This is a genomic window from Flavobacterium sp. 5, assembly GCF_002813295.1.
GTDB lineage: Bacteria > Bacteroidota > Bacteroidia > Flavobacteriales > Flavobacteriaceae > Flavobacterium.
Window position 1 is genome coordinate 3,863,986 of sequence record NZ_PHUE01000001.1, and the last position, 115,343, is coordinate 3,979,328.

The following is a 115,343-nucleotide window of genomic DNA, read 5'->3' on the forward strand; positions in this document are numbered from 1 at the left end:
AAAAATTGCTCATAATTATAATTGTTTGGTTCTGTATTTTTCTAATAGTATATTTAGTTGTTCTAACTCTTCGTTGTTTAAGTTTTTAGCAAAAAACTCTTCGTGTTCTTGTACTTTAGGATCTAGTTCTGTTAATAAATCCAACCCTTTTTGGGTAATTAAAACTTCAATTTTTCTTCGGTTGTCTGGACAAACATTGCGTGTTACCAAATCTTTCAATAATAATTTATCAACTAATCGCGTTGTATTACTTGTTTTGGCTAACATTCGTTCTTGTATAATGCACATATTAGCAGGGCATCCTTTTTGTCCTCTTAATATTCGTAATACATTAAATTGTTCACTTGAGATATCATACTGTTTTATAATATCATTAAAGCGTTCTGTAATTACGTTTACAGTGTACATTATATTCAAAACGATTTGTTTTGATTTGCTATATTCAACCGTGCTTTTTAATTCATCTTCAATCTTCATGGTGATATAATCTTTATTTGTTGATACAAATGTAACGCTATTTATATTTGTATATACAAATGTATGAGTTAATTTTTTGTTAATAGAAAAAGAGGTCGTAGTTTTGAGCGGAAGGAATTAGTAATGAAGGGGAGGTAAAGCTTTTGAAATATTGAGTTTGTGCTGTATTTATAAATTAATGTGAACCCGTTGGGTGCAATTAAATTATTTGATTTTTAATATTATTTATTGGTCTGTCAAATATAAATTTATTGACATATTGTATTAATGTTAATGATGCTATTTTTGCCAATATTCTAGTTTTAAATCCTTCAAAAGTTTTTGCATAATTTCTTCTGATTAAAAATTGGTCGCATAATTGAGAAAATAATGTTTCGATTCTTTTTCTTGATTTTCTAAAAATATACGGTTGTGGTTTATAATTTTTTTGATTAATTCGTTTTGGTGTTTCCAATTTGATATTTACTGTTTGAAATAAATCCAATTGAATCGTTTCTGACAGATATCCTCTATCCCCAAGAATCACACAATCAGACATTTGTTGTTTTATGTTTTTTAAAAAATTTACATCATGAACTTCTGCTTTTGTAATATCTAATGAATGAAAAACTCCAGTAACTGAACAAACTCCATGAAGTTTATAACCATAAAACCAGCTGTTTTGAGAAGCACAAAATCCTTTTGTAGGTGCAGTTTCAAATTCATTTTTACAGATTTTGATTCGGTTATGACGAGAAAATTTACAGATTTCTAATGGCATGCTATCCACAATAAAATAATCTTCAAAATCAAGAAAATAAGATGCTAGTTTAATTCTAATTTCTTCAGAAAATAAAAACAATTTCCTCCTTCTTTTATTGAATTGACTTCGTTCTATTAGATTTGGAATTTCATTAGAATTTAGCTGCTTGAAAAGTGAATTTTCGCTGTCAATTGACATAAATTCAGCGGTTAAACTCAATGCAAAAACTTCTAAATCAGACATTTTATCTTTTCTTCCGATACCTGATTTGAATTCTAATTCACAATTCAACGAACTTATAACTTCTAAAACTCTTAGATAATTTTTTACTATATTTGACATAGATATTGTATTGTTTAGCGACATCAAGATGCTGAATTTTAGTATCTTGAACAATATCTAATCCCTATTTTTTACTTCAAATAATTACACCCAACGGGTTAATTACTAATTGTAGTTGATTAAAACGCTACTTTATTTATCTGAAAAAACTGTTTTCCAATCGTTTTTCATATCCACAACATGCCATTTGTTTTTGGCAGCGGCGTTTAATGAAGCATTGTCTTTTTCCTTATAGCTATATTCCCTAATAGAATCATTATGGTTTACTAACAATTGAAATGAAGGATATTTATTGCTTTGGCAATATTCAAGCATGGCAATATCTCCTGCACCGCCTTCATTACCGCAGGCAAATACTGGACGTTGCCCAATATGTAATTGTATTCCGACTGGTTTTGCCGTTTTATCATTAAAATGATCTAAAGCTGGCTCTCTTAAGATGGTACGATTAGCTTCGTCAAATTTGTATTTGAACGAAGTTCCGACTACCTGATCTTTTGGAATTCCATAAAAATCTAACGATATACTACGAACTAATTCAACTGTACCTCCAGTAACAATAAAGGTTTTAAAACCATTTGCTCTCAAATAAGTAAGCAATTCCAATTGTGGTTGATAACGTATTTGTTTTAAAGGAACATTTTTGCCAGGGAATTTTGTGATGGCAGCAAAATCTTTTGCATCCGCTTCAAAAGCATCTTCTGTTGTTCCAGTATGTGTAGCTGCAACAAGTTCTATCAATGCTTTTTCGCCTCCTTTTTCAAAATAGGTTTTGTCTTTCTCGACTACTGCTTTAAAAGGTTGTTTTTTGGCTAATTCAGGATTGGCTTCTACCATTTTTTTGACACGATAAAAAGCAAATAATTCCTGTACATAAGGCTTTTCAGCCCAAAGAGTTCCATCATTATCAAAAGTGGCAATTCTGTTTTCAACAGGAATAAAATCGGGACTTCCTTCTTTGGTTACTTTTTCTATATAAGCGATAATATCACTTTTTAAGGCTCCATCATTCCAACTTGGTAATGGATCTCCAACGATAGTAGTTTCTGATGGTTTGCTATCAGTAGTAGGTGTTACAGTTTCTGATTTTTTACAGGATATAAATAGGAATACGCCAAGTAGTGGATAAAATATCTTTCTGTTCATAATTTTTTATCTTTTTTAGTTAAAAGCATAAAGGTTCAGATTGATGATACAATCCAAACCTTATACTGTTTTAAGATTGTTGTTTTTTCGTGTGTATCAACAAGGCAATTTTTATTTACTTAATTTTTTGTTGTTGGAGTCATTTTTCTCATTATTTCATCTAAGTTGAAACTTGCTGGTTTTTGTCTTGGAGGAAATTGTTTGAAACTAGCCATCCAATTTGCAACGTATGCTGTCGCTCCGTATGTAAGGTAAACATGGTGAACCATCCAATCAGTATATTCGAATGAAGAAGGTCCTCGTTCAAATGGATCTGCAAGTAAGTCGTATATCCTTGGCACCCTAAGTTTTGTGTAATCTCTAGCCCAAATATCAATTCCCTCATGATATTGCTCAATGAATGAAATTTTCCAACGTTGGTAGCGAAGTGCAAAAAAGTCGCCATCGTCACTCCAATACACAAATTCTTTACGTGGATCTTCTTTTACATCTCCTTTTAGGAATGGCAACATATTATAACCATCGAGGTGAACTTTATACGTTTTACCATTCATAGTATATCCGTTCAAACATTTTTCAACTACGTCAGTCTGACCAGCTGCAGCACAAAGCGTAGGAATAACATCTTCATGAGCGAAGATGTCATTAGAAATAGATCCGGGCTTGGTTACTCCAGGCCAACGAATTAATGTAGGAGCTCTATAGCCTCCTTCCCAGTTGGTGGCTTTTTCTCCACGGAATGGTGTACTTCCCCCATCGGGCCATGTCATCATCTCAGCACCATTATCTGTTGTAAAAATCACAATGGTATTGTCGGCTATGCCAAGATCATCTATTTTTTTTAAGAGCTTGCCTACATTGTCGTCAAGTTCTGTCATAGCATCTGCTTCTAGTCCAAAACCTGTTTTTCCTTGGTAAGCAGGGCTAAGATGTGTGTTGATATGGCATCTTGTAGAATTATAATAACAGAAGAAAGGTTTTCCTGATTTGGATTGCTTATCCATATAGTCAATGGCAGCTGTAGTGAATTCAGTATCTATAGTTTCCATACGCTTTATAGTTAGCGCACCAGTATCTTCAATTTTTTGCTTTCCTATAGGGCCAAATTTTCCTTGTACAGTAGCGTCGTTTGAGGTTGTGGCATAAGAATGCATTACACCACGCGGACCAAACATCTCCTTGTATTTTGGATCTTTAGGATAATCAGGATCTTCTGGTTCTTCTTCGGCATTGAGGTGATAGAGATTGCCGAAGAACTCATCAAATCCATGAGCCGTTGGCAGGAATTTGTTCAAATCACCCAAATGATTTTTGCCAAACTGACCTGTAGAATAACCAAGTGCTTTTAGGAATTCTGCTATAGAAGGATCTTCCGCACTTAGGCCAATATCAGAACCCGGGATTCCTACTTTGGTGAGTCCTGTACGAATAGGTGATTGTCCTGTGACAAAAGCTGCGCGACCAGCGGTACAGCTTTGTTGCGCATACCAAGTATTGAATTTCATTCCTTCTTTAGCGATTCGGTCAATATTTGGTGTCATATATCCCATCATGCCCTGGTTGTAACAACTGGTGTTAAACCATCCAATATCATCACCCATTATAATGAGGATGTTTGGTTTTTTTGTGCTGTAATAGTATGAACTATCACTAACATCAATATTGTCAAAAAGTTTGTTTTTTTCATAATCGGTGAAAAATTAAGTTAATTACTGAAAAAGTATAAAGGTTCAGATTGATAATACAATCCGAACCTTTATTATTTATTGTGGTTTATTTTTTCTTTTTATCGGCAGCAGGTTCGGGTTGTCCATTTTCTTTAGATAAAATGTTTTTCTCGATATACTGTTTTGCTTTAATATCTTTTATGGTTTCTTCCATAATAGTATAAGCAGAGAAACTTGGTGGAATTGAGCGAGGTGGAAATTCTTTGAAGGTTTCTGCAAATACTACAACATCCTGAATGGCTCCATACATTAATTGTACGTGGTTCATTTGCCAATCCCAGAAGGTGTTTGAGGTAATATCTGCTCTTTCAAAAGGATCTTGGAATAAATTGAATATCTTTTGTAAACGCAATTTGGTAAATGGCTCTGCCCAAACGCCTAATGTACCTCCTAAACGTTGTTCTGCAAAAACATATTTATAATCACCTTCACGTAATCCTACTAAAAGTCCGTCGTCATCTGTATAGAAGAATTTATCTCTGGCGCTTTTTGGTGTTTTGCCTCGAAGGAAATCACTTTGATCAAAACCATCCAAATGTACTTTGTAATTTTTGCCGTTTGCAGTGTATCCTGTTATTAGTTTTTTTACCAAATCAGGCTCTCCAGCAATGGACGCTAGAGTAGGCATCCAATCGTTGTGACTCATGATTTCATTAGTTACTGTTCCTGGTTTGATAACACCAGGCCAACGTACGATGCAAGGAACTCTATAAGCGCCTTCCCAGTTTGTATTTTTTTCTGAACGAAAAGGTGTCATGGCACCATCTGGCCAGGTATTCATGTGTGGGCCGTTGTCTGTAGAGTATACCACTATCGTATTATCAGCAATACCTAAATCATCTAAGGCTTTTAATATATCGCCAACAGTAATATCGTGTTCGATCATACCATCGATGTATTCGCTATCACCATGCGTATATTTTCCTCTGTGTTCTGCGCGTACGTGTGTACGAAGGTGCATACGTGTAGCATTAAACCAACAGAAAAATGGTTTGCCTGCCGAGTTTTGTCTTTTAATAAAGTCGATAGCAGCTGCTGACGTTTCATCATCAATAGTTTCCATTCTTTTTTTTGTAAGAGCACCTGTATCTTCAATTTTTTGTTTACCTACTTTTCCAAAACGTGCATCAGTTACAGTTGCGTCGTCAGTATTAGTAGCTGTACATTTTAAGACACCTCTTGGTCCGTATTTTTTTAGATATTCAGGATCTTTAGGATAGTCTGGTAATTCAGGCTCTTCTTCAGCATTTAAGTGATATAGATTGCCGAAGAATTCATCAAAACCATTTACAGTTGGTAAACTTTCGTTTCTGTCACCCACGTGATTTTTACCAAATTGCCCAGTTGTATAACCCAATTGTTTCATAATTCCACCAATGGAGGGGTCTAATTGGCTCATACCCATTGGGGCACCAGGAAAACCAACTTTAGTAAGTCCTGTACGAAGACCATGTTGCCCAGTTAGGAATGCAGCGCGTCCAGCCGTACAACTTTGTTCACCATAATAATGCAAAAATCGCTCACCTTCATTAGCCAAACGGTCAATATTAGGAGTTGTGTATCCCATGACACCATCGCTATAAGCACTAATGTTGGTTGTACCAATATCATCACCCCAAATAATCAGGATGTTTGGTTTTTTTTGTGCGCAAATAGTATGTACTACCACTAATAGCAATACTGTCAAGAAGTTTGTTTTTTTCATAATTGGTAAAAAATTAAATTGATTAAATTAATTAGTAACAAAAACGCAGGTTAAATCTATCGGTAAAAATTAGGGTAGGGGTGTAGAATAATTAATTTCTACAGTTTAAGAAGTATTGTTAAATAGGAGCGGAGTATTCATTTTTATTAATTTTTTAAGTGTTTTTAATAAAAAAAATAATATAACTTATTCAAATATAAGTAATTATATGTTTCTCTTGTAGAAAAATATAAAATATTTATCTTACAAGAATTACTTTTATTTATTTTGAATGTTTGTTTTTGAAATAGATAAGTGTTCTGGATCTATTTTTTGTCTTGCACACATCGAAAACCAATATGTGAAGCTCCAGAATCATAAGCTGTTCCTCTACGTGCCGCAGGACGGAAGTTTGTACAATAATTATCCGTACAAAGGAATGAGCCTCCTTTGGTTACTCGTTTGATGGCATAAGGCTCAGAAGGGTCATACCATTTTTCAGGTCCTTTAGGGTTGTCTAAAGTTTTATTTTTATCTATTTTTTTATAATAGTCAGCATCGTACCAATCAGCACACCATTCCCAAGCGTTACCGATCATATCATATAAACCATATCCATTTGCAGGAAAACTTTCTACAGGAGAGGTTGTCTTAAATCCGTCTTCAGCAATACCTCCTTCAGGAAATTTACCTTGGAATGTGTTTGCCATAATTTTTCCATCACACTTAAACTGATCTCCCCAGGCATATCGTTTTTGGGCTAATCCACCTCGCGCAGCAAATTCCCACTCAGCTTCTGTTGGAAGTCTTTTTTTAGCCCATTTGCAATACGCTAGAGCATCATCATAAGCGATTTGTACTACGGGATGATTCATACGATCCGTTATATTGCTTTTTGGTCCTTCTGGATGTTTCCAATCTGCTCCTGGTACAAATGACCACCATTGAAATATATCATCCTCCGTTACTTTATGGTTCGGAGGAGTAAATACTAAAGATGCAGGAATTAGTTCTGCCTCAGTAGGTTTTGGGGTTCCAGGAGGCACTTGTTTTTTAATTTGGTTCCAATCTGGTTTTTTTTCGGCAATAGTTACATATCCTGTAGCATCTACAAATTTTTTGAATTGTGTGTTTGTTACTTCAGTTACATCCATAAAAAAACCATTAACACGAACAGGATGTGATGGTTTTTCTGGAGCATAAGCTTCTTCTTCATCTGTACCCATCATAAATTCATTTCCAGGAATCCATACCATGCCTTCTGGAGCAGCTACTTTTGTAGCAAAACGAGATGGAGTTTTTTCACAACTTAAAGTATTAGTATCAGAAGCGCTTGCAGAAGTTGTTTTTTTTTCAAGTTTAGAGTCTTGTTGTTTACAAGAATTGAAACTAATTATAATAATAAATACTAAAAATTGAAACTGCTTCATTTTGGGTGATTTTAAGGTAACAATTGTATATTTGATTATTAAAATAGTGGAAAAGTCATACACAAACTTACTTAAACAAAATGTAATATCCTAATTATATTATGGTTAAGTAATTGTCTTTATTTGATTTCTTTTTGCATTATGTTTAATTCATTTTCAAGTTTATCGAAGTTTTCTTCATTTTTGTCAATCACAAAAGGCTTTAGTTTGTTGCATTCTTCAACTGAACTAAAAAGCATTTTAAAAACGATTTTTGTTTTCTCTTCAGATACTTGTTCAAATGTTGTCAATATCTGAAATAGTGGTTTGGAATGACGTTTCCATGCAATTAATGAGGGTTTCTCTATTTTGATAAATTCACATTCATTAGCGTAATTTCCTTTGTCTGGTCCATGCATAATGAAGCTCCATTTTCCACCTACTTGGAAATCAAATTCATTAAAAGTGTTTGTGAAACCTGTTGGGCCCCACCATTTTTTTAGATGGTCTGGTTCTGACCAGGCTCTATAAACTAATTCTCTTGAGAAGTTTACAATTCTAGTGCTTACAATTTCAGAGTCTGGGGTTGTTGTTATGATTTCTGTAGCCATTTGGAATTGTTTTAATTATTAATCTGAACTCGATTATTAATATGTTTTTATATTTCGCTCCTATGGAACTCTGGTATAATAAGCTGTTATTTATTTCTATAAATATCCTGTCACTCTGTGACTAAATTCAATGTTGGTTAAGAAACTTTAGCTCCATAAGAGCATACTATTTATAGATTTATAGAAGTTCAAAATGGCAGTGTTTTTTAAGCTCCATCGGAGCTACATCTATTTTAATAATCGAGCTCAGGTTATTACTTCTTTTATTTGTTTATTGAATTTTTGAAGGCAATCGTAAATTTAGTAAATTCTTTTTTTGTTCTATCGTCTATAAAATCACCTTGCTCGTTTATCTTTCCTTTTATTCCTTGAATTAATAATGTTGTTTCGTTGATGAATTTTGTCATGACAGTTTTCATAATCAATTGTAATTCTTCGTGGCCTTTTTGACCACTTGCAGAAGCAGTTATAAGTCCGATTGGTTTGTCTGTGAAAACTGTTGTAGAAACACACCATTCAATTGCGTTTTTCAGCCCGCTTGGAATACTAAAAACATATTCGGGAGTACAAATTACGATTCCGTCTGAATTTTCAATATTCTTTCTAAATTCAACTATTTCTTTAGGAGGATTGTCTGCTGAAAGCTCTGGGTCAAAATGGGGAAGTGTTTTTAAGTCTTTAAAAATGGTTAAATTAAAGTAGTCTTCAGTTAATGTAGCAAAATTGTTTACAAGTTTCTCGTTTGCCGAATTATTGCTTGCACTTCCTATAATTATAAATATATTTTTCTTGTCTGTCATCTTTTTTGCTGATCAGTTCCTTATTCTATTGAGTTTTGAAATCGAAGTAGAAATTTTTTGTGATGTATTTTTTAATTGGTTTCAGCAATTTGTTTTAGCATTTGCAAAATTGGATTCTCTTCACCTTGCTCACTTTCCTGAACTGCATTTGGTCTCTTGTCTTCTTGTGTTATTTCAAGAAGTGTCTGTTCGTTATCGGATGACAAAGTGTAAATCATTTCAAAATAATTTTCAGGTCTGTCTTCTAGTTCAGGTCTGGGTGCAAATAGAGAGTATCGCAATTTTTCAGTAGGTGTAAATTCTAAAACGGTTCCCCATTGTTCAAATATTTTGTCTTCCCATTCGGTTACAAATCGTATAGAACTTCCAACTTCCCAAGTGGTTTGTAATTTGCTTCCATACTGCCATAGCTTCACAAATTCGGCTTTGGTCAAGGTGTCCCATACTTTTTGTTTTGATGCATTGATTTTTATTCTAGAAATATTAGCTGCCATATTTTAAGTTTTAATGATTTTTTGAAATTCCTTTTAGTTATAGAGTTAATTTCAAATTTAATAAAATAATCGTTTTGGAATGTGTCGATAATATGTCAAATTTATTTTAGAAGTAATTATTTTGTTTTTTTAAAGACAAAAAAAAGCTCTGAAATTTATCTCAGAGCTTATTTGTATCAGCAAAATGATTGTATTATAACTTCACCGTTAGTCCAATTGCAGGAGACAGGCCAGAAACATTTCCGCCGGCAATCTCTACGTATACACCCCATTTATCATTCCAGAACCAACGTCCTCCAACTTGTAGACCAAGGTTAATGTCACTTTCATCGTTATCATTATCGCCCATATAAACTGAATAACCAAGATTTGCACCTCCATAAACATCCCATGCGGGATCTGTGATTTCAAATACATTATCAAAATAATAGTTGGCCTTAACTCCTATGTTTAACCAATCAAGGTCAAAATTGGTTCCAATTCCGGGAGCAATGGTAATATCTTTATGGACAGGGATTTCATAATTAATACCTAAAAGCCCAAAGTTTAATTCTTGTCGGGCCTGTCCAAATACATTTGCAAAACTGAATGATAGTGCAAAAACAAATAATAATGTTATTTTTTTCATGATGTTTTTGATTTAAAAGGTTATAAACAAATGTAAATATATTTTTTTTAACATATTTGTAATTTGCTTATTTAGTGTGAATTATGTAACTTTTAATGATTTAAATAATACAATTGTCATTAGAATTAAAAATTTTATTAAAAATAAAATGAATATATTAGTATTGGTACTATTGAGATAAAGAACATCTCGTTTTGTGATTTGATAAAAAACAAAAGATGCAGAAAAAATAAATTTGAAAGTATTTAAAATGTCGTTATGCAACAGTACTCTATCTAGTTAACTGTCTGTTGGATTAATGATATCTCTATATCTGTTTTTCAGTAGAAAATTGGCTTCAATTTTTCGATTACATAATATTGCATTTGAATTCTGGTAGAAAAAGTTGAAAGTATGAAAGTCCGCACAGACTAGTAATTTTAATTATTGTTTTTATCTTCCAAATGTTTCTCCAATTCTAAAAGTCAAGCTATAATCATCCCTTCCTACACCAGCATCAAAACCAATATTAACATGCATTGAAGGAATCAGTTTGTACCGTATTCCGGCACCTATACCAGGTAATAATTGAGAACTAAAAACATCACTAAATTTATTTACTGCCGACGCGACACCAAGAAATCCAACAGCACCGAATTTTGATTTATTAAACATCCATCGGTATTCGGATTGAACAGCATAAACCTGATTACCTCTGTATTTTCCTTGTGAATATCCTCTTAAATCATCTCGACCTACAACTGACTGCCCTTGAAATGGTACTTCACCAGTCCCAATTTCTGAATAAAAACGACCTAATAATATATGTCTTTTGTCTTCTTTAAGGGCGAAAAATTGAGTGTAATTTAATTGGAATTTAACAAATTCACTGTCGCTGCCTACCCAATCACGATAAAACTGATTTTTGAAATTCATAAAAATACCTTTGGTAGGGAAAAGTACATTGTCTCTATTGTCCTGACTGATTACATAACCAATGTTATTTAGTTTTTTTACATCGAGTGAATCGTTCTTTGCAGTAAAATAGGTTTTGGTATTATTGTACTCCAAATAGAGTCCTGCGTAAAACCTTTTCCAAACATTGTATTGCACTTGAGTCAATGCCATTGTAATGTCATTACTATAGTCTTCATATTCACCAGCATTGTTATCAGCCTCAGTATTAAAATATTGATAATTAATATTTCCTTTGAATAAAAATGCCTTAATACGCCATTTATCTTCTTTTAAGTAAAGAATTTCACCAACACCTGCCATCCAAGTTTTCTCCTGAGTATAAATTCCCATTGCAATTGTGCTTGATTTTGGCGATATGGTATCTTTTTTATTTACTCTATAAAAAGCTTGTGCCATGGCACCGGCTATAAAGCCTTGAGTTCTGTTGTAATTAATAAGTGGAACGGCTGCAAATCTTATTTTCTTAACAGTATCTGATTTGGTTTGTGCAAATGTGATTTGTGTCGTAAATAATACAACAGCCAATAGAATAAGTTGTTGAAAGTTTTTTATCATTTCCTTTTTTTATGAAACATTATTAAATTGTTCAATCTTGTATTCTATGGTTATATAATGTCAGTCTATCTGCCTTAGGTTGAGATTGTAGTGTCTCGGTTTTAATTGTTTTTTCTTTGTTAAAGATACTAGTTTTTTTATTGAGACAAAGTCGAAATTCAGATTTGCACATAAAAAAATGACAATTGAAATGAGATGTCAGGGTTTTAAAATGTCATGTTGTCATATTGTTTTTGGTCAATTTTAGTATAAACTGACAATTTATTCGTATTTCTTTATCTTGGCATAAAGATTGACTATTGCATCTCGAGTTATTAAATCGAGTATACAATAAAAATTAAATATATTAAAAATGGGTAAAATAATCGGAATTGATTTAGGTACTACAAACTCTTGTGTTTCTGTAATGGAAGGTAATGAAGCAGTTGTTATTCCTAATGCAGAAGGAAAAAGAACTACACCATCTATCATCGCTTTTGTTGAAGGTGGAGAGATTAAAGTGGGAGATCCTGCTAAAAGACAAGCAGTAACTAATCCAACTAAGACTATTGCTTCTATCAAACGTTTTATGGGTCACACTTTTGCTGAAACTACAAATGAAGCAAAAAGAGTTTCTTATTCAGTTGTAAAAGGAGATAACAATACACCACGTGTTGACATTGATGGTCGTTTGTACTCTGCTCAAGAATTGTCAGCTATGACACTTCAAAAAATGAAAAAAACTGCTGAAGACTATTTAGGTCAAACAGTTACTGAAGCGGTTATTACTGTTCCTGCTTACTTTAATGATGCACAACGTCAAGCTACGAAAGAAGCTGGAGAGATTGCTGGTCTTAAAGTTATGCGTATCATCAATGAGCCAACTGCAGCTGCACTTGCTTACGGATTAGATAAAAAAGGAACTGATCAAAAAATTGCTGTTTACGATTTAGGTGGAGGTACTTTTGATATCTCTGTTCTTGAATTAGGAGACGGTGTATTCGAAGTATTGTCTACAAATGGTGATACTCACCTTGGAGGAGATGATTTTGACCACGAAATTATTGACTGGTTAGCTGACGAATTTAAAGCTGAAGAAGGTATCGATTTACGTCTTGACCCAATGTCATTACAACGTATTAAAGAAGCTGCTGAAAAAGCTAAAATTGAATTGTCATCTTCTGCTGAAACTGAAATCAACTTACCTTACGTAACTGCTACAGCTTCAGGACCAAAACACTTAGTTAAAAAATTAACTAGAGCTCAATTTGAAAAATTAACTGATTCTTTAGTAAAACGTTCTATGGAGCCAGTTGCTAAAGCATTAAAAGATGCAGGTTTAACTGTTTCTGATATTGACGAAGTTATCTTGGTTGGAGGTTCTACTCGTATGCCAAGAATCGCTGACGAAGTTGAAAAATTCTTCGGTAAAAAAGCGTCTAAAGGAGTTAACCCTGATGAGGTTGTTGCAATTGGAGCAGCTATTCAAGGTGGAGTTCTTTCTGGAGATGTAAAAGATGTATTGTTATTAGACGTTACACCTTTATCTTTAGGTATCGAAACTATGGGTGGAGTTATGACTATCTTAATTGAGTCTAATACTACTATTCCAACTAAAAAATCTCAAGTATTCTCTACTGCTGCAGATTCTCAACCAACAGTTGAATTGCACGTATTGCAAGGAGCTAGAGCAATGGCTGTAGATAACAAAACTATCGGTCGTTTCAACTTAGATGGTATTCCACCAGCACCAAGAGGAGTTCCTCAAATTGAAGTAACTTTTGATATTGATGCTAATGGTATCATCAAAGTTTCTGCAACTGATAAAGGAACTGGAAAATCTCACGATATCCGTATCGAAGCTTCTTCTGGATTAACAGCTGATGAAATCGAGAAAATGAAAAAAGATGCTGAAGCTAACGCTGAGTATGACAAAATCGCTAGAGAAAAAGCTGAAAAATTGAACGAAGCAGACGGAATGATCTTCCAAACTGAGTCTCAATTGAAAGAACTTGGAGCTAAATTATCTGATGATAATAAAGTAGCTATCGAGTACGCTTTGACTGAATTGAGAATGGCTCACCAATCTCAAGACATTCCAGCTATTCAAACTGCTCTTGACAACATCAATGCAGCTTGGAAAACAGCTACAGAAGCTATGTATGCTCAAGGAGAACAAGGTCAAGCTGCTTCTGAGCCACAAGCTCAATCTCAAGGAGACAATGTTGAAGACGTTGAATTCGAAGAAGTAAAATAATTTACTTTTTAGTTTATAAATTAAAACCGAGTCAGAAATGGCTCGGTTTTTTTGTGGAATAAATCAAATAATTAACAATTTCAAAACCAAATTTCGATTTAATAGTATTGATTTTTTTTGTAATATTACTATACAAAATAGTTTATGAGAAAGATTAAATACAAGAAAGGGAAACGCCTACAGCCCTATAGTCTCGAATATACAGGTCTGCACAAAGACAAAGAGATTGAAATGCAATTGTTTGTTTATGATGATTGTACGGTTGCTGAATATGAGAATGGTACCATTGATAATTTAGAAAAACACATTGATTTAAGTAAGAACAATTGGTTGAATATTCATGGATTAAGTGATGTTGATTTGCTTAAAGATGTTGCTGAATATTTTGATATTAACAACTTTATGTTGGCTGATATTTTAAATACAAGCAAAAGAACCAAATTGGAAGAGGAAAGAGAGGTTTTGTTTTTTAATATAAAATCGATTTTACCTTCAGAAAGTTCAGATAATATTCGGGTTGAACAAATTAGTTTTTTGTTAAAAAAAGGAATTCTAATTTCTTTTCAGGAAAAAAGAAGTGATTTTTTTACTCACATAAGAGAACGTATCCGAACCAATTCAGGAATCGTTCGAACTAAGAAATCAGATTATTTATTGTATATTTTACTGGATGCAATTATTGGAAATTTCTACATAACACTAGAGGCTGAAGAGGATAAAATAGAAGAATTGATTGATTGTGCTAAAAATAGTGCGGACCCTATCATCTTGGAAAAAATTGAAAAGCACAGAGATAATTTTAATTTCTTAAAACGTTCTATTATTCCGCTTCGAGATTCTTTGTATGATATTAAAAGTATTCAGGAGGATACTGTTTTTGATGAAATTGAATCGGATAATTTTAGTTTTTTTGCCCGTTTACACCAAAAATGTTTAGAACTTTTGGAGCAAATTGAATCGGATATGGGTTCATTAGAAAGCGCCTCTAATTTCTTTTTTGCTGCACAATCGCACAAAATGAATGAGATTATGAAAACCTTGACTGTTATTTCGGCTGTTTTTATTCCGCTGACTTTTATTGTTGGAGTTTACGGGATGAATTTTGATAATATGCCTGAATTGAGATTTGAAAATGGTTATTATTATGTCATAGGTTTTATGTTTTTGACCGTAATTGGAATGGTTATTTATTTTAAAAAAAGAAATTGGTTTTAATCGTATCTGATAATTAACTTTATCATTTAAAACTGATTTTGGTCATATTTATAAGGAAATTAAACTTCTAATTTTGCAAATAATATAAAATATCAAAATATAAAATTTATAATATGAAAAAAGCTATATATATCGCAACTATTGAAGAGAATTGCGGCAAGACAATAATTACTTTAGGATTATTGAGAATGCTTTTGGGAAGGACTGCAAAAGTAGGTTATTTTAGACCTATTATTGAAGATAATGAAGAAGGAAAAAAAGATACACACATTGAGACGGTTATTTCATATTTTGATTTAGATATTAAATACGAAGATGCATATGCTATTACCAAGAGTAAATTAATCAAGAAAAAAAATAATGGTAAATTAGGTGAGGTAGTTGATTTAATTATTGAAAAATACAAACAATTAGAAGATCGATTTGATTTTATTTTGGTTGAAGGAACTAGTTTTACAGGAGAAGGTACTGTTATAGAATTGGATATGAATGTTTTGATTGCTAAAAATCTAGGTGTTCCTACTATAATTGTTGGTTCTGGAGAAGGAAAAACTCTAGATGAATTAATCGATAATTTAAATTTAGCATATAATTCATTTAAAATTAAAGAGGTGGAAGTATTAGCTGTAATTGCCAATAAAGTACAGCCAGAAAATATTGAGCTGGTAACTACTAGTTTACAAAAAAGCTTGCCATCATCAATTCTGATCAATTCAATACCTTTGATAGGAAGCTTAAACAATCCCACAATACATGAAATAGTAGAGATGCTGGATGCTGAAATATTATTTGGACATGAATATTTGAATAATCAGATTGGAAGCTATAGTATTGGAGCAATGCAATTATGCAATTATTTATTGCATCTTAAAGAGAATGGACTTATTATCACTCCAGGCGACAGAGCCGATATTATTCTGGGAGCATTACAGGCAAATGAATCTGCCAATTACCCTGCAGTTTCAGGAATTGTATTGACTGGTAATATCACTCCAGAAGATAGTATTATGAAGTTAATAGAAGGGCTTTCTTCTGTAGTGCCAATCATTACTGTTGAAGGAGGAACTTATCATATTGCAAATAAAATTGGAGGCATTAAATCTAAAATCTACCCTGATAATCTCCAAAAAATTGAGACATCTATTAATACATTTGATAAATATGTTGATTTAGATGTTTTAATAGATAAGTTTAATGCTTTTGAGGCTGAAGGAATGACGCCTAAAATGTTTCAATATAACTTGGTAAAGAGAGCTAAAGCACATAGAAAGCACATTGTTTTACCCGAAGGAAATGATGAAAGAATTATCATAGCAGCTGCGCGTTTGCAAGCCATGGATGTTGTTGATTTATCAATTATTGGAAATAAAAAACAAATTGAAAGTAAAGTGGCTGAATTAGGCTTGGAGTTTGATTTTTCAAGAATTCCCATTATAAATCCAATAGAATCTGAGTTATATGAGGATTATGTAAATACGTATTATGAACTGAGAAAAGCCAAAAATGTAACACTTGGTATGGCAAGGGATTTGATGGAAGATGTCTCTTATTTTGGTACTATGATGGTGTATAAAGGACATGCAGATGGAATGGTTTCTGGTGCTGCACATACGACTCAACATACTATTTTACCAGCGTTACAATTTATTAAAACCAAGCCAAACTCCTCTGTAGTTTCCTCTATATTTTTCATGTGTCTAGAGGATCGTGTTTCTATTTTTGGGGATTGTGCTATTAATCCAAATCCTACGGCTGAACAATTGGCAGAAATAGCTATTTCATCTGCTGATTCCAGTATTGGCTTCGGAATTGAACCTAAAATTGCAATGTTGTCGTACTCTTCTGGTTCCTCTGGAAAAGGAGATGAGGTTGATAAAGTGAGAGCTGCAACTGAGATAGTGAAACAAAAACGTCCTGATTTGAAAATTGAAGGACCAATTCAATACGATGCTGCAGTCGATTTGGAAGTAGGACAAAGTAAAATGCCAAATTCAGAGGTTGCAGGTCACGCTAGTGTATTAATTTTCCCTGATTTGAATACAGGAAATAATACCTATAAAGCCGTTCAAAGAGAAACAGGGGCATTGGCAATTGGACCAATGCTACAAGGATTGAATAAACCTGTAAATGACTTAAGTCGTGGTTGTACAATTGATGATATTATAAACACGGTTGTCATTACAGCTATTCAGGCACAGGGATTGTAAAAAAAAAGTTCCTAAGATTTGAAAATAAAAATATAGGGTCTTAGTGACTCAAAATAAAAACTCAGATTCATAGAAACTTAGAATCTTTAAAAAATAAAATATGAAAGTAGTAATTATAAACTCAGGGAGTTCTTCTATAAAATATCAATTAATTGAAATGCCTGCAGGCGAAGTGATTTGTTCTGGAATGATTGACAGAATAGGGTTGGAGACCTCCAATTTTACTTATGTGACCAAAGCTATCAAAATAGAGGAAATTCTTCCAATTGCCAATCATAAAATTGGGCTTAATAAAATAGCCCAATTATTAATGGATGAAGATAATGGAGTTATAAAAAGCACTAAAGAAATTGAAGCCGTAGGGCACAGAGTGGTGCATGGTGGAAGCTCTTTTTCTGATCCAACTTTGATTACTCCAGAAGTTAAAGAAGAAATAAGAAAATTATGTGATATAGCTCCTTTGCACAATCCAGCACATCTTCAAGGAATTATTGTTGCGGAAGAAATTTTTGTTGAAGCCAAACAAATAGCTGTTTTTGATACTGCTTTTCATCAGACAATGCCTGAATTAGCTTATAAATATGCTATTCCTACTCATTTTTTAGCAGAAAATAAACTTAGAGTATATGGCTTTCATGGAACTTCTCATAAATACGTTTCAGAAAAGGCAATTCAATATCTGAAATCATTAAATAAACCTCATAGAAATATAATCACTGTGCATTTGGGTAATGGCTGTAGCATTACCGCTGTGAAAGATGGGAAATGTATTGATACCTCAATGGGCTTTACACCAATTAGCGGATTGATTATGGGAACTCGAAGCGGTGATATTGATCCATCTGTTTTGTTTTATATGATGAAAGCATTAAATTATACTGTAGATGAAGTTAGTACTTTATTGCAAAAACAAAGCGGAATGCTTGGTTTAACAGGATATAGCGATTTGAGAGATATTCAATCAAATGCCGAAAAAGGAAATAAAGATTGTCAATTGGCTTTAGAAATGAATGCGTATCGAATCAAAAAATATATTGGTTCCTATGCAGCGGCTTTAAATGGTTTGGATGCTATTGTTTTTACTGCTGGAATTGGAGAAAATTCGGCTGAGATTAGAAAACTAGTGAGTACTGATATGGAGTTTTTTGGAATTGAATTAGATGATACTAAAAATGAAATTCGTTCTAAAGAAATTAGAGAAATCAATCTTCCTCAATCGAAAGCAAAAATTTTGGTTGTTCCTACCGATGAGGAAATTGAAATTGCGAATCAGGTATATGGTTTGCTTTTGAATTAAAATAAAATAAAATAAAATAAACGTTCAATTAAAGCTTCTGTATTCAGAGGCTTTTTTTGTGGTTTTAATTGAAGAATTGTAATTATATTTGATAAAAAAACTTCATATTTTGAAAGCCAAACTTCTCTATATATTTATTTTTAGTTTTATATCTCTACATCTTGCGGCTCAAGAGTTGCTTCCTTTTGTTGAAAATTACAGCAAATCAAATTATCAGGGTGATAATCAAATTTGGAATGTAGTTCAAGGGAAAGACAATGCCATGTATTTTGCCAATAATAACTATTTATTGCGATATGATGGTGTAAAATGGGAAAAATACACATTACCCAATAAAACAATAATTCGATCGATAATGGTTGATGGTGATAAGATTTATTCGGGTTCTTATCAGGAGTTTGGCTATTGGTACCGAAAAAATGCCAAGATGCATTATGTCTCTATTTCGAAAGAAAAGAAAGTCTTTGATGAAAAGAATAATAATGATGAAATATGGAAGATATTTAAGTTTAATAACAAAATTTATTTTCAGTCCTTTAATGGGATCTTCATTTTTGATGGAAAAGTTATAAAAGAAAAAAAAATCCCTTTTTTAATTTCTTATTGTTTTGTTGTTGATAGTCAAATATTTATTGCTTCAGTCGAAAAAGGAATTTACAGACTAAATAATGGAGAGATTGAGAAAGTAGATGGATTGTCTCTTTTAGAGAAAAATGTGATTCATTCCATTCAGAAATATCAAGGGAAAACCTATTTTTTTACCAAAAAGCATGGGGTTTATGTCTTTGAAAATAATATTTTGACTCCTTGGAAAAATGGTTTAAATGAGATTTTGAAATCGGCTAATATAAATGTTGCTCAATTTATCAAAAATGATAAGTTGATTGTTGGTACAGCAAATAAAGGGGTTTATATTTTGGATTTGATTGATGGCGCTTGTAAGAATATTAATCGAAATAATGTCCTAATGAATAATTCTATTTTAAGTATTGGACAGGATAAAGAGAATGATTTATGGTTGGGTCTCGATAATGGAATTGCTCATATTGAGGTTAATTCTCCAATTTCAATATTTTATGATAGTTCTGGAATTTTAGGGTCAGTATATTCGGTAGCAAGCACTCCAAAAGGATACTTGATGGCTTCCAATCATGGAGTCTTTAAATATGAAGAAAAAGAACTTTCTTTAATTCCCAGCACTCAAGGACAAGCTTGGGTTATCAGTAAAATAAACGATCAATATCTTATTGGCCATAATGAAGGGACTTTTATTTATAAAAACGGTCAGTTTAGTAAATTGAGCGATATTAATGGAGGTTGGAACTTATCAAAGAGCGGGATCAATAATTCATATTTGCAAGCTACTTACAGCGGAATTATAATTTATGATGATCCTAATAATTTAAAACAAAAGGTTGCAATAAAAGGATTATTGAAACCAATAAAATATCTTGCTCAAAACAGGAAAAATGAAATTTGGGCAGCAGATATTAATAGAGGTTTGTATCGTATTTTATATAATGATGCCTATGAAACTAAAAAAGTTGATAATGTGACCCAACGCAGTAAAATAAACAATGATTTTGGTGTTAAAATATTTGAGTTTAGGAATGAAATTCTTTTTTTGATTAATAATTCATGGTACACATATAACTCCTTTACGAATGAACTGGAGTTGAATCAATTGTTTAATGAGAATTTTAAAAACGTATCGAATATTGTCTCTATCGATGAGAATCATTTTATGGTACTTCAGGACGGACTTTTGTATCATATTTATGCTCAGGGATCTAAATTTATTAGAAATAGTATTCAGGAGAAATACTATAAAGGAAAAATCATTAATGATAACCTGAAAGTATTTAAAGATAAAAACAATTATTTATTGAATCTTGATGATGGTTTTATATCATTGGATTTAAAATATAATACTAAAGAGAAAACTAATGTAAAAATTGAAGCTTTCAATAATGATATTTTGGTTGAAAATAATTCAAAAATCAAGCACAATTCAGAGTTAAGAATTAATGTTATATCGGGTATTTATGGAGCTTCGAAACCTGATTTATTTTACAGAATAAACGGTAAAAAAGAGTTTATTCCCATAAAAGAAGGTTTGATACTTTTGAATAACCTTAACAGCGGTTCTCATGATGTTACCATCTATAATAATGATGGCTTACATTATAACAAAATAACCAGTTTTCAATTTGTTGTAGCTAATGCTTGGTATTATTCAATTTGGATGATACTCGTTTATCTTATTGTGGTTGGGCTTATCTTGTATCTTTATTATAAATGGAATAAGATAAAATATATTCAAAAACTTAAATTACAAGAAGAAGAATTAAAGCATCAAAGAGAAATTCTGGAAATGGAACTGAAAGCCGAAAATGAATTAAATAGCCAGGAATATGAAAAACACATTCTGGAACTGGAATTACAATCAAAATCTTCGGAAGTAGCGGGTAAATCACTTTCTATTGCAAAACAAAGTGAAATGATTGAAAATATTCAAAAGATATTGGATACAGAATCCGATTTCAATAAACTAAAAAGCGAAATCAAAAAAGCTATAAAAATTAATGCAGTTAATAAACATGAGTGGGAGATTTTTGAAACGAATCTAAATCAAATTAATAATGAATTTATTATAGCCCTTTCAAAGAAATATCCAAATCTAACTTCAAAGGATATTAAGCTCTGTGTGTATCTCAAAATGAATCTTTCTTCCAAAGAAATTGCTCCTATGATGAATATTTCTTTCAGAGGAGTAGAGCTACATCGCTATCGTTTAAGGAAAAAATTGGGTCTACATCAAGAAGAAATGCTTTCTAAGTTTTTATTATCAATATAAAAGTGGCTATTTTTTTACCAATAATATACTTTTTTAATATTTTTTTTATGGAATAATAACACATCATTGTTACATCATTACTCATGGATGTGACACTTCATAATCTTTGTTAATTCCTTTAAAACAAGGGTTTAAAAAAATAAAATCACGGTTTGATGTATTCATGTAGTAGTCTTGTTTTAGTTACTACAACGTTGTAATTAGCTAATTTAGCTACACTAACTAAAATGTTTAACAAACCTATGAGAAATTTTATTTTTAGCTTTTTAGCACTCATTCTACTTCCAGCTTATATGTCTGGTCAAGTAATTACAGGGAAAGTATTGGATCAGACAGGACTTGGAATACCAGGAGCTTTTATTGTTTCTGGAAATGTTTCATCTGAAACTGATATTGATGGAAACTTTAATATTAAAGCCAAAGAAGGTGATATATTAAAAATAAGTTTAATAGGTTTTGAAGGAGTTTCTATTCCTGCAGCTTCTACGCCGATGACAGTAATGCTGAAAGAAGCAAAAGATACCAAATTAGACGAGGTAGTTGTAATTGGGTATGGTACTGCCAAGAAGAAAGACTTGACTGGTTCAAGCGTAAAAGTAACAGGCAAAGATGTTGCAGACAAGCCTAATACCAATCCAGTATCTTCTATACAAGGTAAAGTAGCTGGGCTTTCTGTTGTTGATACTGGAAAACCAGGTCAACCATTAGATGTACGTATCAGAGGTACTGCGAGTAGATATCAAACACAACCACTTTATGTAGTTGATGGTCTTTGGACAGATAATATTGATTTTGTAAATCCCAATGATATAGAATCGATGGAGATTCTAAAAGATGCCTCTTCTTTGGCAATTTTTGGTGCCCGCGGTGCAAATGGTGTTATTGTTGTATCGACCAAAAGAGCAAAAGAAGGTAAAACTACTATCAATTATTCTACAAGTTTAGGAATGAAAGATATTACAGGAGAGCCTTCAATGACCAATGCTTCACAATTTAAAACATTATATGATGAGCAAAGAGCAAATCAAGGATTAGCTCCTTATAGTTACTATAATTTATATAATGCTGATACTGATTGGTTAGACGCAATAAAAAATAAAGGGGCAACTATTATTACGCATAATATTAGTGTTACGAACGGGACTGAACACAACAAATTATATGTTGGAGCTGGTTATACGGAAGATGAAGGACTAATAAAAAATGAAGAGTATAAAAGATTTACATTCAATGTTAATGATGAATTAAATTTGAGTGATGCGATAAAAATAGGTGTGAATTTAGGAGGTTCTAATTCTAAATTGCCTCAGTTGCATGATTTTATACGAACTCTGCAGGCAACTCCAATAGTTGAACCATACAATGCAGAAGAGGGATTATATAATCAATTGCCATCTGAAATAGGGGGGGCTCAAGTTGGAAATCCATTGCTTGATGTAGATGGAGTAGCCAATGGCACTTCTCTGGCAAGTGAATTTAGATTTATAGGGAGCGTTTTTGCAGAAATAAAATTTTTAAAAGATTTTAAATTCAGAGCTTCTTTTTCTGCTGATTTAGGTAATAAAGATGAAAGAAAATATGCCCCTGTTTATAATGTGTGGGATAATGAAACCAGTCAACCAACACTTTATAGAAGTCTTGCATTAACACAGGTAGATCAATTAAAGACTGATGACAAAAAAACACAAGAGGATTTTTTGTTGACTTATACAAAAGCATTAGGTAATCATAATTTTACACTTTTAGGAGGATATAATCGAAATTATCAATACTATTCGCAATTATCAGGGCAAGTAAAACAATATCCGAAGGGGGATCCAATTCCTCACGATCCTAGATTTTGGTATGTAAATACATATCCTTATGGTGATCCTTCAACCAAATTTGCTTATTCTGACGAATGGGATCGTGCAAGTGTATCTTATTTTACTCGTTTACTGTACAACTATGATGGAAGGTATATCTTAAATGCTTCTTTTCGTAGAGACGGTTCTTCGGAGTTAAGAAAATGGCAAAATTTCTGGACTGTAGGTGCTGCATGGGATATCACTAAAGAGAAGTTTATGAAAGACCAAAAAACATTTGACAACCTAAAACTTAAAGGATCTTATGGGACTTTAGGAAATCAATATACTGCGGTTCATTATCCGACATATCCTAATTATAAAAATGGAGAGTCGGGTGTATTTGGAGAATCGTTGGTTCCTGCTTATACGTTGGCATATATTAATAATCCTGATTTACAATGGGAAACTGTTACTTCTTATGAAGTTGGAATTGAGGCAACAATGTTAACAAATAGGCTAAAACTTGAAGCTACAGTATATAATAAAACAACAGATGACTTATTGACATATGTTGATTTAGGAAGCACACAATTTTATGCTAATTCAGGAAAAATTGAAAATAAAGGTTTAGAATTCAGTACTTCCTGGAATGATAAGATTAATGACAATTGGAATTATTCGCTGAGCGGTAATTTTTCTACAATTGAAAACAAAGTTATATCTGTTTATACTGATGGTTTTGAGGTTTTTGATGGTCCATCTATTTTGACCGCAGGAGAACCAATTGGATCATTTTACGGATATACAGTTGAAGGATTGTATCAATCATATGCCGATGTATTGTCTTCTCCTCCAAGTACTTTAGGAGGTTATGGACCGGGTGATTTAAAATACAAAGATATTAACGGAGACGGAAGTATTACACCTGCAGACAGATCAGTAATTGGTAATCCTACTCCAGATGTTTCTTATGGTTTTTCTGCTGGTCTTAATTATAAAAACTTTTCATTTTCTATAGATTTTGCTGGAGTTTATGGCAATGAAATTTATAGAGATTGGGGTAATGGATCTACTTTTGCTCAACTTAACTATAGAACAGACAGATTGGATCGTTGGACTGGCGCAGGTACCTCTAATTGGGAGCCAAGAGCAAATGATGGTTCATCATACAATCAATTAGCTTCTACTTATATGATTGAAGATGGTAGTTATCTTAGATTAAGAAATATACAATTTGGATATACTTTTAATTCTGAATTACTTGAAAAAGCAAGTATACAAAATTTGCGATTGTATTTAAACGCACAAAATCTATATACATGGACAAAAGCGTCTGGATTTACTCCTGATATTGGTGGAACACCAACTAAGTTTGGTGTTGATAATGGTGGTTATCCTGTGGCAAGAGTTATTTCAATTGGATTAAATGTAACTTTTTAAATTAAATATAAATAGATTATGAAAAGTATAAAATATAAAAATATAAAATATTTTCTAATAGTATTGTTGGTATTGCCTTTACTTAATTCATGTGATGATGCTGAGTTTTTGGATAGAAGGCCATTAGGAACTGCAGCAGATGGCGATATTAAGGCGGGTGGATTTGAGGAAAAAGCTTTTGGATTATATGGGCAAATTCGTACTTCCGATGGAGTTACAGATTGGTGCAGATATTTCTTTGAGTCAGTTCGGTCTGACGATGCTATTACAGGTAGTAATGCATCTGACACACAGAATTTTGATCCTTATTTTGAAAAGTATCAATATACGACTACTCATTTTATGAATACGAATAACTGGAATGGTCATTATAAAGTGATATATGCATGTAATGATTTGATTGATGCCGTTGATACTGCGGGAGTATCAGATGAGGGGAGTTTGATAAATAAAGCTGAAGCAATGGTAATACGAGCATTTCTTTATTTTGATTTGCGTAGAGATTATGGTGAAGTGCCAATTGTTACTAATAAAATCGTAAAACCTAGTGATGGAATAAAGCCTAAAAGTACAGTTGCCGAAGTAGATGTACAAATCATTAACGATTTAACTTTTGCAGCAGAACATTTACCTTTGAGTTGGCCTGCTTACCCAGGACGAGCAACTAAAGGATTTGCTAACACTTTATTGGCAAAATTATATTTATATCAAGGAAATTGGGCTAAATCTTTAGAAAAATCTCAGGAAGTGATTGATTCAGGCCAATATTCATTGTATACCTCATACGCTGATTTATTTAAAGAAGGAGGTGATAATTCACCCGAAGCTGTTTTTGAAATTCAATTTTTACGTCAGGGAGGAATAAATTATTCAAATAACTATTGGGAATCTCAAGGTGTAAGAGGTTCAGGTTCATGGGATTTAGGTTTTGGTTTAAATGTTCCTAATGATAATTTAATAGGAGCTTATGAAACTAATGACCCAAGAAGACTGGCTACTATTTTGTATTCAGGACAAGACGATGGAACTGGTTTAATTTTACCAACAAAACCGCCTTTAGACCAAGCTTACTGGAATAAAAAAGCTTACACAACGCTTAGTGTGAGACAAAATTTTGGTGAAAATAAAAACCATTGGATTAACATCAAAATACTTCGTTATGCTGATGTACTTTTGATGGCTGCGGAGGCTGCTAATGAATTAGGAAATACTGCTGCTGCTGGGGATTATTTAGAGATGGTGAGAGCAAGAGCCAGAGGAAATAATCCAGGAGTTTTACCTCCTGTTTCAGGCAGCCAATCGATTTTGCGTACAGCAATTAAACATGAAAGAAGAATTGAGTTTGCAATGGAAGGAGAGCGTTTTTACGATTTAGTTCGTTGGGGCGATGCTGTTAATACTTTGGGAGGATTAGGTTATCAAGACAAAAACAAGTGGTATCCAATTCCTCAAACGGCTATCGACCAATTTGGTGGGGTTTTAGTACAAAATCCAAATTATTAATATCTAAAAAAATATAATTATGATAAATATGATTTCTATTTTTAGAAAATCCTTGGTAATAGGATTGTTGTCTTTGGCTTTTTTTGGATGTCAAGAGATGGACAGACCAGCATTGGGTGATTATCCGGTAGATGAAAATCCACCAGGAGGACCTCTTAAATTTTATGTGAATTTTGATGCAACTTCAACAAATCCTTTGCTGATTGCCGTTGATAATATTAAAGCTACATTCCCAACTGATAATCCTTTTAGTACTATTTCAGGTATTTCAGGTAATGCAGCCGAAGGTGTTCAAGACAAATTTATAGCGTATCCAAAACCAAATGATTTTGGTTCAACAGCTAAAAGTTTTACCATTTCTTTTTGGGAAAAGCATGATGGACAGACTAAAAACGGTGATAATCCAGGTGCTGAAGAAATCTTTAGTTTGCCTTCGTCTAATGGGCATTGGTCAAGTGGAACAATGTTTCTCCTCTTTGATGCTGCACCAACACCAACTGCAGCTGCTGTTAAATTTGTTCTTGTTGATGCTAATATGGCAGATACTTTTTTAACCTGGGAAGGGGCTAATTCTGTTGAAGGTCTCTTAGATAATGCATGGCATCATTGTGCTTTTGTTTATGACGCTACTACTTCCGGACTAACATTTTACAAAGATGGCACCGCTGTAAGTACGGTAACTTGGGGTACACACGGAGATGTTAATTTAGACAATTCTAAAATCACAGGATTACGAATTGGAAGTGGTCCTCAAGCACAAAATGATTCAGGGGATAATTGGTTAGCTTCTTATTGGAAGGGGGGGTTAGATCAATTCCGTATGTATGCAACTGCTCTTACTGCTGATGAAGTAATGGCTTTGTACACTAATAAAGAATAAGATTATAATTTTAAAATAAATAGTCCACGATACATTCACAATCGTGGACTATTTTTAAATAAATGTTTTTTATCATACAAAAACGATTAAATATGAAGAATTTAATAATTCTGTTTCTATCTGTTTTTTTTATCTCTTGTGATTCTAAAAAAGAAAAGACAGAGGAACCTGTAAAAGAAATTCTGACCGATACTGAGGTTTTAGATCAAGTTCAAAAAGATGCTATAAAATATTTTTGGGATTATGCAGAACCTAACTCTAAATTAGGAAGGGAACGCTATCACACAGAGGATCCTGGGTTCGAGGCTAACAAAGTAACTACTGGAGGTTCAGGTTTTGGGTTAATGTCTTTGATTGTTGGAGTAGAAAGAGGTTTTATTCCAAGAGCCGAAGCCGTTACACGAATGACTACAGCTATGGACTTTTTAGAAAAAGCAGATCGTTTTCACGGAGCTTGGGCACATTGGATGGATGGAACTACCGGAAAAGCCATTTCTTTTGGCAATAAAGATGACGGTGGAGATATAGTCGAAACAGCTTTCTTGTCTCAAGGTTTGATTGCAGTGCGTGAATATTTTAAAAATGGAAATACTCAGGAAAAGGCATTATCAGACAAAGCAGATAAACTTTGGAAAGGAGTAGAATGGAGCTGGTATACCAACGGAGAAAATGCAATGTATTGGCATTGGTCACCTACCTATCAATGGGAAATGAAATTCAAATTAGAAGGATATAATGAGTGTTTAATTGCTTACATTCTTGGTGCTTCTTCTACGACTCATCCAATTCCTGTAGCTGCTTATCATGAAGGTTGGACGCGAAACGGAACTATTGTAACAACAAAGACACAATACGGAATTCCTTTAGTATTCAAATACAATACTGTTAGTGGTAATGCAGGTCCCTTGTTTTGGGCGCAATATTCTTATCTAGGATTAGATCCTTCACAATTATCGGATAAGTATGCAAATTATTGGGAATTAACTCAAAATCAAGCAAAAATTATTAATAAGTATTGCATTGATAATCCCAAAAAATGGAAAGGCTATTCGGAAAAATGTTGGGGTCTCACAGCGAGTTATTCTCGAAATACTGATGGAACAACAGGGTATTCTGCTCATGATACTGACAATGATTTAGGAGTAATTACTCCAACGGCGGCACTATCTTCTTTTCCATATACACCAAGCGAAAGCATGAAGTTTTTACATTATTTATACGATGAAAATAAAGCAAAATATATTGGAATTGCAGGGCCTTATGATGCTTTTTCGCCACATTATAATTGGGTTACCCCTCGTTATTTAGCAATAGATCAGGGAACCATAGCGCCAATGATTGAGAACTATCGAACCGGTTTATTGTGGAAGTTATTCATGAATGCTCCTGAGATAAAACAAGGATTAACAAATCTTGGATTTCATTCAGGGAAATATGGATTTTAAATGCAAATGAAATTTAAAATAACGCTATTGATACTGTTGTTTTCTGTATTTGGTTTTTCGCAAAGCGAAACTACTGGAAAAATAAAAACGGTTGTTGAAATTAAGTATGAATTAGGATATGTATTGCACAAGCCTGCTAATACAAAAGATAAAAAGCCACTAATAGTTTTTATTTCTGGAGATGGTGAAAAAGGAACTGACCTTGAAAGAGTAAAAATTCATGGACCGTTAAAGTATTTAAAAACTAATGAACTAGACGCTTACGTTTTAGCTCCACAATGCAAAGAAGATGAAAATTGGAATATTGAGTCAATTTTTCAATTGATTGTAAAAATTCAAAAAGAAAACAATATAGATTCAAATAGAATTTATGTTACAGGTTTAAGTTCTGGAGGTTGGGCAGCTTGGAATTTGGCTCTTTCATATCCTGATATGTTTGCAGCAATTGTGCCTATTTCGGGATTTGTTGATTTAATTCAGTTAGATGGCGCTTGTAAAATAGCCAATATCCCAACTCGAATTTTTCATGGTTTATTGGATGATGTAGTAAAGGTAGATTACGCTATTTCTGTTTACAAAGAGCTTAAAAAATGTAATGCAAAGGATGTTCAATTGACCATTTTTGACGATGCGGGTCACGATAGTTGGACAAGAGTTTATGACAACCCAGAAATTTATGACTGGATGTTTAAACAGGTAAAAGTGAATACAAATAAATAAAATTTATAGAATGAAAAATACATTAGTCTTACTTTTTTTAGGATGTGCTGTTTTGGGTTACGCTCAAAAAAAGAGCACTAAAAGTACCGTAAAAATAAAACCAAAAGCTGAATTTGTAGCCGAGTTGTTATCAAAAATGACTTTGGATGAAAAATTAGGACAATTAAATTTACCCACTTCTGGAGATATTACTACGGGTCAAGCCAATAGCTCAGGTGTAGCCAAAAAAATTGAAGAAGGAAAGGTTGGTGGTTTATTTAATATTAAATCAGTTCAAAAAATAAGAGACGTACAGCAAATAGCAGTTGAAAAAAGTCGTTTAAAAATTCCTCTAATTTTTGGGATGGATGTAATTCATGGTTATGAAACTACTTTTCCAATTCCTCTTGGATTATCTTGTACTTGGGACATGAAACTAATCGAAAGAAGTGCTCAAATTGCTGCGCAGGAAGCGAGTGCCGACGGAATAAATTGGACTTTTTCTCCTATGGTTGATATTTCTCGCGACCCACGTTGGGGAAGAATTTCTGAAGGTTCTGGAGAAGATCCATACTTAGGAAGTCAAATAGCCAAAGCAATGGTAAACGGATACCAACAACATGACCTTTCTAAAAACAATACTATTTTGGCATGTGTTAAGCATTTTGCTTTATATGGAGCGCCAGAAGCAGGACGTGATTACAATACAGTAGATATGAGTCATATCAGAATGTTCAATGATTATTTTCCTCCTTATAAAGCAGCTGTTGATGCAGGAGTAGGATCGGTTATGGCTTCTTTTAATGAAGTTGATGGAATTCCGGCAACCGGAAATAAATGGTTGATGACAGATGTTTTAAGAAAACAATGGGGTTTCAAAGGTTTTGTAGTTACTGATTTTACTGGCATTCCTGAAATGATAGAACATGGTATGGGAGATTTGCAAGATGTATCAGCATTGTCTTTGAATGCTGGAGTCGAAATGGATATGGTGGGCGAAGGATTCTTAACAACTTTAAAAAAATCATTAGATGAAAAGAAAGTGACCATAGAGCAAATCAATAATGCGGTAACACTTATTTTAAATGCTAAATACGATTTAGGATTATTCGAAGATCCATATAAATATTGTGATAGTAACAGAGCAAAAAATGAAATTTTCACTGCTGCTAGTAGAGACGAAGCTAGAAAAACAGCAACTCAATCATTAGTTTTATTAAAAAATCAGAATCAAGTATTACCCTTAAAAAAATCAGGAACTATTGCACTTATCGGACCATTGGCGGATGCAAAAAACAATATGTCAGGAACTTGGAGTGTAGCGACTGTTGGAGATAAATGTATTTCATTATTAGCAGGAATCCAGGAAGTGGCAGGAAAATCGACTAAAGTTCTTTATGCTAAAGGTAGTAATCTGGATTATGATGAAGCTTTTGAAACAAAAGCAACAATGTTTGGTAAAACCTTGAACAGAGATAATCGTCCTAAAGAAGAAATGATAGCCGAAGCATTAAAGGTAGCCAACCAAGCAGATGTTATTGTAGCTGCACTTGGTGAATCTGCTGAAATGAGTGGTGAGTGTAGCAGCCGTACTAATTTAGAAATTCCACAAGCACAAAAGGATTTATTAAACGCTTTATTGAAAACTGGAAAGCCTGTGATTCTTGTTTTGTTTGATGGTCGTCCATTAGTATTAAATGATGAAAATTCGACTGTTCCAGCTATTTTGAATGTTTGGTTTGCTGGTAGTGAAGCAGGTTATGCTATCGCCGATGTTTTGTTTGGTGATGTAAACCCTTCAGGGAAATTAACGACTACTTTCCCTAGAAGTGTTGGTCAAGTGCCAATCTATTATGCTCATAAAAATACAGGGAGACCTTTGGAAAACACTGAGGGTAAATTTGAAAAATTCAGATCTAATTATATAGATGAAAGAAACGATCCATTATTCCCTTTTGGTTATGGATTGAGTTATACCAATTTTGAGTATTCAAACGTGAAAATTTCGTCTGATAAAATGAATGCAAGCGGAAAAGTAACTGTTAGTGTCGAGGTTGCTAATACTGGAAATTATGATGGTAAAGAAACCGTTCAATTGTATATAAGAGACGTTATAGGATCTGTAACCAGACCGGTTAGAGAATTGAAAGGATTTCAAAAGATAACTCTTAAAAAAGGAGAAAAGCAATCCGTAACATTTGATATCACCGTAGAAGATTTGAAGTTTTATAATTCTGATTTGAAGTTTGTTGCTGAGCCTGGACTCTTTGAGGCTTTTGTTGGTGGAAACTCAAATGCAGACAAGAAAGTTAATTTCAATTTAGTAAATTAAATTTGGTTAGTTATGTTTTTTTGCCCTTCGTTTTTGGTTAGACGAAGGGCTTTTTTTAATCATAATTTGCCGATTTTTTTAATTTTTTAATATCCTATAAAATTTAAAATTTATTAATTTAAATAAAAGAAAATGTATAAACGATATTCGATAATAGTTTTGTTTTTCTTAATTGGAGTTACTACTAATATAGCAGCGCAAAACAGTACTATTACTGGAAAAACAAATTGGTTTGATCCTAATAAACCAGCAACAACCTATTGTAATCCAATAAACATAGGGTACAATTATACCACTCAAAATCATAATGGTATTCCCGAATCCCGTCGTTCCAGCGCAGATCCTGTAATCATTACCTATAACGGAGAGTATTACTTGTTTGCAACCAATCAGGCTGGATTTTTTTGGAGTAAAGATATGTCTGACTGGAAATTTGTGTATGGAAGCTTTCAACGCAATCCTGGCGATGATGATCAGTGTGCACCTGCTGCGTGGGTTGTTAATGATACTTTATTTTACGTAGGTTCAACTTGGAAAAAAGACCATCCAATTTGGAAGACTGCAGACCCAAAATCTGGAAGATGGACAAGACACGTAAACACAGCAATGTTGCCTACTTGGGACCCTGCTATTTTTCAGGACGATGATAAAAAAGTATATATGTACTACGGATCAAGCGGAAAATTACCACTTGTAGGTGTAGAGGTTGACTACAAAACATGGCTTCCAAAAGGGAATCAGGAGGATTATGCAAAACTATATACAGCAACCGAAGTAGAAGATATTCAGCATCCGTATGGCGAAGCAAAAGCAGTAGTTGGTCTAGATCCTGCAACACATGGTTGGGAACGTTTCGGACCTAATAATGATATGGAACCTGCTCCTTGGGGGAATTTTATTGAAGGAGCTTGGATGACCAAGCACAACGGGAAATATTATATGCAATATGGGGCGCCAGCAACCGAATTCAAAGGTTATGCAAATGGTGTTCATGTAGGTAATAATCCCTTAGGACCCTTTGTGTATCAAAAACACAATCCGATGTCATATAAGCCAGGAGGTTTTGTAATTGGGGCTGGACACGGAAATACTTTTGCCGATAATTATGGTAATTATTGGAATACTGGAACCTGTAAAATCTCTATAAAAGACCGTTTCGAACGAAGAATTAATATGTTCCCAGCTGGATTTGATAAAGATGATGTTATGTATTCTATTACAGCGTATGGAGATTTTCCAATTGTATTGCCAACAGCGCAACGAGATCAAACAAAAGGAGCTTCTTCGGGTTGGATGTTGCTTTCTTATAAAAAGCCTGTAACAGTTTCTTCTTCTGAGGAATGCAAAGATGTTGAAACCCACAGAATGGATAATGGAGGCAAAAAAGTGTATGAAAAAATCTGCTATAATGCTTCAAATTTAACCGATGAAAACATTCAAACCTATTGGTCTGCAACGACCGATAAACCTGGCGAGTGGCTACAGCTTGATTTAGGTAGAAAGATGGAAATTAAAGCGTTACAAGTCAATTATGCAGATCATAAGGCAACTCAGTACAATAAAGCAATGGACATTTATTATCAGTATAAAATCTATATGTCAGACGATGCTCAAAATTGGACATTAGTAGTAGATAAATCAAACAATGATAAAGACGTGCCTCATGATTATGTTGAGTTAACAAATTCGATTACCGCTCGTTACATAAAAATGGTCAATATTCATAATGCTTCTGGTTTGTTTGCCGTTTCAGATTTTAGAGTCTTCGGAAATGGATTAGCTGAAAAACCCAAAGCAGTCGTTGATTTTAAAGTAAAAAGAAATGCCTCCGATTCTCGTAACGCAATCATTTCTTGGAAAAAACAATCTGATGCAATTGGGTATTCAATTTATTACGGAATTGCTCCTGATAAATTGTACAACAGCATAATGGTCTACGGAGAGAACTCTTATGATTTTAGAGGACTAGACAAAGGAACAAAGTATTATTTTACCATTGAACCTTTTAATGAAAGTGGTGTCGGACCAAGAATCAAGAATAATGTAGTCCAATAATATTTACAGATATTTTTTAGAAACCTATTCTAAACCCTACCGTGTGGACATAACTATAAAATCAACCTCATATTCTACAAATTAGCACAAGCATATAGGTCAAAATAGTCACGATAATTCATTTAGCATATCCAAATTTGTGCTAATTTGTGGAATTTGTGGTAAAAATTAATCTGTATTATTTGTATCCACACAATAGGGTTTAGCGTAGGTTTTTAATAAATTTGTAGGTTCAATAAAACAAATAGCCAAATGAAATCTTTATTTTCAATGATCTTTATTTTTGCCTTGAATCTAGTTCATGCGCAAAGTGTAAAATCACCATCCAATGCCCTTGAGGTCAATTTTAAATTAGCAAATAATGGACAACCTTCCTATTCGGTAAATTACAATGGTAAACCCGTTATTTCAGAAAGTTCTTTGGGTATAAAACTCAAAGACAAACCAGCTCTTAATAGTAATTTCGAAATTCAGTCTTCAAAAAATACTACTTTCAATGAATCTTGGAAGCCTGTTTTAGGACAAAAAGCATCCATTGTAAATCATTATAATGAACTTACTATTGCTCTAGTTCAAAAAGAGACCAATGTAAAAATGAATATTATCTTTAAAGTGTATGATGAGGGAGTTGCTTTCAGATATGATTTTCCAAAACAAGACAACCTAAATTATTTCATTATTTCAGATGAAGACACTCATTTCAACTTAACCGAAGATTATAAAGCCTTCTGGATTCCGGGTGATTTTGATTCCAATGAATATCCATATAGCCAAACCAAGCTTTCAGAAATTGATAATACTAAATTAGACAAAAACTCTGGAATTGGAGTAACTACAGATCTAGGAAAAAGCAGAGTTCAAGCCCCTTTAATGTTAAAATCGCCTTCAGGATTATATGTAAATATATTCGAAGCTGCTGTTGTCAATTATCCAGTAATGCACTTGAATGTAGATGTTACCAATTTTAAATTAACATCACAATTAGTTCCAAATGCAATAGGTGATAAAGCCTACTTGCAGGCACCTTGTGTATCACCTTGGAGAACGATTATGATTAGCAAAGACGCTCGTGACATTATTGGATCACAAATGATTTTAAACTTAAATGAGCCTTGTAAACTGGATGATGTTTCATATATAAAACCAATGAAATATATTGGCGTTTGGTGGGAAATGCACGTTGGAGTATCAACTTGGGACTATGCAGGTTCAAAAAACGCACAGAATAGCGCTACCAATGAATTATTACCAACAGGAAAACACGGAGCTACTACCGAGAACACCAAACGATACATAGATTTTGCCTCCAAAAATGGTTTTGATGGCGTTTTAGTAGAAGGTTGGAATGTAGGTTGGGAAGATTGGATGGGTAACTGGAAAGAGGAAGTATTTGACTTTACAACACCTTATCCTGATTTCAATTTGGCTGAAGTTTCAGCTTATGCCAAACAAAAAAATGTAAAAATGATTATGCATAATGAAACTTCAGGTTCTGTAGCTAATTATGAACGTCATTTAGACCGTGCTTTCGATTTGATGAAAAAATATGATTATCCAGCTGTAAAAACTGGTTATGTAGGCAGAATTATTCCTCGTGGCGAATTTCATGACGGACAAACCATGGTAAATCACTTCAACTTTGTGGCCAGACGTGCTGCAGATTATAAAATATTACTTAATTCGCATGAATCCTCTCGACCTACAGGGTATAGTCGTACCTATCCAAATTACATTGCTGCCGAAGCTGCTCGTGGTAATGAATTCAATGGTTGGAGTATAGGTAATCAGCCTAGTCATGAAACAATCTTACCATTTACAAGACTTCTTGGAGGACCAATGGATTATACTCCTGGTATCTTCGAAATTAAAATGAGCTATTACGATAAGAGTAAAACAGAACAAGTACACACTACTTTAGCAAAACAATTAGCCTTGTACGTTACCATATATTCTCCTTTGCAAATGGCTGCCGATTTGCCAGAAAGCTATGAAAAAAGGATGGATGCTTTTCAATTCATCAAAGACGTAGCTTTAGATTGGGACGATACCAAAATCCTCGAAGCCGAGCCAGGAGATTATGTTACAATTGCCAGAAAAACCAAAGGAAAAGAAACATGGTTCCTTGGAGCAATCACCGATGAAAACGCTAGAAAAACAGAAATAGCATTAGATTTTCTTAACAAAGGCCAAAAATATAAAGCTATTATTTATGAAGATGCCAAAGATGCCGATTGGAAAAATAACCCAATGGCATACAAAATAAGAACTGTTGAGGTTACAAATAAATCAAAACTAAACTTAGTTTTAGCTCCTGGCGGAGGAACAGCTATTAGTTTCGAACCTATTAAATAATGCGAATAGAATAATTTTTTAAATCATTGATTTATAATAATATAAAAATCCTGCTACACTCAAAAAGTAGCAGGATTTTTTTGTTATTTTAATATGAATTCTGCTTTATAATCTCGAAATTGCGAAGCCAATAAAACGAATATAAATTCATACTAACTCAAAATGAAAAGAAATCTATTTTTATCTCTATTTCTTGTAAATACTATTGCAGTACTTGCACAAAATAAAGACCAGCAATTTTTTAAGGAAATCTACAATTCGACACTAACAAACTCAAAATGTTATTCTTGGTTAGATCATCTTTCAAATGATGTAGGAGCTAGATTATCAGGCTCCACCGGTGCTCAAAAAGCAGTTGAGTATACCAAAAAACAAATGGAAACATTAGGCTTTGATAAAGTATATCTACAAGAAGTAATGGTGCCACATTGGGTTCGTGGCGAAAAAGAAACAGCTTACATCCAAGACAATAAAACCAAAATCAAAGTACCAATTTGCGCTTTGGGAGGCTCTATCGCTACACCCCAAAATGACTTAGCTGCCCAAGTGATCGAAGTTCATAGTTTCAATGAATTAAAAAGTTTAGGAGCAGATAAAATAAAAGGAAAAATAGTATTCTACAATAGACCCATGAACAACGCCGAGATTGATGCTTTCGATGCATACTCTGGCGCAGTAGATCAACGATATGCAGGCGCTCAAGAAGCTTCAAACCTAGGAGCAGTAGGTACAATTGTACGCTCAATGAATCTAAAATTAGATGATTACCCACATGCAGGTGGTCAAAGTTATGGTGATATTTCAAAAGATAAATACATTCCAACAGCCGCCATTAGTACCAATGGAGCAGAATTGCTGAGCAAAACTTTAAAAACAAACCCTAATTTAAAATTCTATTTTAAACAATCTTGCCAAACCTTACCAGATGCATTGTCATATAATGTAGTCGGAGAAATAAAAGGAACAGAACATCCAGAAAACATTATGGTCGTAGGAGGACACCTTGATTCATGGGACTTAGCAGATGGTTCTCATGACGATGGAGCAGGAGTAGTGCAAAGTATGGAAGTAATGAATGTTTTTAAAAATCTAAATTACAAACCCAAAAACACCCTTCGAGTAGTTCTTTTTATGAACGAAGAAAACGGACTAAGAGGAGGAAATAAGTACGAAGAATTAGCTAAAGCTAATAATGAAAAACACATCTTTGCCCTAGAAAGCGACGAAGGAGGTTTTACCCCAAGAGGATTTTCTTTAGAGTGTGATGATGCTAATTTTGATAAAATCTCAAAATGGAAACCCTTATTCGAACCGTATTTAATTCACAGTTTTACAAAAGGGCATTCAGGTTCAGACATAGGACCATTAACCTCTCCAGAAATTGTAAAAGTAGGTTTGAAACCAGATTCACAGCGTTATTTTGATTACCACCATGCGGCAAACGATAAATTTGAGGCTATAAATAAAAGAGAGTTAGAACTTGGAGCAGCAACGATGACCGCACTAATTTATATGATAGATCAAAATGATATAGACTAGTTTTTTACAATCAACAAGAACTAAACAATTGAACCTGTATGGATTTTAAATCTTTACAGGTTTTCTTTAACTAATAAATGTATTCGAGTTATTTCCGCTTCCGCAAAAGGAAATCTCGCTTCCGCAAAAAGACTATATCAATATACAATTTAGATATAAATAGTAAAATCCAAACTTTTCGAGCACACTTACTTTTTAATGCATAAAATAAATCTTATTTTAGCATCATAATTAAAGATTAAAATATGATTACTGAAGAGCAGTTTCAAAACGAAATAAAGATATTGATTGCAAACGCTATCAGAGAAGATGTAGGGACAGGTGATTACAGTTCATTAGCCTGTATACCAGCAAACGCAATGGGTAAAGCAAAATTATTGGTAAAAGAAGACGGTATTATCGCAGGAGTATCCCTCGCAAAAATGATATTCAAATACGTAGATCCCAATATGCAAATAGAAACCTTTATTGAAGATGGAGCAACAGTCAAAAAAGGCGATGTTGTATTTCATGTATCAGGAAGCTCTCAATCTATTTTAAAATCCGAAAGAGTAGTGCTAAATTCTATGCAACGCATGAGTGCCATTGCAACCAAAACAAATAGTTATGTACAGTTATTAAAAGGAACTAATACAAAAGTATTAGATACCCGAAAAACAACTCCAGGATTCCGCGTAGCAGAAAAGTGGGCCGTAACAATTGGAGGCGGAGAAAATCATCGTTTTGCATTATATGATATGGTGATGCTAAAAGATAATCACATTGATTTTGCAGGAGGAATTACTTTAGCAATTGCTAAAACGCAAACCTATCTTAAACAAAACAATTTAGATTTAAAGATTATCGTCGAAGCCAGAGATCTCGAAGAAATCAAAGAAATTTTAAAAAGCGAAGGAGTCCACAGGATATTAATTGATAACTTCAATTACCAAGACACCAGAACTGCAGTAGCTTTAATCGGCGACAAATGCCAAACCGAATCTTCTGGAAATATAAATGAAGAAACCATGCGTAATTATGCAGAGTGTGGTGTAGATTATATCTCATCAGGGGCATTAACACATTCTATTTACAACATGGATTTAAGCCTAAAAGCAATTTAAAAAGATGACAGTTATAATTGAGAATAAACTCGAAAAAATCCCTGTTGTAAAGAACCTAATGCACGTCTTAAAGAAGATAAAAATGCCTGGTTTGGGAGGTTTCTCGTTTTATGATTTATTAGAGTTGTATTTTAATGGTATCTTAGAAGGTGCCTTTTCATATCATGCAAGTGCTGTCGCCTTTAGTTTCTTTATGGCATTGTTTCCATTTGCGTTATTTATTTTAAACTTAATACCTTATATTCCTATAGAGGGTTTTCAAAATGATTTTCTGCAGTTTGTAAAGGAGGGAGTGCCCCCAAACACATATGATGCTATTGCAAATATTATCAATGACATTCTTAATAATAGTCATTCAGGATTAGTGTCTTCGGGTTTTTTATTATCTATTTTCTTAATGGCAAATGGAATTAATGGTATCCTCGGTGGGTTTGAATCGTCTAAACACGTCTTAGAAAAAAGAGGGTTTTTCAAGCAATATTTGGTTGCCTTAGGGATTTCAATAACATTATCTATTCTTTTACTTTTAACGGTTTCTATTATTGTTGTTTTTGAGGTTATTATTCAGAAAACAACCATTCAGGATGTATTAAGTGAGCAAATTCCTTTAATTATTTTAGGTAGGTATGTTTTTGTAGTTTTAATGATTTTGATAACTTCTTCTATCTTATTACGATACGGAACAAAACAATCACATAAACCTCCTTTTATTAGTATTGGTTCCGTTTTTACAACGATTTTGATAGTTGTCTCTTCTTATTTTTTTGGTATTTGGGTAATTCGATTTTCAAAATACAACGAGCTATATGGGTCAATTGGTACACTATTGATTATGATGTTTTATATCTGGATTAACTGTATGATTTTATTGTTAGGATTTGAATTGAACGCAACAATTCATAAATTAAAAAAGAGCAAATCGGAGTATTAAAGTATTTATAATAAATGCGATTTTTTGAATGAAATTTTGTATTCTTGTCATATGCAATTCGTAGGTGAATTGTGTAGATATATTTCGAATAATAAAATTTAAGAGTCAATAATTTAAGAAAAAATGAAAAAAAGTATCGTATTTGGTTTAGTTGTATTCTTTTCGGTAATTTCTAATATGCAAAGTCAAACAGTTTTAGGGAAATGGAAAACTATTGATGATGAAACAGGTAAGCCTAAATCTGTGGTTGAAATCTACGAGAAGTCGGGTAAGATATATGGTAAAGTAATTGAAATTCTTGAAGCTGATAAAAAAAATAAAGTTTGTGAAGAATGTACAGGAGATGATAAAAATAAACCAATTCTTGGAATTACAGTTATTAAAGGATTGACTAAAGATGGTAAGGAGTACAATGATGGGCAAGTTTTGGATCCTCAAAATGGAAAATTATACAAATGTTTCATCACACTAGAAGGAAATGATAAACTTAAAGTAAGAGGCTATATTGGATTTTCTTTATTAGGAAGAACACAATATTGGTATCGAGTAAAATAATACTTTTTTTGATGTTTTAGTATCTAAAACCAAAATCGACAATCTAAATTCTAATATTACTTAATGCATTTCGTAGAAGTTGTTTTACCACTTTCTCTTGCCAAGACTTTTACATACAGAGTTTCGGAGGCCGAATTTCTTTTTATAAAAAAAGGAATGAGAGTTACGGTGCCTTTTGGGAAAAATAAAATCTATACGGCTTTAGTTATTGAAATTCACAATAACATACCAACTCTATATGAAGCCAAAGAGATTCATCAAATTTTAGATACAACACCTATAGTAACAGAAATTCAAATCAATCATTGGTTTTGGATTGCTGATTACTATATGTGTGCTATAGGTGATGTTTATCGTAATGCTATGCCAAGTGCATTGTTATTGGAGAGTGAAACGCTTATTACAAGAAAAAATGATTCGTATGTTGATGAAAGTCTGCTTTCAGATGATGAATATCTAGTTTACGAAGCTTTACAACAACAGAGTTCATTAAAGATACAGGATATTATTTCGATTTTGAATAAGAAAAATATTTTTCCAGTTATTCAAAAATTGATTGATAAAAATATTTTAGTATTACAAGAAGAGCTTCAGGAAAGTTACAAGCCTAAATTGGTTCGGTATGTGCGATTGCACGCAAAATACGATACTGATCAAGGTTTAAAAGATTTACTCGAAATTTTAAAAAGCGCCAATAAGCAAAAGGAAATAGTTCTGAATTATTTTCAATTAAGTGCTACTGAAAAGAAGTCGATTACAGTTAAAAAATTAGTTGAAACGGCTCAATCTTCTCCTGCTATTGTTAAGGCATTAGTTGAAAAGGAGATTTTAGAAGAATATTTTTTACAAGAAGATCGAATCAATTTTGCAGGCAAAGCGAAAGAAGATGAACTACAATTGAGTTCTGATCAGCAACGTGCTTTTGAATCTATAAAAGAAAGTTTTGAGCAAAAATCAGTTTGTCTCTTACACGGAATTACTTCAAGTGGAAAGACCGAAATTTACATTAAGCTTATAGAAGAATATTTGGCTATAGGGAAACAAGTCTTGTATTTGTTGCCGGAAATTGTTTTAACGGCTCAATTGGTTTCTAGAATACGAGCTCATTTTGGAAATAAAGTAGCTGTTTTTCATTCTAAATTTAATAATAATGAAAGAGTTGAGGTTTGGAATCAGGTTTTATTAAATGCTGAAAAAGCTCAAATCGTAATTGGTGCCAGATCGGCTTTATTTTTGCCTTTTCATGATTTAGGATTTGTAATTATTGATGAAGAACACGAACAAAATTTTAAACAATCAGATCCAGCGCCCAGATTCCATGCTCGTGATTCTGCTATTGTTTTAGCAAATACACATCAGGCTAAAGTGCTTTTAGGTTCGGCTACACCAAGTATCGAAACCTATTATAATGCAAAGTCTGATAAGTTTGGATTCGTTGAAATTTTGAAACGTTTTGGAAATGCAAGTTTGCCTGAAGTTCTATTGGTTGATTTGAAAGATAAATACTTTCGAAAAAAGATGAACGGTCATTTTAGTGATATTTTGATTGAAGAAATCACAACGTCTTTATCGGTGGGAGAGCAAGTGATTTTATTTCAAAATAGAAGAGGATATTCACCAATTATAGAATGTATTACTTGTGGGCACGTTCCACATTGTCAGTCTTGTGATGTGAGTTTGACTTATCATAAACATAAAAATCAATTGCGTTGTCATTATTGTGGGTATTCGATTGCTAATCCAACTCATTGTCATGCTTGTCATAGCGTAGATTTAACTACAAAAGGCTTAGGAACAGAACAAATAGAACAAGAGTTGATCACTATTTTTCCAAATGCTAAAATTGGAAGGATGGATCAGGACACAACTCGAGGAAAGTTTGGTTTTGAAAAAATAATTGATAGTTTTAAGAATCGAGAGTTTGATATTTTGGTAGGAACTCAGATGCTAGCCAAAGGATTAGATTTTGATAATGTAAATTTGGTTGGTATCATGAATGCCGATACAATGTTGTATCATCCAGATTTTAGAGCTTTCGAGCGAAGTTTTCAAATGATGACACAGGTTGCTGGACGTTCTGGGCGATCGGATAAAAAGGGCAAAGTGGTTATTCAGACCTATAATCCTAATCATAATACAATACAGCAAGTCACTCATTCCAATTATATAGGTATGTATAATGAGCAATTATATGATAGGCAAATATATAAGTATCCACCCTATTTTAGAATTATAAAATTGACATTAAAACAGCGTGATTTTGATAAACTAAAAGAAGGTGCCATGTGGTTGTATCAAGTACTGAGTCAAAATCTTACTATGCCAGTTTTAGGTCCTGAAGAGCCTGCAATTAATAGAATACGAAATGAATATATAAGGACTATAATCATCAAAATACCGCAAAGCACTTCTATTATAAGTACAAAAAAAACTATTCAGAAGATACTGAATAGTTTTGAAGCGGTTTCTCAATACAGAGCCATTAAGGTTACTGTAAATGTTGATTTTTATTAGAGAGTAGTTTTTTATGAATAGGCAAGTGCTTTTACTAAATCTTCTTTTTTGTTTCGGCTTAATGGAATTTTAGTTACTCCAATTTCGGCAAATTTACTGTTAAAACGGTCAATCTTATCAATATTTACAATATATGATTTGTGTACCCTAATAAATTTTTCTTTTGATAAATCATTTTCAAAAGATTTCATCGTTGAGAGGACAAGATTACTGTCATCTTCGGTTACTACTTTTACATAATCACCAAAAGCTTCAATCCATTTAATTTTAGAAGTGAATATCTTCAGTTTTTTTAGATTGCTTTTAATAAAGATATGTTCTCCTTCGTCTTCTTTGTTTTCTTTTTTAAGAAGAAAGTGGTCAATCGCTCTGCGGACAGAAGCATTAAATCGTTCAATAGAAATAGGTTTCTGTAAATAATCAGTCGCATCATAATCAAAAGCTTTCATAGCGTATTCTGCTTTTGAAGTAATGAAAATGATTTGAGGCTTGGTTTTTAAACCGTCAAGAAAATCAAAACCGCTAATCACAGGCATTTCAATATCAAGAAATATCAAATCAACATTATGAACAGTCATACAGCTTTTTGCCTCAATTGCATTTGAAAAATCTCCGATTAGGTTTAAATTGGTATGATTATTAACTAACTTTGCAATAATCATTCTTTGTATTGAACTATCATCAACAACAACACAGTTTAGTTTCATAGTATCAAGTTTTTGATTTGGTAGAGTAAAAATAGTTTTTTTTTTTATTTAATTTTAAAAATTCAAGTTTTTTTTCCCCGTTCATCGATTATAGTTGTTTGGTACTTGTATGTTCGAAAAAAAAGATTACTTTTGCACCCAATTTAACAAATAAATAAATTTTTTATGAATCATTATGAAACTGTTTTCATTTTAAATCCCGTTTTATCTGAAGTTCAGGTAAAGGAAACAGTAAGCAAATTTGAAGATTTTCTTACTAGTAGAGGAGCAGAAATGGTATCTAAAGAAGACTGGGGTCTTAAAAAGATGGCTTACGAAATCCAAAACAAGAAAAGTGGTTTTTACCATTTGTTCGAATTTAAAGTATCAGGAGAAGTTCTTATCGCTTTTGAAACTGAATTCAGACGTGACGAAAGAGTTATGCGTTTCTTAACTGTAAGTCTTGACAAACATGCTATCTCTTGGGCTGAAAGAAGAAGAGCAAAACTTAAATCTCAAAAAGCTTAATTATCATGGCAACATTACAACAATCTGCTTCAGGAAAAAAAGACGGGGATATCAGATATCTTACGCCTTTGAACATAGAAACTAACAAGACTAAAAAATATTGTCGTTTCAAAAAATCAGGTATCAAATATATCGATTATAAAGATGCTGATTTCTTATTGAAATTCGTTAATGAGCAAGGAAAAATTCTTCCTCGTCGTTTAACAGGAACTTCATTAAAATACCAAAGAAAAGTGTCTGTAGCTGTAAAAAGAGCACGTCACTTAGCTTTAATGCCATACGTGGCGGATTTATTAAAATAATTAAAAATTAACAGTTGTTGGTTTTCTGAAATATGAAACCTAACTTCTCAAATAAAGGACAACAACATGGAACTTATTTTAAGAAAAGATGTTCAAAATTTAGGATTTAAAGATGATGTAGTAACTGTGAAAAACGGATACGGTCGTAACTTTTTAATCCCACAAGGATTTGCTCATTTAGCTACTTCTTCTGCAAAGAAAGTATTGGCTGAAAACCTAAAACAAAGAGCTCACAAAGAAGCTAAAGTTGTAGCAGATGCAAAAGCATTAGCTGAAAGCTTAAAAGCTATCGAAATTAAAATTTCTGCTAAAGCAGGTGGTGAAAAATTATTCGGATCTATTACAAACATTGATATCGCTGAAGCTTTAGCTAAAGGTGGTCAAGTAATTGATAGAAAATTCATTACTTCTGGTATCGTTAAACGTACTGGTAAATATTCTGCTTCAGTTAGATTACACAGAGATGTAATCGTTGAATTAGCATACGAAATTGTTGCTGAAAAAGCATAATTTTTAAATGTATATATTGAAATCCCGATGAAAGTCGGGATTTTTTTGTTTTAGTAATTATCAAAAAAAATAAAAATGAAATATTCTAGGTTAACCAAAGAACAATTTGAAGAATTGACTCAAGAATTTACAACCTTTTTAGCAACTCAAACAATTGACAAAGCTGAATGGGATCAAATAAAAGCTGAAAAGCCTGAAGTTGCAGAACAAGAATTGGATGTTTTTTCGGATTTAGTGTGGGAAGGCGTTTTGTCTAGAGCAACTTATTTGGAGTTTTTCTCCAAAAATCATATTTTCTTGTTTCATTGTTTTGATACTTATGTAAAATCAATCGTTTTGAAATCGTTGGTTACTGAAGTTGATTTTTTGTCAAAAGAAGGTTTGCAATGGTTGAGTGATAATATGTTTACCGAAACTATTGAAATGAAAACTGGTAAAAAGGAATTTACAGAGGAACGTAATCTTTCTATTTTTCAATTGATTCAGCAAGGCTCCATTTTGAGTGATGGACAATTATACAATCAAATTAATTCGATTATTGAATCATAAATTTGATTTTTAAACTTTAAAATGGTTATTTTAGTAGATTATTTAATGTACTAAAATAGCCATTTTTTTATGAACACATTGCAAGCTATTCAAACTCTAAGAGAAGAACTTAATCTTCACAATCATAATTATTATGTATTGGATAATCCGACATTGTCTGATTATGAGTTTGATATGAAATTAAAAGAGCTTCAGGATTTAGAAACTAAAAATCCAGAATTTTTTGATGTTAATTCCCCTACACAAAGAGTCGGAGGTACAATCACGAAAAATTTTGAAACTATTCCGCATGAATATCGTATGTATTCTTTGGATAACTCCTATTCTAAAGAAGATTTGCAAGATTGGGAAGTTAGAATTCAAAAAGTTTTAGGGGATGTTCCTTTGCAATATACATGTGAATTAAAGTATGATGGTGCTTCAATTAGTATTACTTACGAAAACGGAAAATTAGCTCGAGCTGTGACTCGTGGTGATGGTTTTCAAGGTGATGATGTTACCAATAATATTAAGACAATTAGATCAATACCTTTACATCTTAAAGGAAATTATCCCGAGCATTTTGCTATTCGTGGTGAAATTGTTTTGCCTTTTGCTGGATTCGAAAAAATGAATCAGGAGTTAATAGAAATTGGGGAAACACCTTATTCCAACCCTAGAAATACAGCTTCGGGAAGTTTAAAATTACAAGATAGTGCTGAAGTTGCCAAACGGCCTTTGGATTGTTTGCTTTATTTTTTAATTGGAAATCAATTGCCTTTTAAATCTCAGTTTGAAGGTTTAGAATCTGCTAGAAAATGGGGTTTTAAAGTTCCAAATGAATCTAAATTAGCTTCTAGTTTGGAAGAAGTTTTTCAGTTTATTGAATATTGGGATATTCATAGGCATAATCTTCCTTATGAAACAGATGGAGTTGTAGTTAAGGTTAATGATTTGCATTATCAGGAAGAATTGGGATATACAGCCAAATCGCCTCGTTGGGCAATGGCTTACAAGTTTAAAGCGGAACAGGTTTTTACGAAACTAAACTCAATATCCTACCAAGTGGGAAGAACTGGATCTATTACGCCAGTTGCTAATCTTGAGCCTGTACAATTGGCTGGAACTATTGTGAAAAGAGCTTCTTTGCATAATGCTGACCAAATAGAAAAATTAGATATTAGAATTGATGATACTGTTTTTGTAGAAAAGGGAGGGGAAATCATTCCTAAAATTATAGCGGTAGATTTAAGTAAACGCTCAGGTAATTCTGAGCCAACAAAATATATAACCCATTGTCCTGAATGCGAAACAGAATTAATTCGCAGTGAAGGTGAGGCAAATCATTATTGTCCAAATTTTTATGGTTGTCCTCCACAGATCATTGGGAGAATTCAACATTATATTTCTCGAAAAGCAATGGACATTGAAGGGCTTGGAGGTGAAACTGTAGCATTGTTATTTAATAATGGATTGGTACACAATTATGCTGATTTGTATGAATTGACTGTTGGACAAATTCTTCCATTGGAAAGAATGGCGCAAAAATCAGCTGAAAATTTGGTAAAAGGCGTTGCTAATTCTGTAGCTATTCCTTTCGAAAGCGTATTGTTTGCATTGGGTATTCGTTTTGTTGGAGAAACCGTTGCTAAAAAATTGGCAAAACATTATAAAAATATTGATGCGCTAGAACGAGCAACTCTTATGGATCTTATTTTAGTAGATGAAATTGGAGAAAGAATAGCGAAAAGTGTAATTGAGTTTTTTGAGAATAATGAAAATCGGATTATTATAGAAAGATTGAAAAAATATGGTGTGCAATTTGAGATTGTAGAAAAAGTCAATCCAAATGCAACTGAGAAATTCTTAGGTAAAACATTTGTAGTTTCTGGTGTTTTTTCTACTTATTCAAGAGATGAACTAAAAAAAGCTATTGAAGAGAATGGTGGTAAAGTGGGTAGTTCGATATCGGCAAAAACTGATTTTGTTGTTGCTGGAGATAACATGGGACCTGCTAAATTGGAAAAAGCAACTAAGTTGAATATCTCAATAATTTCCGAAGATAAATTTATAGAAATGTTACATGAAAGCTAGTACTCCTTCACTTATATTGTTTTTTATTACTTCTGTTTTAGCAATCATATTCAAGTTATTGGGACATGATATGGCGGTACTTTATACTAAGTCCATGATAATTCCATCTTTGTTTATATATTACTTAGTTTTAAATAATTATAAAATATCGCCTTTAAAGGCAGTGATTTTTTTGTCTTTTTTTATTAGAGATGTTTTTAATACATTAAAAATAAATGAGTCGGCCATGGGATCTTTTTTATGTGTTTTATTCGTCTATATCTTGTTGTTGTATATAGCTCTAAAAGAATTTCAGGAGTTTAAATTTAGTTACAGAGATGCAATTTCTATTTTTATCTTGATACTTGGGATTGGTACAATATGTTATTCTGTTTTGAATTTAAAACTCGAAAACTTAGAGTTGGACTTTTCTTTGTATGCTTTTTTTGGTATAATTTTGAGTTTTTTAGGTATAATCTCAATTATAAATTATATAAAAAGTGAGAGTTATGTTTTCTTCAATGGTATGTTGATGAGTATTTGTTTTATTATCACAGATATATTTTTTGTTTTGTATAAATTTTATTTTTACAATTACGCCTTTACCTTAGTTAGCTTAATTACTCAATTTTTATCCTACTTTTTTATGGTTAATTACTTCTTAGAGAAAGATAAGGCAATTGAGAATTTATTTATTGAATGAAGAAATTCAAAATAATATCATTTCTTGTGTAAAAGTTATTCTATTATAATTTTGTGATTATTTATTTCAAGAGCAACAACATCTAGTTTTTTTTTGGTTTTATAGCTTCTTCTCTTCATTTTATCTTCGCTTTTTTTAAGAGAAAAGTAAAAAAAAAATATCACATCGATCAAGGCTCTGGTTAAAGATAATGCTTCTTTATTATTCTTAGTATGCTTGGTTTGATGAGTTAAATATTACTGTTTTTGAATCGGTTAGTTCATGGTTTCTATCTTTGGTTTTTTAAATTTATGTATATAGTGAGAGGGGTATTGTGTAGAATAATAATGCAATGTTAAGAATATAACAAAAAGTTTTAAAAAGTCGTTATAGTTTTTTAGTTTTACGAACTCAAATGTGACTGAAATAAGTAAATTTGTAATCTTGTGAAAATACTATGTTTTTAAATTCTATAAAGAGCTTTTTATTAAAAAAATCCTTGAAGAAACAGCTGGTTAATCTTAAGGATGAATCTTTGAGGACTTCAGTTATCAAAGTTGGTTTATTTGTAGATGAAAGTAATTTTTTAGAGACAGCAGCGTTAAAACAAGAAATAATTTCCAAAGGAATTGTTGATAGTAATATTAAGATTCTTGTTTATCGTGATAATTTAATTAGCAAAGAAGTGTATTCGGAACCAACATTTGGTTTGAAGGATTTAAATCTAAAAAACGAATTTACTCAACAAGCAATAAATGAATTTATTTCAGATGATTTTGATTTATTAATTAATTATTATGCTGAAGAGAAGCCGTTTTTGCTATTTTTTACAAATAAATCTAAGGCAAAATTCAAGGTTGGTTTTTCAACCGTAGATAAAAGACTAAATCATTTGTTGATAAATATTGCGGCAGAAGATTATAAAGGCTTCACTAATGAATTATTTCGATACTTAAAAATATTAAACAAAATATAATTTAAATTATGCAATCATTAATAGGAACAGGAGTTGCCCTAGTAACACCGTTTAAAAACGATTTTACAATTGATGTTGAAGCTCTAAGAAGAATTGTAAATTTCTCTATAGACGGCGGTATTGAGTATCTTGTAGTGCTAGGTACTACGGCAGAAAATGCTACATTATCAGCAGATGAAAAAGAACTAGTTATTGCTACTGTTATTGAAGTGAATGCAGGTAGATTGCCATTGGTTCTTGGAGTAGGAGGGAATAATACATTGAAAGTTGTGGAGGAGTTACGCACAAGAGATTTTTCTGCTTTTGATGCTATTTTATCTGTTTCGCCATATTATAATAAACCAACTCAGGAAGGAATCTATCAACATTTTAAAGCAATTTCGGAAGCATCTCCTATTCCGGTAATTTTGTACAATGTGCCAGGAAGAACATCTAGTAATATGTTGCCATCAACGGTTATTAGACTGGCTAATGATTTCAAAAATGTAATTGCAATAAAAGAAGCAGCTGGAGATTTAGTTCAGGCAATGCAGCTTATAAAGGATAAACCCAAAGATTTTTTAGTAATTTCAGGTGATGACATGATTGCATTACCAGTTGTTTTGGCTGGTGGAGCTGGAGTAATATCAGTGATAGGGCAAGGTTTTCCAAAAGAATTTTCAGAAATGATTCGATTAGGATTGAATAGAAAAGTTGATGATGCTTTTAAACTTCAGTATTTATTAACTAATTGTATTGATATGATTTTTGAGCAAGGAAATCCTGCAGGAATCAAAGAAGTATTTAAGATTCTTGGTATTGCAGAGAATGTACTACGCTTGCCATTAGTTTCTGTAGATGAATCACTAGCAAATCGATTGGATATTTTTGTGAAGAAAATGGTAAAAAACTCTTAAAATACAGCTGTTTTTTTTAACTAAAGAAATATTTTGTAATAGCTAAATTAATAACTAAATTTGCCACCTAACTTTGGTGGCTTTTACTTTCTATATACTATAGGGAATAAAATTAAAATCAGTGAATCAAATGAAAAAAATAATATCTGTATTGCTTGTTGTTTTGTTTTTTAGTTCTTGTAGTGAATATCAAGATGCTTTAAAGAAAGAAGATGTAGCTGTAAAGTTTGAGGTTGGAACAAAATTATATGATGCAGGAAAATATTCAAAAGCAATTCGTCTTTTTGAACAATTAGCACCGTCTTATAGAGGTAAGCCTCAAGGTGAAAAATTGTTTTATATGTATTCACAATCTTTGTACAAAACAAAGCAATATTATTTGTCAGGTTACCAATTTGATAGTTTTGTTTCGGGTTATCCAAGAAGTGAAAAAATTGAAGAATGTTCATTTTTAGCAGCAAAAAGTTATTCTATGTTGTCTCCAGTTTATAGCATAGATCAAACGGATACTTTTAAAGCTATTGAAAAAATTCAAGGATTTATTGATCGTTATCCAAATTCTCAATACATAGTTGAAGCCAATGCAACATCAAAGAAATTAAATGATAAGATTGAACGTAAAGTTTATGAAAATGCATTAGAATACAATAGAATTTCTAATTACAAATCAGCAATAATTGCTTTTGATAATTTTATTTCAGATTATCCTGGAACATCATTTAAAGAAAAAGCATTGTATTATAAATTTGATTCGGCTTACTCATTAGCAATAAACAGTATTTATATTAAAATGGAAGAACGTTTAAATACGGCAAAAACCTATTATAATAATTTGGTTAAATTCAAACCTAATACTGAATATAAAAGTAAAGCAGACGAAATGTTAGCTAAAATTGATGTTGAGTTACAAAAATTTAATAAATAAATAAAGTCATGGATTTAAAAAAGACAAATGCTCCAGTAAATACAATAACTTATAATAAAACAGTTATTGAAGAACCTACTGGAAATGTGTATGAAGCGATAACAATTATGGCTAAAAGAGCAAATCAAATTAATTCTGAAATCAAAAAGGAATTGACTGAAAAATTAGAAGAATTTGCTACTTACAATGATAGTTTAGAAGAAGTTTTTGAAAATAAAGAGCAAATCGAAGTTTCTAAATTTTACGAAAAACTTCCAAAACCACACGCTTTAGCTGTTCAAGAATGGTTAGATGGTAAAATTTACCACAGAGATTCAAATAAATAATCTATACTAATGTCAGTTTTAAGCGGAAAAAAGATTTTGCTAGGGATTTCTGGCGGAATTGCTGCGTATAAAACGGCTTCATTAGTTAGACTCTTCATAAAAGCAGGTGCACATGTCCAAGTGATAATGACACCTGCTTCTAAGGATTTTATAACTCCACTTACCTTATCTACGTTATCTAAAAATCCAGTTTTTTCAGAATTTTACAATAAAGATGAAAAAAATGAGCAGTGGAATAGTCATGTAGAATTAGGTCTTTGGGCAGATTTAATGGTTATTGCACCGGCAACTGCCAATACGCTATCGAAAATGGCAAACGGATTGTGTGATAATCTTTTAATTGCCTGTTACTTATCTGCTAAATGTCCTGTTTATTTTGCGCCAGCAATGGATTTGGATATGTATATTCATCCTTCTACTCTTGAAAGTTTTACTGCATTAAAAGCCTTTGGGAATACGATGATACCTGCTGAAAGCGGTGAATTGGCTAGTGGTTTATCTGGAGAAGGTCGAATGGCAGAACCAGAAAATATTGTTTCTTTTTTAGAAGCGGATCTTGAAAGCAAATTACCTTTAAAAGGGAAAAAAATACTAATTACTGCTGGTCCTACATATGAAGCAATTGACCCCGTGCGTTTTATTGGGAATCATTCATCAGGTAAAATGGGATTTGATATTGCTCAAAGTGCTGCTAATTTAGGAGCAACAGTTATACTAGTTTCTGGACCAACACATTGTCGCATAAATCATTCTTTAGTTCAAGTAGTTCCTGTGGTTTCTTCCCTAGAAATGTATGATGCTTGCCATCAGTATTATCAGGATGTTGATGTTGCAATTGCAGCAGCAGCAGTTGCCGATTATAAGCCTAAAAATGTTGCAAGCCAGAAAATTAAAAAGGCAGCTGATGATTTTATAATTGAGCTTGAGAAAACTAAAGATATTTTAGCTTCATTTGGAGAATTAAAGAAAAATCAATTTTTAATAGGCTTTGCTTTAGAAACTGAAAATGAAATTGAAAATGCTAAAGCGAAAATTCAGAAAAAAAACTTAGATTTGATAGTTCTAAATTCGTTACAAGATGAAGGGGCAGGTTTTGGTAAACCCACTAATAAGGTTACCTTTATTGATAGTGCATTTCATATTGAACCTTTGGATTTGAAATCTAAAGAAGCTGTCGCCGATGATATTTTAAACAAAGTAATAGCGCATTTTTATGGTTAGATTTGTCTTGTTTTTCTTTTTAGGGTGTGGCTTTATTCAAGCCCAGCAGTTGAATTGTACTGTTACTTTAAATACTCAAAAAATAAATAATTCTAATCAGCAGGTTTTTAAAACATTAGAAACTGCTATAAATGAATTTGTAAACAAAACGGATTGGACTGGACAAATGCTTTCGCAAAAGGAAAGAATAAACTGTTCAATGTATATTACTATATCTAGTTATAGCTCGGATCAATTTGTTGCCAATATTCAAGTACAATCTTCTAGGAATATTTTTAATTCTACTTATTCATCTCCTGTTTTGAATATAAATGATAAAGATTTTACATTCAATTATACCGAATTTGAAAATTTAACTTACATTCCAACAAGTTATGATTCTAATCTCGTTTCTGTTTTATCATTTTATTCATATGTGATTTTAGGAATGGATGCTGATACCTTTGTTCCATTTGTTGGAGATCGTTATTTTAAAGAAGCACTTAATATTGCAAATTTAGCTCAACAAGGAGGTTATAAAGGTTGGAATCAATCTGACGGAACATTGAGTAGGTATTTTTTAATAAATGATTTAATGTCGCCTACTTATGCGGATATAAGACAATCGAGTCAGCTGTATTATTCAGGATTAGATACAATGAGTCAAGATTTAAAAAAAGCTAAAGAAATTATTAAAGGTTCTTTAATGAATTTAGCTAAATTGAACGAAACTAAACCCAATTCTTATCTGTTGCGTGTTTTTATGGATTCAAAGTCAGATGAAATCGTATCTATATTTACTGGAGGACCAAGCATAGCAATAAATGATATGGTAGACAGTTTAAATAGAACTTCTTCGTCAAATTCCAGTAAATGGCAATTATTAAAATATTAGCTTTCCTAATTACTTTTCTTTATAACCCAATCTATATATTTAATAAATGATAACTTCATTAGCTATAAAAAACTATGCGTTAATTGAAAAATTAACAATCGATTTTTCGAAAGGTTTTTCAATAATTACAGGAGAAACTGGTGCTGGGAAATCAATAATATTAGGAGCACTAGGTTTGGCTTTAGGGAAAAGAGCCGATTTAACTTCACTTAAAAACAAAGAAGAAAAATGTATTATTGAAGCGCATTTTGAAATATCTAAATACAATCTACTTCCTTTTTTTGAAGAAAATGATTTGGATTATGAAGATGATACCATTATTCGTAGAGAAATTCTACCTTCAGGAAAATCCAGAGCTTTTATCAATGATAGTCCTGTAAATTTGCAGGAACTTCAGGAGTTAGGGTTGTATTTAATTGATATTCATTCTCAGCAACAAACTCAGGAATTGTCTGATGAAGGGGTACAATTTAAAATCATTGATGCAATTGCTAATAATCTGGATATCATTAATTCGTATCAATCGGAATTAAAAAAGTATAAAGCAGATAAAAATAAATTAAATTCTTTAATTAAAAGAAAAACTGAGGCTTCTAAAGAGCAGGAATACAATACCTTTCTTTTAGAGGAATTAATGGGAGCCAAACTAAAGTCTGGTGAACAAGAAGTTTTAGAAGAAGAATATGAGCAATTGAATAATGTTGAAATCATTAAAGAATCTCTTGATAAGTCTTTGGCTATTGCCAATGAGGAGCAAATAGGTGTGATGCATAATTTGAATGAAATAAAAAATGCCATTCAAAAAATAGCCACTTTTTCTACAGATTATACTTTATTATTTGAGAGAATTACAAGTTTAAAAATCGAATTTGAAGACATTGCGATTGAATTGAATCGTTGTTCTGAAAAATTAATTAATGATCCAGAGCAGTTAAACTTGATTAATCAAAAACTACAATTAATCTATAATTTGCAAAAGAAACATCAAGTAAGTACAGTTGATGAGTTACTTATTGTTCAGAATACTTTAGAAAATTCGGTATTAGAATTAGGAAATATTGATGAAGAGATTGTGAAATTAACTGCATTAGTTGATGCTAATGCAATACAATTGGATCAAATTTGCGATACCATTCATAATAATAGACAAAAAGCAATTCCTCTATTGTCACAAAAATTGATTACCATATTAGAGACTTTAGGAATGCCTAATGTTAGATTTAAAATGGAATTAAATCCTAGTTCGACTTATTTTGAAAACGGAAAAGATGAATTACAGTTTTTAATTTCTGCGAATAAAGGAACTGATTTTGGATTGTTAAAGAAAGTAGCTTCTGGAGGTGAAATGTCACGTATTATGCTTGCAGTAAAAGCTATATTGGCGCAATATTCAAAATTACCGACATTGATTTTTGATGAAATTGATACAGGTGTTTCTGGAGAAATCGCTAATAAAATGGGGGAGATAATGAAAGAGATGAGTACTCAGATGCAGATATTTGCTATAACACATTTACCACAAATTGCTGCTAAGGGAAATGAGCATTTTAAAGTGTTTAAGTCTACTGTTGGTGAGGATACCCAATCAGAATTGAAATTATTAACTAGCGAAGAACGAGTTGTAGAAATAGCTCAAATGTTGTCAGGAACTGTCATTTCAGATTCTGCCTTAAATCATGCAAAAGCCTTGTTGAACTAAATATTTGGGCTATATTTGTTCATTCAATTTTAAAAATTTTAGAAATTACAATATAAATTAACGTACAAAGGATTATGATTATAGAACCAAGAATGAGAGGATTTATTTGTTTGACTGCTCAGCCAAAGGGAAGCGAACAAAGTGTAAAAAATCAAATTGAATATGTAAAATCAAAAGGAACTATAGCAGGAGCTAAGAAAGTTTTGGTTATTGGAGCTTCAACTGGTTTTGGTTTGGCTTCAAGAATTACAAGTGCTTTTGGTTCAGATGCTGCAACAATTGGAGTGTTTTTTGAAAAAGAACCTTCAGAAGGTAAAACAGCTTCTCCAGGTTGGTATAATTCAGCCGCTTTTGAAAATGAAGCTCATAAAGCTGGTTTGTATGCAAAAAGTATCAATGGAGATGCTTTTTCAAATGAAGTTAAAAGACAAACTTTAGATCTAATCAAAGCTGATTTAGGTCAAGTTGATTTAATTATTTACAGTCTTGCTTCACCAGTACGTTTAAACCCAAATACAGGAGTTTTACACCGTTCAACTTTAAAACCAATTGGACAAACATTTACAAATAAAACAGTAGATTTTCATACTGGAAAAGTTTCAGATGTTTCTATTGAACCTTCTTCTGAAGATGATATTGTCAATACAGTTGCTGTAATGGGAGGTGAAGATTGGGCTATGTGGATTGATGCTTTGAAAGCAGAAAATCTATTAGCTCCAGGAGCTACAACGGTTGCTTATTCATATATTGGACCATCATTGACTGAGGCTGTTTATAGAAAAGGAACAATTGGCCGTGCTAAAGATCACTTAGAGGCTACAGCTTTTACAATTACAGATAGCTTAGCCGATATTAATGGTAAAGCTTATGTTTCTGTGAATAAAGCGTTGGTAACTCAAGCTAGTTCTGCCATTCCTGTAATTCCATTGTATATTTCTTTATTGTATAAAATAATGAAAGCAAAAGGCATTCATGAAGGATGTATTGAGCAAATTCAGCGTTTGTACAGCGAAAGATTATATACAGGAGAACCGATGCTTACTGATGATAAAGGTAGAATCCGTATCGATGATTGGGAAATGCGTGAGGATGTTCAGGCTGAAGTTGCAAGACTTTGGGAGCAAGCTACAACTGAAAATTTAGCTGAATTAGGAGATTTAGAAGGATACAGAAGTGATTTCTATAACTTATTTGGTTTTGGTTTTGATGGAGTAGATTACAAAGCAGATACAAACGAATTGGTTAAAGTTCCAAGTATAGCCTAATTTAGATATCAAATTATTTATAATTTTCAAAACACCTTATTGCTTGATGGTTTAAAATCAAGAAAATAAGGTGTTTTTTTTATAATTTTATTTTAAAAAGTCTTATGTATAATTTATTGAAAGGAAAAAGAGGAATTATTTTTGGAGCTTTAGATGAAAATTCTATCGCATGGAAGACGGCTGAGCGTATTCATGAAGAGGGAGGGATTTTTGTGTTGACTAATGCTCCAGCAGCAATGCGATTGGGATCCATTGATGTATTAGCTAAAAAAACAGGAAGTCAGATTATTCCTGCTGATGCGACTATGGTTACTGATTTGGAAACTTTAGTAGATCAAGCTGTTGAGATTCTGGGAGGTAAAATAGATTTTGTTTTACATTCTATTGGTATGTCGGTAAATGTTCGAAAAGGAAATCATTATACAAATCAGAATTATGATTTTACTGAAAAAGGTTGGAACGTTTCTGCTGTTTCTTTCCATAAATTAATGCAGGTATTGTATAAAAAGGATGCTATGAATGAATGGGGAAGTATTATTGCACTCTCTTATATGGCTGCTCAGCGAGTTTTTCCAGATTATAACGATATGGCTGATAATAAAGCATTTTTGGAATCCATTGCACGTAGTTTTGGCTATTTCTTTGGTAGAGACAAAAAAGTTAGAGTGAATACTATTTCGCAATCTCCAACTCCAACCAGAGCGGGTCAAGGTGTAAAAGGATTTGGCGGATTTATAGCTTTTGCAGATAAAATGTCACCATTAGGAAATGCTACAGCTGCTGAATGTGCAGATTATATTGTTGTTATGTTCTCCGATTTAACTAGAAAAGTAACACTTCAAAATTTATTACATGATGGAGGATTTTCTAATATGGGAGTTAGTCAGGAAGTGATGGAGATGTTTGAATAAGAATAAAAGACTGGTTTTGTGTGAAAACCATCTGTATTTGTTAAAAGGTTTTTGCTTAGAAAGAGTACCTTTGCAAAAAAAATAAAAAGAATAAAAAATAATAACTCAATACTATTATGTTGTTTTCATTGATCATTCCTGTTTATAATCGTCCTGATGAAGTTGATGAATTATTAGAAAGTTTAGCAAAATCAACTTATGAACAAATATTTGAAATTGTACTTATAGAAGATGGATCCACAATTCGATGTCAGGATGTTGCTCAAAAATATGGTGATAGATTGGATATTTCTTACTACTATAAAGAGAATTCTGGTCCTGGCGATTCTAGAAATTACGGGATGAGTAAAGCCAGAGGAGACTATTTTATCATTTTTGACTCCGATTGTATTATTCCAAGTAATTATTTGAGTGAAGTGGAAAAAGCTTTGCAGGAAGATTATGTAGATTGCTTTGGAGGTCCAGATAAAGCGTTAGATAGTTTCTCAGATATCCAAAAGGCTATTAATTTTACAATGACTTCTTTTTTAACTACAGGAGGAATCAGAGGAGGTTCTGAAAAAATTGGAAAATTTCAGCCTAGAAGTTTTAATATGGGCTTATCTAATAAAGCATTTAGAGCATCTGGAGGTTTTGGTAATATTCATCCAGGTGAAGATCCTGATTTATCCATTCGTTTATGGGAAATGGGATATGAAACGAAACTTTTAACCAATGCATACGTGTATCACAAGAGAAGAATTGATTGGGATAAATTTACAATACAAGTTAGTAAATTTGGTAAAGCCAGACCAATCCTCAATAGTTGGTATCCTCAGTACAATAAATTAACTTTTTTCTTCCCAACGTTTTTTATAATAGGATTTTTTGTATCTTTAGTATTATTAATTTTTAATCAAGATATTCTTCTTAAAATTTATTTTTGTTATTTTTTGGCATTGTTTTTGTTATCTTCTATACAGAATAAGAGTATTAAAATTGGTTATTTGTCATTAATTGCTGTTTGGAAACAGTTTTATGGTTATGGGATAGGATTTTTAAAATCGTATATTAAAGTAATTATATTGAAGCAAGACCCACAAAAAGCTTTCCCCGAATTGTTTTTTAAAATTTAAAATGGTGAAAATAATTGGTTTAACTGGAGGAATTGGGAGTGGTAAAACTACTGTTGCCAACGAATTTGCCTCAAAGGGAATACCAGTTTACATAACGGATCTAGAAGCAAAGAATTTAATGCAATCAGATACTGTGTTGAATCAGATTCGAAAAGAGTTTGGAGATACTGTATTTGAAAATGGTATACTGATCAGAGATAGATTATCAGAAATTGTTTTTAATAACTCCAATAGTTTAGCTAAACTTAATAATATAGTACACCCTGCAGTAAAGAAGCACTTCAAGCAATGGCTTTTGGAGCATAAAAATGAGCCATTTATTATTTATGAAAGTGCAATTTTATTTGAAAGTGGTAGTTATAAAGAGTGTAATTTTATTATAAACGTAGTAGCTCCTCTTGAAATTAGAATTAAAAGAGTTATTAAAAGAGATAAAACTACGCGTGAAAAAGTTTTAGAAAGAATAAAAAATCAATGGAATGATGAGGAAAAATCAGCAAAAAGTGATTTTATTATTGAAAATATTAGTAAGGAGGCAATAATGTTAGGAATTGTTAAAATTCTTAATTTTTTAAGAATTAAACAAATGAACTCTTAAATGTTAATCTTTGGTTAATGCATTATTTACTATATTGTTAAAATATTAATTTTGCTTGAATGAACAAACTATTTTTTAGATTACTTGTAATGTTAATGAGCTTATCTTTGATTGGGATAATTCTTGTACAAGTGTATTGGTTTAATACTTCATTTAGGAATAATGATGAACAATTTAAATTTCATGTTAAACAAGTAATAGGTAATGTTGCTCAAAAATTGGAACAACATGAGCTTTATAGTTTTTACAATAAAATTAACAAAAAAATAGACAGTACTGGAATAGCGCCTAAGGAGGAGGATTTAATGGAATTTTATTATGTCCAAAAAAATCCAAAAACAAATCAAACTATTGTTTATTCTAATAATATTAAATCAAAGAAATATAATATTTCTTTACCATCATTTGATAAAAAGTTTGACAACAATAAGTTTAAAAGCTTTAGTTCTAGTAGGCTAACAGAGGTTTATAATAATAGTTCTATAGATAATTCAACGGTTAATCAAAGTTTAGTACCGGATGTTAAAATTGAAAAAGTTGGAAATTTAGGTATTTTAGATAAGTTTATTTTTGAGATTTCAAATAAAGATATTTTGTCTGCTATGCCTCTTGAACAAAGAGTTTCTAATGAAGCACTAAATAAATTAATTAAGAAGGAATTAGAAGAGTATGGTGTTAAAACCAAATTTGAGTTTGGAATTTTAAGTAATGGAATAGTAACAAAAATAAAATCGGATAATTTTGTTTACGATAAAGATGTAACTTATTCTATTCCTGTTTTCACAGATAATGAAGGGAATGAAAAATATAAATTATTAGTTGCTTTTCCGCATAAAAAGAAGTTTTTATTATCACAATTGGTTAGTATTACAATATTGTCTATAATTTTTACTTTAATCATTATAATTGCTTACACATCAGCTTTAAATCAATTAATACGTCAAAGACAAATTTCTGAGATCAAAAATGATTTTATTAATAATATGACGCATGAATTTAAAACACCAATTGCAACGATAAATTTAGCTTTGGATGCTATTCGAAATCCTAAAATTATTGATGATAAAGAAAAAGTGTTTAAGTATCTCGAAATGATTAGGGACGAAAATAAACGAATGCATGCTCAGGTTGAAAATGTATTAAGAATTTCAAAGTTAGAGAAGAAAGAACTCAATATTATAAAAGAGTCTAGTGACATCGAAGAAGTTATTAATGATGCTATTGAACATGTGAATTTGATTCTTGAAGATAGAGAAGGTAGCGTCTCAACCCATTTTGGAGCTGGTAGAAAAATAGTTTTACTGAATGATGTTCACTTTACAAATGTGATAGTTAATATTTTAGAAAATGCAATAAAATATACTCCAGATATTCCTAAGATTGATATTTATACAGAGAATATTAAGGACATGGTTCTTATTAAAATAAAAGACAATGGAGTTGGTATGAGTAAAATTGCTCAAAAAAGAATTTTTGAAAAATTTTACAGAGAACATACGGGAGATATACATAATGTAAAAGGCCATGGTTTAGGTTTAGCTTATGTAAAAAGAATTGTAGATGATCATAATGGTCAAATATATGTAGAAAGTGAAAAGGGAAAGGGAAGTACCTTCATTATAAAATTACCTTTAATAAATTAGAGTATGGAAAATACAAATAAAAAAATACTATTAGTAGAAGATGACCTTAATTTTGGTGCAGTTCTAAAAGACTATTTAATGCTAAATGATTTTGAAGTTATTTTGGCGAAAAATGGTATGGAAGGATTTGAGAAATTCAAAAAAGACACATATGATTTATGTATCTTGGATGTAATGATGCCATACAAAGACGGTTATACTTTGGCAAAAGAAATTAGAGAAAAAAATAATGATGTGCCTATTATTTTCCTTACAGCAAAATCTATGAAAGAGGATGTTTTAAAAGGATATAAAGCTGGTGCCGATGATTATTTAAACAAACCTTTTGATTCTGAAGTTTTATTGATGAAAATTAAAGCCATCATTCAAAGAAAAGCATCTGATGTGAAAACAGAAGTTGTTCAATTTGAATTTAATGTGGGTAAATTTCATTTAAATTCGAAACTTCGTTTCTTAACATTCAATAATGAAGAGCCTATTAAGTTATCTCCAAAAGAGAACGAATTACTTAAAATGTTAATTCTGCATGAAAATGATTTGATGCCAAGAGAGTTAGCTTTAACAAAAATCTGGAGAGATGATAATTATTTTACCTCTAGAAGTATGGATGTTTATATTGCTAAACTAAGAAAGTATTTGAAGCAAGATGAGGATGTTGAAATTTTAAACATCCACGGTGAGGGATTTAGATTAGTTGTGAAAGCAAAATAATCAATTGATTTTATAAAAATAAAAAAGCTTCGAAATTAATCGAAGCTTTTTTTATTTCCAGTTGACTTGTAATGCAAAACAAGTTTTATCTTCCTTGGTGATGCTAAAAACCACATCAGTTTCATTGACACATTCATGTATTATTACTTTATCCTTAAGAGATAGTTCTTTTAAAAAGTTCATTTCAAAGCTTTTTATTTGTTGAGACAGTATTTTATTTTCATCTACAAGATCCAAGCACCATTCTAAGTATTTTACATTGTTAGCATGATTAACAATATCTAAATCGGATAAGGAAACAGTTCTTTCGAAAATCTCTTCTTTTTCTTGAGGTAAGTTTATTTTCGAAAATCCCATTTCGGTAGCTTTGTCTTCGGGATATAATTCAAAATGTTTGTAAGGAAGTGCCAAAGGTTCTGGTCTACGGGCTTTGGTGTTGAAAACTGCCCAAAAAGTTTCAGATCCTACTATTTTTTTTCCATTGACATGCATTTCAAGTGCTCTTACAGAACGGGAGTTTTCTAATGAGTTAATCCATGTTTTGACGGTGACAATATCACGCCATTTTGGCAATTCTATAATTTCTACACGCATTCTGCTTAGTACCCAAGCTTGATTGAATTCCTGCATATCGGTAAAACTAATCCCACCAACTTCGGAGTGTGCTGCTGCTGTTAGTTGTAATAAGTTACATAAATCTGTATATTTTAAATAGCCAGTGGGCGTACATTGGGTAAAATTGATTTCCCAATCTTTGCTTAGTATTGATGTGAAATTTTTATCTATTGGCATAATATAATTATGAATTATGAATTATGAATTATGAATTATGAATTATGAATTATGAATTATGAATTATGAATTATGAATTATGAATTAATTCAGTTATATACTTTATGATTTCATTTTTATTGGTCAAATAATCAAACCATTTAGTGTTTTCTTCTCGTTTGAACCAAGTAAGTTGACGTTTTGAAAATCTTCTGGTATTTTTTTTTATTTCTTCAATAGCGAAAGGAAGTGTGAATTCGTCATCAAAGTAATTGAATAATTCCCGATATCCAACAGTTTGTAATGGATTTAAGTCTTTTTGAGGATATAAAGCTTGTGCCTCTTCCAAAAGACCATTTTTCATCATGATATCTACCCGTAGATTTATTCTTTCGTAAATAATGTTTCGATCAGCTTCGAGTCCAATGAGAATGGGTGTGAAATTTCGATTGTTTTTCTTTTGATTTAGAAACGATGAATAGGGTTTTCCTGTTCCAATACAAACTTCTACGAAACGCATCATACGTTGAGGATTTTGTAAGGTTTGAGGGTTTTCTGCTGTTATCTGTTGAAAGTAATTTGGATCTAGTATTTCTAATTGCTGTTGTAGATATTCGATTCCTAAATTTTCATAATCTGAATTTACTTTTTCTCTTATGGATGGATCAATAGCTGGAAATTCGTCGAAACCTTTCAAAATAGCATCGACATACAATCCAGAACCTCCAACGAGAATTACATAATTATTAACTTGGAATAGCTCTTCGATTTTTGAAAGCGCTTCTTTTTCGAAATCGCCTACTGTATAATGGTCAAAAATAGATTTATTTTGAATGAAATGATGTGTTGCTGAAGCCAATTCTTCGGAATTAGGAACTGCAGTTCCAATAGTCATTTCTTTAAAAAATTGACGGCTATCACAGGAAATAATGTCGCAATTATATTGATTAGCCAATTTGATGCTCAAGGCTGTTTTTCCTATGGCTGTTGGTCCAACTATGGTGATTAAATGTTTCATTTAGCTTTATCAATGTCTTTGGTTTTTCTTCTTGATTTTATTTTCAAGCCCATATGTTAATGAAAAACCTAGAATATTATGGAGTTTTAATCTATAGTTGGATTAGTTCCTACTAATAGAGTCGTTTTGTTTGCTCAGAAGATTATATCTTTAAATTATTTTTTAAAAATTAATAATTTTTTGGACTCTATTTTTTCTTAGATAATCTTGAATGTAATTTCGAGTATTTCTATTGTTAGGCATCGGAATCAAAATATTTTTTAGAATTTCTGGAGTATTAATTTGATAATTTAAATCATAAAAAGCATATCCTTTGTAAATACCGTTTTCTATCAATATAGCACTGTGTTCGCCTGTTTTTCTGCCACGGTCAATGATAATTATGTTTTTATTATCAAAAAGATTTTTGTCAATAAAAATCTGAACTCTCGAATTGTACTCTTCGGAAGTTATTTTTTTTGAACAGGCACCGTCACATTGATTGTTTCCATTTTGTGAACAGGTAGTTTTTGAATCCGAAAGACCTGTTAGTTTTGGACACAATTGATAGCTTGTGGTAATGCGATTAAGCGCACCTTTTCCTTCTTGTTGACTGGAAAAAGCAGTTATTTCTTTTTTGCGGCCATCTGCTTTTTGAAGTTTTAAATTCAAGTATCCATCAGTATCTTTTTCAGCATATATAGCCCAATTCAGCGTTTTTTTGCGTGCCATTCTATTGTAAATGGGGCTGTTTTTCTTTATTTCTTCCGATTCTTTCAATAGGGCAATCAATTCACTGCCTGTTTCTTCAAAGGTTACTGTGAATACTTCAGATTGGATTTTTTTGGCACTACTGGTTATGCCGGTAAAATGTTGATTTACTCTTTTTTTTATGTTTTTGCTTTGACCTATATATATAATCGTTCCATCTTGCCGATGGATGTAATAAATTCCAGTTTTGGAAGGGAGGCTTTCGATTATATCCAATAATTTGGGTGAAACGCCTTTGATTACTTCAAACTTGATGAGTTCTTTTACAATGGTTTTTTCTAAATCTTTGTCCAATAGCATCTTGAAAAGCTTGACAGTTGCCATTGCATCGCCACTGGCTCTATGCCTGTCAGCCATTGGAATTCCCAAAGCTCTCACTAGTTTTCCTAGGCTATGAGAAGGTTGTTCGGGTAATAAACGTTGCGATAATTCGACAGTACAAAGAGTTTTTATATTAAAGTCATATCCTAAACGACGAAATTCTGTACGGAGTATTCTGTAATCGAAAGAAGCATTGTGAGCCACAAGTACGCAGTCGTTTGTCATTTCGATAATGCGTTTGGCTACTTCAAAAAACTTAGGGGCATTACGAAGCATTTCGTTGTTTATACCTGTAAGTTTTACGACAAATGGTTGGATTGGAATTTCAGGATTGATTAAACTGATAAATTGATCTACGATTTCATGCCCATCAAATTTATAGATAGCAATTTCCGTGATTCCTTCTTCGTTGAATTGTCCTCCTGTGGTTTCTATGTCAAGTATTGCGTACAAATTCAGTGTTCAGTTTTTTAGTATTCAGTTTTTTATTCTGAGAGCAAAAATAGATCTATCTTCCTCCAAAGATACTACTTCCAATTCGAACCATAGTACTACCGCATGCAATTGCTAATTGGTAATCACCAGACATTCCCATAGAAAGAGATTTTAGATTGCAGATTTCAGATTTCAAATTTTTATGATAGTCAAAAATGGTTTTCAAATGTGTGAATTCTTTTTTGATTTGGTTTTGATTTTCTGTAAAAGTAGCCATTCCCATAAAACCTATAATTCTAATGTTTTTCATTTCTTTGAAAATTGAAGAGGCTAGAAGTGCTGATAATTCTTCTTCATCAAGTCCAAATTTTGATTCTTCTTCAGCGATGTAAATTTGGAGTAAGCAATCAATAACTCGATTGTTTTTCAAGCCCTGTTTATTGATTTCTTCTAATAATTTCAAGCTATCCACTCCGTGAATTAAACCCACGAAAGGGGCCATATATTTAACTTTATTGGTTTGTACATGACCTATCATGTGCCATTCGATATCTTTGGGCATTTGCTCCCATTTATCTAACATTTCCTGTATTTTATTTTCACCAAAAATACGTTGCCCAGAATTATATGCCTCCATCAAATCAGAAACAGGTTTGGTCTTAGAAACAGCTACCAAAGTAACATGCTCAGGAAGAGATAATTTTATATTTTGAAGGTTTTGTTGAATGGACATGAGTTGGAAGATTAAAGATTAAACAAACTGCTTAGAAATCTTTTCAGCTTTTTTACTTTCGCTATAATCATAAAATCCTTCACCAGATTTTACTCCTAATTTTCTAGCCCTTACCATATTTACTAATAAAGGACAAGGAGCGTATTTTGGGTTCTTATAACCATCGTACATTACATTTAGAATTGCAAGACAAACGTCAAGACCAATGAAATCGGCTAGTTGCAAAGGTCCCATAGGGTGTCCCATACCAAGTTTCATTACGGTGTCTATCTCGTAAACTCCTGCTACTTTGTTATATAGTGTTTCTATTGCTTCGTTAATCATTGGCATCAAAATTCGATTGGCTACAAAACCTGGATAATCATTTACTTCAACAGGAGTTTTTCCTAATTTCTCAGATAACTTCATGATGATGGTTGTAACTTCATCGCTAGTATTGTATCCACGAATAATTTCTACTAATTTCATGATTGGCACAGGATTCATAAAATGCATTCCAATTACACGTTCTGGATGTGCTACAACAGCACCAATTTGAGTAATAGAAATAGAAGATGTATTGGTTGCTAAAATCGTATTATGTGAACAGACTTCGTTTAATTGCTTGAAAATATTAAGTTTTAAATCTATATTTTCAGTCGCAGCTTCGACAACTAAATCAGCTCCAATAACTCCGTCTTTAATATCTGTGTAGGTAATAATATTAGTAAAAGTTTTTATTTTGTCTTCTTCAGTAATGGTTCCTTTAGAAAGCATTCTATCTAAATTGGTAGCAATGGTTGCCATTCCTTTATCTAATGATTTTTCGGAAACATCTATTAATTTTACGGTAAAACCACTTTGTGCAAAAGTATGAGCAATTCCGTTACCCATAGTTCCAGCTCCGATTACTGCAATAATTTTCATTTTCTTTGTTTTTATAAGTTAAAAAAGTTTAAAATTTAAAGACTAGTAATTGACTTTAAACCTTAAACTTTAGTAGAACTTTTAGTTTTTTATTTATTAAAACAGTCAATAATTTGATAAGCAACTCTTAATGCATCTGTTGCTTGTTCTAAGGTAACTACTGGTGTTGTATCATTGTTAATTGCATCTGCAAATGTTTCTAATTCATCAAGAATAGCATTGTTTTGTTCCACTTCTGGATTAGAGAAATAGATTTGTCTTTTTACTCCTTCAGCATTTTGCAAAATCATATCAAAATCTCCAGGAACTTCTGGTGCATCTTTCATTTTTACTACTTCACATCTTTTTTCAAGAAAATCAACTGAGATGTACGCATCTTTTTGAAAAAATCTTGATTTACGCATGTTTTTCATTGAAATTCGACTAGCTGTTAAATTAGCCACACAGCCATTTTCGAATTCAATTCGGGCATTTGCAATATCAGGAGTATCACTAATAACTGAAACTCCGCTGGCATTGATGTTTTTTACTTTCGATTTTACAACGCTTAAAATAGCATCAATATCATGTATCATTAAATCCAAAACAACAGGAACATCCGTTCCCCGAGGGTTGAATTCTGCTAATCGATGTGTTTCAATAAACATGGGGTTTTCAATCATGTTTTTGGTAGCAATAAAGGCAGGATTGAATCTTTCTACGTGACCAACCTGACCTTTTACATTATATTCTTTTGCTAATGCAATGATTTCTTCGGCTTCTTCAACGGTATTAGAAATAGGTTTTTCAATAAAAACATGCTTCCCTGATTTGATGGCTACTTTAGCACATTTATAGTGAGAAAGTGTAGGGGTAACGATGTCAATAACATCGACAGCATGAATCAGTGTTGCAATGGTATTGAAATTTTTATAACCAAATTCTTTGTTTATTTTTTCGGCGTTTTCTAGATTGGGGTCATAAAAACCAACTAATTCATACTTTTCAGATTGTTGTAATAAACGCAAATGTATTTTACCTAGATGCCCAGCACCTAATACTCCAATTTTCAGCATAATAATGATGTTTCCACAAAAATAGTAATAAAATAAGAAATTCCAATTTATAAAATTCTAAATTGTATGGTTATTTTTTATTATTATACACGACAATTTGATTTTTATTTTGAGGAAGAAATTGATTTAGTTTTCTATTTTTGTTTTTTAATAAAACTTTAAATTTTGAAAGATACAGCCAAGCATCAAGGACTTCGTAATCAATTAGTAACTACCTTAAAGCAAAAAGGAATTACGGATAAAAATGTGCTAGAAGCTATTAAAAAAATTCCTCGTCATTTGTTTTTAAATTCCAGTTTTGAAGATTACGCTTATCAAGATAAGGCTTTTCCTATTGCAGCAGGTCAGACTATTTCCCAACCTTATACAGTAGCTTTTCAATCTCAATTATTAGAAATTCAAAAAGGACATAAAATACTTGAAATTGGTACAGGATCTGGATACCAAACTGCTGTTTTGTGTTTAATGGGAGCTCAGGTTTTTTCTATAGAAAGACAAAATGAGTTGTTCAAACAAACCTCTACTTTATTACCTAAATTAGGAATTCGTCCTAAGCATCTTTCTTTTGGAGATGGATATAAAGGGCTTACAAATTATGCGCCTTTTGATAGTGTTATTGTAACAGCAGGAGCTCCTTTTATTCCGCAACCTTTAATGGCGCAACTCAAAGTTGGGGGCAGACTTGTTATTCCATTGGGAGAGGATGTTCAAATTATGACAATGCTCATTCGTATCAATGAAACCCAATTTGAAAAACATGAATTTGGTGAGTTTCGTTTTGTTCCTTTATTAGAAGATAAGAATTAAATGAATTATGAATTATGAATTATGAATTATGAATTATGAATTATGAATTATGAATTATGAATTATGAATGTTTTTGATTAAATTCAATATATTAAGAAAGCCTTCTCAAAATAGTATTGAGAAGGCTTTCTAATTTCTTAAAGAAAGATAGTTTTATTTTTTTGCTTTTGGATCCATATAGCCATCAGCTCTCATTTGTTGTACACAGGCTTCCATGATTTCATCAACGGTAGTGTTTATATCTGATACATCAAGTGATTTTGTAGTGGCACTCCAAACTAATTTATTATTTTTTAAATCAAAAATATTAGTTTCAATATAATAGTAAACATTTTCTTGATAGTAGCCCGGAGTGTAATAAGCAGGAGCATAAGCACCATACCATCCACCAAATCCTGCACCGTAACCCATTCCGTAGCCACCTACGTAACCATATCCCATTCCAGGATATCCCATTCCGCCGTAGTAATTTGAAGTTCCAGGAACATATTCAGTTTGTTTGTCAGCTCTAATGAAACGTAAAGTAATAGCTCCGTCAAATCCTTCTGATTGGACAATACTTATTTTTTGCTCCTGAGTAAGGTTTAAATTTTGTTGATTTAAATAATTAAAAGAAGGATTTAATACTGTTGGGTTTATAGATGCAATTCTATTTTCAGTAGCTCTTCTTGTACTTTCGTCTTTTGCTAAAGCAACAACTAATACTTTTTTGAATTGTTCTTTAGAAAGTGTAGCATTTGGATCTTTCCAGCTTGATACTATTGAGGTATTACTTCCGCAACTGGCAAAGAATACACAGATTAAGGCAATTAAAATTTTTCTCATAATTTTGTTTGTTTGTTTTAATACAAGTAAAAGTAATTATTTTTTGACATAAATAACATTAAAAAAAACAAAATTTTAACGAGGTTTTTATTTAATAAGCCTTTTTGATTCTGTCCAAATCTCTTTTGGTATCTTGTTCTTTTAGCGATTCTCTTTTGTCGTACGTTTTTTTACCACGGCAAAGACCTATCTGTAATTTGGCTATTCCTTTTTCATTGGTAAATAATTTCAAGGGAACAATGGTTAATCCTTTGGCTTGTACACTACGGGCTAAACCTTTTAATTCTCTTTTATTTAAAAGTAGTTTGCGTTCACTTCGAGCTTTATGGTTAAATTGATTACCAAAACTATATTCCTCAATATAAGTATTGATAACAAAAAGTTCATTATTGCTAAATTCACAAAAACTTTCAGTAATATTCGCCTTTCCTAATCGAATAGATTTGATTTCGGTTCCAGCCAAAACAATTCCAGCGGTATAAGTTTCTAGAATTTCATAATCGAATCGGGCTCTTTTGTTGAGTATGTTGACAATTTTTTGCATAGTTGGACAAATTTAGGAACTAATTAATGAAAGACCAATTGTTTTTTATAAAATGCTATAAATTTGCAGTTATGGAAAAACAACAATCAAAAGATCCACTTCATGGAATCACGCTTCAAAAAATAGTCGAAACTTTAGTAGAACATTATGGTTTTGATACCTTGGGTGAACTGATTTCTATAAAATGCTTCAATCAAAATCCGACAGTTAAATCAAGTCTTACCTTTTTACGAAAAACAGATTGGGCACGGAAACAAGTAGAAGAGCTTTATGTAAAAACAATTCCGAAATTTAAAAAATAAGATTCAATTGAGGCGATAAGAAATCATTAAACCACCTCTATAGGGTAACCATTCACCACTTTTGTTGTGGTGTTCGACAAATTCGTAACGCTCACCAGTACTTATGTAGTAACCATTGTAATAGGATTGATGCCAACCACCTCCTAAAAAAATATCGAGCATGAATCGGTTATTTATTTTTTTTTGATAACCTATGGTAGCACCTACAAAATAACCAAATCCTTTCTCATACATATCGGTACCCCAATAATCTTTGGTGGGTTTTTGAACATTAAAAATGGAAGCGCCAATATTTGCTCCAGCATAAAAGCCATTGTATTTTTCATGAAAATGATATCTGTATTCAGGTGTAAAAGTGTAAAATTCTCTAGGCTTTCCATCTATTGAACTCCAAAAAGAAGCCAGAACATCAAATTGAAAAGTAGATTTTTTTCCAATGCTAGTTTCTATCCCTATATTTGGCACTAGGACTAAAGCTGTAATAGCATTGACTTTTATATAAGTTTGAGATTGAGAATAAATTGAAATTAAAAGAAATAGAAGAAGAAATAGTTTTTTCATTAAAAAAATCGAGTTATAATGCTGCTAAATTAAGTGATATAAAAGATTCGAGAACAAATATATAACTGATTTAGGGAATAGATTAATTTTTTGTAAGATTTTATGTTTTTTTTATTTAAACCTAAAATTGTAAAAAAGCTAAATAAAAAGAATTACCTGTTTAATTTAGAATAAATCATACTGTCCAGAAAACGACCTTCATAAAATTCATTTTCAATTAAATGAGCTTCCTTTACAAAGCCATTTTTTAATAAAACTTTCTCAGATGCAATATTTTCAGGATCCAAAATAGCCTCTATAGAATGTAGTTTCATTTCGTTAAAACCATATTCAACTACTTTTCGTAATGCTTCTGAAACAATCCCTTTTCCATTGTATTCTGGGAATAGCATATATCCGACTTCAGCTCTGTAATGTTCTGGTTTCATGCGGTAATGTCCTATGATTCCTAGAATTTTTTCGGGATCATTCAAAAATGTAATTCCCCAGTTAATACCAATTCCATTTTCTATTTTGTCATCAAACATTGCAATAAGTTCTAAGGCCTCTTCTTTGGTTTTGAGATAAGGTCTTGGGATGTATTTCATGACTTGCTCATTCGAACGTAAAACCAAAAGAGTGTCTGCATCATTTGCAGTTAATTGCCTTAATAATAATCGTTCGGTTTTTAATATTGGAAATGGTAAAAAATTAATTTTTAGCATAGCATTCAATTTGAGATTGTTTTATAGAACTTCAATAGTGAAAGCAGAATTAAATGTATCATTAGCTTCCAAGATATTAATTCCTTCTTTGTCCAAAAGGGAACCAAATTTATCCACAGTGTCAGAATATCCAAACCACGGTTCAATACAAATAAAAGGAGCATTTGGAGTCCAAATGCCTAAATCTGGAAAATTAGGGTAACTTACTTTTAAAAACGGATTTGAATTCTCTAAAATTGTAACTGATTTGGATTCTATGTTTTTGAAAACTAAAGCATCATTTTCGAATAATTTATGATTCAAATGCAATTGATTTTGATCCAATGATAGGGTATTAGTAGTATTTGAAATTAGCCCATCTTCTAATAAAAAATATTCTAAAGTATCTTTCGTTTCAAAGGCTAAGCTATAATTTTCAAAATTTCCTGGCAAATCAAATGCCGGATGTGCCCCAATTGAAAAAGGCATTATTGATTTTCCTTTGTTAAATACTTTGTATTCTACTTTCAATGTTTTGCCTTCTATAGTATAAATTAAGTACAAATCAAAATCAAAAGGATATTTTTCTTTGGTTTCTTGAGACGCCATTAATAATAAAGTCGCGCTATTTTCTTGTTTGTCAATTATTTTAAATTCTATTTCACGTGCAAAACCGTGACGTGATAAATGATATTCAGAATTGTTATGTTGATAGGAATTATTTTTTAAAGTACCAACTATTGGGAATAAAATAGGAGAGTGTTTTCCCCAAAAGGCAGGATTTCCATTCCAGATATATTCTTTATTCAAATTATCTTTTAAAGAACATAATTCGGCTCCTATGTGTTTTATTTCTGCAGTTAAAAATGAGTTGGAAATAGTTGTAGTCACAATAATAGTTGTTTTTTGTTGTTAAGAAATGCTGTTGTAAAGATATTTTATAATTCTTACTTGAAGAAGAAAAAATAAAAATTATTTGCAGCGAAAATCAATCAAATTCTTAATTTTAAGATGAAAATCATTTTTTTTTCCATTAATTTGCTTTGGATAGTTGATAAACATGAATTAAGTATAAAAAAATATTAAAAACAACTGTCTAATATCTACGGATTGAATCTTACCTTAAATTTAAAAGCAACTATATGAAAAACAATCGTTTTAGAGCTGTATTACAAATGGCTTTATTAATTGTGTTTAGCAACTCATGGAGTCAAGAAACTCCAGCTATTACTACATCAGCTTCCACTTCCACTCCTGTTTCAAAGTATGATTATCATGATGCTTTTGGGCCGTTTTTTTATACAAAAGATGCAACGCCTACGCGTTCTGCTAGTGGTGAACCTGGATATGGGTATTGGCAAAACAGAGCAGACTATAAATTGACTGCTAAATTAAATGAAAAGACAAATGAAATTGTTGGTACAGATGTAGTAACCTATACCAATAATAGTAACGATAAAATGACATTTGTTTGGATGCATTTGGATCAAAATTTATTCAAAGCAGACTCTAGAGGAAATGCACTTATTCCACTTAATGGAAGCCGTAATGGTGCGCGAGGAGAAGTTTTTGATGGAGGACATAAAATCAAATCTGTTAAAATAGTTTCAATTTCAAAAGGCAAATCTGTTGAGAAAGAAGCAAAATTTAGTATTACAGATACCAGAATGCAAGTTTTTCTTCCAGATGACTTGAAGCCTAAAGGCGGTGTAGTCAGCATTAAAATTGATTTTTCTTATATCTCCCCAAAAGAAGGTTCGGATAGGACGGGAGTTTTAGATACTAAAAATGGTAAAATTTTTACTATTGCACAATGGTATCCACGTATGTGTGTGTACGATGATTTAAGAGGATGGAATACCAATCCGTATTTGGGAGCATCTGAGTTTTATTTAGAATATGGCGATCTTGATGTAAATATTACGGTACCATCAAACCATATTGTAGTTTGTTCAGGTGAATTGTTAAACCCAACAGCTGTGTATTCCACTACCGAACAAAAAAGACTTGCTGAAGCTAAGAAAAGCGAAAAAACAATAATGATTCGTACAGCTGAAGAGGTTGCAGCCAATGTTTCAAATGCGGGAACAATATCGGTAAAAACTTGGCATTTTAAAATCAAGAACGCAAGAGATCTTTCATGGGCTTCTTCACCAGCTTTTATTTTAGATGGCGCCAGAATTAATTTACCAAGCGGTGCAAAATCACTGGCATTATCGGCTTACCCTGTTGAAAGTGCAGGCAATGAAGCTTGGGGACGTGCAACAGAATATACCAAAACTTCAATCGAAAATTATTCTAAAAGATGGTTTGAATATCCTTATCCAGTAGCTACCAATGTTGCAGGAAATGAGGGAGGAATGGAATATCCAGGAATTGTTTTTTGTGGATGGGAATCTAAAGGAGAAGATTTATGGGGAGTTACAGATCATGAATTTGGTCATGGTTGGTTCCCAATGATTGTAGGTTCTAATGAGCGTTTATTTGGATGGATGGATGAAGGTTTTAACACTTTTATCAATTCTTTAAGTTCTGTCGATTTTAATAAAGGTGAGTATAAAAGTAAAGTAACCGATATGCATAATAGTGCTGATTATTTTACAGATCCAAAGACGGAACCTATTATGAGTTCACCAGATAATATGAAGGAAAGTAATATTGGTCTTTTGTGCTATTTTAAACCAAGTGCTGGATTGATAATGTTGAGAGAACAGATATTGGGACAAGAGCGTTTTGATTTGGCTTTTAGAACTTATGTTGAACGTTGGGCTTACAAACATCCAGCACCTGATGACTTTTTCAGAACAATGGAAAATGTTGCTGGAGAGGATTTAAGTTGGTTTTGGAAAGGGTGGTTTGTTAATAACTGGCGTTTAGATCAAGGAGTAAATTCAGTTAAATATGTGAAAAACGATCCAGGTAAAGGAGCTGTAATTACTATTGAAAACTTTGAAAAAATGCCTATGCCTGTAGTTTTAGATGTAAAAACAAAAAGCGGAAAAGTTACCCGTGTTAATTTACCAGTAGAAATTTGGCAACGTAATATAGTTTGGTCTTTCAAAGTAGATACTACCGAAGAAATAGAGAGTGTAGTTATTGATCCAAGTCATGTATTTCCTGATGTGAACGAAAGTAATAATACTTGGAAATCTGATAAAGGAACAATTGAGAAGGATGTTATTTTAGATGGTTATTTAGGGAAATTTTCGACTACTAAAGCGCCATTAAAAATTGAATTTACTGAAAAAAATAGCGTACTCTTCGCTGAAATTACAAATTATCCTAAATTTTCACTTACTCAAATTGATAAAGATAAATTTGAATCTAAAGAGGCAGGAGTTATATTTCAGTTTAACGAAGCTAAAAATGGATTTGATATGATTATTAGTGCAGATCAAAAAATACCTTTTACCAGAGATTAAAAATATTCTTACTCATATAAAAAAAAAGACTTGTAGATTTCTACAAGTCTTTTTTTTATAATATATTTTATTCTGGAATTTGTTGACTCAAGCAATGTAATGTTCCGAATCCCCAAATAAAATCGACACAGCTAATTCCAATTATTTCGCGATCTGGGAAACATTCAGATAAAATATTTAAAGCTACTCTGTCGTTACTATCATTAAAAGTAGGAACCAAAACACAGTTATTCAAAATTAAGAAATTGGCATAACTGGCAGGTAATCTTAAATCCTCAAAATCGACACGTTTTGGCATTGGCAAAGCTACAATTATTGGAGATTTTCCGTTTTCTAACTTCGCATTTTGTAAACGTTTCAAATTATCCTGTAAAGGTTTATAATTAGAATCATTTTTATCTGTCTCAACAATTGTTACAATGGTATCTTCGTTTACAAATCGGCATAAATCATCAATATGCCCGTGGGTATCATCCCCTTCAATTCCATCTCCTAACCAAATTACATTAGTTACTCCTAAATATTCTTTGAAAACGGCTTCGTAATCTTCTTTGGTGAAATTTTCATTTCGAACCTGGATAGTAGGATGCATTAAACATTCTTCGGAAGTTAATAAGGTACCACGTCCGTTAACATCAATAGCACCGCCTTCAACAATAACAGGTTTACCTTTGTACATTACTTGGGTTACTGGAATATTAAGAAACTCGCCTACTTTGGCCGGAACATGTTTATCAAGATTGATATTCTTGTATTTGGCCCAACCGTTGAAATTGAAATTCAATGCTTCTCTCTCTGTGCCATTTTTTACAATAATTGGTCCAGAATCGCGCATCCAACTGCGATTAGTTTTGTGTATGATGAAAGAGATATTGCTCATTTTTACGTGAGCCGTTTCTAACATCTCATTTACTTTACTTTTTTGGTTTTCATTGGTTACTACCAAGAAAACTTGTTCATAAGTAGCTACTTTTTTGATGAATTCAACAAAAGCCCATTGTACGGCTTCGTATTTTCCTGGCCAGTCTTTACCGTTATGTGGAAAACACAATAAAATTCCTTGTTGTTTTTCCCACTCCGCAGGAAATCGTCTCGTAATTGCTGTCATAGATAAATGCTAATTGAAATGTGTGCAAAGATATGCAAACAGTAGGATTAATGAAAGCGAGAATTATTAGTTGAAAGTTGAAAGTTGAAAGTTGTAGTTTTGGGTTTGTTAGCAAAAATATAACATCTCTCCTTTTAGCCCTGATGGTAGTGGAGTCCTTTTTATAAAGCTTTTTTTCTTTATAAAAAGATATAGTGGACAGCAGGAAACTATTTTTCTTAAAAATGCCTTTTTATTTCTCTCCTTAAATATAAAATTTAATAATTATTTAATGATTGACAAATTATGGAATTGTTATAGTAAACATTTGATAATAGTTCCATAATTAGCGCAGTAGCCTTGAATGTTATTTTTGAAAAAAATTAAAACTTTAAAAAAAATGATAAAGAAAGGCCTTGTTGCATTTGCAATTTTATTTTTGATTATTGGTTGTGAAAAGAATGATGATTCTAATGATTCTAGTGAAGAAATGGTAAACGAAAACCCATCAACTTTTAAGGAAATTGGATCATTAACGATAGGAGGAACTGGAGCTGCAGAGATTAGCGCTTATGATGAAACTACCAAAAGACTGTTTACAGTAAATAACAGTAGTACTAATAAAATTGATGTAATTGATATATCCGATCCTACTAAACCAACTTTAGTAGCAAGTATTGATTTAGCTCCTTATAGTGGAGCGGCTAATAGTGTTACGACGTTTAACGGAAAATTAGCAGTGGCTATGGAGTCAAAAATTAATAAGCAAGATCCTGGTAAAGTTGTGGTTTTTGAAACTTCAAATTACGCTCTTGTTAAAGAAGTTACTGTTGGAGCATTACCAGATATGATTACTTATTCTCATGATGGTAAATTTATATTAACTGCTAATGAAGGTGAACCAAATGATGATTATTCACAAGATCCTGATGGTTCGGTTTCTATTATTGATATAGCGTCTAATTATGCTGTTACAACATTGAATTTTGCTAGTTTTAGTAGTGAATTGGCAACTTTAAAAACAAAAGGTTTCCGAATTGCTAGCGCAACTAATAATTTTGCTGCGGATATTGAACCGGAATATATTACCGTTTCTGCCGATTCTAAAACGGCTTGGGTAACACTTCAGGAGAACAATGGTATTGCTAAAATTGATTTGACGACTAAAAAAATTACTCAGATTTTTCCTTTAGGATATAAAGACTATAGTTTAGCAGAAAATGCAATTGATATTAGTGATAAAGATGGTGCAATAGCTTTTAATACTTGGAAATTAAAAGGAATGTTTCAGCCAGATGCAATTAGCAACTTTGAAATGAATAATGTGCAATATCTTGTGACTGCCAATGAAGGTGATGCTCGTGAATACAGTGCTTTTACGGATGTGAAAAGAATTAATAATTCTTCAGTTGTATTGGATCCAGCTATTTTTCCCAATGCTGTTGCTTTAAAAGCAGATGCTAGTATGGGAAGATTAAATATCAATACCAAAATGGGTGATATAGATGGTGATGGTGATTTTGATGAATTAGTAGGGTTTGGTGCACGTTCATTTTCTATTTGGAATGGAGCAACTGGACAATTAGTATTTGATAGTAAAAACGAATTAGACAGAAAAGCGAATGATTTTGGTGTGTATGATGATGGACGAAGTGATGATAAAGGAGCAGAACCAGAAGCAGTTTATACGGCCAAAATGGGAGATAAACAAATTTTGTTTGTAGGATTGGAAAGAGCTGATGCTGTAATGATGTATGATATAAGTATTCCAACAGCTCCAAAATATTTACAAGCTTTAAAAACCGGTGATGCACCTGAAGGAGTTTTTTATATTCCTGCTAGTAAAAGTCCAACGAAAAGAAGTTTACTGGTAGTAAGCAGTGAAGGAGACGGTACTGTAAAAATTTACCAGCCTGATTTGAATTAATAAAAGTTACTTAGAGACTAAGTTTCTAAGATTTTAAAAGAATTTATTTAGATATTAGTTTAAAAAAATCTACCAAGAGTAAGTTATTACTAATGGTAGATTTTATGTTTTTATGGTGATTTAGAAACAAATTAGTCAATAGCTCTTTTGGTAATATCACCAAAAGCATCAATTCTTCTATCTCTGAAAAATGGCCAGTTCTGACGGACATTTTCTTGTAAATCTAAGTCAACTTCGGCTATTAAGATTTCTTCTTTATCGTGAGAGGCTTGTGCCAAAATTTCTCCTTGTGGTCCTGCAATAAACGATGATCCCCAAAACTGAATTCCTGCTGTATCAGGTAGATATTGCTCTAATCCAATTCGGTTCGCGGCAGCTACATACACTCCATTAGCAACAGCATGACCTTTCATGACACTCATCCAAGCACCGTGTTGGTTTTCTCCGTATTGCTCTTTTTCTTGTGGATGCCATCCAATTGCAGTTGGATAAAATAAAACTTCGGCTCCTTTCAAAGCTGTTAATCTCGCTGCTTCTGGATACCATTGATCCCAGCAAATTAAAGTTCCTATTTTTCCTTTTTGAGTTGGAATAGTCTTAAATCCTAGATCACCAGGCGTGAAATAGAATTTTTCATAGAAATGTGGATCATCTGGAATGTGCATTTTTCGGTACAAACCAGCTTCAGATCCATCAGTATCAATGATGTAAGCGCTGTTATGGTAAATTCCTGCCATTCTTTTTTCGAAGAAAGGAACAATGATTACTACACCTAATTCTTTTGCCAAAGCACTAAAAGCAATAAAGGAAGTACTGTATAATGGTTCTGCTAAAGCAAAATTATCAACATCTTCACTTTGACAAAAATAATGACTGCTATATAATTCAGGTAGCGAAATTACTTCGGCACCTTGATTGGCTGCATCACGAACCCAACTCAAACATTTTTTTAGGTTGTTTTCTGCAACGTCGTTTAAATTTAATTGGATTACTGCTATTTTGTATTTCTTCTTTGACATGGTAAAAAAATTAGAGTGCAAAAATAGTTATTTTTTCTGAAGAGTTATACTCTTCAGAATTGGAAAATATAGAAATTGGTTGTTAATGCATTATTTTGCTATTATTTTCTTTCGATGCTCAAAACCCCAGTCAGCAATTACATTGATCACTTTTTTTAGAGTAGAACCATATTCAGTAATTTCATATTCTACTGTAATGGGCTGAGTGTTTACAACAGTTCTGGTAATAAGTAGGTTTGCTTCTAGTTCTTTCAAATCTCTACTTAGCATTTTTCCAGATATACCTTTAACTTCTTTCAAAATATCTGTATAGCGCATTTTTTGAAAGCATAGACACGCAATAATGGAGACTTTCCATTTACCATTAAGGATATCCATTACGTCGTGAATCGCTATAATCCTGTTAGTACATTCTTTTTTTGAGTGGTTCTCTTCAATGATCATACAATGTTATTTAGTTACTTTTTTGTCACTATTACTTTTGGTTACAAAGTTACTAAAAGTAACAAGGTTTGTGTAGTTTTGTATTAACTTATTTTAAAAAAGAGATACACATGAAATTAATAGAAGCTTTGAACTGGCGTTATGCCACAAAGAAAATGAACGGTCAAACAGTACCGCAAGAAAAACTAGATTACATATTGGAAGCTACAAGACTATCTCCATCATCATCTGGATTACAGCCATATGAAATATTTGTAATCAGTAATTCTGAGTTGCTAGAAAAAATTAAACCATTTGCGTGGAATCAAAGTCAAATAACAGACTGTTCTCATCTATTGGTTTTTGCTGCTTGGGATGGATATTCACTGGAAAAAATCACTAAAGTTTTTGATAGAACTCTAGCTGAAAGAGGACTTCCGGCTGATAAAATGGATGACTACAAAAAAACACTTTGGGGAATGTATGAGCCACTTTCTACCGAATGGCATGCTAATCATGCAGCTCGTCAGGCATATATAGCATTGGGAGTTGCCATGGTTGCTGCAGCAGAACAACAAGTAGATGCTACACCAATGGAGGGTTTTAGTAACGACGAATTGGATAAACTTTTAGAATTAAAAGAAAAAGGATTGAAAAGCGCAGTGATTTTGCCACTTGGTTACAGAGACGAAGCTAATGATTGGTTGGTTAATATGAAAAAAGTAAGAACTCCAAAAGAAAAGTTTGTTACCGAAATTAAGTAATAGTTTCATAATACCTAATTTTGTACAAATCCAATAGCAATATGAAAATCCCAATATCCTTATTAGAATTAGCCATAATTACTGAAGGTAGTAATGCCACCGAAACGATGCAAAAAACTAAAGAATTGGCACAGCTTGCCGATAGTTTGGGATACAATCGGTTTTGGTTGGCAGAGCATCATAATATGGCTCACGTTGCTAGTACAGCAACTGTGGTTTTGATAGGCTATGTTGCGAGTTTGACAAAAAATATACGAGTAGGATCGGGGGGGATAATGTTACCGAATCATTCCCCATTGATTATCGCCGAACAGTTTGGTACATTGGCAACTTTATACCCTGACCGAATTGACCTTGGTTTGGGAAGAGCTCCTGGAACAGATTCACAAACGGCACAAGCCATTCGCAAGGACTTTTTTGAGGAATCACAACGATTTCCAAAGAATGTCTCGGCATTACAGAATTATTTTTCGTTAGAAAATGCTACAGCCAGTGTTCGTGCTTTTCCAGCAGAAGGTACAAATGTTCCTATTTGGATTTTAGGTTCTAGTATGGATAGCGCCACTTTGGCGGCGGCTTACGGATTGCCGTATGCTTTTGCAGGACATTTTGCAGCCAGACAAATGATTCAGGCTTTCGAGTTTTACAGGGAGAATTTTAAATCATCAGAATATCTTCAGGAACCTAAAACAATGGCTTGCGTCAATGTAATAGCTGCCGATACGGATGAAGAAGCAGAAATTCTATCCACCAGTTTGTATCAAATGTTTCAGAATTTAGTTCAAAATACCAGAAAACCGTTGCAACCTCCAGTAGATTCTCTGACAGATCTTATGAATGATATGAGTGAAGAAGCTCGTTTTCATGTGAACCAAATGACTGCTGGTTCGTTTATAGGCAGTAAGGAGACATTGGTAAAAGAGTTAAAAGAATTTATCAGGTATTCTCGTGTTGATGAATTGATGATTAGTAGTCCTATATATGACCATCAAGATAAATTAAAAAGTTTGCGAATGCTCAAAGAAGTTGTGGATACTTTGACTTTTTAAAATTTTAAAATTTTGCCATTAAGATATTTAGAAAAATTAAGTCTAAATTTTCTAAATATCTTAATGGTTTATAATAAAAAAATGTCTTCAAAAAGGGTTAGCTTTTGAAGATATTTCTAATTGTTTTTTTATTAATTAACCACTTTAAGGCTAAAAGTACCTATTGTTGCTCCCCAAATTCTCAACCATAACAGCACTGTTGCTTCTGTTCCTCTGGAGCCCACTATGTCACCTAAATCTAGAATGGTTTCATTTTTCCAACCAATTTCATTAAGCAAGCTTTTTACTTTAGCTTTAGCTTCATCATCATTACCACATATAAAATTGGTATGATCACCGTTTTTAAGCATGGATGGAGATATCATTAAGGTATTCCACATGGTATTTAGGGTCTTTACTACTTTGGTATCTGGAAAGTTTTTTTGGATTTCTTCACCCAATGAATTGGTATTGCAAAGTTCAGGGAGTAAACTCAATGGCGCTCCATTGTGTGTGTTTACTGGAATACTAACATCGATAAGGATTTTGTTTCGAATACCTTTTTCTGCAGATGTTAGTGCTTGAATAGCAAATTCACCTTTGATACAATTAAAGATAATTTCTCCAAAAAAGGCTGCCTCTTCAAAAGTTCCATTGCTGGCGTTTTGATCAAATTTATTTGTAAATTCAATCGCTTTTTCATTCGTTTTACTTCTAGAGCCTATCATTATCTGATGGCCCAATTCAATTAATTTGGAAGCTATTGTTATACCAACTGCTCCTGTTCCTAAAACTGCTATTTTCATTCTGTTTATTTTATATTTGAATTATAAAGTTAAAAAAAATAAGTAAAGCATATTACATAACTAATCTGGAATTGAATCTATTGTAGGTTCTTATTGCTAAAAAGTAGTGTTATTGTATTATTTCTTTGTTATTTGCTAACTTCAAAGTCTATTGTTGCGTCAATATATTTGTATGATTGGGTTGTAAAATCTGAATTAAATCCAAAGGAGTTTTTAAAACAAATTTTGCTCCGGTTGCAATCAATTCTTCTTCTGGTCTGTATCCCCATGAAACACCCACGGCAACCATTTTAGCATTGGTTGCTGTTTGCATATCAATACCAGAATCACCCACAAAAATAATTTCTTCGGTTTTTAGTCCTAGACTTTTGCTTATAGCAATGGCTTCAGATGGATTTGGTTTTTTTAGTTCTTCGATACGTAAGCCCACAATAGGATCAAAAATGTTCGGAAACAAATCAGTAGTGATTTTCTTGGCGAGTTCATCTGATTTATTTGAGAATACACTTAGTCTTATATTGTTTGAAATTAAGTGGTTTAATAATTCACTAATTCCATCGTAAGCTTTTGTTTTGTGAGAGCAATTAATAGTGTATTCTTCAATCATTAATTGATAGCAACGATCGATATCTTTTTCAGTATTATTTGTTTCTGGTAACGATTTGCTAACCAAGTTGCGAAGGCCGCTACCAATGAAATATTGATAACTTTTATAACTATGAGTAGGGTAGTTCAGGTTTGTAAGAACCTTATTCATAGCATCTGCAATGTCCTCAAGTGAATTAACCAATGTGCCGTCCAAATCAAAAATAACGCCTTTAAATTTCATTTCCATTTTTTTAAGACATCGAAAAACCACACTTTCGATTGTCATTTTAGTAATATTCCCAAAGGTAAGAATATTGTTTTTTTAGTTCGATGACTTTTGTCAGTTATTTACTTTTAATCAAATAGGATGATTTACTACTTAAATAGATGTAAAAAAATTATCGAATATCAAAAGGAGTTTGATTGTGAACTTGTATTGATTCTTCAACAGGTGTATTGAAATTTGTAGCCTTGGTCGAACTGATATTAGTAATCCATTTTACATATTCTACTAAAAAAAGTATTGAATCGATAACCAAATCATAAAGAGAGGCAAATGAATCAACAACCAAATCATATAGAGAGGCAAAAAAATCAATTAAGATGTTTACTAGAGATGTTTTTTTATTTTTCAATGGTAGTTATATTTAGTTAGTATTTTATTTAAGTTCGTTGAAATACAAAGGTTTATTGCTTAGCTTGTTTTAATATCTTAAGAGCTATGCTAAATATAGCTAAAATTTATTTAAATTCCGACAAAATACATTTATTTTAATTTCGCATAAGAAATAACGTGTTTATTTTAATAACCGAAATTTTAATAATTTCTACTGATGATTGAATTCTTCCCACCCAACATGGCAATCGGAATATTCGTACTATATTATGTCATTTTTATATTTACTTGTACACCTCTTTGTAGCTTTTATACCCAAATATAAAAGGTTTAAGGCATTTTTTGAAAAGCAGTTTTGTTAATTACCTAGTTTCATGTCGTCAAATTAATAACCACAAATTTTAACTAAAGAAATTCAATATGAAAACGACAAAAAAGGTATTATTTTTAATTACGCTAATCTCATTTTGCGCCTGCAAAAATGATCCAAAAGTAAAAGATGAAAAAGCTGCTTATACAACAGCTGCTGCTGATTCTGAGTGTTTGGCTCCTGCTAGTTGGTTTACAATAGTAAACAATACAAGACAGACTCCTGCACCAAATGAAGGACCTACTAGTGCCTTTGCAAACAATGCAACAGTTACTAATTGTGACTTTCATCAATGGTCTTGGCAAAAATTTCTTTGGTTAACCAATGAGGTAAATGGACAACCACAGTTTATGAGTACTTTGATACAAGTGAATTCTAGAGGTCAAAAATTAGATGCTACTAAAGGAATTGTTTTAACAGATAGCGCTCAAGCGAGTTCTACAACTGATATTTTAAAAACACCTAATTATCCAACAGGCGTTCCACCATCCACAACAGTGTATTATTCAATATTCATGGACAGTCTTCTTTATGATACAATGGTAAAATATGCGCCAATAGCAAAAAAAGATCCTAACCTAGTGAAAGGTGTAGCTTTTCCAGTAGGAGCTTTAGAGGTTAAATCATCTTGGATTGATGCGAGCGTTCTTAAAGATACCTCTACATATTTTATTACTCAAGGTGAAATCAATGGTGTAAAAAAGAAAGTAGCTCTTTTAGGAATACATGTTGTTGGAGTTGTTGAGAATCACCCTGAATTTGTTTGGGCTACTTTTGAACATGAAAATCTTGCACCTGCTTATGATTGGTCTAAGGCTACACCAACAACTGATGCACCAGTGACTAGTACAGTTGATTATCCTTTTTTCAACAAGGCTACTACTGCAACAGTTACAAATATCACTTCAAAAAATGGTATTTATACAGATGTATTTTCTGTTTACAAATATGGTGTTCCTGTCGAAAAAGCAATGAAAGGAACACATAATGTTCAGCTTTATATGCAAACTAGTCAGGATGCTTCTGTTAACTTCAATAATATTCGCACTATTAATGAAAGTGTAAAGAAACAACTGCAAGGAGTTTGGAATAATTATTTCTACAATGGTTCGATATGGATCAATACTGCAAAATTCCCTACGCCTCAAGCACAAGCGGCGGCTTTAGATTCTTTAGGTCGTAATCTTTCAAATTCTCAGCCAGGAAAATTAGTTAGAGGATCTGTTGCAGCAGCCAATATTACGATGGAAACATACGTTCAAGTAGGATTTGGAAAACCGTCATCTATACATGCAGTTACAGTAAATAGTCTAGTTAATTGCTTTTCTTGTCATAATGCTTCTGTTGGTAGTAATACTTCTCCTCTTTATATCAGTCATGTTTTTACAGGATATTTGGATAATCTAAATGGATTAAGTCGACTACAGGTGAAACAAAAGCATGTTGATGAAATCATGAAACAATATACATTGCGTCTACAAGGCAAATAACCAAAGACAAATGATTTTGATTTAATTTAATTATGATTCAAATTTTAAAAACAAAAACCACAAACAATTGTTTGTGGTTTTTTGTACATATTGATGGAATAATATAGGATTAGAATTGAAGCTTTAATTTAGGTATCCTTTAAATAATTAATTTGAAGTCAAATTATAATTCTTAATTTTACCCAAAGTGATACTTTAAATTAGAAAAAAACTTAAAAAATTCCATTAGTATGAGATTTAGAATTGTAATTAGATATGTTTTGTTGATAGTAGTTGTAATGGCAACTTTTGTTTCCTGTAGTAATGAAGATTCTAAAACGGGAGCCAATGATGTATCAGATGCTGTAAAAGATGGGACTTGGAAGGTTAGTTATTTTGCTGAATCAGGAGATGATAAAACACAAGATTATAAGGGGTATAGTTTTACTTTTAGGGATAATTCTATACTGACAGCTTCAAAGGGGACTAATTCATATACAGGTGTATGGTCTGCATCCAAAAGCTCGAACGATGATGATATATCCAGTACTATTTTTATGGTCACATTTGATACTCCTGAGGTTTTAATCAATTTGAGTGGGAATTGGAAAGTAGTTGAGAATACGGGAAATGTTTTGCAACTGAAAGATGACAGTAGCGGTGACTCTACTATTGGTCATCTTTATTTTGAAAAAATATAATTCAGACTGTCTTTTTAAAAAAAATACTCTGTTTTTTTATAGAATACTGCGCCATAATAATATTGAGGCGTGCCTCTCAATTTTGTATGTGTTACCTATTTTTTCGATAGGCTCTCCTTTAATTTTCAAAGGAGAGCCTATCCTTTTTATAGGCGTTGCCTCCAAAAAGGATAGGCTTACATAACTATTTTAAAGGTAATGCCTTTGATTCTATAGGATGCACATCTTGATTGTTTAGGAGGGCCACAATTTTAGTATGGAGAGCCTCTAGTTTTGGTATGTTCGCCTTTAATTTTGGTAAGTACGCCTATGAATTTTATAGGTGCGCCTATGGTTTTGATTGGCGCACCTACAGTTTTGATTGGCTCGCCTATAGATTGGGCAGGGAAGGTTATAATTTTAAGAGGTACGCTTATAGATTTGGTTAGAGAGCGTATAATATACACAAGCGAAGCAAACTCACGAAGTAATTGTGCTGTGTGTCTGCGAAGTAAAGCGAAAAGGGATACTAAATTGATTATCCAAAAAGTAGTTTAATATAGTATTCCTTATTTCTTCCCAATTATCTTTTTGAATGCGTTTACCATTCCCAAGACAATCAGCCCAATTACAAGTCCCAAACTAATATCTTTTACAATTGTAGGTAATTGAGGAAATAGATGATGTAAAAAATCAATATTGTGTACAAATATGCCTCCTGCTACAAGAAGCAAAGCTATAGTACCTATAACGGCTAAACTTTTGATAACTTTTGGTAGTGCCTGTACAAGTAGTTTTCCAATCATTTTTGTTAAGCTACGTTCTTTGGTACTATGTTCAATGAGTTTATACCCTAATTCATCCATTCTTACAATTAGGGCTACAATGCCATAAACTCCTATAGTTGCTAATACTGCAATTATAGAAACTACAATAATCTGAGATGAAAGAGATTTTTCAATTACAGTACCGAGTGCAATAATCACTATCTCTACCGATAAAATAAAATCGGTTACAATTGCTGATTTTATTTTGTCTTTTTCAAGAGTTAGAATTTCTTCTTCAGTATACTCTTTAAATTGAGTTTCAGTTTCTCCATGCTTATGTTTGTGTGGAAATAAATATTCGTATATTTTTTCGGCACCTTCATAGGCTAAAAAAAGCCCGCCAAGTACCAGAATTATTTTGATGGCTAAAGGAAAAAAAGCACTTAATAAAAAGGCAATGGGTAAAATAATTAATTTATTAATAAACGATCCCTTTCCAATTGCCCACAACACAGGGAGTTCTCTTGAAGAAGCAAAACCAGAAGCTTTTTCGGCATTAACAGCTAAGTCATCACCTAAAATCCCTGCTGTTTTTTTTGCTGCAATTTTACTCATTACTGCAACATCGTCCATAATTGCTGCGATATCATCTAATAGTACAAAAAAGCCTGATGCCATTATAATTGTTTTAGAAACTACGTTTAAATTTGGTATTGCTGTACCAAAAATCGTTGCCTAGTTTTGATTATTTATAAATACGAATTTACTGTTTTTTGGTTGAATGTATTGCTGTAATTTGTTTTTAACAAGTATTACATTTTCTCTTAGCTGGCAATAGGAAGGAGTTGTTATAAGATACTATGACTATACTTAAAATAAAAAACACACCAATCTTTCGACGAGTGTGTTTTTATAACTAACCAAAATATGTATTACTTTTTATTCTTCAAAAAATTATTATAAAGAGCCGTACCAACTGCTTTGATATCGATCGAATGTTTTGCAACTACATTGGATATTGCAAATTGAAGAATAGTACCAAACACTTTCTTTATAGGATTACTATCATGATGCACTATTAATTTTTTAGAAATAAATCCCGTCACTAAACCCATAACATTGCCAAGCACATCTTCTTTTATTTTGGATGATGCACTAACGTCATGAACTAGATTTTTGATAATATTGACAGGTTTTATACTTTCATAAGCAATATGAAATTGTTCCTTTAGTAAGAACAAGTCAGTATTGTATTGTTGCTCTGTAAGAACAATCAATTCATTTAATGCATCGGTTTCGTTTGTCTTTTTCATAACACTTTTTGCTTCATCATTTGTTTAATAATAGAATTACTAACTGGATATTTGAGCCATTGTTCTCTAAAAATGCGAAGAAAAATAGCCACCAGTAAATAGAAAGCTCCAATTATAAAGAAACCGTAAAATGTATCGCCCAATAGTTTACCTAACCATATTGCAACACCAATGCTAATAATTATGATTGACAATACAACCGTCATACTAACAACAAGTAATGAAAAGAGTGATGAAACTATTTCGGCTGATTTATCTACAGCGTTAAGCTTTAACAATTTTATACTTGTTTTGGTGTAATCTTCTGCTCGCTCAAAAAGCGTTGCTATAGGTGTTGTATCGTCAGTCATAATGTATTATTTAGAATTAAAAATTTTTTGCCTCATCATTGAATTCACTATTAACTTTGTCAAAATCATCTATTCCAATTTCGGTTATATCTTTAGCCTCTTTTTTTACAGCTTTCATTTTTTCTTTCAAAGTATCTGCAATACCGTTATACTTTGATTTTAAATCATCTGCATAATCATTTCCTTTATCTATGATTTGCTTGCGTGTTACTGACCCTTTTTCGGGTGCAAATAAAATTCCTAATATTCCACCTACAGCAAGTCCTGCTGCTGTTCCCAATACTACTTTACCTGTGCTCATGATATTTGTTTTAAATGTTAAAGAATGAATTTATTTATATGATTTTGTTTTAACTGCATTGCCCTAGAAGAAACCAAATAATGATAAAAACTAAAATAGTACCGAAGCAACCGCCACCCAGTTTTTTTGCTCCATAACCTGCTAGTAGTCCTCTGAATATATTGTTCATAATTTTTGTTTTATAAGGTTGATGTCATCTAGTTAATCATTGCTTTATTGCAATGTTGTAAAGTTCTATCAGTTTGATTAAAAATGTTTTATATTTCCTTTCGAAAAAATTACAAAATTTACATATCTAGAAGAATGTTTCAATAGTAATAACATTGTAAAAAGATTTTAAAAGCATATATAAAAAAACACTAGCCTTTCGACTAGTGTTTTTATTTAGTATTCTTTTTGTGTTATTTGGTATAATTAATTTTTTGAATTTGTCTTTTGTGTCTGAGAACATGGACGATCGCATGTTCTGTTAATTGTTCAATGTCATATAGCTGTCCAGAACCAATTTTTATTTTTAAAGAATTATCGTTTTGCTCAAGTTCACTATCCTTAATGTTCGAAAAAACATTTTGTGTAAACGCAAAAACATTGTCGAGGTCTATTAAATATTCTTTAATTGTATTACGAAAGGTTTTGTCTGGTTGTTTGATAGTATGACCTTTGATATTATTAATGCTAGTTGCATAGCCATACCCAGCATTTACAACATGAGATAAAATTGCTTGGATAGATTTACAATCTTCGTTGGTTGTGTGTTGATTAAAAACAATAGGTAAGACATTATCAGGAATATCTTCAATAACCTTTTTTAAATCTAGAATCATTTGTTCATATATGTCAAGCAACGCTCCAACCGCATCTTGTCTGTTTGTTTTTACCATTATTGTTTGTTGAGTGTATATTTATTTGGATTATAAGTATTAATTGTGGGGTGCTTTTTGCACTTAATGTTTGCTTGGATTTACTAATCGTAAATAGCTTTTGCTATTTTGCTAAATTATAAAATAAAAGACCAGTCTTTCGACCAGTGTTTTGGTTAGCAATCTAATTGCAGTATTACTATTTGAGTAATGAGTTATAAAAAATTAATTGGTTAGAATTATAATTGATGTTACTATTATGGCTAATTCTGTACAGCAGGAATGTAAATATTAAAAGTAGCTCCTTTGTTTAATTTGCCGTTTGCGGTAATAATTCCATGATGATTTTCTACTATTTTTCTCGCGATGGTAAGACCAATTCCGGTGCCTTCATAATCGCCTTTTTCATGCAAGCGTTGGAAAATTTCAAATATTTTATGGTTGAATTCTGGGTCGAAACCTATTCCGTTATCGGCAATGCTAATATGATGATGATCTCGGTTTAAAGCATATTTCTTAGTGCTTAAGGAGTTGTATTTTATAAAATTGCTCTTAATTATAATATGAGATTTTAGTTCTGGTTTACAGAATTTAAGAGAATTACTGATGAGGTTTTGTAATAATTGACGAAATTGAAAAGGAATTATATTAACGTCACTTAGTGTATGGACTTCTATTGTAGCGCTTTTTTCCTGCAATTGTTCTTTAAGCGAATCCATGACGTCCTGAACAATTTTATTTAGGTCACTGTTTTCAAACTTCCTTTGGGTAACGCTTGTACGAGAGTATGTAAGCAAATCATTTATCAGCGTCTGCATGTGCAAAGCTGAAAGTCTAGTACGTTCTACATAATATTTCCCCTTTGGAGATAAATTATCGTATTCTTCATCGAAAATCCTTCCCGAGAAAGCCTGAATTTTCCTCAAAGGCTCTTGTAAATCATGACTTGAAATGAAAGCGAAGGATTCTAGTTCTTTGTTTGCAATCAGTAATTCTGCTGCACGCTTTTCTTTTTCCTCGTTTTGATAAGCAAGTTCTTTATTGGCGATGATTAATTCGGCAGCGCGGTCTTCCTTTTCCTTATTTTGGTAAGCCAGTTCTTTATTAGCAATAGCCAATTCTGCTGCACGCTTTTCTTTTTCCTTGTTTTGGAAAGCAAGTTCTTTATTAGCAATTATTAATTCGGCTGCGCGTTTTTCTTTCTCAGTAACCTGAAGAGCCAGTTCTTTATTGGCGATGATTAGTTCTGCTGCTCGGTCTTCCTTTTCTTGATTTTGATATGCCAGTTCTGTATTTGCAATCACTAATTCGGCCGCACGCTTTTCTTTTTCTTTGTTTTGGTAGGCAAGTTCTTTATTTGCAATGATCAATTCGGAAGCGCGTTTTCCTTTTTCAGTAACCTGAAGTGCTAGTTCTTTATTGGCAACAATTAATTCTGCGGCGCGGTCTTCCTTTTCCTGATTTTGATATGCTAGCTCTATATTAGCAATAATCAATTCAGCGGCACGTCTTTCTTTTTCTATGTTTTGAAAGGCAAGCTCTTTATTAGCGATGACTAATTCGGCAGCACGTTTTCCTTTTTCAATAACCTGAAGCGCCAGTTCTTTATTGGCAATTACCAATTCAGCAGCGCGTTTTTCTTTTTCATGGTTTTGATATGCAAGTTCTTTATTAGCGGAGATTAATTCTTCGGCATAATTTTTTTTATCCTCAGCTTGAAGAGTATTATTTTCAGTTACAGGAAGTGTTTTTTTACTCATTTACTTTAGATATCTCTCAAAGATAGTATAAGTGGATTTAGATTAAGCCATTTTCAACGGAGTTTACTTTTTAAAGTGCTGTTTAGATAGTTTCGATTACATTTTCTAATAATCTCCTAGATTTTGGTGTTACTTCAATTCGGTTGAAATCATCTTCAGACCCATAACCTACAGCCATAGCAAATAATGGTTTGTATGTCTTCATGTTAAGAATAGTCATATATTTATCTGATTCTATACCTTCCATAGGTGTTGAATCTAGACCTAGGGCAGCACTAGCTGTCAGGCCAACTCCCAAAGCTATATAGACTTGTTTGGAAAACCATATTTTCAAATCCGATTCCGGCATACTTGCTTTAATCTGATTGTACCAATCTTTTCTAGCTTGCGGTAATTCATTATTGACCACTTTTTGAAAAGCATCCAAATCATCTGCCACACTAAATACAACTAATAGCTTGGCTTGATTTATTTTTTCTTCATTATGCATGGAAACTGAAGCTAATTTTGCTTTCATTTCTGGATTTTGTACAAATGTAAATTTCCAAGGCTGAATATTTATCGAAGAAGGAGTAAGGCGTAAAATTTCTTTCAAATCTTCAATTTTTTCTTGTGGTATCTCCTTATCAGCGTTGTATTTTTTTGCAGTATATCTTTTTTCTATTAATTTTAAAATATTCATGGGTTGTACTTTTTAATGAAATGATTCACTAGATAACTGATTATCATATAATTATAGTTAGTTATCCGTTGATTGTATTAAGATTTGTATTGGTGAACTTAACAGGATTTGATGTTTTATGTTTTTTATTAGTATCGGCTCACCTTTTAATTCTAAAGGGTAAGTAATTGCTGAAGCAAAGTCAGTTTTATTAGCGAGTTGAGTTTCGAATTTTTTAACTCCGAATTTTGCAGCTAACAAGCAAAGCAATTGGTCAATTTCTTCTGCATACATTGATACTCTTTGCCATTCTCCATCATAAGTTACAAGTATGACAAAATAATCCTCGTCCAGAGCGTTTAAAGCGAGTTCACCGACGGCTATAATTTGATCTAATGAGAGCTCTAAAATAGTCTCATTCTTCCAAATCCAATTAATAGTTTTTCCATCAATCTTTATACGTCCGCTGCTCATTTTCTTTTAGCTGTTTATTGGTTTGTTTTTATGTTTATGAAAGATTAATTACAGATACAAAGTTAAGCTAATTATTGGTTTGTATAATTCGATTAATATTTGATAATGGCTAGATTTTTGGTATTAGAATGATAAAAGTTCTCTCTAGCCCCCGATGGTAGCAAATATCCTTTTGGGCTGGAGTTCAGCCTAAAAGATATTGCGGACAGCGGGAGGGAAGCTGTTATAAAAAACAAGGGTTATGTACCTAAAAAAAACACTAGCCTTTCGACTAGTGTTTTGAATTTGTTTAAAAAACTTTTTATTTAGTTAACCAACTCACTTTGATTTCTAAAAACCAATTCTCCATCAAAAGAATCCAGTAAAATAATACTGTCTGTTTTGATGTTACCAGCCAGAATTTCTTTAGATAATTTATTCAAAACATCTCTTTGAATTACACGTTTAACGGGTCTTGCACCAAATTGTGGATCATAACCTTTTTCAGATAAATAATCGATAGCTTCCGTTGTAGCATCCATTGTGATGCCTTGCTGTGCAAGCATTTTGGTAATACTTTTCAATTGTAATCCAACAATTTGAGTAATATTAGCATTGGTCAATGGAGTAAACATCACAATCTCATCAATACGATTGATAAACTCTGGACGTAAGGTTTGTTTTAATAAACCAAGTACTTCTATTTTTGCCAATTCTGTGGCAGCTTCAACGCTTCCTTTTAAATTCTCGAATTTCTCTTGAATAATCTGGCTTCCCATATTGGAAGTCATAATGATAATCGTGTTTTTAAAATCAGCCAAACGTCCTTTGTTGTCTGTCAAACGTCCTTCGTCCAATACTTGCAACAAAATATTGAAAGTATCAGGATGAGCTTTCTCGATTTCATCCAGTAATATCACAGAATACGGTTTTCTACGTACTGCTTCAGTCAATTGTCCTCCCTCGTCATATCCTACATATCCTGGAGGTGCACCTACCAATCTACTGACGCTGTGACGTTCCTGATATTCACTCATATCAATTCGGGTCATGGCATTTTCGTCGTCAAATAGATATTCTGCTAATGCTTTTGCAAGTTCTGTTTTACCAACTCCTGTTGTTCCTAGGAAAAGGAAGGTTCCCACGGGTTTTTTCATATCCTGTAAACCCGCACGACTACGACGTACAGCATCACTCACAGCTTCGATAGCTTCAGTTTGCCCTACAACACGTTTGCGTAATTCATCTTCCAGATGCAATAGTTTTTCGCGTTCTCCCTGTAGCATTTTCATCACAGGAATTCCAGTCCATTTGGCAACTACTTCGGCTATATCTTCACGAGTTACCTCTTCCTTAATCAAAGAATTTCCTGATTGATTTTCCTGTAATTGTTTGGTAAAAATATCCAAGCGTTCTTGTGCTTCTTTGATTTTTCCGTAACGAATTTCGGCTACTTTACCATAATCACCTTCTCGTTCTGCACGTTCTGCCTCATGTTTTAGGTCTTCGATTTCTGTTTTTACTGCTTGAATGTTATCAACAACATCTTTCTCCGATTTCCATTTGGCGTAGATTACGTTGCGTTCTTCTTTTAGATTAGCCAATTCCAAACCTAATGTTTTAAGTTTGCTTTCATCTTTTTCACGTTTGATGGCTTCAATTTCGATTTCCAGCTGCATTACTTTTCGATCCAAAACATCCAATTCCTCAGGTTTTGAGTTGATTTCCATACGCAGTTTAGAAGCAGCTTCGTCTATTAAGTCGATAGCTTTGTCTGGAAGGAAACGATTGGTGATGTAGCGTTGGGAAAGGGTTACAGCGGCAATAATTGCATCGTCTTTAATTTGAACTTTATGATGTGTTTCATATTTTTCCTTGATTCCTCTAAGAATTGAAATGGCACTTTCGGTATCAGGTTCCTCAATCATAATTTTTTGGAAACGACGTTCCAATGCTTTGTCTTTTTCGAAATATTTTTGGTATTCATCCAAAGTGGTTGCACCTATAGCGCGTAATTCACCACGAGCCAAGGCTGGTTTTAATATGTTAGCTGCATCCATAGCACCTTCGCCACCGCCTGCACCAACAAGCGTGTGAATTTCGTCTATGAAAAGAACAATATCACCTTCAGCATTGGTAACTTCTTTTACCACAGATTTTAAACGTTCTTCAAATTCTCCTTTGTATTTAGCCCCAGCAATTAAAGCTCCCATATCTAGAGAGAATACGATTTTATCTTTTAAATTATCTGGAACATCGCCATCTACAATACGGTGTGCCAATCCTTCAGCAATAGCTGTTTTACCAACACCAGGCTCACCAACCAACATCGGATTGTTTTTGGTTCTTCGAGTTAGGATTTGTAGTACGCGTCGGATTTCTTCATCGCGGCCAATAACAGGATCGAGTTTGCCATTTCTGGCTAATTCGTTGAGGTTTTTAGCATATTTATTCAATGAATTATAAGTTTCTTCGGCAGATGCTGAGGTTACTCTTTCTCCTTTACGCAATTCTTCAATAGCTGCTTTTAATCCTTTTCCAGTTACTCCTTGGTCTTTTAGGATTTGAGATACTTTACTTTTTGAGTCAAATATACCGAGGATCAAATGTTCAATTGAAACGTATTCGTCATTCATTTTTTTAGCAATAATTTCGGCTTCGTTCAAAGCAGCATTAGCCGTTCTAGAAAGTTGAATCTCACCTCCTGATACTTTTGGAAAACTCTGAATCGTTGCGTCTAAAATTTGAAGAAACAGGGGCACATTGACGTTGAGTTTTTTCAAAATAAAAGGAGCTACGTTTTCATCTACATCAAAAATAGCTTTGAAAATGTGTTCGTTTTCTATTTGTTGTTGCCCCAAACTCTGAACCAATTGCTGCGAAAGCTGGATTGCTTCTTGCGATTTAATGGTAAACTTATTAATGTTCATGATTAAAGGTTTTATATTTTTTATTATTTAATAACTAACTTTGCAAAAGAAATGTCAAATTACATTCCATTGTAAAACTATGGACAATTTGACGTTTACAGTGTGATTTTTATCATATTACACAGACAAAACGACATAAAACAAGACAAAATGAGTATATTTTCAAATATTTTTGGAGGTTCAGAAAACGAAAACACATCGAATAGTAAAGTAAAATGGATTCCATTAACTTTCTCAGGACAGTTGGATGAAATTGTTGCCTTTTCGGATCAAAATCCAGTAGTGATTTTCAAACACAGTACGCGTTGTAGTATAAGCCGATTTGCCTTAAAACAATTTGAAAAAGAGTATGATTTAAAAGATAATGTTGATGCTTATTTTTTGGATTTATTAGAATATCGTGACATTTCAAATGAAATTGCAACTCGTTTTAATGTATTTCATCAATCTCCACAATTGATATTGATTAAAGATGGAAAATCAGTTTATGATGTTTCTCATGATGCTATTGATGCTGAGGAATTGAAAAGTAAAATTTAGTGCGATTTTTTTTAAAGCCATATAAGTCATAATAAGTTCAAGTTTTCTCTAAATAGTAGAGACTGTCTTAAATAAACTTATATGACTTATATGCTTTAAATTATAATTTTTTGGGAACGTTCTAAAATTCTCCTGAAGAACCGCCACCACTAAATCCACCGCCACCAAACTCCATTGGGGATTCTTCAATTTTCGCTTCGGGTTTAAGCCCAAATTGAGAAGCAGCCACAAGAACCTGAAGATTGGCAAAAGCATTAGGGTTCGTAAATCGGTCTACTTTGAAAGTGATACCAGTTTCTTTAAGTTTTGTTTTTTTGATAGCAAAATAGGTAAATGTAAAAATAAGAAGTCCACCAATTGTCAAGGCAACTTCTGGAGGTAAAACATGATGATACGTTCTGAAAGTAAAAAAACTAAAACAAAGTGCTAAAAAACCAATCCAAAGCATTACCCGATCTTTGTTTTTCAAAGAAAAAATGAGATAAACTACGGGGATTATAAATGTAAAAGCCCAAAAAAGCAAAGCAAAGGGAATTTCAGGACTTAAACCATTATAATAATATTCTTCAGAAAGAGTTGCGTTTAATTCTCTTACTACATAATAATTTCCCGCCAGATAAAATATGATGAGACAGAATCCTTTGACTAATTTTAGTCCGTTACAATAATAGGGAAAGATTAAGTTTTGCAATGTCTTTTTAGAAATAAAATAACCAAAACCAGATAATAACATCATTACAAAAGGCAATATAGCTTTACCAATTATTAAATAATCAAATACCAGATAAGCTACACTTCCTGTTATTCCAATGCAAGCGAGTAATGCCAAAGAAAGATTGAGATACCGCAGGTAGGTAATACTCGATACAATTGCCATTACTATAAAAATAACCAGATAGTTGGGGTCATAATTTTGCTCAAACGTCTGTCCAACTGCAATCAGCAATGATAAGATTCCACCCAAAATAAAGGCATCATCTAGGCCAAAACCAAAAAAGTTCATTTCTCGGGAGATAAATTCTTTAACTCCAAAACCTAGCATAGCAAAGAAATAGAAAAAATAGATATAGTCATTGCCATTGGTAGCAAGCATCATTAGTGATATAAATCCGCAAACAGAGGAAAATAACATACATCCCAGAATAAAAAAGCCTATTCGGATAAAGATATTATTTTGACTTTTAAGTTTTAATAATGACAAGCTAAATGTTTTGTATTGATCAGAGCTAATGAAACCTGATTGTTTCAATCGATTGGCTTCTTCATCAATATACACATTGTCTAAAAGAGTTTTATTGTATGCTATCATCAGTAGTATTTTTGTTAAAATGTTTAATCAGTTTTATAAAACCAAGTATTGAAAGAATAAAGTAGAAAGGTGTTGTAAAAATGAATACTGAGAAAAAATCATCAAAATGAATAAAAATTAAAGTCCTTACCAAAAAGATATTTATTCCAATATAACCATATATCACTGTGAAAATAAACAAAGAAATGGATCTTATTTGAAAGCTTAGATTGTAAAAATAATAAGCAGCAACTCCTAAAACTAAACCAAAAGGAAACCAATAATCATCACATAAATTAACCATGCAAGCAATGCCAACTAGATGTAAGGAAAAAGTAAGATACACCAAATTGAAATGTTTTTTTAAATTGATTTTGCCCGCATATAATGCCCAAAGTAATAATGTCAAACCAAAAGCTAAACCAATATAGCTTAAGGTTCTATTATTAAACATTTCGTTTTCAAAATAATGTTTTGGATCTACCGAAAGACCCAAATAGGCTGCTATTCCTGTAATTCCTATTGATAAAACACTTTTATTGTCGAAATAATAGGCACAAAAAAGACTGATAAGCGTCGGTACTAAAGTAGCCAACCCATAATGAGTTCCAAAAGTTTGGTATTGAAATTGTAAGTATCCCACAAACGTACAACTCAAAATTACAGATGTAAGTACTAAATAATCATAGAGAGGATTAGTAAACGGAGCCTCTCCTTTTTTGAAGCCCTCATGATTTTTAAAACAAAAGTAAAAACACATTATTGTTATTATCAGTAACAATCCAAGTAAAACTGTATGTCCAATGGCGTCTATGTTTTGATATATCAAAATTCCAATGCCCGAAGTAAACATTAACATTGAAAGATATAATAAGAATTTTAATTCGTTATGGACCGAAAACAAATTTAAACTTCGATAGTCCCGTACAGCTTCCAATTGTTCTTTAGTGATGTGATTTGTATCAAAAAGAGTTTGTGTTGCTTCATCTTCAAAATTCGTCATAGTATTTAGTTAAGATATTTCTCAAATATATAGAATTTTTATTACTAATTAATGAGATACTATTTATTTAAAAGACTAAATTCAGGGATAGTTTTAATTTTGAGAATCGCTTAAAGATTTTGCTAGAGGAATTTATAAAGTAATAAAAAAACCAATTTTTCTATTTTAAAAAATTGGTTTTTATTAATGATAGTTGTTTGTATTATTTCTGAATTTTAATATCTACTACAATCCTAGGATCGTAACCTACTCGATGTACAGATTTAATATAAATGGCTCCTTTTTTGCCAGATGCATTTTTAAACAATACAATATTTGGAGTGTAGCTATCTGGAAATGATTCGTCATCGTCTGTATCAATTTTGAGGGTATCAAAATCAGAAGCCTTTTCTATTTTATTAAATTGATCAATAGTTAATAGATCTTTTTGATAATTTATAAATAAAGATAATGATGCATTTTTTATACCATAATCAGAGTCATTAGGGCTCATAAAATAGTCTAATGATTGACCTCCACTATAAAAAGCAATGTCTATTTTAGGTAAAATAGTTGCGTCAATTTGGCTTTTTTTATACGATTTTCCTAATTCAGTTGAAAAATACCTACCAGCATCAAATCCTTCTACTTGGTCTAAAGAAAAAGTAACATCTGTAAAGGTTATTAAAGTTGCTGAATCAGTTTTAGTTGTTTCTGTTTTTGAATCATCACTTGAACAACTGTTGAAAAGCATGACGCTTAAGCATAAAAATAAGGCAATCTTTGGGGGTAATTTCATAGTGTTAATTTTATATTTTTTGTGAAAATACATAAAACCATGCGTGCATACTATTTTTATTTGTTAAAAAATAAATGTTTTAATATCATTCATTTCGATTGATGATTCAGATGAAATGGCCAAACTATTTTAATAAAATTGTATTCCCCAACACAATGCCGTATATTGCGAAATTATAAAATATATAAGATGAAAGATTTGAAAAAATATACAAATAAAACAAAAGCAGCTTTTATTTTACTGATTGTTATGGTTATTATTTTATTGAGTAATTTCAATACATTGCACAATTCCCAAAAAACGAATGAGGATATCAATGCTATCTACAACGACCGATTGGTAGTCGAGCATTATATTTTTCAATATGCGAATGAACTTCACTCTATAAAAGCAAATGCTGTACAGTCACAATTAAATGATAATCAAAAAATGCAGGAAATTGCAATAGCTTTGGGCAATATTCAAAACATAGATAAACTATATTCAAAAACGGTTTTAACTTCAAATGAAGAATTATTTTTTAAATCATTTTTATCTTCCTGTATTTCAATTAAAGAACAAAACAGAAATAAAAATTGGAATCAAATTGTAAATTCTAGCAATCAGGTACTAGAAACATTAATAAAACTATCTCATCTTCAAATTAAGGAAGGTAAATCTAAGTTAGATCATTCTACTGCGATACATAATGGGAATAATAGTTTGGGCGAACTAGAAATCGCTTTGCTAGTTATCCTAAGCGGAATTACCACTTATCTATTATTGGCTAAGAAAGATAAGATTAAAGTAAAAATCCCCGAAGCGCCAAGTTTGAATTAATAGATACAGTTTGATTGTTTTTTGAAGCAGAAAGATTAGGCATTTTTAGGTAGATGGTTCCTGCTATCCGCTATATATTTCTTGCCTAAAGGAGGCAAGGAAAGGATATCTCTTCTATTAGGGCTAAGAGCAGAGATAGTGTTTTTGTTGTTATGAATTAGAGTTAAAGATTTAAAAAAAATATAAAAACTTCTTCGTATTAGACCTAACAGGTTTTTAAAACCTGTTAGGTCTTCATTTAAGATTAATGATCTGAACTCGATTATTAATATGTTTTGTATTTCGCTCCTATGGAGCTCTGATATACTAAACTGTTATTTATAGAAGTTCAAAATGTTAGTATTTTTAAGCTCTTAGGAGCGACATCTATTTTAATAATTAGGGTTCAGCTAATAATTAATAAATACAATTCTTTTAAAAAAAAGGTATTAGTTTTTTAATCCTAATACCTTTTTTAGATATAATATTTATAACAAGATGCTTTTACTTAATAAGCACTTTTCATTTTTTCTTTAATTTCAGCCAAACAAAGGTTGTTAATACTTCCTTCGTGAGTATGTTTGGTTTCTTTTGGAGATTGGTAAGTTCCAGCTTCCAATTGTTCAGCAACGGCTTTATACGCATCTCTAAAAGGCATTCCAGCAACTACCATTTCATTTAAAGTATCAACTGTAAATAGGTAATCGTATTTTTTATCGTTTAAAATACCTTCTTTAACTTTAATATCTGGAATTGAGAAAATAGCAATATCTAAACAAGCTTTCAGGTTTTGAATCGCAGGAAATAATCCTTCTTTCAATAATTGAAAATCCCTATGGTAACCACTTGGAAGATTATTTGTAATCAAAGTGATTTCATAAGGTAAAGCCTGAATTTTATTGCATTTTCCACGGATTAACTCAAACACATCTGGATTTTTTTTGTGTGGCATAATGCTCGAACCTGTCGTAAGATGTGACGGTAAACCAATGAAATCAAAATTTTGACTCATATACAAACACACATCCATCGAGAATTTTGCCAAAGTTGCAGCAACACTACTCATTGCAAAAGCGACTGTTTTCTCAGATTTTCCTCGGCTCATTTGAGCAGCTACAGAATTGTATTTTAAGGTTTTAAATCCTAATTCTTTGGTAGTGAAAGTTCTGTTGATAGGGAAGGAGCTTCCGTAACCTGCAGCTGAACCTAATGGATTTTGATCTACAACTTTTAGTGCAGCATTCAACATTGTAATATCGTCAATCAAGGTTTCTGCATATGCTGAAAACCACATTCCGAAAGATGATGGCATCGCAATTTGCAAATGTGTATAGCCTGGCAATAATACATTTTGGTATTTTTCTGCCGATTCCATCATTAAATCAAAAAGTGTTTTTACCTGCTCTTTAAGTTCTTTAACCGCATCTTTTAGGTATAAATTCACATCAACTAAAACTTGGTCATTGCGAGAACGAGCCGTATGGATTTTCTTTCCAGCATCGCCTAATTTTACCGTTAATAAATATTCAATTTTGGAGTGAACATCTTCAAAAGAATCTTCAATTTCGAAATTTCCTTTTTCAACATCAGCGATAATATCTTCTAACGCTAACACTAAAGAAGTAGTTTCTTCAGATGTTAATAAATTAATTTGTCCCAACATTTTGGCGTGAGCAATAGAACCTAAAGCATCATATTTGGCTAAGACTAAATCTAGTTCGCGGTCGTTTCCAACAGTGAAATGTTCGATTTGTTTGTCAGTTGGTATTCCTTTTTCCCAAAGTTTCATATTTCTATTTTTTGTTTCGCAAAGATACTCAGAGGTTACTCAGAGATTTGCAAAGTTTTTTATTTCTATAATTTGACTTAGTTTCCCTAAATCCTAGCCCCGATAGTAGTGAAAATCCTTTTTGTTTTTGTTGCCAAAAACAAAAAGATTGCAACGGATAGCTGGATTAGCTCCTAAAAAAATCAGTCAATATCTTGATATATAATTCTATTCCTTCTTCGATTTCGTGGATAAATATAAATTCATCTGCCGAGTGTGACCGTAGGGATTCTCCAGGCCCTAATTTCAAAGATTGACAACTCAAAACCGATTGATCTGAAAGGGTTGGTGATCCATAAGTCGTTCTTCCTAGAGCGATTCCTGCTTGTACTAATCCGTGGGCAACTGGAATGGAAGAAGAGTTTAAGTGCAACGAGCGAGGAGTAACCTCGGCATTCACATTGGCTCTTACAGTTTCTAAAATTTCAGTATTATTGTAGCGGTCAGTTACTCGGATATCGACAACCAAATGGCATTCGGCAGGAACGACATTGTGCTGTTTTCCAGCAGTAACTTGGGTTACGGTCATTTTTACAGGACCTAAAACTTCGGATATTTTCTCGAATTGAAATGTTTTGAACCATTCAATTACGGGCATTGCATTATAAATTGGATTATCTGGATTGTTGTGTGCGGCGTGACTTGCAGTTCCTTTTACCACAACATCTAGAACCAATAAACCTTTTTCGGCTACGGCCAATTGCATTAAAGTTGGTTCGCCAACTATAGCACATTCCAATTCTGGTAAATGTTTCAAAACGCTGTTTAAACCATTCTTTCCGCTGCTTTCTTCTTCTGCGGAAGCCACAATTACAATATTGTAAGGAAGATTCTCTTGAGTATAAAAATGAGTAAACGTTGCTATCAAGGAAACCAAACATCCACCAGCATCATTACTACCTAAACCAAATAATTTTCCATCTTTTACAATCGCTTCAAATGGATCGTTCGTATAACCTTGATTTGGTTTTACCGTATCGTGATGTGAATTCAGTAAAAGTGTCGGTTTAGATTTATCAAAATGTTGATTGTAAGCCCAAATGTTATTGTTCTCTCTTTCGAAAGGAATGTTGTTTTGTGTAAACCAATTTTCGATTAAAAGCGCAGTTTTATCTTCTTCACTTGAAAAAGACGGAGTCTCAATCAGCGATTTTAATAGAGCAATGGCTTCTTGTATAAGGGTTTCTATGTTTTTCATTTATTCTTTTAATTTTATCACGAAGGTGCAAATTTTTTTACAATTGAATAGTTGTACAAACTGAATCTTCGCTTTGTAACATTTTGTGATGACCAATTCGTATTTTTTGAACGCCTTTTGACAAACTGTTAAAACAATTATCCAGTTTTGGAATCATTCCCGAGTGTATTGCCCCTTCAGTTTTTAATTGCGAATACAACTCTTGATTGATGTTTTTAATAACTGAATTTTCATCTTCAACATCTGTTAAAACTCCCGCTTTTTCAAAGCAATAATTTAAAGTTACTTCAAAGACTTCAGATGCTGCAATTGCTAATTCACTAGCAATGGTGTCGGCGTTTGTATTTAATAATTGTCCGTTTTTATCGTGAGTTATAGCACAGAAAACGGGAACAATTCCACTAGAAATCAAAGTTTCTAATAATGGAGTATTTACTTTTTGTACATCACCAACAAAACCATAATCGATAGTTGGATGGTTCCTTTTTGTCGATTGAATTAGGTTTCCATCGGCGCCAGAAAATCCCATGGCGTTAGTGTTGTTAGCTTGTAATTGTGCTACCACATTTTTGTTGATTTCACCAGCATAAATCATCACCACAACGTCAAGCATTGGTTGGTCAGTAATGCGTCGCCCTTCTATCATTTGAGGAACTAAACCAATACTTTGTGCCATTTTGGTAGCTGATTTTCCACCACCGTGAACTAGTATTTTGTTTCCTTCAATCTTAGAAAAATCACTTAGAAATTGTGATAACTCTGTTGCATCATCAATAATGTTTCCTCCGATTTTTATGATAGATAATGGTTTCTTATTTGACATTTTTCAATATTTTTTGTAAAACCAATTGAGCAGAATACGTTCTATTATTTGCTTGTTCAATAACAATTGAATTTTCGCTATCAATTACTTCGTCAGCTACAATTACATTTCTTCTTACAGGCAAACAATGCATAAATTTAGCGTTGTTTGTTAATGCCATTTTTTCAGCAGTAACTGTCCAGTTTGGATCTGTATTGGTAATTTGTCCGTATTCCTTATAATTACTCCAGTTTTTGGTGTAGATAAAATCGGCATTTTCAAAAGCTTTATTTTGATCGTGTTCTATTTTGGAATTTTTGGTAATTTCAGGATTCAGTTCGTAACCTTCGGGATGTGTAATTACAAAATCCATACTTTCTTGCTTTTGCATCATTTCTACGAAAGAATTGGCAACAGCCTGAGGTAATGCTCTTGGATGTGGAGCCCAAGTTAAAACAACTTTTGGTCTGTGTTTTGTCTTGTGTTCTGCCATTGTAATAGCATCTGCAAGTGATTGCATTGGGTGTCCAGTAGCACTTTCCATATTAACAACAGGCACAGTAGCGTATTTCAAGAAACCTGAAATTACTGTCTCAGCGTTGTCTTTTTCTTTGTCTACCAATCCTGCAAAAGCTCTGATTGCTATAATATCAGCATATTGAGAAACTACTTCTGCAGCTTCTTTAATGTGTTCTGAAGCGCCTTGATTCATAATTGCTCCATCTTCATATTCTAGTGTCCAACCTTCACTGCCAAAGTTCATCACCATCACGTTCATACCTAAATTGATGGCTGCTTTTTGGGTACTCAAACGGGTTCTCAAACTAGAATTGAAAAACAACATTACTAAGGTTTTGTTCTTTCCTAGTTTTTTATTTTTGAGTGGGTTCTTTTTGATTTTTATCGCTTCTTTCACCCATTTTTGGAGTGAATCTATGTTTTGTATGGATGTAAAGTTCATTTTGGTTATTTGTTTAATTGGTTATTTGTTTAATCGATTAACCGAATTAACGATTAACTAATCAACTTTTTATACAATTTTTGTAAACGCTATTTTATTATTCAATGCTTTCACCATAAAATTATCTTCCAGTCCATTCACAATCCAAGTTTCGATATTAGCAGCTTTGGCAATAGCCGCCGAATCAATTTTGGACTGCATTCCACCTGTTCCGTGAGACGATTTAGAATCGCCAATTTCCTTTTGCAAGAGCGATAAATCGGTTACTAGTTCTATTGTTTCTGGCACTTCATCGTTTATTGACGATTTGGTGTAAATTCCGTTGGTGTTGGTTGCAATAATCAGAATATCAACGTTTAATAAAACCGCAGTCAATGCCGCTAATTTATCATTATCTCCAAATTTTATCTCATCAGTAGCGACAGTATCATTTTCATTGATAATTGGAATATAATTATTTTTGACTAATACATTAATGGTGTTTACAATGTTAACTTTGGATTGTTGTTTTTCAAAATCAGAATAGGATAGCAGGCATTGCGAAATATGTAATCCCAAATCACTAAAATTCTCATGGTAAATGCGCATCAAGTGAGGCTGGCCAATAGATGCTAAAGCTTGCTTTACGAAAACATCTTTATCCTGATTGTCAAGCTTTACAAACTGTTTAGCAGCAGCAATAGCTCCTGAACTCACAATAATAAATTCATATTCATCGTTCAAAGCCGCAATTTGCATCCCAATATCCTCAATCTTTCCTCTCGAAATATGATTGGTTTCTTTGGTTAAGGTGTTACTTCCTAATTTTAATAATATTCTTTTTTTTGCCATTTTTTTTACCGCAAAGGGCGCAAAGTTTATATTTTGAATCTTTACAAACGCAAGGTCAAGGTTCGCAAAGCTAAATCTTAAATCGTTATTCTAAAATCTGCAATCTAAAATTATCTTATCTGTCCGTCACCATAAATATACCATTTATTGGTTACAAGATGTTGTAATCCAATTGGTCCACGTTGGTGTAATTTATCAGTGCTTATAGCTAATTCTCCACCAAGACCAAATTGTCCTCCATCGGTAAAACGAGTTGATGCATTATGATATACAGAAGAAGCATCAACATTTTCCATGAATTCTTGTGCCAAAGTTTCACTTTTAGTTATAATAGAAGCGGAGTGACCGCCACAATATTTATTGATTTTAGCAATCGCTTTTTGATTGGAATTGATGGTTCCAATAACGATTTTATAATCTAAAAACTCTTCGTACCAAATCAAATCGCTTTCAATTGCTGGAACTCCAGTTGCTTCTGCGAAAGCATTATCTCCTAAAATCGTCACTTTGAATTTCTCTAACTCAGTAACCAATTGTTTAGCAAAATCTTCCCAATTTGGCAAGTTTGTATCGATTAAAACTTTGTCCAAAGCATTACAAACTGAGATATTAGAGGTTTTTCCGTTGATGATAATGTTCATTGCTTTTTCTAAATCGGCATCGGCATTAACATAAACAAAATTATTCCCACGACCACTTACAATCACTGGGCAAGTTGCGTGTTTTTTGGTAAATTCAATTAATTTTTCGCCACCACGAGGCACGATTAAATCGACTTTTTGTGTTGGTTTTTCAAGGAATTCTTGCGTTTGAACTCTATCGTAATTCAAATATTCAACCCAATCCGTCGAAACTCCATTGTTCTCTAAAGCTTGATGCCAAAGGCTCACAATCTTTTGATTTGAAAGCAACGATTCTTTTCCGCCTTTCAAAAGGATTTTATTTCCCGATTTAAAAGCAATTCCTCCAGCTTCAACAGTTACGTCTGGGCGAGATTCGTATATGATTAAAATAGTTCCAAAAGCAGCCGTTTTGTTGCTGATTTTCATCCCGTTATCGTGAGTGAAAGTAAAACGAACCTGACCAACTGGATCTTCCTGACTGGCTAATTGCTGCAACGAAAGAATCATACCATTTACTTTGGCATCATCCACTAATAAGCGTTTTTCCATTGCCAAATCTTCACCATTATAATTGGCTAAATCCTGCTGATTTATGGTTTTTAACGCTTCTCTTTCTTGCTCTAATAAAGTCGCCATTGTGGTTAAAACAGCGTTTCTTTTTTCGATTGGAAGTATTGTATTCATAGTTTATTGGTTGTTTTTAATAGCATCAATTTCTTTTTGCATTTTTTCTCTCCAAAATTTTCCATTCCTTTTTTCAAGATATGGATTTGTGATTTTTTGATATTCTTTTTCTGCAATATCTAAATCCTTTGAAATATTACAGGTTGAAGATTTGTATAAGCCATATTTTTTATGAATGGAATCAGACTTTATGTATTTATTAAAATCATTTTCATTTTTAGGAGGCAACATTAATCCGTGACTAAAAGATTTTACACTATCCTTTTTAATATCCGTTTTTGCATCATTTTGATACCTTAATACAAGTTCATCTAATTCTTTTTTATTATTATAAAATCTATAAAAACCATTTGAAAGATTTAATATCGTTGCAAATATGTTAATGTAGATTATAGATGTTATAAACTTTCTTGAAAAATTTACCTTTCTGTATAATAAAAAACTAAAAAAAGCGGTTGTTGCAATTAAAATTAAATAAATACTTAATAATGGTTCCCATTCAACGTGTTGAGTTATAATATCAAACAATGAATAACTCTCGGGATAACAAAACAAATAGTAAACAAAAATGTTAGCTATCCAAAGAATTAAAGTACTGATAAATAACTTTTTATTCATCATTATTTCAATTCAGCCAACGATTCTTTTAAAGCAACAATAAACGTATCAATTGCTTCAGTTGTAATCGTTAACGGAGGAAGAATTCTCAATAAGTTTTTATTGTTTGCTCCACCTGTAAAAATATATTTTTCAATAATCATTTTCTTTCTCAAAGCACTCACGTCAAAGTCAAATTCAACTCCCAGCATCAATCCTCTTCCTTTCACTTTGATGATTTCTGGAACAGCTTTAATCGCTTCCATGAAATAGTCCGAAACTTTATTAGTGTTTGCAATTAGATTTAGTTTTCCCATCACATCCAAAACTGCAATTCCAGCAGCACAAGCCAAATGGCTTCCACCAAAAGTAGTTCCTAATAAGCCGTAACTCGCTTTGAATTTTGGCGAAATCAAAACTCCACCAATTGGGAAACCGTTCCCCATTCCTTTTGCAGTTGTTACAATATCAGGATTGATTCCGTGATGTTGAAAAGCAAAAAACTTTCCACTTCTTCCATAACCTGATTGTACTTCGTCTAAAATTAAAACTACATCATTTGCTTTACAAGCTTTTTCTAAACCTTGAAAGAATTCAGTTGTTCCTTGGTCTAAACCACCAACACCTTGAATAGGCTCAATGATTACAGCACAAACGTCACCTTTTTTCAATTCTGCTTCAACCAAATCAATTTGATTTAGAGGCAAAAATGTAACTACTTGTTGTGCATTAAGCGGAGCAACGATTTTTTTGTTATCAGTTACAGCAACAGCTGCAGAAGTTCTTCCGTGGAATGAATTATCAAAAGCAATTACTCTTGATTTATTCGTATGGAAAGAAGCTACTTTCAAAGCATTTTCATTCGCTTCAGCACCAGAACTACATAAGAACAAGTTGAAATCAGTCAAACCTGAAGCTTTCCCTAATTTATCAGCTAACTCTACTTGCAATGGGTTTTGAATAGCATTCGAATAAAAATTCAAATTATCCAATTGTTCTTTTACTTTTGCTACATAATCGGGTTGTGTATGTCCGATTGAAATTACTCCGTGACCAGAGTATAAATCTAAATATTCAATTCCTTTATCGTCTGTAATTGTGCAATCTAAAGCTTTTACAGGAGTAATAGGATATAATGGGTAAACGTCGAATAAGTTCATTTTTTTAGTTTTTTTGAGGAAAGAGGCAAGAAGAAAGAGGCAAGATTTAGCCTTATTGTCTTTCTTCTTGTTTCTTTCTTCTTTTATTAATCTTTTTTAAAATCCAGATGGTTTCAAATGCAATCCTGTAGTTTCGTCCAATCCAAACATTAAATTCATGTTTTGAACGGCTTGACCAGAGGCGCCTTTGAGTAAATTATCAATAATAGAAGTTATCAAAATCCGGTTTCCTTTTTTCATTAAACTAATAATACATTTGTTTGTTTGTACTACTTGTTTCATATTGATGTTTGTAGTAGTAACGGTTACAAATGGTTGGTCAGCGTAAAAAGCTTCGTATTTGGCAACCAAATCCTCTAAACTTTCTTTTGACTTTGTATATAAAGTGGCGAAAATTCCTCTTGGAAAATCTCCTCTGTTTGGTATGAAAATCAATTCATCATTATAAGAAGCTTGCAATTGATTCAAACTTTGGTTGATTTCTCCCAAATGTTGGTGTTCAAAAGCTTTATAATGCGAAAAGTTATTGTTTCTCCAGCTAAAATGTGAAGTAGCCGCTAATCCTACACCAGCTCCTGTACTTCCTGTTGTTGCATTGATGTGCACATCTTCACTTAATAATCCATCAGATGCTAATGGCAATAAAGCCAATTGAATAGCAGTTGCAAAACAACCTGGATTAGCAATGTAATTTGCATTTTTAATACTGGTTTTGTTGAGTTCAGGCAATCCGTAAATGAATTGCTTTCCTTCGAAATTAGCATCAGCTGTTAGCCTGAAATCATTTCCTAAATCAATAATTTTAGTATGATTAGCAAATTGATTTTCCTTTAGAAAAGAAATTGATTTTCCATGTCCTAAACACAAAAAAACTACGTTTACATTTGGATTCACTTCATCTGTAAAATTCATTTCGATGTCGCCCAACAAATCGTGATGCGCTATCGAAAGCGGTTTTCCAGCATTGGTTGTACTGTATACAAAATCCAATTTTGCATTCGGGTGAAACATCAATAATCTGATGAGTTCTCCCGCAGTATATCCCGAACCTCCAATTATTCCAACATTAATCATTTTTTAATTTTTTTTTTGAACCATTAAGAAATTAAGATTATTAAGTAATATGAGCTAAATGTTTCTTAATTTCTTAATGGTTAAATTTTTATATAAAACTTAAATTTTAATATTTTCTTTTTAATGAAAATTACTCGTAAGTTTCGTTGTTTACAGATGAAAATATGTTCTGTGCGTTACCTAAAATTTTAATAAATCCTTTAGCATCGTCTGATGTCCAAGCATTGTTCATTTCACCATATTGACCGAAACCAGTATTCATCAAATCATTAGCAGATTCGATTCCGTCTAATGAGAAGTGATACGGTTTCAAAGAAACAGTTACTGTTCCGTTTACAGTCTTTTGAGTATCCTCAAGGAAAGTTTCGATGTTTCTCATTACAGGATCTAAAAATTGACCTTCGTGAAATAGCATTCCGTACCAGTTTCCTAGTTGTTCTTTCCAATATTGTTGCCATTTTCCAAGTGTATGTTTCTCTAACAAATGGTGTGCTTTGATGATAATTAATGGAGCAGCAGCTTCAAAACCAACTCTTCCTTTAATTCCGATGATAGTATCACCTACGTGAATATCCCTACCGATTGCATACGCATTAGCTAATTTTTCCAACACAACAATGTTGTTAGATGGTTTGTCTGCTACTCCGTTTACGGCAACTAATTCACCTTTTTTGAACTCCAAAGTTACTTTCTCTTCACCTTCTTTTGTTAATTGAGAAGGATATGCTTCGCTTGGTAATGGTTTATCAGAAGTTAAAGTTTCTTTTCCTCCAACACTAGTTCCCCAAAGTCCTTTGTTGATAGAATATTGTGCTTTTTCCCAAGAATAGTGTACTCCGTTTTTAGCCAAATAATCTACTTCTTCTTGTCTTGATAATTTCAAGTCACGAATAGGAGTAATGATTTCGATTTCTGGAGCGATAGTTTGGAAAATTAAATCAAAACGAATTTGATCATTTCCTGCACCAGTACTTCCGTGAGCGATAGCAGTTGCACCAACAGATTTAGCATATTTAATTGCTTCAATTGCCTGAAAAACTCTTTCAGCGCTTACAGATAAAGGATAAGTATTGTTTTTTAATACATTTCCATAAATCAAATATTTAATAGCTTTATCGTAATATTTATCTAAAATGGTAAGACTAGCGTGTTTTGCACTACCTAATTCATAAGCTCTGTCTTCGATTGCTTTTAATTCAGCGTCATCAAAACCACCTGTATTGATTAATACAGTGTGAACTTCAAATCCTTGTTCATTTTTTAAATATTTAAGACAATAAGAAGTGTCTAATCCTCCGCTATATGCTAATACTACTTTTTTCATTTTATTTGAACTATTATGGGCTATCTGCTATTGGTTTAAAACGACTAGCTTTTAGCTATTTATATTAATTATTTCTTATCTAAGAAAGTTTGTTTAATTTCTTTCAATCTATTCCAAATCCTAACATTAAAAGGGTGTTTAGGTGGATCTTTTGGTTTCTCTGCTGGATCATATAGCATTCCTGTACACAAACACATTTTGTAATCTTTGCTTTTTAAGATTTCAAAGTTGGTGCAGGTTTGACAGCCTTTCCAAAAACTTGGGTCATTTGTAAGTTCAGAAAATGGTACTGGTTTGTAACCCAAATCAGAATTGATTTTCATTACCGCCAATCCAGTTGTGATTCCAAAAACTTTTGCTTCTGGATATTTTTTTAACGAATAATCAAATACAAACGATTTTATTTTTTTGGCAAGCCCCAAATTTCTATAATCAGGATGTACAATTAATCCTGAGTGTGCTACATACTGACCGTGTTGCCAGCTTTCTATGTAGCAAAAACCAGCAAAAATCCCGTTGTTAAGAGCAATAACAGCATCTCCTTTTTCCATCTTTTTTTGGATGTATTCTGGTGTTCTTTTGGCAATACCAGTACCTCTCAACAGGGCAGACGATTCTATTGTGTCACATATTTCTTGTGCATATTTATAGTGTTCTTCCTGAGTTACTACTATAGAAATGTTCATTTCAAGAGTTAAATTTTAGGTTAAAAAATGTACTGCAATTGATATTGAAATGTTCTGATTTTGTACTGTCAAATATAGAATAAATGAAGCAAAGAACAATCCAATATATTGAATTACAGATAGATAAATTTTGTTTGGTAATTTCTTTAGGATGTATTAATCCAAATAAATATGGAAATAATTTCAAAACGATAAAATAAGAAATGAATAAATATATTACTAGAACACTATGGAAGCTATAATTATAGCATCCGTACTTCGGGAGAAGTAGTAGGTGTTATTATCCGAGAGATAAATGTTATATATGTTTCTATTTTTTTCATTAGTGCAAAATTACAACTATTTTTTTAACCAAAGGATAAATTTTTTGTAAAAGTCAAATTTTTAACAAATCGAACGTTATTTGTTTGGAAAAGAAAATAATTGATTCAAATGACTGTTTTTTAATGATTCTTTTCTTTTTTAAAAACACTAATCGAGTCAAAAAATAAATCAAGTTTTTGAAAAATATTCATAAAAGAAGAATAAATTTTGCAATAGAAGAAAGAGTGAGGTAAATGTTGACTCCTAATTATTGGTTGTAAAGCATATTGTTTATATTTGAAATATTGAATAAAGGCACCCAATTTTTTAAGAATTTTTAAAAACCAATATCTGAACATGGAAGAGAAAAGAAGAAAAAACAAAATACTCATTCGAAAAGTAATTAAAATCGTTTTTGTTCTGGTTTTGATATTTTTGGTGCAACATTTTTATGTTAAAAATAAAATGATTGGGGATGAAATCACTCCAATGATAACTAATTATAATAGGGCATGTCCAATGATGATCAGTGATGACATTCGTATGGAGAGTGTGAATTCTTTACCTGAAAATACAGTCCAATATGATTTTACTTTAGTACGTGTTCAAAAAGAAAATATAGATGTTAAGGTTTTAAAAACATCAGTAGAAAAAGAAATTTTAAGTACTTCAAAAACAAATCCAAGCCTTGAAGCTTTTAGAAATAATAATTCAACAGTAGTTTATGTTTATAGAGATACTAATCAGAAAATGCTGTTTAAAGTTGTATTGACTCCAGAATTGTATCAATAAATGTAGCTGATTTGTCATGATTAAAGACGGTTTAATTTAGTTATTAATTCCTTCAAAGAAATTAAAAAAAAAGACTTCGCTTAAATCTAAGTGTGGTTGTTTTGTTATGAAATCTACTTACCTAATAAAGTAGATATTTCTCTCTTTTTCTCTGCTAATTTTTCTAAAATTAATGCATCAAATATGATATATATCAGTATTTTCATGTATTGATGTTTCTAATTTTGCAACTTCATTGACAAGAATAAGTTCGTCTTAATGTTTTGATAAACTTAGGTTTGTTGCTAAATAGAAATACGATTATGTATAAAAAAGGACTGCTTTATCTGCTATTTATAAGCGCATTTTTAGCTTGTAATTCCACTGAAAACACAAAACTCACGCCAATTCAAAAACTGGAAGAAGGAAACAAACGATTTACTACAGGGAAATCAATGCATCCAGATGAAACTCTTGAAAGAATTCGAGAACTTAAAAAAGGACAACATCCCTTTGCGATTGTTGTAAGCTGTTCAGATTCGAGAGTGCCTTCAGAACTTATTTTTGACCAAGGTTTAGGTGATATTTTTTCTATTCGTACTGCTGGAAATGTTATTGGAGACTATGAATTAGGAAGCATAGAATATGCGGTGGAACATTTGGATTGCAAATTGATTGTAGTTATGGGGCACAAAGGATGTGGCGCTGTAAAGGCGTTTATTGATTCAAAAGGGCATTATGGTTATCCAGATCATATTAAAAGTATTGTTGAATATATTCAAAATGAAGACGAGGAAAAACAATTAATGAATTCTAATGGACTAACTTATGATAAATCAGTTGATGCCAATATAGTACATGGAGTTACTTTTTTAAAAACAGCTGAACCTATTTTAAAAGGATGTTTTGATTTAAACAAAGTTTCAATTATTGGCGCTTTGTATGATATTGAAACAGGTAAAGTGATTTTTAAAAATCTAAAATAGATTAAATAACACACTATTGTTATATGATGATTTTAATTCATTTATAGTAAATAATAAATACCACTTGATGAAAAAGCACTTTATATATTGGATACTTATCTTATTGCCTGTTTTTTCTTTTGGGCAAATAAAATCGCTTGAAGAAAATACTGGACAGCAACCATTGATCCCCACACCCAAATTAGCATTGTTAAAAGATGTTGATATAATTTTTAATACCCGAATGGCTTTTGATAATTATTTTGTTGATGGAAATCATACGAATTCTCTTTTTTCTATGAATCAATTTCGATTGGAAGTAAAAGGGAAGATTCATGACAAAATTTTCTTCAGATTTAGAAATAGATATACCAAAATTCCTGATCCAAATACTGCTGATAATATTAATCGTTCTGTTGATATGGCATATTTGGTTTTTGATGTAACGCCTCAAGCAAAATTTAGTTTTGGAAAAATGATTGGTGATTGGGGAGGGTATGAACTTTTGACCAATCCAATTGAAATATTATCCTATAATACAATCAATAATACTGCGGATAATTTTTTGGTAGGGGCTGCTTTTTCTTTTGCATTGGAAGACAAAAAAAATATTTTCAATATTCAAGTGTTGAATTCCAGAACCAAAACATTTCAGGATCAATATGCAGCAAATTTGCCTTCAGGAATTGAATTGTCTGAAATGCCGCTTGTAGCAGTGGTTAATTGGAAAGGTCATTTGTTTGATAATAAATTGGAGACGACTTATAGTTACAGTTTTTTTAATGATGCTAAAAATGCCAAAGGAAATTATGTGTCTTTGGGGAATAAATTCAAAGCCAACAAGTTAGTGCTGTATTATGATTTTCAGTATAGCAAAGAAGATTTGGATCGCAAGTTTATAGTTACTAATATCATTAAGAGTAAGTATGCTTATGCCGCAGAAGATGTTAGTTATGTTGAAAACTGGATTAGAGCAGAGTATATGATTCGTCCAAAAGTAAATCTTTTGCTTACTATAATGAATAGTTGTGCGTATTGGAATGGAAATCCTGATACTAATCACAAAAGTAATTTATTGAAATCTTATGGTGTTATTCCAACAATAGAATATTCTCCGTTTTCAGATATTAATTTGAAGTTTTACGCTGGTTATATTGCTAAGAAAAACAATTATTCTAATTATGCTCAGAACACATTCAATGCAGTTGATGGAACAACAGGACAGATCAGTTTTGGTATAATTGCACCATTATTGGTTTTGTAATTTAATTAATAAATATTTTTGTTAATTCTAAATGAAAAAGCAACTCAAACGAGTTGCTTTTTTTGATTTGTAAAATTGTTTATTTTTTAAACTGATTGCGGGTAATAACCTCATTGATTTTGGCTTTCAAATCTTCGCCAGTGTCATAAACCATTTGTTCGCTAGTAGGGAATGGAACTGTTTTTTTGTCAAAATTACTATAATAATTATCGTCTGCAGCGCGTCGATCTCCTTTGTAAGTAGAGTAAATGTTTTCAAATACAAATTCGCTTGCAATTGGAAAAGATTCTAGTGGTTGATTTGTGTTTTTGTCAAAGTAGTCTACTTTGGCAGTAATTTGACAGGATTTAAATTGTTTAACTTCGTAAATTCTCACAGATGCATTGACAAGATTGTCTATCATTACCGGTTTTCCTTGTCTATCAACTACTACTTTTCCGTTTGTGTCAACTTGTTTTTTCTGCCCATCAACTATTTGACGTTCCTTTATAAACTCTCTTTCTTTTATTTGCTCAGGAGAAATAAAAATTGATTTAAAATTGATGAGCATTCCGTAATCATATTGAGTGCCCTTTTGTTTTACACTATGATAAATAGTCCATTTGTCATTCAATTTATAGCTTTTAAAGTCTAGTAAATCATTTTGCAACTGAACAGGAATAATCATATTGGTTTCGTTTTGAGTATGTACAATTACAAAATCAGTTCCTTTGAATTGTGCCTCAGCCATGATTTTTGCAACATCTTTATAGTTAGGATTTATTTTATCTAAATAAGCTAAATCATCATATACTCTGCGATAATTCATTTTGCTTTTGGTAAGCATTAAAGCTTTAGCATTGGTGTATAAATAGTTTGACAAGGCATTTTTACTACTAATAATCCCGTCGTTGTAATTGTCAAGAGGGAAAATTGCATCTCGTCCTTCTTTGATTAATTTTAGCGGAAGTAATGGTCTGATTTTTTCTTGACGATCATTTAGAGTCAAATAAGTATTGTATATTTTCTCCAGATTGTTTGGGTTATTTTCTTTGTTTAAAAAACTGATGCTGTTTAGATCTCTCTCTTTAGCTTTAGCGAAAGCCTCCTCAAGCAAATAGATATAATCTTGCTTCCCTTTTTTGTCTTTGTTAGAACGTAAATTTGAAACAGCAATATCAATTGCGGCATCATAATTCCCAGAGGATAAATTGTTTTGGGTTTGTTTTACACCACAAGATGTAATTAGGGTAAAAAATGCAATTATAAAAGTAATTTTTTTCATTTTATGGGGTAATGAATTATATGAATGGTAAGCTTTTAAAATAATTGTTGCAAACTTACTATTCATTTTAGAGTATTTGCTTAAAACGTGTCAAAAAAAAACCGACAAGTATAAATTGTCGGTTTGTATAAAAAAAATGTTTTTATTGTCTTACAAATGGTGGTAGTAATTTACTAGAACATTCACCAAAACCAATACGCACTTGTCCGTTTTGACTGTATCCTTTCATTATTACAGTATCACCGTCGTTTATAAATTTACGTTCGCTACCGTCATTTAGATGTATAGGATTTTTTCCGCCCCAACTC

At 32.3% G+C, this 115,343-nt stretch carries 104 protein-coding genes (2 of these 104 only partly in view); 49 read left to right on the forward strand and 55 right to left on the reverse strand.

Features of this window, described 5'->3' with window-relative positions; translation table 11 throughout:
• The 12 genes from CLU82_RS16185 to CLU82_RS16240 form a co-directional block, all read right to left on the reverse strand.
• Nucleotides 1-13, reverse strand: the beginning of a protein-coding gene (locus CLU82_RS16185) for an NAD(P)H-dependent oxidoreductase (RefSeq protein WP_100844067.1). Its footprint begins 620 nt before the window's first position; the window shows 13 of its 633 coding nt (coding positions 1-13); it begins with the start codon at nucleotides 11-13; the stop codon falls past the left edge of the window.
• A gap of 2 nt (nucleotides 14-15) precedes the next feature.
• On the reverse strand, nucleotides 16-477 hold the full coding sequence (locus tag CLU82_RS16190) for a MarR family winged helix-turn-helix transcriptional regulator (protein WP_100844068.1): 462 nt from the start codon (nucleotides 475-477) through the stop codon (nucleotides 16-18).
• A gap of 199 nt (nucleotides 478-676) precedes the next feature.
• On the reverse strand, nucleotides 677-1,510 hold the full coding sequence (locus CLU82_RS16195) for an IS982 family transposase (protein ID WP_198520275.1): 834 nt from the start codon (nucleotides 1,508-1,510) through the stop codon (nucleotides 677-679).
• Nucleotides 1,511-1,693: 183 nt separating this feature from the next.
• Nucleotides 1,694-2,707 (reverse strand): HAD family phosphatase, encoded by a 1,014-nt coding sequence (locus tag CLU82_RS16200; RefSeq protein ID WP_100844070.1) that lies wholly within the window; start codon nucleotides 2,705-2,707, stop codon nucleotides 1,694-1,696.
• A 119-nt stretch (nucleotides 2,708-2,826) separates the two neighbouring features.
• A complete protein-coding gene (locus CLU82_RS16205; RefSeq protein WP_100844071.1) occupies nucleotides 2,827-4,308 on the reverse strand; it encodes an arylsulfatase in 1,482 nt (493 codons plus the stop codon).
• Nucleotides 4,309-4,480: 172 nt separating this feature from the next.
• Nucleotides 4,481-6,139, reverse strand: coding sequence for an arylsulfatase (locus CLU82_RS16210; RefSeq protein ID WP_100844072.1), 1,659 nt, complete (start codon nucleotides 6,137-6,139; stop codon nucleotides 4,481-4,483).
• Between the two features lie 305 nt (nucleotides 6,140-6,444).
• A complete protein-coding gene (locus CLU82_RS16215) occupies nucleotides 6,445-7,548 on the reverse strand; it encodes a formylglycine-generating enzyme family protein (RefSeq protein WP_100844073.1) in 1,104 nt (367 codons plus the stop codon).
• Between the two features lie 119 nt (nucleotides 7,549-7,667).
• Nucleotides 7,668-8,138, reverse strand: a complete 471-nt coding sequence (locus tag CLU82_RS16220) for an SRPBCC family protein (RefSeq protein ID WP_100844074.1) — start codon at nucleotides 8,136-8,138, stop codon at nucleotides 7,668-7,670.
• A gap of 263 nt (nucleotides 8,139-8,401) precedes the next feature.
• Nucleotides 8,402-8,938 carry an NADPH-dependent FMN reductase gene (locus CLU82_RS16225; protein ID WP_100844075.1) on the reverse strand — a complete coding sequence of 179 codons (537 nt, stop codon included), beginning with the start codon at nucleotides 8,936-8,938 and terminating at the stop codon, nucleotides 8,402-8,404.
• A gap of 71 nt (nucleotides 8,939-9,009) precedes the next feature.
• Nucleotides 9,010-9,432 carry an SRPBCC domain-containing protein gene (locus tag CLU82_RS16230; protein ID WP_100844076.1) on the reverse strand — a complete coding sequence of 141 codons (423 nt, stop codon included), beginning with the start codon at nucleotides 9,430-9,432 and terminating at the stop codon, nucleotides 9,010-9,012.
• A 193-nt stretch (nucleotides 9,433-9,625) separates the two neighbouring features.
• Nucleotides 9,626-10,060: a hypothetical protein gene (locus tag CLU82_RS16235; protein ID WP_100844077.1), complete on the reverse strand. Its 435-nt coding sequence runs from the start codon at nucleotides 10,058-10,060 to the stop codon at nucleotides 9,626-9,628.
• A gap of 432 nt (nucleotides 10,061-10,492) precedes the next feature.
• Nucleotides 10,493-11,572, reverse strand: coding sequence for a BamA/TamA family outer membrane protein (locus CLU82_RS16240; protein ID WP_100844078.1), 1,080 nt, complete (start codon nucleotides 11,570-11,572; stop codon nucleotides 10,493-10,495).
• A 352-nt stretch (nucleotides 11,573-11,924) separates the two neighbouring features.
• Between CLU82_RS16240 and dnaK the strand changes: the two genes are divergently transcribed.
• The 18 genes from dnaK to priA all read left to right on the forward strand — a co-directional run bounded on the left by dnaK (nucleotide 11,925) and on the right by priA (nucleotide 42,519).
• Nucleotides 11,925-13,808, forward strand: a complete 1,884-nt coding sequence (gene dnaK, locus CLU82_RS16245; RefSeq protein ID WP_100844079.1) for a molecular chaperone DnaK — start codon at nucleotides 11,925-11,927, stop codon at nucleotides 13,806-13,808.
• A 144-nt stretch (nucleotides 13,809-13,952) separates the two neighbouring features.
• Nucleotides 13,953-15,023, forward strand: a complete 1,071-nt coding sequence (corA, locus tag CLU82_RS16250) for a magnesium/cobalt transporter CorA (protein WP_100844080.1) — start codon at nucleotides 13,953-13,955, stop codon at nucleotides 15,021-15,023.
• Nucleotides 15,024-15,136: 113 nt separating this feature from the next.
• Nucleotides 15,137-17,230 carry a phosphate acetyltransferase gene (gene pta, locus CLU82_RS16255; RefSeq protein WP_100844081.1) on the forward strand — a complete coding sequence of 698 codons (2,094 nt, stop codon included), beginning with the start codon at nucleotides 15,137-15,139 and terminating at the stop codon, nucleotides 17,228-17,230.
• Nucleotides 17,231-17,330: 100 nt separating this feature from the next.
• Nucleotides 17,331-18,527, forward strand: coding sequence for an acetate/propionate family kinase (locus CLU82_RS16260; RefSeq protein ID WP_100844082.1), 1,197 nt, complete (start codon nucleotides 17,331-17,333; stop codon nucleotides 18,525-18,527).
• A 109-nt stretch (nucleotides 18,528-18,636) separates the two neighbouring features.
• Nucleotides 18,637-21,384 (forward strand): histidine kinase, encoded by a 2,748-nt coding sequence (locus CLU82_RS16265; protein WP_100845058.1) that lies wholly within the window; start codon nucleotides 18,637-18,639, stop codon nucleotides 21,382-21,384.
• 242 nt (nucleotides 21,385-21,626) lie between these two features.
• Complete coding sequence (locus CLU82_RS16270; RefSeq protein WP_100845059.1) at nucleotides 21,627-24,611, forward strand: TonB-dependent receptor; 2,985 nt, start codon at nucleotides 21,627-21,629, stop codon at nucleotides 24,609-24,611.
• 18 nt (nucleotides 24,612-24,629) lie between these two features.
• A complete protein-coding gene (locus CLU82_RS16275) occupies nucleotides 24,630-26,114 on the forward strand; it encodes a RagB/SusD family nutrient uptake outer membrane protein (protein WP_232735259.1) in 1,485 nt (494 codons plus the stop codon).
• Between the two features lie 19 nt (nucleotides 26,115-26,133).
• Nucleotides 26,134-26,994, forward strand: a complete 861-nt coding sequence (locus CLU82_RS16280; RefSeq protein ID WP_100844083.1) for a LamG domain-containing protein — start codon at nucleotides 26,134-26,136, stop codon at nucleotides 26,992-26,994.
• Nucleotides 26,995-27,086: 92 nt separating this feature from the next.
• Nucleotides 27,087-28,439 (forward strand): glucoamylase family protein, encoded by a 1,353-nt coding sequence (locus tag CLU82_RS16285; RefSeq protein WP_100844084.1) that lies wholly within the window; start codon nucleotides 27,087-27,089, stop codon nucleotides 28,437-28,439.
• Between the two features lie 6 nt (nucleotides 28,440-28,445).
• Entirely contained in the window at nucleotides 28,446-29,159 is a 714-nt protein-coding gene (locus CLU82_RS16290; protein WP_100845061.1) for a prolyl oligopeptidase family serine peptidase, read from the forward strand.
• Between the two features lie 10 nt (nucleotides 29,160-29,169).
• Nucleotides 29,170-31,470, forward strand: a complete 2,301-nt coding sequence (bglX, locus tag CLU82_RS16295; protein WP_100844085.1) for a beta-glucosidase BglX — start codon at nucleotides 29,170-29,172, stop codon at nucleotides 31,468-31,470.
• 132 nt (nucleotides 31,471-31,602) lie between these two features.
• Nucleotides 31,603-33,525: a discoidin domain-containing protein gene (locus tag CLU82_RS16300; protein ID WP_100844086.1), complete on the forward strand. Its 1,923-nt coding sequence runs from the start codon at nucleotides 31,603-31,605 to the stop codon at nucleotides 33,523-33,525.
• A gap of 252 nt (nucleotides 33,526-33,777) precedes the next feature.
• Entirely contained in the window at nucleotides 33,778-35,877 is a 2,100-nt protein-coding gene (locus tag CLU82_RS16305; RefSeq protein WP_100844087.1) for a glycoside hydrolase family 97 protein, read from the forward strand.
• Between the two features lie 162 nt (nucleotides 35,878-36,039).
• The gene (locus tag CLU82_RS16310; protein WP_100844088.1) at nucleotides 36,040-37,416 is read left to right on the forward strand and encodes a M28 family peptidase; all 1,377 of its coding nucleotides are present in this window, start codon (nucleotides 36,040-36,042) and stop codon (nucleotides 37,414-37,416) included.
• A 245-nt stretch (nucleotides 37,417-37,661) separates the two neighbouring features.
• Nucleotides 37,662-38,519 carry a carboxylating nicotinate-nucleotide diphosphorylase gene (gene nadC / locus CLU82_RS16315; protein ID WP_100844089.1) on the forward strand — a complete coding sequence of 286 codons (858 nt, stop codon included), beginning with the start codon at nucleotides 37,662-37,664 and terminating at the stop codon, nucleotides 38,517-38,519.
• Nucleotides 38,520-38,523: 4 nt separating this feature from the next.
• Entirely contained in the window at nucleotides 38,524-39,450 is a 927-nt protein-coding gene (locus CLU82_RS16320) for a YihY/virulence factor BrkB family protein (protein WP_100844090.1), read from the forward strand.
• A gap of 123 nt (nucleotides 39,451-39,573) precedes the next feature.
• Nucleotides 39,574-40,005 carry a DUF2147 domain-containing protein gene (locus CLU82_RS16325; RefSeq protein ID WP_100844091.1) on the forward strand — a complete coding sequence of 144 codons (432 nt, stop codon included), beginning with the start codon at nucleotides 39,574-39,576 and terminating at the stop codon, nucleotides 40,003-40,005.
• Nucleotides 40,006-40,068: 63 nt separating this feature from the next.
• Nucleotides 40,069-42,519, forward strand: coding sequence for a primosomal protein N' (gene priA, locus CLU82_RS16330; protein WP_100844092.1), 2,451 nt, complete (start codon nucleotides 40,069-40,071; stop codon nucleotides 42,517-42,519).
• A gap of 11 nt (nucleotides 42,520-42,530) precedes the next feature.
• Here priA and CLU82_RS16335 read toward each other — a convergent pair whose 3' ends face one another.
• Nucleotides 42,531-43,226: a LytTR family DNA-binding domain-containing protein gene (locus CLU82_RS16335; protein WP_100844093.1), complete on the reverse strand. Its 696-nt coding sequence runs from the start codon at nucleotides 43,224-43,226 to the stop codon at nucleotides 42,531-42,533.
• Nucleotides 43,227-43,391: 165 nt separating this feature from the next.
• Between CLU82_RS16335 and rpsF the strand changes: the two genes are divergently transcribed.
• The 18 genes from rpsF (at nucleotide 43,392) to CLU82_RS16430 (ending at nucleotide 60,988) form a co-directional block, all read left to right on the forward strand.
• Nucleotides 43,392-43,733 carry a 30S ribosomal protein S6 gene (gene rpsF, locus CLU82_RS16340; protein WP_077370382.1) on the forward strand — a complete coding sequence of 114 codons (342 nt, stop codon included), beginning with the start codon at nucleotides 43,392-43,394 and terminating at the stop codon, nucleotides 43,731-43,733.
• A gap of 5 nt (nucleotides 43,734-43,738) precedes the next feature.
• Nucleotides 43,739-44,035 (forward strand): 30S ribosomal protein S18, encoded by a 297-nt coding sequence (rpsR, locus tag CLU82_RS16345; protein ID WP_007138295.1) that lies wholly within the window; start codon nucleotides 43,739-43,741, stop codon nucleotides 44,033-44,035.
• 66 nt (nucleotides 44,036-44,101) lie between these two features.
• Entirely contained in the window at nucleotides 44,102-44,545 is a 444-nt protein-coding gene (gene rplI, locus CLU82_RS16350) for a 50S ribosomal protein L9 (RefSeq protein ID WP_100844094.1), read from the forward strand.
• A 75-nt stretch (nucleotides 44,546-44,620) separates the two neighbouring features.
• Complete coding sequence (locus tag CLU82_RS16355) at nucleotides 44,621-45,094, forward strand: DUF6495 family protein (RefSeq protein WP_100844095.1); 474 nt, start codon at nucleotides 44,621-44,623, stop codon at nucleotides 45,092-45,094.
• Nucleotides 45,095-45,163: 69 nt separating this feature from the next.
• Entirely contained in the window at nucleotides 45,164-47,167 is a 2,004-nt protein-coding gene (gene ligA / locus CLU82_RS16360) for an NAD-dependent DNA ligase LigA (protein WP_100844096.1), read from the forward strand.
• A gap of 1,118 nt (nucleotides 47,168-48,285) precedes the next feature.
• The gene (locus CLU82_RS16370) at nucleotides 48,286-48,804 is read left to right on the forward strand and encodes a hypothetical protein (protein ID WP_100844098.1); all 519 of its coding nucleotides are present in this window, start codon (nucleotides 48,286-48,288) and stop codon (nucleotides 48,802-48,804) included.
• 8 nt (nucleotides 48,805-48,812) lie between these two features.
• On the forward strand, nucleotides 48,813-49,700 hold the full coding sequence (dapA, locus tag CLU82_RS16375; protein ID WP_100844099.1) for a 4-hydroxy-tetrahydrodipicolinate synthase: 888 nt from the start codon (nucleotides 48,813-48,815) through the stop codon (nucleotides 49,698-49,700).
• Between the two features lie 130 nt (nucleotides 49,701-49,830).
• Complete coding sequence (locus tag CLU82_RS16380; protein ID WP_100845062.1) at nucleotides 49,831-50,625, forward strand: outer membrane protein assembly factor BamD; 795 nt, start codon at nucleotides 49,831-49,833, stop codon at nucleotides 50,623-50,625.
• Nucleotides 50,626-50,633: 8 nt separating this feature from the next.
• Nucleotides 50,634-50,951 (forward strand): DNA-directed RNA polymerase subunit omega, encoded by a 318-nt coding sequence (locus tag CLU82_RS16385; protein WP_026709525.1) that lies wholly within the window; start codon nucleotides 50,634-50,636, stop codon nucleotides 50,949-50,951.
• A 9-nt stretch (nucleotides 50,952-50,960) separates the two neighbouring features.
• Nucleotides 50,961-52,172: a bifunctional phosphopantothenoylcysteine decarboxylase/phosphopantothenate--cysteine ligase CoaBC gene (gene coaBC, locus CLU82_RS16390; protein WP_100844100.1), complete on the forward strand. Its 1,212-nt coding sequence runs from the start codon at nucleotides 50,961-50,963 to the stop codon at nucleotides 52,170-52,172.
• Complete coding sequence (locus tag CLU82_RS16395; RefSeq protein WP_100844101.1) at nucleotides 52,165-53,046, forward strand: DUF4835 family protein; 882 nt, start codon at nucleotides 52,165-52,167, stop codon at nucleotides 53,044-53,046. The genes coaBC and CLU82_RS16395 overlap by 8 nt, the downstream gene beginning before the upstream one ends.
• 46 nt (nucleotides 53,047-53,092) lie before the next feature.
• Nucleotides 53,093-54,745, forward strand: coding sequence for a DNA repair protein RecN (gene recN, locus CLU82_RS16400; RefSeq protein WP_100844102.1), 1,653 nt, complete (start codon nucleotides 53,093-53,095; stop codon nucleotides 54,743-54,745).
• Between the two features lie 74 nt (nucleotides 54,746-54,819).
• Nucleotides 54,820-56,010: an enoyl-ACP reductase FabV gene (fabV, locus tag CLU82_RS16405; protein ID WP_100844103.1), complete on the forward strand. Its 1,191-nt coding sequence runs from the start codon at nucleotides 54,820-54,822 to the stop codon at nucleotides 56,008-56,010.
• Between the two features lie 104 nt (nucleotides 56,011-56,114).
• Nucleotides 56,115-56,921, forward strand: a complete 807-nt coding sequence (locus tag CLU82_RS16410; protein ID WP_100844104.1) for an enoyl-ACP reductase — start codon at nucleotides 56,115-56,117, stop codon at nucleotides 56,919-56,921.
• Nucleotides 56,922-57,037: 116 nt separating this feature from the next.
• A complete protein-coding gene (locus tag CLU82_RS16415; protein ID WP_100844105.1) occupies nucleotides 57,038-58,036 on the forward strand; it encodes a glycosyltransferase family 2 protein in 999 nt (332 codons plus the stop codon).
• A 1-nt stretch (nucleotide 58,037) separates the two neighbouring features.
• On the forward strand, nucleotides 58,038-58,634 hold the full coding sequence (gene coaE / locus CLU82_RS16420) for a dephospho-CoA kinase (RefSeq protein WP_100844106.1): 597 nt from the start codon (nucleotides 58,038-58,040) through the stop codon (nucleotides 58,632-58,634).
• Nucleotides 58,635-58,693: 59 nt separating this feature from the next.
• On the forward strand, nucleotides 58,694-60,277 hold the full coding sequence (locus tag CLU82_RS16425; RefSeq protein WP_100844107.1) for a sensor histidine kinase KdpD: 1,584 nt from the start codon (nucleotides 58,694-58,696) through the stop codon (nucleotides 60,275-60,277).
• 3 nt (nucleotides 60,278-60,280) lie between these two features.
• Complete coding sequence (locus CLU82_RS16430) at nucleotides 60,281-60,988, forward strand: response regulator transcription factor (protein WP_100844108.1); 708 nt, start codon at nucleotides 60,281-60,283, stop codon at nucleotides 60,986-60,988.
• Nucleotides 60,989-61,039: 51 nt separating this feature from the next.
• Here CLU82_RS16430 and CLU82_RS16435 read toward each other — a convergent pair whose 3' ends face one another.
• The 6 genes from CLU82_RS16435 to CLU82_RS16460 all read right to left on the reverse strand — a co-directional run bounded on the left by CLU82_RS16435 (nucleotide 61,040) and on the right by CLU82_RS16460 (nucleotide 66,977).
• Nucleotides 61,040-61,780 (reverse strand): acyl-[acyl-carrier-protein] thioesterase, encoded by a 741-nt coding sequence (locus tag CLU82_RS16435; RefSeq protein WP_100844109.1) that lies wholly within the window; start codon nucleotides 61,778-61,780, stop codon nucleotides 61,040-61,042.
• A 70-nt stretch (nucleotides 61,781-61,850) separates the two neighbouring features.
• Nucleotides 61,851-62,777: a tRNA (adenosine(37)-N6)-dimethylallyltransferase MiaA gene (gene miaA, locus CLU82_RS16440; protein ID WP_100844110.1), complete on the reverse strand. Its 927-nt coding sequence runs from the start codon at nucleotides 62,775-62,777 to the stop codon at nucleotides 61,851-61,853.
• A gap of 162 nt (nucleotides 62,778-62,939) precedes the next feature.
• Complete coding sequence (locus CLU82_RS16445; RefSeq protein ID WP_100844111.1) at nucleotides 62,940-64,301, reverse strand: exonuclease domain-containing protein; 1,362 nt, start codon at nucleotides 64,299-64,301, stop codon at nucleotides 62,940-62,942.
• Nucleotides 64,302-64,356: 55 nt separating this feature from the next.
• Complete coding sequence (locus CLU82_RS16450) at nucleotides 64,357-65,016, reverse strand: YggS family pyridoxal phosphate-dependent enzyme (RefSeq protein ID WP_100844112.1); 660 nt, start codon at nucleotides 65,014-65,016, stop codon at nucleotides 64,357-64,359.
• An 18-nt stretch (nucleotides 65,017-65,034) separates the two neighbouring features.
• Nucleotides 65,035-65,922 carry a 3-hydroxyacyl-CoA dehydrogenase family protein gene (locus CLU82_RS16455; RefSeq protein ID WP_100844113.1) on the reverse strand — a complete coding sequence of 296 codons (888 nt, stop codon included), beginning with the start codon at nucleotides 65,920-65,922 and terminating at the stop codon, nucleotides 65,035-65,037.
• A gap of 89 nt (nucleotides 65,923-66,011) precedes the next feature.
• Nucleotides 66,012-66,977 (reverse strand): Gfo/Idh/MocA family protein, encoded by a 966-nt coding sequence (locus CLU82_RS16460; RefSeq protein WP_100844114.1) that lies wholly within the window; start codon nucleotides 66,975-66,977, stop codon nucleotides 66,012-66,014.
• A gap of 165 nt (nucleotides 66,978-67,142) precedes the next feature.
• On the opposite strand from CLU82_RS16460, the gene CLU82_RS16465 reads away from it, so the two are divergent.
• Nucleotides 67,143-67,784 (forward strand): protein-L-isoaspartate(D-aspartate) O-methyltransferase, encoded by a 642-nt coding sequence (locus tag CLU82_RS16465; RefSeq protein ID WP_100844115.1) that lies wholly within the window; start codon nucleotides 67,143-67,145, stop codon nucleotides 67,782-67,784.
• A 153-nt stretch (nucleotides 67,785-67,937) separates the two neighbouring features.
• Here the strand turns inward: CLU82_RS16465 and CLU82_RS16470 are convergent, their stop codons facing one another.
• Nucleotides 67,938-68,609, reverse strand: a complete 672-nt coding sequence (locus tag CLU82_RS16470) for a hypothetical protein (RefSeq protein WP_100844116.1) — start codon at nucleotides 68,607-68,609, stop codon at nucleotides 67,938-67,940.
• 91 nt (nucleotides 68,610-68,700) lie between these two features.
• Nucleotides 68,701-69,153, reverse strand: a complete 453-nt coding sequence (gene smpB / locus CLU82_RS16475; protein ID WP_100844117.1) for an SsrA-binding protein SmpB — start codon at nucleotides 69,151-69,153, stop codon at nucleotides 68,701-68,703.
• 71 nt (nucleotides 69,154-69,224) lie between these two features.
• On the opposite strand from smpB, the gene CLU82_RS16480 reads away from it, so the two are divergent.
• Entirely contained in the window at nucleotides 69,225-69,455 is a 231-nt protein-coding gene (locus tag CLU82_RS16480) for a VF530 family DNA-binding protein (RefSeq protein ID WP_100845063.1), read from the forward strand.
• Nucleotides 69,456-69,458: 3 nt separating this feature from the next.
• Here the strand turns inward: CLU82_RS16480 and CLU82_RS16485 are convergent, their stop codons facing one another.
• From CLU82_RS16485 to CLU82_RS16495, 3 genes are all read right to left on the reverse strand, one after another.
• The gene (locus CLU82_RS16485; protein ID WP_100844118.1) at nucleotides 69,459-70,016 is read right to left on the reverse strand and encodes a DUF3575 domain-containing protein; all 558 of its coding nucleotides are present in this window, start codon (nucleotides 70,014-70,016) and stop codon (nucleotides 69,459-69,461) included.
• A gap of 152 nt (nucleotides 70,017-70,168) precedes the next feature.
• Nucleotides 70,169-70,720 carry a GNAT family N-acetyltransferase gene (locus CLU82_RS16490; RefSeq protein WP_100844119.1) on the reverse strand — a complete coding sequence of 184 codons (552 nt, stop codon included), beginning with the start codon at nucleotides 70,718-70,720 and terminating at the stop codon, nucleotides 70,169-70,171.
• A 21-nt stretch (nucleotides 70,721-70,741) separates the two neighbouring features.
• Nucleotides 70,742-71,590, reverse strand: a complete 849-nt coding sequence (locus CLU82_RS16495) for an aldose 1-epimerase family protein (protein ID WP_100844120.1) — start codon at nucleotides 71,588-71,590, stop codon at nucleotides 70,742-70,744.
• Nucleotides 71,591-71,841: 251 nt separating this feature from the next.
• On the opposite strand from CLU82_RS16495, the gene CLU82_RS16500 reads away from it, so the two are divergent.
• A complete protein-coding gene (locus tag CLU82_RS16500; protein ID WP_100844121.1) occupies nucleotides 71,842-74,121 on the forward strand; it encodes a M1 family metallopeptidase in 2,280 nt (759 codons plus the stop codon).
• A gap of 67 nt (nucleotides 74,122-74,188) precedes the next feature.
• Here the strand turns inward: CLU82_RS16500 and CLU82_RS16505 are convergent, their stop codons facing one another.
• Nucleotides 74,189-75,229: an agmatine/peptidylarginine deiminase gene (locus CLU82_RS16505; protein WP_100844122.1), complete on the reverse strand. Its 1,041-nt coding sequence runs from the start codon at nucleotides 75,227-75,229 to the stop codon at nucleotides 74,189-74,191.
• A 379-nt stretch (nucleotides 75,230-75,608) separates the two neighbouring features.
• On the opposite strand from CLU82_RS16505, the gene CLU82_RS16510 reads away from it, so the two are divergent.
• The gene (locus CLU82_RS16510; protein WP_100845064.1) at nucleotides 75,609-77,135 is read left to right on the forward strand and encodes a choice-of-anchor I family protein; all 1,527 of its coding nucleotides are present in this window, start codon (nucleotides 75,609-75,611) and stop codon (nucleotides 77,133-77,135) included.
• A 131-nt stretch (nucleotides 77,136-77,266) separates the two neighbouring features.
• On the opposite strand, the gene CLU82_RS16515 is transcribed toward CLU82_RS16510, so the two are convergent.
• Both CLU82_RS16515 and CLU82_RS16520 read right to left on the reverse strand, forming a co-directional pair.
• Nucleotides 77,267-78,154, reverse strand: coding sequence for a carbon-nitrogen hydrolase (locus CLU82_RS16515; RefSeq protein WP_100844123.1), 888 nt, complete (start codon nucleotides 78,152-78,154; stop codon nucleotides 77,267-77,269).
• A gap of 90 nt (nucleotides 78,155-78,244) precedes the next feature.
• Entirely contained in the window at nucleotides 78,245-78,598 is a 354-nt protein-coding gene (locus CLU82_RS16520) for a helix-turn-helix domain-containing protein (RefSeq protein ID WP_100844124.1), read from the reverse strand.
• 110 nt (nucleotides 78,599-78,708) lie between these two features.
• On the opposite strand from CLU82_RS16520, the gene CLU82_RS16525 reads away from it, so the two are divergent.
• Both CLU82_RS16525 and CLU82_RS16530 read left to right on the forward strand, forming a co-directional pair.
• Entirely contained in the window at nucleotides 78,709-79,341 is a 633-nt protein-coding gene (locus CLU82_RS16525; RefSeq protein ID WP_100844125.1) for an NAD(P)H-dependent oxidoreductase, read from the forward strand.
• A gap of 41 nt (nucleotides 79,342-79,382) precedes the next feature.
• Nucleotides 79,383-80,390, forward strand: a complete 1,008-nt coding sequence (locus CLU82_RS16530) for an LLM class flavin-dependent oxidoreductase (protein WP_100844126.1) — start codon at nucleotides 79,383-79,385, stop codon at nucleotides 80,388-80,390.
• Nucleotides 80,391-80,521: 131 nt separating this feature from the next.
• On the opposite strand, the gene CLU82_RS16535 is transcribed toward CLU82_RS16530, so the two are convergent.
• The 3 genes from CLU82_RS16535 to CLU82_RS16545 form a co-directional block, all read right to left on the reverse strand.
• On the reverse strand, nucleotides 80,522-81,175 hold the full coding sequence (locus tag CLU82_RS16535) for an NADPH-dependent F420 reductase (protein ID WP_100844127.1): 654 nt from the start codon (nucleotides 81,173-81,175) through the stop codon (nucleotides 80,522-80,524).
• A gap of 148 nt (nucleotides 81,176-81,323) precedes the next feature.
• Nucleotides 81,324-82,004: an HAD family hydrolase gene (locus tag CLU82_RS16540; RefSeq protein WP_100845065.1), complete on the reverse strand. Its 681-nt coding sequence runs from the start codon at nucleotides 82,002-82,004 to the stop codon at nucleotides 81,324-81,326.
• Between the two features lie 157 nt (nucleotides 82,005-82,161).
• Nucleotides 82,162-82,398 (reverse strand): hypothetical protein, encoded by a 237-nt coding sequence (locus CLU82_RS16545; RefSeq protein WP_100844128.1) that lies wholly within the window; start codon nucleotides 82,396-82,398, stop codon nucleotides 82,162-82,164.
• 401 nt (nucleotides 82,399-82,799) lie between these two features.
• Between CLU82_RS16545 and CLU82_RS16550 the strand changes: the two genes are divergently transcribed.
• On the forward strand, nucleotides 82,800-84,239 hold the full coding sequence (locus tag CLU82_RS16550; RefSeq protein WP_100844129.1) for a hypothetical protein: 1,440 nt from the start codon (nucleotides 82,800-82,802) through the stop codon (nucleotides 84,237-84,239).
• Nucleotides 84,240-84,469: 230 nt separating this feature from the next.
• Nucleotides 84,470-84,919, forward strand: coding sequence for a hypothetical protein (locus tag CLU82_RS16555; RefSeq protein ID WP_100844130.1), 450 nt, complete (start codon nucleotides 84,470-84,472; stop codon nucleotides 84,917-84,919).
• 548 nt (nucleotides 84,920-85,467) lie between these two features.
• On the opposite strand, the gene CLU82_RS16565 is transcribed toward CLU82_RS16555, so the two are convergent.
• The 9 genes from CLU82_RS16565 to clpB form a co-directional block, all read right to left on the reverse strand.
• Entirely contained in the window at nucleotides 85,468-86,343 is an 876-nt protein-coding gene (locus tag CLU82_RS16565) for a DUF808 domain-containing protein (protein ID WP_100844132.1), read from the reverse strand.
• 254 nt (nucleotides 86,344-86,597) lie between these two features.
• Nucleotides 86,598-86,978: a hypothetical protein gene (locus CLU82_RS16570; protein ID WP_100844133.1), complete on the reverse strand. Its 381-nt coding sequence runs from the start codon at nucleotides 86,976-86,978 to the stop codon at nucleotides 86,598-86,600.
• Entirely contained in the window at nucleotides 86,975-87,328 is a 354-nt protein-coding gene (locus CLU82_RS16575; protein WP_100844134.1) for a hypothetical protein, read from the reverse strand. The genes CLU82_RS16570 and CLU82_RS16575 overlap by 4 nt, the downstream gene beginning before the upstream one ends.
• A 16-nt stretch (nucleotides 87,329-87,344) precedes the next feature.
• Entirely contained in the window at nucleotides 87,345-87,629 is a 285-nt protein-coding gene (locus tag CLU82_RS16580) for a YtxH domain-containing protein (RefSeq protein WP_100844135.1), read from the reverse strand.
• Nucleotides 87,630-88,030: 401 nt separating this feature from the next.
• Nucleotides 88,031-88,510 (reverse strand): DinB family protein, encoded by a 480-nt coding sequence (locus CLU82_RS16585; RefSeq protein WP_100844136.1) that lies wholly within the window; start codon nucleotides 88,508-88,510, stop codon nucleotides 88,031-88,033.
• Nucleotides 88,511-88,752: 242 nt separating this feature from the next.
• Entirely contained in the window at nucleotides 88,753-90,249 is a 1,497-nt protein-coding gene (locus tag CLU82_RS16590; RefSeq protein ID WP_100844137.1) for an ATP-binding protein, read from the reverse strand.
• Nucleotides 90,250-90,331: 82 nt separating this feature from the next.
• Complete coding sequence (locus CLU82_RS16595) at nucleotides 90,332-90,931, reverse strand: nitroreductase family protein (RefSeq protein ID WP_100844138.1); 600 nt, start codon at nucleotides 90,929-90,931, stop codon at nucleotides 90,332-90,334.
• 57 nt (nucleotides 90,932-90,988) lie between these two features.
• Nucleotides 90,989-91,384 (reverse strand): hypothetical protein, encoded by a 396-nt coding sequence (locus CLU82_RS16600; protein WP_100844139.1) that lies wholly within the window; start codon nucleotides 91,382-91,384, stop codon nucleotides 90,989-90,991.
• Between the two features lie 305 nt (nucleotides 91,385-91,689).
• Nucleotides 91,690-94,293, reverse strand: a complete 2,604-nt coding sequence (clpB, locus tag CLU82_RS16605) for an ATP-dependent chaperone ClpB (RefSeq protein WP_100844140.1) — start codon at nucleotides 94,291-94,293, stop codon at nucleotides 91,690-91,692.
• Between the two features lie 150 nt (nucleotides 94,294-94,443).
• On the opposite strand from clpB, the gene ytxJ reads away from it, so the two are divergent.
• The gene (ytxJ, locus tag CLU82_RS16610; RefSeq protein WP_100844141.1) at nucleotides 94,444-94,833 is read left to right on the forward strand and encodes a bacillithiol system redox-active protein YtxJ; all 390 of its coding nucleotides are present in this window, start codon (nucleotides 94,444-94,446) and stop codon (nucleotides 94,831-94,833) included.
• 121 nt (nucleotides 94,834-94,954) lie between these two features.
• On the opposite strand, the gene CLU82_RS16615 is transcribed toward ytxJ, so the two are convergent.
• The 3 genes from CLU82_RS16615 to CLU82_RS16625 all read right to left on the reverse strand — a co-directional run bounded on the left by CLU82_RS16615 (nucleotide 94,955) and on the right by CLU82_RS16625 (nucleotide 97,902).
• Nucleotides 94,955-96,142 carry a hypothetical protein gene (locus tag CLU82_RS16615; protein ID WP_100844142.1) on the reverse strand — a complete coding sequence of 396 codons (1,188 nt, stop codon included), beginning with the start codon at nucleotides 96,140-96,142 and terminating at the stop codon, nucleotides 94,955-94,957.
• Complete coding sequence (locus tag CLU82_RS16620) at nucleotides 96,126-97,124, reverse strand: DUF2157 domain-containing protein (protein ID WP_100844143.1); 999 nt, start codon at nucleotides 97,122-97,124, stop codon at nucleotides 96,126-96,128. The genes CLU82_RS16615 and CLU82_RS16620 overlap by 17 nt, the downstream gene beginning before the upstream one ends.
• Nucleotides 97,125-97,326: 202 nt before the next feature.
• A complete protein-coding gene (locus tag CLU82_RS16625) occupies nucleotides 97,327-97,902 on the reverse strand; it encodes a hypothetical protein (protein WP_157813375.1) in 576 nt (191 codons plus the stop codon).
• Between the two features lie 189 nt (nucleotides 97,903-98,091).
• Here CLU82_RS16625 and CLU82_RS16630 point away from each other — a divergent pair, with 189 nt between their 5' ends.
• Complete coding sequence (locus CLU82_RS16630) at nucleotides 98,092-98,721, forward strand: hypothetical protein (protein WP_100844145.1); 630 nt, start codon at nucleotides 98,092-98,094, stop codon at nucleotides 98,719-98,721.
• Between the two features lie 487 nt (nucleotides 98,722-99,208).
• Here the strand turns inward: CLU82_RS16630 and argH are convergent, their stop codons facing one another.
• From argH to CLU82_RS16685, 11 genes are all read right to left on the reverse strand, one after another.
• Nucleotides 99,209-100,489: an argininosuccinate lyase gene (argH, locus tag CLU82_RS16635; protein WP_100844146.1), complete on the reverse strand. Its 1,281-nt coding sequence runs from the start codon at nucleotides 100,487-100,489 to the stop codon at nucleotides 99,209-99,211.
• Between the two features lie 166 nt (nucleotides 100,490-100,655).
• A complete protein-coding gene (locus tag CLU82_RS16640; RefSeq protein WP_100844147.1) occupies nucleotides 100,656-101,726 on the reverse strand; it encodes a M20 family metallo-hydrolase in 1,071 nt (356 codons plus the stop codon).
• Between the two features lie 37 nt (nucleotides 101,727-101,763).
• Nucleotides 101,764-102,549, reverse strand: a complete 786-nt coding sequence (argB, locus tag CLU82_RS16645) for an acetylglutamate kinase (RefSeq protein WP_100844148.1) — start codon at nucleotides 102,547-102,549, stop codon at nucleotides 101,764-101,766.
• Nucleotides 102,539-103,489, reverse strand: a complete 951-nt coding sequence (locus CLU82_RS16650) for an N-acetylornithine carbamoyltransferase (RefSeq protein ID WP_100844149.1) — start codon at nucleotides 103,487-103,489, stop codon at nucleotides 102,539-102,541. Before CLU82_RS16650 ends, argB begins: the two co-directional genes overlap by 11 nt.
• A 69-nt stretch (nucleotides 103,490-103,558) precedes the next feature.
• Nucleotides 103,559-104,320, reverse strand: coding sequence for a glutamate 5-kinase (gene proB / locus CLU82_RS16655; RefSeq protein ID WP_100844150.1), 762 nt, complete (start codon nucleotides 104,318-104,320; stop codon nucleotides 103,559-103,561).
• 110 nt (nucleotides 104,321-104,430) lie between these two features.
• Nucleotides 104,431-105,627 carry a glutamate-5-semialdehyde dehydrogenase gene (locus CLU82_RS16660; protein WP_100844151.1) on the reverse strand — a complete coding sequence of 399 codons (1,197 nt, stop codon included), beginning with the start codon at nucleotides 105,625-105,627 and terminating at the stop codon, nucleotides 104,431-104,433.
• 3 nt (nucleotides 105,628-105,630) lie between these two features.
• A complete protein-coding gene (locus CLU82_RS16665) occupies nucleotides 105,631-106,248 on the reverse strand; it encodes a hypothetical protein (protein ID WP_100844152.1) in 618 nt (205 codons plus the stop codon).
• Entirely contained in the window at nucleotides 106,248-107,384 is a 1,137-nt protein-coding gene (locus tag CLU82_RS16670) for an aspartate aminotransferase family protein (protein WP_100844153.1), read from the reverse strand. Before CLU82_RS16670 ends, CLU82_RS16665 begins: the two co-directional genes overlap by 1 nt.
• Nucleotides 107,385-107,480: 96 nt before the next feature.
• On the reverse strand, nucleotides 107,481-108,458 hold the full coding sequence (gene argC / locus CLU82_RS16675) for an N-acetyl-gamma-glutamyl-phosphate reductase (protein WP_100844154.1): 978 nt from the start codon (nucleotides 108,456-108,458) through the stop codon (nucleotides 107,481-107,483).
• A 130-nt stretch (nucleotides 108,459-108,588) separates the two neighbouring features.
• Entirely contained in the window at nucleotides 108,589-109,782 is a 1,194-nt protein-coding gene (locus tag CLU82_RS16680; protein WP_100844155.1) for an argininosuccinate synthase, read from the reverse strand.
• A 68-nt stretch (nucleotides 109,783-109,850) separates the two neighbouring features.
• Nucleotides 109,851-110,468: a GNAT family N-acetyltransferase gene (locus CLU82_RS16685; protein ID WP_100844156.1), complete on the reverse strand. Its 618-nt coding sequence runs from the start codon at nucleotides 110,466-110,468 to the stop codon at nucleotides 109,851-109,853.
• Between the two features lie 660 nt (nucleotides 110,469-111,128).
• Between CLU82_RS16685 and CLU82_RS16695 the strand changes: the two genes are divergently transcribed.
• The 3 genes from CLU82_RS16695 to CLU82_RS16705 all read left to right on the forward strand — a co-directional run bounded on the left by CLU82_RS16695 (nucleotide 111,129) and on the right by CLU82_RS16705 (nucleotide 113,771).
• Nucleotides 111,129-111,563, forward strand: coding sequence for a hypothetical protein (locus CLU82_RS16695; RefSeq protein ID WP_100844158.1), 435 nt, complete (start codon nucleotides 111,129-111,131; stop codon nucleotides 111,561-111,563).
• Nucleotides 111,564-111,865: 302 nt separating this feature from the next.
• Nucleotides 111,866-112,528: a carbonic anhydrase gene (locus CLU82_RS16700; protein WP_100844159.1), complete on the forward strand. Its 663-nt coding sequence runs from the start codon at nucleotides 111,866-111,868 to the stop codon at nucleotides 112,526-112,528.
• Nucleotides 112,529-112,595: 67 nt separating this feature from the next.
• A complete protein-coding gene (locus CLU82_RS16705; protein ID WP_100844160.1) occupies nucleotides 112,596-113,771 on the forward strand; it encodes a porin in 1,176 nt (391 codons plus the stop codon).
• Nucleotides 113,772-113,850: 79 nt separating this feature from the next.
• Here the strand turns inward: CLU82_RS16705 and CLU82_RS16710 are convergent, their stop codons facing one another.
• Nucleotides 113,851-115,035 (reverse strand): hypothetical protein, encoded by a 1,185-nt coding sequence (locus tag CLU82_RS16710; RefSeq protein ID WP_100845066.1) that lies wholly within the window; start codon nucleotides 115,033-115,035, stop codon nucleotides 113,851-113,853.
• Between the two features lie 142 nt (nucleotides 115,036-115,177).
• Nucleotides 115,178-115,343, reverse strand: partial view of a fumarylacetoacetase gene (gene fahA / locus CLU82_RS16715; protein ID WP_100844161.1) — the 3' end only. The gene runs 1,118 nt beyond the window's last position; 166 of the gene's 1,284 nt are visible here — the last part of the coding sequence; the start codon falls outside the window, past its right edge — the gene reads right to left on this strand; its stop codon occupies nucleotides 115,178-115,180.

What these genes read in the sequence shown, in the direction of transcription:
- CLU82_RS16190 (WP_100844068.1), bottom strand. Translation starts at nt 477, where the DNA reads ATGAAGATTGAAGATGAATTAAAAAGCACGGTTGAATATAGCAAATCA.
- CLU82_RS16200 (WP_100844070.1), bottom strand. Translation starts at nt 2,707, where the DNA reads ATGAACAGAAAGATATTTTATCCACTACTTGGCGTATTCCTATTTATA.
- CLU82_RS16205 (WP_100844071.1), bottom strand. Translation starts at nt 4,308, where the DNA reads ATGGGTGATGATATTGGATGGTTTAACACCAGTTGTTACAACCAGGGC.
- CLU82_RS16210 (WP_100844072.1), bottom strand. Translation starts at nt 6,139, where the DNA reads ATGAAAAAAACAAACTTCTTGACAGTATTGCTATTAGTGGTAGTACAT.
- CLU82_RS16215 (WP_100844073.1), bottom strand. Translation starts at nt 7,548, where the DNA reads ATGAAGCAGTTTCAATTTTTAGTATTTATTATTATAATTAGTTTCAAT.
- CLU82_RS16220 (WP_100844074.1), bottom strand. Translation starts at nt 8,138, where the DNA reads ATGGCTACAGAAATCATAACAACAACCCCAGACTCTGAAATTGTAAGC.
- CLU82_RS16225 (WP_100844075.1), bottom strand. Translation starts at nt 8,938, where the DNA reads ATGACAGACAAGAAAAATATATTTATAATTATAGGAAGTGCAAGCAAT.
- CLU82_RS16230 (WP_100844076.1), bottom strand. Translation starts at nt 9,432, where the DNA reads ATGGCAGCTAATATTTCTAGAATAAAAATCAATGCATCAAAACAAAAA.
- CLU82_RS16235 (WP_100844077.1), bottom strand. Translation starts at nt 10,060, where the DNA reads ATGAAAAAAATAACATTATTATTTGTTTTTGCACTATCATTCAGTTTT.
- CLU82_RS16240 (WP_100844078.1), bottom strand. Translation starts at nt 11,572, where the DNA reads ATGATAAAAAACTTTCAACAACTTATTCTATTGGCTGTTGTATTATTT.
- dnaK (WP_100844079.1), top strand. Translation starts at nt 11,925, where the DNA reads ATGGGTAAAATAATCGGAATTGATTTAGGTACTACAAACTCTTGTGTT.
- corA (WP_100844080.1), top strand. Translation starts at nt 13,953, where the DNA reads ATGAGAAAGATTAAATACAAGAAAGGGAAACGCCTACAGCCCTATAGT.
- pta (WP_100844081.1), top strand. Translation starts at nt 15,137, where the DNA reads ATGAAAAAAGCTATATATATCGCAACTATTGAAGAGAATTGCGGCAAG.
- CLU82_RS16260 (WP_100844082.1), top strand. Translation starts at nt 17,331, where the DNA reads ATGAAAGTAGTAATTATAAACTCAGGGAGTTCTTCTATAAAATATCAA.
- CLU82_RS16270 (WP_100845059.1), top strand. Translation starts at nt 21,627, where the DNA reads ATGAGAAATTTTATTTTTAGCTTTTTAGCACTCATTCTACTTCCAGCT.
- CLU82_RS16275 (WP_232735259.1), top strand. Translation starts at nt 24,630, where the DNA reads ATGAAAAGTATAAAATATAAAAATATAAAATATTTTCTAATAGTATTG.
- CLU82_RS16280 (WP_100844083.1), top strand. Translation starts at nt 26,134, where the DNA reads ATGATAAATATGATTTCTATTTTTAGAAAATCCTTGGTAATAGGATTG.
- CLU82_RS16285 (WP_100844084.1), top strand. Translation starts at nt 27,087, where the DNA reads ATGAAGAATTTAATAATTCTGTTTCTATCTGTTTTTTTTATCTCTTGT.
- CLU82_RS16290 (WP_100845061.1), top strand. Translation starts at nt 28,446, where the DNA reads ATGAAATTTAAAATAACGCTATTGATACTGTTGTTTTCTGTATTTGGT.
- bglX (WP_100844085.1), top strand. Translation starts at nt 29,170, where the DNA reads ATGAAAAATACATTAGTCTTACTTTTTTTAGGATGTGCTGTTTTGGGT.
- CLU82_RS16300 (WP_100844086.1), top strand. Translation starts at nt 31,603, where the DNA reads ATGTATAAACGATATTCGATAATAGTTTTGTTTTTCTTAATTGGAGTT.
- CLU82_RS16305 (WP_100844087.1), top strand. Translation starts at nt 33,778, where the DNA reads ATGAAATCTTTATTTTCAATGATCTTTATTTTTGCCTTGAATCTAGTT.
- CLU82_RS16310 (WP_100844088.1), top strand. Translation starts at nt 36,040, where the DNA reads ATGAAAAGAAATCTATTTTTATCTCTATTTCTTGTAAATACTATTGCA.
- nadC (WP_100844089.1), top strand. Translation starts at nt 37,662, where the DNA reads ATGATTACTGAAGAGCAGTTTCAAAACGAAATAAAGATATTGATTGCA.
- CLU82_RS16320 (WP_100844090.1), top strand. Translation starts at nt 38,524, where the DNA reads ATGACAGTTATAATTGAGAATAAACTCGAAAAAATCCCTGTTGTAAAG.
- CLU82_RS16325 (WP_100844091.1), top strand. Translation starts at nt 39,574, where the DNA reads ATGAAAAAAAGTATCGTATTTGGTTTAGTTGTATTCTTTTCGGTAATT.
- priA (WP_100844092.1), top strand. Translation starts at nt 40,069, where the DNA reads ATGCATTTCGTAGAAGTTGTTTTACCACTTTCTCTTGCCAAGACTTTT.
- CLU82_RS16335 (WP_100844093.1), bottom strand. Translation starts at nt 43,226, where the DNA reads ATGAAACTAAACTGTGTTGTTGTTGATGATAGTTCAATACAAAGAATG.
- rpsF (WP_077370382.1), top strand. Translation starts at nt 43,392, where the DNA reads ATGAATCATTATGAAACTGTTTTCATTTTAAATCCCGTTTTATCTGAA.
- rpsR (WP_007138295.1), top strand. Translation starts at nt 43,739, where the DNA reads ATGGCAACATTACAACAATCTGCTTCAGGAAAAAAAGACGGGGATATC.
- rplI (WP_100844094.1), top strand. Translation starts at nt 44,102, where the DNA reads ATGGAACTTATTTTAAGAAAAGATGTTCAAAATTTAGGATTTAAAGAT.
- CLU82_RS16355 (WP_100844095.1), top strand. Translation starts at nt 44,621, where the DNA reads ATGAAATATTCTAGGTTAACCAAAGAACAATTTGAAGAATTGACTCAA.
- ligA (WP_100844096.1), top strand. Translation starts at nt 45,164, where the DNA reads ATGAACACATTGCAAGCTATTCAAACTCTAAGAGAAGAACTTAATCTT.
- CLU82_RS16370 (WP_100844098.1), top strand. Translation starts at nt 48,286, where the DNA reads ATGTTTTTAAATTCTATAAAGAGCTTTTTATTAAAAAAATCCTTGAAG.
- dapA (WP_100844099.1), top strand. Translation starts at nt 48,813, where the DNA reads ATGCAATCATTAATAGGAACAGGAGTTGCCCTAGTAACACCGTTTAAA.
- CLU82_RS16380 (WP_100845062.1), top strand. Translation starts at nt 49,831, where the DNA reads ATGAAAAAAATAATATCTGTATTGCTTGTTGTTTTGTTTTTTAGTTCT.
- CLU82_RS16385 (WP_026709525.1), top strand. Translation starts at nt 50,634, where the DNA reads ATGGATTTAAAAAAGACAAATGCTCCAGTAAATACAATAACTTATAAT.
- coaBC (WP_100844100.1), top strand. Translation starts at nt 50,961, where the DNA reads ATGTCAGTTTTAAGCGGAAAAAAGATTTTGCTAGGGATTTCTGGCGGA.
- CLU82_RS16395 (WP_100844101.1), top strand. Translation starts at nt 52,165, where the DNA reads ATGGTTAGATTTGTCTTGTTTTTCTTTTTAGGGTGTGGCTTTATTCAA.
- recN (WP_100844102.1), top strand. Translation starts at nt 53,093, where the DNA reads ATGATAACTTCATTAGCTATAAAAAACTATGCGTTAATTGAAAAATTA.
- fabV (WP_100844103.1), top strand. Translation starts at nt 54,820, where the DNA reads ATGATTATAGAACCAAGAATGAGAGGATTTATTTGTTTGACTGCTCAG.
- CLU82_RS16410 (WP_100844104.1), top strand. Translation starts at nt 56,115, where the DNA reads ATGTATAATTTATTGAAAGGAAAAAGAGGAATTATTTTTGGAGCTTTA.
- CLU82_RS16415 (WP_100844105.1), top strand. Translation starts at nt 57,038, where the DNA reads ATGTTGTTTTCATTGATCATTCCTGTTTATAATCGTCCTGATGAAGTT.
- coaE (WP_100844106.1), top strand. Translation starts at nt 58,038, where the DNA reads ATGGTGAAAATAATTGGTTTAACTGGAGGAATTGGGAGTGGTAAAACT.
- CLU82_RS16425 (WP_100844107.1), top strand. Translation starts at nt 58,694, where the DNA reads ATGAACAAACTATTTTTTAGATTACTTGTAATGTTAATGAGCTTATCT.
- CLU82_RS16430 (WP_100844108.1), top strand. Translation starts at nt 60,281, where the DNA reads ATGGAAAATACAAATAAAAAAATACTATTAGTAGAAGATGACCTTAAT.
- CLU82_RS16435 (WP_100844109.1), bottom strand. Translation starts at nt 61,780, where the DNA reads ATGCCAATAGATAAAAATTTCACATCAATACTAAGCAAAGATTGGGAA.
- miaA (WP_100844110.1), bottom strand. Translation starts at nt 62,777, where the DNA reads ATGAAACATTTAATCACCATAGTTGGACCAACAGCCATAGGAAAAACA.
- CLU82_RS16450 (WP_100844112.1), bottom strand. Translation starts at nt 65,016, where the DNA reads ATGTCCATTCAACAAAACCTTCAAAATATAAAATTATCTCTTCCTGAG.
- CLU82_RS16455 (WP_100844113.1), bottom strand. Translation starts at nt 65,922, where the DNA reads ATGAAAATTATTGCAGTAATCGGAGCTGGAACTATGGGTAACGGAATT.
- CLU82_RS16460 (WP_100844114.1), bottom strand. Translation starts at nt 66,977, where the DNA reads ATGCTGAAAATTGGAGTATTAGGTGCTGGGCATCTAGGTAAAATACAT.
- CLU82_RS16470 (WP_100844116.1), bottom strand. Translation starts at nt 68,609, where the DNA reads ATGAGAAAAATTTTAATTGCCTTAATCTGTGTATTCTTTGCCAGTTGC.
- smpB (WP_100844117.1), bottom strand. Translation starts at nt 69,153, where the DNA reads ATGCAAAAAATTGTCAACATACTCAACAAAAGAGCCCGATTCGATTAT.
- CLU82_RS16480 (WP_100845063.1), top strand. Translation starts at nt 69,225, where the DNA reads ATGGAAAAACAACAATCAAAAGATCCACTTCATGGAATCACGCTTCAA.
- CLU82_RS16485 (WP_100844118.1), bottom strand. Translation starts at nt 70,016, where the DNA reads ATGAAAAAACTATTTCTTCTTCTATTTCTTTTAATTTCAATTTATTCT.
- CLU82_RS16490 (WP_100844119.1), bottom strand. Translation starts at nt 70,720, where the DNA reads ATGCTAAAAATTAATTTTTTACCATTTCCAATATTAAAAACCGAACGA.
- CLU82_RS16500 (WP_100844121.1), top strand. Translation starts at nt 71,842, where the DNA reads ATGAAAAACAATCGTTTTAGAGCTGTATTACAAATGGCTTTATTAATT.
- CLU82_RS16505 (WP_100844122.1), bottom strand. Translation starts at nt 75,229, where the DNA reads ATGACAGCAATTACGAGACGATTTCCTGCGGAGTGGGAAAAACAACAA.
- CLU82_RS16510 (WP_100845064.1), top strand. Translation starts at nt 75,609, where the DNA reads ATGATAAAGAAAGGCCTTGTTGCATTTGCAATTTTATTTTTGATTATT.
- CLU82_RS16515 (WP_100844123.1), bottom strand. Translation starts at nt 78,154, where the DNA reads ATGTCAAAGAAGAAATACAAAATAGCAGTAATCCAATTAAATTTAAAC.
- CLU82_RS16520 (WP_100844124.1), bottom strand. Translation starts at nt 78,598, where the DNA reads ATGATCATTGAAGAGAACCACTCAAAAAAAGAATGTACTAACAGGATT.
- CLU82_RS16525 (WP_100844125.1), top strand. Translation starts at nt 78,709, where the DNA reads ATGAAATTAATAGAAGCTTTGAACTGGCGTTATGCCACAAAGAAAATG.
- CLU82_RS16530 (WP_100844126.1), top strand. Translation starts at nt 79,383, where the DNA reads ATGAAAATCCCAATATCCTTATTAGAATTAGCCATAATTACTGAAGGT.
- CLU82_RS16535 (WP_100844127.1), bottom strand. Translation starts at nt 81,175, where the DNA reads ATGAAAATAGCAGTTTTAGGAACAGGAGCAGTTGGTATAACAATAGCT.
- CLU82_RS16540 (WP_100845065.1), bottom strand. Translation starts at nt 82,004, where the DNA reads ATGAAATTTAAAGGCGTTATTTTTGATTTGGACGGCACATTGGTTAAT.
- CLU82_RS16550 (WP_100844129.1), top strand. Translation starts at nt 82,800, where the DNA reads ATGAAAACGACAAAAAAGGTATTATTTTTAATTACGCTAATCTCATTT.
- CLU82_RS16555 (WP_100844130.1), top strand. Translation starts at nt 84,470, where the DNA reads ATGAGATTTAGAATTGTAATTAGATATGTTTTGTTGATAGTAGTTGTA.
- CLU82_RS16565 (WP_100844132.1), bottom strand. Translation starts at nt 86,343, where the DNA reads ATGGCATCAGGCTTTTTTGTACTATTAGATGATATCGCAGCAATTATG.
- CLU82_RS16570 (WP_100844133.1), bottom strand. Translation starts at nt 86,978, where the DNA reads ATGAAAAAGACAAACGAAACCGATGCATTAAATGAATTGATTGTTCTT.
- CLU82_RS16575 (WP_100844134.1), bottom strand. Translation starts at nt 87,328, where the DNA reads ATGACTGACGATACAACACCTATAGCAACGCTTTTTGAGCGAGCAGAA.
- CLU82_RS16580 (WP_100844135.1), bottom strand. Translation starts at nt 87,629, where the DNA reads ATGAGCACAGGTAAAGTAGTATTGGGAACAGCAGCAGGACTTGCTGTA.
- CLU82_RS16585 (WP_100844136.1), bottom strand. Translation starts at nt 88,510, where the DNA reads ATGGTAAAAACAAACAGACAAGATGCGGTTGGAGCGTTGCTTGACATA.
- CLU82_RS16590 (WP_100844137.1), bottom strand. Translation starts at nt 90,249, where the DNA reads ATGAGTAAAAAAACACTTCCTGTAACTGAAAATAATACTCTTCAAGCT.
- CLU82_RS16595 (WP_100844138.1), bottom strand. Translation starts at nt 90,931, where the DNA reads ATGAATATTTTAAAATTAATAGAAAAAAGATATACTGCAAAAAAATAC.
- CLU82_RS16600 (WP_100844139.1), bottom strand. Translation starts at nt 91,384, where the DNA reads ATGAGCAGCGGACGTATAAAGATTGATGGAAAAACTATTAATTGGATT.
- clpB (WP_100844140.1), bottom strand. Translation starts at nt 94,293, where the DNA reads ATGAACATTAATAAGTTTACCATTAAATCGCAAGAAGCAATCCAGCTT.
- ytxJ (WP_100844141.1), top strand. Translation starts at nt 94,444, where the DNA reads ATGAGTATATTTTCAAATATTTTTGGAGGTTCAGAAAACGAAAACACA.
- CLU82_RS16615 (WP_100844142.1), bottom strand. Translation starts at nt 96,142, where the DNA reads ATGATAGCATACAATAAAACTCTTTTAGACAATGTGTATATTGATGAA.
- CLU82_RS16620 (WP_100844143.1), bottom strand. Translation starts at nt 97,124, where the DNA reads ATGACGAATTTTGAAGATGAAGCAACACAAACTCTTTTTGATACAAAT.
- CLU82_RS16625 (WP_157813375.1), bottom strand. Translation starts at nt 97,902, where the DNA reads ATGAAATTACCCCCAAAGATTGCCTTATTTTTATGCTTAAGCGTCATG.
- CLU82_RS16630 (WP_100844145.1), top strand. Translation starts at nt 98,092, where the DNA reads ATGAAAGATTTGAAAAAATATACAAATAAAACAAAAGCAGCTTTTATT.
- argH (WP_100844146.1), bottom strand. Translation starts at nt 100,489, where the DNA reads ATGAAACTTTGGGAAAAAGGAATACCAACTGACAAACAAATCGAACAT.
- CLU82_RS16640 (WP_100844147.1), bottom strand. Translation starts at nt 101,726, where the DNA reads ATGAAAAACATAGAAACCCTTATACAAGAAGCCATTGCTCTATTAAAA.
- argB (WP_100844148.1), bottom strand. Translation starts at nt 102,549, where the DNA reads ATGTCAAATAAGAAACCATTATCTATCATAAAAATCGGAGGAAACATT.
- CLU82_RS16650 (WP_100844149.1), bottom strand. Translation starts at nt 103,489, where the DNA reads ATGAACTTTACATCCATACAAAACATAGATTCACTCCAAAAATGGGTG.
- proB (WP_100844150.1), bottom strand. Translation starts at nt 104,320, where the DNA reads ATGGCAAAAAAAAGAATATTATTAAAATTAGGAAGTAACACCTTAACC.
- CLU82_RS16660 (WP_100844151.1), bottom strand. Translation starts at nt 105,627, where the DNA reads ATGAATACAATACTTCCAATCGAAAAAAGAAACGCTGTTTTAACCACA.
- CLU82_RS16665 (WP_100844152.1), bottom strand. Translation starts at nt 106,248, where the DNA reads ATGATGAATAAAAAGTTATTTATCAGTACTTTAATTCTTTGGATAGCT.
- CLU82_RS16670 (WP_100844153.1), bottom strand. Translation starts at nt 107,384, where the DNA reads ATGAACTTATTCGACGTTTACCCATTATATCCTATTACTCCTGTAAAA.
- argC (WP_100844154.1), bottom strand. Translation starts at nt 108,458, where the DNA reads ATGATTAATGTTGGAATAATTGGAGGTTCGGGATATACTGCGGGAGAA.
- CLU82_RS16680 (WP_100844155.1), bottom strand. Translation starts at nt 109,782, where the DNA reads ATGAAAAAAGTAGTATTAGCATATAGCGGAGGATTAGACACTTCTTAT.
- CLU82_RS16685 (WP_100844156.1), bottom strand. Translation starts at nt 110,468, where the DNA reads ATGAACATTTCTATAGTAGTAACTCAGGAAGAACACTATAAATATGCA.
- CLU82_RS16695 (WP_100844158.1), top strand. Translation starts at nt 111,129, where the DNA reads ATGGAAGAGAAAAGAAGAAAAAACAAAATACTCATTCGAAAAGTAATT.
- CLU82_RS16700 (WP_100844159.1), top strand. Translation starts at nt 111,866, where the DNA reads ATGTATAAAAAAGGACTGCTTTATCTGCTATTTATAAGCGCATTTTTA.
- CLU82_RS16705 (WP_100844160.1), top strand. Translation starts at nt 112,596, where the DNA reads ATGAAAAAGCACTTTATATATTGGATACTTATCTTATTGCCTGTTTTT.
- CLU82_RS16710 (WP_100845066.1), bottom strand. Translation starts at nt 115,035, where the DNA reads ATGAAAAAAATTACTTTTATAATTGCATTTTTTACCCTAATTACATCT.